Source organism: Staphylococcus condimenti (genome assembly GCF_001618885.1).
In the GTDB taxonomy this organism is placed as follows: Bacteria; Bacillota; Bacilli; order Staphylococcales; family Staphylococcaceae; genus Staphylococcus; species Staphylococcus condimenti.
Genome location: NZ_CP015114.1, coordinates 1,325,153 through 1,440,495, shown reverse-complemented (window position 1 = coordinate 1,440,495; position 115,343 = coordinate 1,325,153). Strand labels below are relative to the sequence as shown.

General features: G+C 38.0%; 98 protein-coding genes, 10 tRNA genes, 10 rRNA genes, 1 other RNA gene and 1 other annotated feature (1 of these 120 cut by a window edge). Of the genes, 101 read left to right on the top strand and 18 right to left on the bottom strand.

Features of this window, described 5'->3' with window-relative positions:
- Positions 1 to 535 carry the 5' portion of a 5'-nucleotidase C-terminal domain-containing protein gene (locus A4G25_RS07265; protein ID WP_047132947.1) on the bottom strand. 2,153 nt of this gene lie to the left of the window's left edge, so the window shows 535 of its 2,688 coding nt (coding positions 1-535); it begins with the start codon at positions 533 to 535; the stop codon falls past the left edge of the window.
- Between the two features lie 466 nt (positions 536 to 1,001).
- Between A4G25_RS07265 and A4G25_RS07260 the strand changes: the two genes are divergently transcribed.
- A complete protein-coding gene (locus A4G25_RS07260) occupies positions 1,002 to 2,018 on the top strand; it encodes a LysM peptidoglycan-binding domain-containing protein (RefSeq protein WP_047132948.1) in 1,017 nt (338 codons plus the stop codon).
- A gap of 104 nt (positions 2,019 to 2,122) precedes the next feature.
- On the opposite strand, the gene A4G25_RS07255 is transcribed toward A4G25_RS07260, so the two are convergent.
- Positions 2,123 to 2,419, bottom strand: a complete 297-nt coding sequence (locus A4G25_RS07255) for a HesB/YadR/YfhF family protein (RefSeq protein WP_047132949.1) — start codon at positions 2,417 to 2,419, stop codon at positions 2,123 to 2,125.
- Positions 2,420 to 2,585: 166 nt separating this feature from the next.
- Between A4G25_RS07255 and A4G25_RS07250 the strand changes: the two genes are divergently transcribed.
- Complete coding sequence (locus A4G25_RS07250) at positions 2,586 to 2,975, top strand: NUDIX hydrolase (protein ID WP_047132950.1); 390 nt, start codon at positions 2,586 to 2,588, stop codon at positions 2,973 to 2,975.
- Between the two features lie 27 nt (positions 2,976 to 3,002).
- Here the strand turns inward: A4G25_RS07250 and A4G25_RS07245 are convergent, their stop codons facing one another.
- From A4G25_RS07245 to gltC, 8 genes are all read right to left on the bottom strand, one after another.
- On the bottom strand, positions 3,003 to 3,293 hold the full coding sequence (locus A4G25_RS07245; RefSeq protein WP_047132951.1) for a HesB/YadR/YfhF family protein: 291 nt from the start codon (positions 3,291 to 3,293) through the stop codon (positions 3,003 to 3,005).
- A gap of 88 nt (positions 3,294 to 3,381) precedes the next feature.
- Positions 3,382 to 3,948 carry a patatin-like phospholipase family protein gene (locus A4G25_RS07240; RefSeq protein WP_232011934.1) on the bottom strand — a complete coding sequence of 189 codons (567 nt, stop codon included), beginning with the start codon at positions 3,946 to 3,948 and terminating at the stop codon, positions 3,382 to 3,384.
- Between the two features lies 1 nt (position 3,949).
- The gene (locus tag A4G25_RS13220; protein WP_232011933.1) at positions 3,950 to 4,228 is read right to left on the bottom strand and encodes a patatin-like phospholipase family protein; all 279 of its coding nucleotides are present in this window, start codon (positions 4,226 to 4,228) and stop codon (positions 3,950 to 3,952) included.
- 92 nt (positions 4,229 to 4,320) lie between these two features.
- A complete protein-coding gene (gene merB / locus A4G25_RS07235; RefSeq protein ID WP_075141043.1) occupies positions 4,321 to 4,911 on the bottom strand; it encodes an organomercurial lyase in 591 nt (196 codons plus the stop codon).
- Between the two features lie 128 nt (positions 4,912 to 5,039).
- Positions 5,040 to 5,309, bottom strand: coding sequence for a hypothetical protein (locus A4G25_RS07230; RefSeq protein WP_047132952.1), 270 nt, complete (start codon positions 5,307 to 5,309; stop codon positions 5,040 to 5,042).
- A gap of 115 nt (positions 5,310 to 5,424) precedes the next feature.
- On the bottom strand, positions 5,425 to 6,216 hold the full coding sequence (locus A4G25_RS07225) for a YibE/F family protein (RefSeq protein ID WP_047132953.1): 792 nt from the start codon (positions 6,214 to 6,216) through the stop codon (positions 5,425 to 5,427).
- The gene (locus A4G25_RS07220; protein WP_047132954.1) at positions 6,213 to 7,325 is read right to left on the bottom strand and encodes a YibE/F family protein; all 1,113 of its coding nucleotides are present in this window, start codon (positions 7,323 to 7,325) and stop codon (positions 6,213 to 6,215) included. Before A4G25_RS07220 ends, A4G25_RS07225 begins: the two co-directional genes overlap by 4 nt.
- Before the next feature lie 364 nt (positions 7,326 to 7,689).
- A complete protein-coding gene (gene gltC / locus A4G25_RS07215) occupies positions 7,690 to 8,574 on the bottom strand; it encodes a glutamate biosynthesis transcriptional regulator GltC (protein ID WP_047132955.1) in 885 nt (294 codons plus the stop codon).
- A 141-nt stretch (positions 8,575 to 8,715) separates the two neighbouring features.
- On the opposite strand from gltC, the gene gltB reads away from it, so the two are divergent.
- The 10 genes from gltB to ffs all read left to right on the top strand — a co-directional run bounded on the left by gltB (position 8,716) and on the right by ffs (position 21,101).
- Complete coding sequence (gene gltB / locus A4G25_RS07210) at positions 8,716 to 13,209, top strand: glutamate synthase large subunit (RefSeq protein ID WP_047132956.1); 4,494 nt, start codon at positions 8,716 to 8,718, stop codon at positions 13,207 to 13,209.
- Between the two features lie 22 nt (positions 13,210 to 13,231).
- Positions 13,232 to 14,704: a glutamate synthase subunit beta gene (locus A4G25_RS07205; RefSeq protein ID WP_047132957.1), complete on the top strand. Its 1,473-nt coding sequence runs from the start codon at positions 13,232 to 13,234 to the stop codon at positions 14,702 to 14,704.
- A gap of 128 nt (positions 14,705 to 14,832) precedes the next feature.
- Positions 14,833 to 14,925: transfer RNA gene (locus A4G25_RS07200), tRNA-Ser, on the top strand.
- Positions 14,926 to 15,120: 195 nt separating this feature from the next.
- Positions 15,121 to 15,522, top strand: coding sequence for a VOC family protein (locus A4G25_RS07195; RefSeq protein WP_047131449.1), 402 nt, complete (start codon positions 15,121 to 15,123; stop codon positions 15,520 to 15,522).
- Positions 15,523 to 15,678: 156 nt separating this feature from the next.
- Positions 15,679 to 17,106 (top strand): PTS system trehalose-specific EIIBC component, encoded by a 1,428-nt coding sequence (gene treP, locus A4G25_RS07190; RefSeq protein ID WP_047131448.1) that lies wholly within the window; start codon positions 15,679 to 15,681, stop codon positions 17,104 to 17,106.
- A gap of 137 nt (positions 17,107 to 17,243) precedes the next feature.
- Complete coding sequence (treC, locus tag A4G25_RS07185) at positions 17,244 to 18,881, top strand: alpha,alpha-phosphotrehalase (protein WP_047131447.1); 1,638 nt, start codon at positions 17,244 to 17,246, stop codon at positions 18,879 to 18,881.
- 26 nt (positions 18,882 to 18,907) lie between these two features.
- Entirely contained in the window at positions 18,908 to 19,630 is a 723-nt protein-coding gene (treR, locus tag A4G25_RS07180) for a trehalose operon repressor (protein WP_047131446.1), read from the top strand.
- Between the two features lie 147 nt (positions 19,631 to 19,777).
- Positions 19,778 to 20,035, top strand: a complete 258-nt coding sequence (locus A4G25_RS07175; protein WP_047131445.1) for an autorepressor SdpR family transcription factor — start codon at positions 19,778 to 19,780, stop codon at positions 20,033 to 20,035.
- A 13-nt stretch (positions 20,036 to 20,048) separates the two neighbouring features.
- The gene (locus A4G25_RS07170) at positions 20,049 to 20,720 is read left to right on the top strand and encodes an SdpI family protein (protein ID WP_047131444.1); all 672 of its coding nucleotides are present in this window, start codon (positions 20,049 to 20,051) and stop codon (positions 20,718 to 20,720) included.
- Between the two features lie 113 nt (positions 20,721 to 20,833).
- An RNA gene (ffs, locus tag A4G25_RS07165) (signal recognition particle sRNA large type) lies at positions 20,834 to 21,101 on the top strand.
- A 134-nt stretch (positions 21,102 to 21,235) separates the two neighbouring features.
- Here ffs and A4G25_RS07160 read toward each other — a convergent pair.
- Positions 21,236 to 22,144: a LysR family transcriptional regulator gene (locus A4G25_RS07160; protein WP_047131443.1), complete on the bottom strand. Its 909-nt coding sequence runs from the start codon at positions 22,142 to 22,144 to the stop codon at positions 21,236 to 21,238.
- A gap of 130 nt (positions 22,145 to 22,274) precedes the next feature.
- Between A4G25_RS07160 and A4G25_RS07155 the strand changes: the two genes are divergently transcribed.
- Positions 22,275 to 23,465, top strand: a complete 1,191-nt coding sequence (locus A4G25_RS07155; protein ID WP_047131442.1) for an MFS transporter — start codon at positions 22,275 to 22,277, stop codon at positions 23,463 to 23,465.
- 42 nt (positions 23,466 to 23,507) lie between these two features.
- Here A4G25_RS07155 and A4G25_RS07150 read toward each other — a convergent pair whose 3' ends face one another.
- Positions 23,508 to 23,714: a hypothetical protein gene (locus A4G25_RS07150; RefSeq protein WP_047131441.1), complete on the bottom strand. Its 207-nt coding sequence runs from the start codon at positions 23,712 to 23,714 to the stop codon at positions 23,508 to 23,510.
- Positions 23,715 to 23,950: 236 nt separating this feature from the next.
- Here A4G25_RS07150 and A4G25_RS07145 point away from each other — a divergent pair, with 236 nt between their 5' ends.
- The 66 genes from A4G25_RS07145 to rrf (A4G25_RS06820) all read left to right on the top strand — a co-directional run bounded on the left by A4G25_RS07145 (position 23,951) and on the right by rrf (A4G25_RS06820) (position 90,234).
- Entirely contained in the window at positions 23,951 to 24,475 is a 525-nt protein-coding gene (locus A4G25_RS07145; RefSeq protein ID WP_047131440.1) for a GNAT family N-acetyltransferase, read from the top strand.
- A gap of 80 nt (positions 24,476 to 24,555) precedes the next feature.
- The gene (dnaX, locus tag A4G25_RS07140) at positions 24,556 to 26,307 is read left to right on the top strand and encodes a DNA polymerase III subunit gamma/tau (RefSeq protein ID WP_047131439.1); all 1,752 of its coding nucleotides are present in this window, start codon (positions 24,556 to 24,558) and stop codon (positions 26,305 to 26,307) included.
- Between the two features lie 201 nt (positions 26,308 to 26,508).
- The gene (locus A4G25_RS07135; protein ID WP_012664148.1) at positions 26,509 to 26,826 is read left to right on the top strand and encodes a YbaB/EbfC family nucleoid-associated protein; all 318 of its coding nucleotides are present in this window, start codon (positions 26,509 to 26,511) and stop codon (positions 26,824 to 26,826) included.
- Positions 26,827 to 26,832: 6 nt separating this feature from the next.
- Complete coding sequence (recR, locus tag A4G25_RS07130; protein ID WP_012664149.1) at positions 26,833 to 27,429, top strand: recombination mediator RecR; 597 nt, start codon at positions 26,833 to 26,835, stop codon at positions 27,427 to 27,429.
- A gap of 509 nt (positions 27,430 to 27,938) precedes the next feature.
- Positions 27,939 to 29,490, top strand: a 16S ribosomal RNA gene (locus A4G25_RS07125).
- A 244-nt stretch (positions 29,491 to 29,734) separates the two neighbouring features.
- A 23S ribosomal RNA gene (locus tag A4G25_RS07120) occupies positions 29,735 to 32,659 on the top strand.
- A 70-nt stretch (positions 32,660 to 32,729) separates the two neighbouring features.
- Positions 32,730 to 32,844: ribosomal RNA gene (gene rrf / locus A4G25_RS07115) — 5S ribosomal RNA — on the top strand.
- Together the 16S, 23S and 5S rRNA genes form the textbook arrangement of a ribosomal RNA operon.
- 97 nt (positions 32,845 to 32,941) lie before the next feature.
- A complete protein-coding gene (locus tag A4G25_RS07110) occupies positions 32,942 to 34,291 on the top strand; it encodes an aminotransferase class V-fold PLP-dependent enzyme (protein WP_047132201.1) in 1,350 nt (449 codons plus the stop codon).
- A gap of 1 nt (position 34,292) precedes the next feature.
- Positions 34,293 to 34,907 carry a dTMP kinase gene (gene tmk / locus A4G25_RS07105; protein WP_047132200.1) on the top strand — a complete coding sequence of 205 codons (615 nt, stop codon included), beginning with the start codon at positions 34,293 to 34,295 and terminating at the stop codon, positions 34,905 to 34,907.
- 210 nt (positions 34,908 to 35,117) lie between these two features.
- On the top strand, positions 35,118 to 35,447 hold the full coding sequence (locus A4G25_RS07100) for a cyclic-di-AMP receptor (RefSeq protein ID WP_012664152.1): 330 nt from the start codon (positions 35,118 to 35,120) through the stop codon (positions 35,445 to 35,447).
- A 172-nt stretch (positions 35,448 to 35,619) separates the two neighbouring features.
- Complete coding sequence (locus A4G25_RS07095) at positions 35,620 to 36,546, top strand: DNA polymerase III subunit (RefSeq protein ID WP_047132199.1); 927 nt, start codon at positions 35,620 to 35,622, stop codon at positions 36,544 to 36,546.
- The gene (locus A4G25_RS07090) at positions 36,547 to 37,353 is read left to right on the top strand and encodes a PSP1 domain-containing protein (RefSeq protein ID WP_047132198.1); all 807 of its coding nucleotides are present in this window, start codon (positions 36,547 to 36,549) and stop codon (positions 37,351 to 37,353) included. It abuts the gene before it with no gap.
- A 14-nt stretch (positions 37,354 to 37,367) separates the two neighbouring features.
- Complete coding sequence (yabA, locus tag A4G25_RS07085; RefSeq protein WP_047132197.1) at positions 37,368 to 37,757, top strand: DNA replication initiation control protein YabA; 390 nt, start codon at positions 37,368 to 37,370, stop codon at positions 37,755 to 37,757.
- A gap of 150 nt (positions 37,758 to 37,907) precedes the next feature.
- Positions 37,908 to 38,636, top strand: a complete 729-nt coding sequence (locus A4G25_RS07080) for a tRNA1(Val) (adenine(37)-N6)-methyltransferase (RefSeq protein WP_047132196.1) — start codon at positions 37,908 to 37,910, stop codon at positions 38,634 to 38,636.
- Positions 38,626 to 38,886: a GIY-YIG nuclease family protein gene (locus A4G25_RS07075; protein WP_047132195.1), complete on the top strand. Its 261-nt coding sequence runs from the start codon at positions 38,626 to 38,628 to the stop codon at positions 38,884 to 38,886. Before A4G25_RS07080 ends, A4G25_RS07075 begins: the two co-directional genes overlap by 11 nt.
- The gene (gene rsmI, locus A4G25_RS07070) at positions 38,883 to 39,722 is read left to right on the top strand and encodes a 16S rRNA (cytidine(1402)-2'-O)-methyltransferase (RefSeq protein WP_047132194.1); all 840 of its coding nucleotides are present in this window, start codon (positions 38,883 to 38,885) and stop codon (positions 39,720 to 39,722) included. Before A4G25_RS07075 ends, rsmI begins: the two co-directional genes overlap by 4 nt.
- A gap of 178 nt (positions 39,723 to 39,900) precedes the next feature.
- Positions 39,901 to 42,276, top strand: a complete 2,376-nt coding sequence (gene lip / locus A4G25_RS13315; protein ID WP_047132193.1) for a YSIRK-targeted triacylglycerol lipase — start codon at positions 39,901 to 39,903, stop codon at positions 42,274 to 42,276.
- Positions 42,277 to 43,655: 1,379 nt separating this feature from the next.
- Positions 43,656 to 44,339, top strand: a complete 684-nt coding sequence (locus tag A4G25_RS07060; RefSeq protein ID WP_047132192.1) for a DUF5079 family protein — start codon at positions 43,656 to 43,658, stop codon at positions 44,337 to 44,339.
- Between the two features lie 268 nt (positions 44,340 to 44,607).
- Entirely contained in the window at positions 44,608 to 45,291 is a 684-nt protein-coding gene (locus A4G25_RS07055) for a DUF5079 family protein (protein ID WP_047132191.1), read from the top strand.
- A 693-nt stretch (positions 45,292 to 45,984) separates the two neighbouring features.
- The gene (locus A4G25_RS07050) at positions 45,985 to 46,584 is read left to right on the top strand and encodes a DUF5080 family protein (protein ID WP_047132190.1); all 600 of its coding nucleotides are present in this window, start codon (positions 45,985 to 45,987) and stop codon (positions 46,582 to 46,584) included.
- A gap of 25 nt (positions 46,585 to 46,609) precedes the next feature.
- The gene (locus A4G25_RS07045) at positions 46,610 to 46,981 is read left to right on the top strand and encodes a hypothetical protein (protein WP_047132189.1); all 372 of its coding nucleotides are present in this window, start codon (positions 46,610 to 46,612) and stop codon (positions 46,979 to 46,981) included.
- Between the two features lie 561 nt (positions 46,982 to 47,542).
- Positions 47,543 to 49,546: a methionine--tRNA ligase gene (gene metG / locus A4G25_RS07040; protein ID WP_047132188.1), complete on the top strand. Its 2,004-nt coding sequence runs from the start codon at positions 47,543 to 47,545 to the stop codon at positions 49,544 to 49,546.
- Positions 49,547 to 49,754: 208 nt separating this feature from the next.
- The gene (locus tag A4G25_RS07035) at positions 49,755 to 50,528 is read left to right on the top strand and encodes a TatD family hydrolase (RefSeq protein WP_047132187.1); all 774 of its coding nucleotides are present in this window, start codon (positions 49,755 to 49,757) and stop codon (positions 50,526 to 50,528) included.
- 560 nt (positions 50,529 to 51,088) lie between these two features.
- The gene (rnmV, locus tag A4G25_RS07030) at positions 51,089 to 51,640 is read left to right on the top strand and encodes a ribonuclease M5 (RefSeq protein WP_047132186.1); all 552 of its coding nucleotides are present in this window, start codon (positions 51,089 to 51,091) and stop codon (positions 51,638 to 51,640) included.
- Between the two features lies 1 nt (position 51,641).
- Positions 51,642 to 52,532, top strand: coding sequence for a 16S rRNA (adenine(1518)-N(6)/adenine(1519)-N(6))-dimethyltransferase RsmA (gene rsmA, locus A4G25_RS07025; RefSeq protein WP_047132185.1), 891 nt, complete (start codon positions 51,642 to 51,644; stop codon positions 52,530 to 52,532).
- Between the two features lie 99 nt (positions 52,533 to 52,631).
- A complete protein-coding gene (gene veg / locus A4G25_RS07020) occupies positions 52,632 to 52,895 on the top strand; it encodes a biofilm formation stimulator Veg (RefSeq protein ID WP_047132184.1) in 264 nt (87 codons plus the stop codon).
- A gap of 376 nt (positions 52,896 to 53,271) precedes the next feature.
- Complete coding sequence (ispE, locus tag A4G25_RS07015; protein ID WP_047132183.1) at positions 53,272 to 54,126, top strand: 4-(cytidine 5'-diphospho)-2-C-methyl-D-erythritol kinase; 855 nt, start codon at positions 53,272 to 53,274, stop codon at positions 54,124 to 54,126.
- A gap of 16 nt (positions 54,127 to 54,142) precedes the next feature.
- The gene (purR, locus tag A4G25_RS07010) at positions 54,143 to 54,967 is read left to right on the top strand and encodes a pur operon repressor (protein ID WP_047132182.1); all 825 of its coding nucleotides are present in this window, start codon (positions 54,143 to 54,145) and stop codon (positions 54,965 to 54,967) included.
- An 18-nt stretch (positions 54,968 to 54,985) separates the two neighbouring features.
- Positions 54,986 to 55,366, top strand: coding sequence for a RidA family protein (locus tag A4G25_RS07005; RefSeq protein WP_047132181.1), 381 nt, complete (start codon positions 54,986 to 54,988; stop codon positions 55,364 to 55,366).
- A 65-nt stretch (positions 55,367 to 55,431) separates the two neighbouring features.
- On the top strand, positions 55,432 to 55,755 hold the full coding sequence (spoVG, locus tag A4G25_RS07000; RefSeq protein WP_012664176.1) for a septation regulator SpoVG: 324 nt from the start codon (positions 55,432 to 55,434) through the stop codon (positions 55,753 to 55,755).
- A 247-nt stretch (positions 55,756 to 56,002) separates the two neighbouring features.
- On the top strand, positions 56,003 to 57,367 hold the full coding sequence (gene glmU / locus A4G25_RS06995) for a bifunctional UDP-N-acetylglucosamine diphosphorylase/glucosamine-1-phosphate N-acetyltransferase GlmU (RefSeq protein ID WP_047132180.1): 1,365 nt from the start codon (positions 56,003 to 56,005) through the stop codon (positions 57,365 to 57,367).
- Between the two features lie 102 nt (positions 57,368 to 57,469).
- The gene (locus tag A4G25_RS06990; protein ID WP_047132179.1) at positions 57,470 to 58,435 is read left to right on the top strand and encodes a ribose-phosphate diphosphokinase; all 966 of its coding nucleotides are present in this window, start codon (positions 57,470 to 57,472) and stop codon (positions 58,433 to 58,435) included.
- A 255-nt stretch (positions 58,436 to 58,690) separates the two neighbouring features.
- Entirely contained in the window at positions 58,691 to 59,332 is a 642-nt protein-coding gene (locus tag A4G25_RS06985) for a 50S ribosomal protein L25/general stress protein Ctc (RefSeq protein WP_047132178.1), read from the top strand.
- Positions 59,333 to 59,820: 488 nt separating this feature from the next.
- Positions 59,821 to 60,393: an aminoacyl-tRNA hydrolase gene (gene pth / locus A4G25_RS06980; protein WP_047132177.1), complete on the top strand. Its 573-nt coding sequence runs from the start codon at positions 59,821 to 59,823 to the stop codon at positions 60,391 to 60,393.
- Positions 60,394 to 60,398: 5 nt separating this feature from the next.
- Positions 60,399 to 63,908 carry a transcription-repair coupling factor gene (gene mfd, locus A4G25_RS06975; protein ID WP_371093557.1) on the top strand — a complete coding sequence of 1,170 codons (3,510 nt, stop codon included), beginning with the start codon at positions 60,399 to 60,401 and terminating at the stop codon, positions 63,906 to 63,908.
- A complete protein-coding gene (locus A4G25_RS06970) occupies positions 63,898 to 65,436 on the top strand; it encodes a polysaccharide biosynthesis protein (RefSeq protein ID WP_047132175.1) in 1,539 nt (512 codons plus the stop codon). The genes mfd and A4G25_RS06970 overlap by 11 nt, the downstream gene beginning before the upstream one ends.
- Positions 65,433 to 66,629 (top strand): MazG nucleotide pyrophosphohydrolase domain-containing protein, encoded by a 1,197-nt coding sequence (locus A4G25_RS06965; RefSeq protein ID WP_047132174.1) that lies wholly within the window; start codon positions 65,433 to 65,435, stop codon positions 66,627 to 66,629. Before A4G25_RS06970 ends, A4G25_RS06965 begins: the two co-directional genes overlap by 4 nt.
- A 1-nt stretch (position 66,630) precedes the next feature.
- The gene (locus tag A4G25_RS06960) at positions 66,631 to 66,897 is read left to right on the top strand and encodes an RNA-binding S4 domain-containing protein (RefSeq protein ID WP_012664185.1); all 267 of its coding nucleotides are present in this window, start codon (positions 66,631 to 66,633) and stop codon (positions 66,895 to 66,897) included.
- Positions 66,898 to 66,911: 14 nt separating this feature from the next.
- Complete coding sequence (gene divIC / locus A4G25_RS06955) at positions 66,912 to 67,283, top strand: cell division protein DivIC (RefSeq protein ID WP_047132173.1); 372 nt, start codon at positions 66,912 to 66,914, stop codon at positions 67,281 to 67,283.
- A gap of 134 nt (positions 67,284 to 67,417) precedes the next feature.
- Positions 67,418 to 67,828, top strand: coding sequence for a S1 domain-containing RNA-binding protein (locus tag A4G25_RS06950; protein WP_012664187.1), 411 nt, complete (start codon positions 67,418 to 67,420; stop codon positions 67,826 to 67,828).
- A gap of 252 nt (positions 67,829 to 68,080) precedes the next feature.
- Positions 68,081 to 69,361, top strand: coding sequence for a tRNA lysidine(34) synthetase TilS (tilS, locus tag A4G25_RS06945; protein WP_047132172.1), 1,281 nt, complete (start codon positions 68,081 to 68,083; stop codon positions 69,359 to 69,361).
- Between the two features lie 5 nt (positions 69,362 to 69,366).
- Positions 69,367 to 69,909, top strand: coding sequence for a hypoxanthine phosphoribosyltransferase (gene hpt / locus A4G25_RS06940; RefSeq protein ID WP_047132202.1), 543 nt, complete (start codon positions 69,367 to 69,369; stop codon positions 69,907 to 69,909).
- Between the two features lie 116 nt (positions 69,910 to 70,025).
- Entirely contained in the window at positions 70,026 to 72,128 is a 2,103-nt protein-coding gene (ftsH, locus tag A4G25_RS06935) for an ATP-dependent zinc metalloprotease FtsH (protein ID WP_047132171.1), read from the top strand.
- A 156-nt stretch (positions 72,129 to 72,284) separates the two neighbouring features.
- Positions 72,285 to 73,169 carry an Hsp33 family molecular chaperone HslO gene (gene hslO / locus A4G25_RS06930; RefSeq protein ID WP_047132170.1) on the top strand — a complete coding sequence of 295 codons (885 nt, stop codon included), beginning with the start codon at positions 72,285 to 72,287 and terminating at the stop codon, positions 73,167 to 73,169.
- A 284-nt stretch (positions 73,170 to 73,453) separates the two neighbouring features.
- Complete coding sequence (gene cysK, locus A4G25_RS06925; protein WP_047132169.1) at positions 73,454 to 74,389, top strand: cysteine synthase A; 936 nt, start codon at positions 73,454 to 73,456, stop codon at positions 74,387 to 74,389.
- Positions 74,390 to 74,530: 141 nt separating this feature from the next.
- On the top strand, positions 74,531 to 75,316 hold the full coding sequence (gene folP / locus A4G25_RS06920; protein ID WP_047132168.1) for a dihydropteroate synthase: 786 nt from the start codon (positions 74,531 to 74,533) through the stop codon (positions 75,314 to 75,316).
- A complete protein-coding gene (folB, locus tag A4G25_RS06915) occupies positions 75,313 to 75,687 on the top strand; it encodes a dihydroneopterin aldolase (RefSeq protein ID WP_047132167.1) in 375 nt (124 codons plus the stop codon). Before folP ends, folB begins: the two co-directional genes overlap by 4 nt.
- On the top strand, positions 75,680 to 76,162 hold the full coding sequence (gene folK / locus A4G25_RS06910; protein ID WP_047132166.1) for a 2-amino-4-hydroxy-6-hydroxymethyldihydropteridine diphosphokinase: 483 nt from the start codon (positions 75,680 to 75,682) through the stop codon (positions 76,160 to 76,162). Before folB ends, folK begins: the two co-directional genes overlap by 8 nt.
- 23 nt (positions 76,163 to 76,185) lie before the next feature.
- The gene (gene dusB, locus A4G25_RS06905) at positions 76,186 to 77,181 is read left to right on the top strand and encodes a tRNA dihydrouridine synthase DusB (RefSeq protein ID WP_047132165.1); all 996 of its coding nucleotides are present in this window, start codon (positions 76,186 to 76,188) and stop codon (positions 77,179 to 77,181) included.
- Between the two features lie 12 nt (positions 77,182 to 77,193).
- On the top strand, positions 77,194 to 78,687 hold the full coding sequence (gene lysS, locus A4G25_RS06900) for a lysine--tRNA ligase (protein WP_047132164.1): 1,494 nt from the start codon (positions 77,194 to 77,196) through the stop codon (positions 78,685 to 78,687).
- Between the two features lie 426 nt (positions 78,688 to 79,113).
- A 5S ribosomal RNA gene (rrf, locus tag A4G25_RS06895) occupies positions 79,114 to 79,228 on the top strand.
- Positions 79,229 to 79,238: 10 nt separating this feature from the next.
- Positions 79,239 to 79,314, top strand: a tRNA-Val gene (locus A4G25_RS06890).
- Positions 79,315 to 79,321: 7 nt separating this feature from the next.
- Positions 79,322 to 79,397 (top strand) — tRNA-Thr (locus A4G25_RS06885).
- Between the two features lie 14 nt (positions 79,398 to 79,411).
- Positions 79,412 to 79,484: transfer RNA gene (locus tag A4G25_RS06880), tRNA-Lys, on the top strand.
- Positions 79,485 to 79,506: 22 nt separating this feature from the next.
- A tRNA-Gly gene (locus A4G25_RS06875) sits at positions 79,507 to 79,581 on the top strand.
- Positions 79,582 to 79,589: 8 nt separating this feature from the next.
- Positions 79,590 to 79,678, top strand: a tRNA-Leu gene (locus A4G25_RS06870).
- An 11-nt stretch (positions 79,679 to 79,689) separates the two neighbouring features.
- Positions 79,690 to 79,766: transfer RNA gene (locus A4G25_RS06865), tRNA-Arg, on the top strand.
- A 32-nt stretch (positions 79,767 to 79,798) separates the two neighbouring features.
- Positions 79,799 to 79,872, top strand: a tRNA-Pro gene (locus A4G25_RS06860).
- Between the two features lie 22 nt (positions 79,873 to 79,894).
- Positions 79,895 to 79,970: transfer RNA gene (locus tag A4G25_RS06855), tRNA-Ala, on the top strand.
- Positions 79,971 to 80,093: 123 nt separating this feature from the next.
- Positions 80,094 to 81,645: ribosomal RNA gene (locus A4G25_RS06850) — 16S ribosomal RNA — on the top strand.
- Positions 81,646 to 81,889: 244 nt separating this feature from the next.
- A 23S ribosomal RNA gene (locus A4G25_RS06845) occupies positions 81,890 to 84,814 on the top strand.
- A 70-nt stretch (positions 84,815 to 84,884) separates the two neighbouring features.
- Positions 84,885 to 84,999: ribosomal RNA gene (rrf, locus tag A4G25_RS06840) — 5S ribosomal RNA — on the top strand.
- 238 nt (positions 85,000 to 85,237) lie between these two features.
- Positions 85,238 to 86,789 (top strand): 16S ribosomal RNA (locus A4G25_RS06835).
- 100 nt (positions 86,790 to 86,889) lie between these two features.
- Positions 86,890 to 86,966, top strand: a tRNA-Ile gene (locus tag A4G25_RS06830).
- A 158-nt stretch (positions 86,967 to 87,124) separates the two neighbouring features.
- A 23S ribosomal RNA gene (locus A4G25_RS06825) occupies positions 87,125 to 90,049 on the top strand.
- Between the two features lie 70 nt (positions 90,050 to 90,119).
- Positions 90,120 to 90,234 (top strand): 5S ribosomal RNA (gene rrf / locus A4G25_RS06820).
- A gap of 115 nt (positions 90,235 to 90,349) precedes the next feature.
- On the opposite strand, the gene A4G25_RS06815 is transcribed toward rrf (A4G25_RS06820), so the two are convergent.
- The 3 genes from A4G25_RS06815 to pdxR form a co-directional block, all read right to left on the bottom strand.
- The gene (locus A4G25_RS06815) at positions 90,350 to 91,516 is read right to left on the bottom strand and encodes an MFS transporter (RefSeq protein WP_047131433.1); all 1,167 of its coding nucleotides are present in this window, start codon (positions 91,514 to 91,516) and stop codon (positions 90,350 to 90,352) included.
- Between the two features lie 236 nt (positions 91,517 to 91,752).
- Complete coding sequence (locus A4G25_RS06810; protein WP_047131432.1) at positions 91,753 to 92,232, bottom strand: GNAT family N-acetyltransferase; 480 nt, start codon at positions 92,230 to 92,232, stop codon at positions 91,753 to 91,755.
- Positions 92,233 to 92,246: 14 nt separating this feature from the next.
- The gene (gene pdxR / locus A4G25_RS06805; RefSeq protein ID WP_047131431.1) at positions 92,247 to 93,617 is read right to left on the bottom strand and encodes a MocR-like pyridoxine biosynthesis transcription factor PdxR; all 1,371 of its coding nucleotides are present in this window, start codon (positions 93,615 to 93,617) and stop codon (positions 92,247 to 92,249) included.
- 97 nt (positions 93,618 to 93,714) lie between these two features.
- Here pdxR and pdxS point away from each other — a divergent pair, with 97 nt between their 5' ends.
- On the top strand, positions 93,715 to 94,602 hold the full coding sequence (gene pdxS / locus A4G25_RS06800; protein WP_063164629.1) for a pyridoxal 5'-phosphate synthase lyase subunit PdxS: 888 nt from the start codon (positions 93,715 to 93,717) through the stop codon (positions 94,600 to 94,602).
- A gap of 1 nt (position 94,603) precedes the next feature.
- Entirely contained in the window at positions 94,604 to 95,182 is a 579-nt protein-coding gene (gene pdxT / locus A4G25_RS06795; RefSeq protein ID WP_047131429.1) for a pyridoxal 5'-phosphate synthase glutaminase subunit PdxT, read from the top strand.
- A gap of 31 nt (positions 95,183 to 95,213) precedes the next feature.
- Here the strand turns inward: pdxT and A4G25_RS06790 are convergent, their stop codons facing one another.
- From A4G25_RS06790 to A4G25_RS06780, 3 genes are all read right to left on the bottom strand, one after another.
- Complete coding sequence (locus A4G25_RS06790) at positions 95,214 to 95,711, bottom strand: GNAT family N-acetyltransferase (protein ID WP_047131428.1); 498 nt, start codon at positions 95,709 to 95,711, stop codon at positions 95,214 to 95,216.
- A 15-nt stretch (positions 95,712 to 95,726) separates the two neighbouring features.
- Complete coding sequence (locus A4G25_RS06785) at positions 95,727 to 96,173, bottom strand: ASCH domain-containing protein (protein ID WP_047131427.1); 447 nt, start codon at positions 96,171 to 96,173, stop codon at positions 95,727 to 95,729.
- A 168-nt stretch (positions 96,174 to 96,341) separates the two neighbouring features.
- Positions 96,342 to 97,553, bottom strand: coding sequence for a NupC/NupG family nucleoside CNT transporter (locus A4G25_RS06780; protein ID WP_047131426.1), 1,212 nt, complete (start codon positions 97,551 to 97,553; stop codon positions 96,342 to 96,344).
- A gap of 172 nt (positions 97,554 to 97,725) precedes the next feature.
- Here A4G25_RS06780 and A4G25_RS06775 point away from each other — a divergent pair, with 172 nt between their 5' ends.
- From A4G25_RS06775 to rplL, 20 genes are all read left to right on the top strand, one after another.
- Positions 97,726 to 98,187 carry a CtsR family transcriptional regulator gene (locus tag A4G25_RS06775; protein ID WP_012664206.1) on the top strand — a complete coding sequence of 154 codons (462 nt, stop codon included), beginning with the start codon at positions 97,726 to 97,728 and terminating at the stop codon, positions 98,185 to 98,187.
- 66 nt (positions 98,188 to 98,253) lie between these two features.
- The gene (locus A4G25_RS06770) at positions 98,254 to 98,730 is read left to right on the top strand and encodes a UvrB/UvrC motif-containing protein (RefSeq protein WP_041613068.1); all 477 of its coding nucleotides are present in this window, start codon (positions 98,254 to 98,256) and stop codon (positions 98,728 to 98,730) included.
- A gap of 4 nt (positions 98,731 to 98,734) precedes the next feature.
- Positions 98,735 to 99,739, top strand: a complete 1,005-nt coding sequence (locus tag A4G25_RS06765) for a protein arginine kinase (RefSeq protein WP_047131424.1) — start codon at positions 98,735 to 98,737, stop codon at positions 99,737 to 99,739.
- Positions 99,740 to 99,750: 11 nt separating this feature from the next.
- Positions 99,751 to 102,216, top strand: coding sequence for an ATP-dependent Clp protease ATP-binding subunit (locus A4G25_RS06760; RefSeq protein WP_047131423.1), 2,466 nt, complete (start codon positions 99,751 to 99,753; stop codon positions 102,214 to 102,216).
- Between the two features lie 260 nt (positions 102,217 to 102,476).
- Entirely contained in the window at positions 102,477 to 103,847 is a 1,371-nt protein-coding gene (gene radA / locus A4G25_RS06755; RefSeq protein WP_047131422.1) for a DNA repair protein RadA, read from the top strand.
- Positions 103,848 to 103,877: 30 nt separating this feature from the next.
- A complete protein-coding gene (locus tag A4G25_RS06750; protein ID WP_047131421.1) occupies positions 103,878 to 104,936 on the top strand; it encodes a PIN/TRAM domain-containing protein in 1,059 nt (352 codons plus the stop codon).
- A gap of 290 nt (positions 104,937 to 105,226) precedes the next feature.
- Positions 105,227 to 106,681 (top strand): glutamate--tRNA ligase, encoded by a 1,455-nt coding sequence (gene gltX, locus A4G25_RS06745; RefSeq protein ID WP_047131420.1) that lies wholly within the window; start codon positions 105,227 to 105,229, stop codon positions 106,679 to 106,681.
- Between the two features lie 302 nt (positions 106,682 to 106,983).
- Positions 106,984 to 107,613 (top strand): serine O-acetyltransferase, encoded by a 630-nt coding sequence (gene cysE, locus A4G25_RS06740; protein WP_174221515.1) that lies wholly within the window; start codon positions 106,984 to 106,986, stop codon positions 107,611 to 107,613.
- The gene (gene cysS / locus A4G25_RS06735) at positions 107,597 to 108,997 is read left to right on the top strand and encodes a cysteine--tRNA ligase (RefSeq protein ID WP_047131419.1); all 1,401 of its coding nucleotides are present in this window, start codon (positions 107,597 to 107,599) and stop codon (positions 108,995 to 108,997) included. The genes cysE and cysS overlap by 17 nt, the downstream gene beginning before the upstream one ends.
- A complete protein-coding gene (locus tag A4G25_RS06730) occupies positions 108,990 to 109,391 on the top strand; it encodes a Mini-ribonuclease 3 (protein WP_047131418.1) in 402 nt (133 codons plus the stop codon). The genes cysS and A4G25_RS06730 overlap by 8 nt, the downstream gene beginning before the upstream one ends.
- Positions 109,392 to 109,396: 5 nt before the next feature.
- Positions 109,397 to 110,140, top strand: coding sequence for a 23S rRNA (guanosine(2251)-2'-O)-methyltransferase RlmB (gene rlmB, locus A4G25_RS06725; protein WP_047131438.1), 744 nt, complete (start codon positions 109,397 to 109,399; stop codon positions 110,138 to 110,140).
- A 3-nt stretch (positions 110,141 to 110,143) separates the two neighbouring features.
- Complete coding sequence (locus A4G25_RS06720) at positions 110,144 to 110,668, top strand: NYN domain-containing protein (RefSeq protein ID WP_047131417.1); 525 nt, start codon at positions 110,144 to 110,146, stop codon at positions 110,666 to 110,668.
- A gap of 72 nt (positions 110,669 to 110,740) precedes the next feature.
- On the top strand, positions 110,741 to 111,325 hold the full coding sequence (locus A4G25_RS06715; protein ID WP_047131416.1) for an RNA polymerase sigma factor: 585 nt from the start codon (positions 110,741 to 110,743) through the stop codon (positions 111,323 to 111,325).
- A gap of 114 nt (positions 111,326 to 111,439) precedes the next feature.
- Complete coding sequence (rpmG, locus tag A4G25_RS12840) at positions 111,440 to 111,583, top strand: 50S ribosomal protein L33 (RefSeq protein WP_075141022.1); 144 nt, start codon at positions 111,440 to 111,442, stop codon at positions 111,581 to 111,583.
- Positions 111,584 to 111,631: 48 nt separating this feature from the next.
- A complete protein-coding gene (gene secE / locus A4G25_RS06710) occupies positions 111,632 to 111,829 on the top strand; it encodes a preprotein translocase subunit SecE (protein WP_047131415.1) in 198 nt (65 codons plus the stop codon).
- A 20-nt stretch (positions 111,830 to 111,849) separates the two neighbouring features.
- Positions 111,850 to 112,398 (top strand): transcription termination/antitermination protein NusG, encoded by a 549-nt coding sequence (gene nusG / locus A4G25_RS06705; RefSeq protein WP_012664220.1) that lies wholly within the window; start codon positions 111,850 to 111,852, stop codon positions 112,396 to 112,398.
- A 182-nt stretch (positions 112,399 to 112,580) separates the two neighbouring features.
- A complete protein-coding gene (rplK, locus tag A4G25_RS06700; RefSeq protein ID WP_012664221.1) occupies positions 112,581 to 113,003 on the top strand; it encodes a 50S ribosomal protein L11 in 423 nt (140 codons plus the stop codon).
- A 205-nt stretch (positions 113,004 to 113,208) separates the two neighbouring features.
- Positions 113,209 to 113,904, top strand: a complete 696-nt coding sequence (gene rplA, locus A4G25_RS06695; protein ID WP_046100597.1) for a 50S ribosomal protein L1 — start codon at positions 113,209 to 113,211, stop codon at positions 113,902 to 113,904.
- A gap of 143 nt (positions 113,905 to 114,047) precedes the next feature.
- Positions 114,048 to 114,197: a sequence feature (ribosomal protein L10 leader region), on the top strand.
- A 46-nt stretch (positions 114,198 to 114,243) separates the two neighbouring features.
- Positions 114,244 to 114,747, top strand: coding sequence for a 50S ribosomal protein L10 (gene rplJ / locus A4G25_RS06690; RefSeq protein ID WP_047131414.1), 504 nt, complete (start codon positions 114,244 to 114,246; stop codon positions 114,745 to 114,747).
- A gap of 40 nt (positions 114,748 to 114,787) precedes the next feature.
- Positions 114,788 to 115,153: a 50S ribosomal protein L7/L12 gene (gene rplL, locus A4G25_RS06685; protein WP_012664224.1), complete on the top strand. Its 366-nt coding sequence runs from the start codon at positions 114,788 to 114,790 to the stop codon at positions 115,151 to 115,153.
- Positions 115,154 to 115,343 lie beyond the last annotated feature (190 nt).

Here is a 115,343-nt window from a genome sequence, read left to right as displayed (position 1 = left end):
GCTCAACAGCCTGAGTTTGAGGTGCTGCAGATTGTTGCGGAGCAGGCGCTGACAATTGTTGTACTTGAGGCTGCTCTGTAGCAGGAGCCGACTGTGTTTTTACTGTCTGTTGGCTTGGTTGTGGTACTGCTTTTGTTTGTGTCGCAACTGTGTTCTTCTTTTGAGATAAAGCATTATTATCTTCTGTTGGTACACCTTTATCAGCATTTGCTGGATTAGCCGTATCTGCTGTTGCGGTTTGAGTACCTTTATTGTCAGAAGCAGCAGGTAGTGCTTCTGATGAGGTTGTTGATGGAGCAGATGGTGTTACAACCGATTGACCATCTGATGTTCCTGTCTGTGCTGAATCGGTATTGCTTTTTGAATCCGCTGTTGCAGCTGTCTGAACTGTATTTTGCTGGGCTGGTTCAACAGTATTTTCGACCGTTGCTTGATTTGCAGGTTTGACAGGAGTTTCTGCTGCGAAAGCTGAGACATGAAACAGCACAAAGAAAGCTATAACAAAAAACAAAGTTTTAAGTAGTGCCTTATGCATGAGTGTCCTCCTAATATTTTATTGTTATACAACTTTTCTTTATGTAACTAATGTTGTTTTAGAGAAATTGTATAATTTTATTTTAACAATACTGTTGTTAATAAAAGGTATACTTTTTGTAAAATTTACAAAAAATATATGGAAAAGGGATTGTATTTAAAATAGTGATATAGAAAGTATGTATTTAGCCTGTAGGAAAAGTTTGAAATCCGTTCGATGGATATTATTCATCCCTTATGTACCAAAGAAGAAAACGCTTACTCTATTCGTTTTTTAAAAGAAAAAAATGAATTGTAATATACTTGTCATCTAATAAACATATTAAGTGTCCTAACAATGTGTATAATAATTAAGTGTATAGGTGGAAAAGAGAGATGATTATCAGTACGTTCATCATTCAAGGGCAAAGATATGAACGAACTTAATTACTGATAAATAGAATATAAAATTGTCAGGAGGCATTCCATTGCAAAAGAAAATTATAGCTGCTGTTATCGGAACAGGAGCGGTTTCTGCGATAGCCACTGCAGGAGCTGCTGATGCAGCAACATATAGAGTTCAAAGCGGAGACTCATTATGGTCTATCGCACAACGTCACAATACGTCTATCGCGAATTTAAAATCACTTAACAACTTAAACTCTAACTTGATTTTTCCGAATCAAATTCTTAAAGTTTCTGGTTCAAGCGCGTCAACGAGTCGTAACACATCAAACACTTCATCTGTTTCAGGCGGTTCGACGTATACTGTGAAAGCGGGTGATTCTTTATCACTTATTGCTTCTAAATATGGGACATCTTATCAAAATATTATGAAGTTGAATGGTTTGAATAGTTTCTTAATTCATCCAGGTCAAGTCTTGAAAGTTTCTGGAACAGCTCCAGCTTCTTCGAATACTTCAACAACTAGAACGCAAACAACTACAACAGCGACGGGTTCAACATACACTGTTCAACCGGGAGACTCACTGTCTTTGATTGCCTCTAAATATAATACAACATACCAAAATATCATGAACTTGAATGGTTTAAATAGTTTCTTGATTTTCCCTGGTCAAAAATTAAAAGTAACAGGATCTACTGCGACAGTGACAAATTCACCATCACCAGCAGCGTCTACAGGTACAGGCGGCTATTATACACCTGTGTTCAGTCACTCAAACTTGTATGATTGGGGACAATGTACATGGCATGCATTTAATCGTCGTGCACAAGTCGGTAAAGGTATCAGTACTTACTGGTGGAATGCGAATAACTGGGACAATGGTGCACGTGCTGACGGCTATACGGTCGATCATAATGCAACAGTAGGTTCGATTTTACAGTCAGATGCTGGTTACTATGGACATGTTGCATTTGTTGAGCGTGTAAATGGAGATGGAAGTATCTTAATTTCAGAAATGAATTACACAAGCAGCCCAGGAATATTAACATATCGTACAATTCCGGCAAGCCAAAAAGGTTACTTTAATTACATTCATTAATTCGTGCAAATTTAAAAATAAATCTTTCCAGCAAGCCAGAGGCAGTAAATCCTCTGGCTTTTTTGCGCAAAAAAGAATGCTGAGTGTTCAGCATTCTGATTAATTTATAATTGTGTATTTTTATATTCGATTTCGTCAGTTTCTGCATTATATTCAACCAATAAATCAAGACCTTTAAAGAACCATTCATCTGATTCGTTAATATAAAAAGTAATTCTATCAATAGTAACCGATGCTGATGCATTATTATCATGAGGTTCAATCTTGAAAGCAGTTGTGAAATGCTCATGTAATCCTGTGTGTACATATGTTTGTACATAGAAATTAATTTTATCTCCTGGTTCTAAGTCCAATTCATCTCTAAACCATTTTAAAGCTTGATCTGTTACTTCGATTTTCATATTATATTCCTCCTAGATGTTTTTCGTGATGTTATGTTAATAATATATCAGCTAGATTGTGAATTAAATCACTATCCAATTTGATTATAGCAGATTTACGTAAAAGCAGATATAAAATTTGATATACTATTTTAAAATAATCGTTAAGAAAAGGAGGTCTTATTTTATGATACGCTGTGTATGCTTGGTAGCAGAAAATGAGAAGCAAATACTTTTAGTTCAAGCGCATCACCGTGCAAAGTATTATTTTCCAGGAGGTAAAATTGATGCAGGAGAAACACAAATCGATGCACTCATTCGTGAAGTTTCAGAGGAGTTGAATCTTGACCTCATACCTTCAGATCTTGAATACATTGATACGGTAATTGGCCCAGCATATCCTCAAAAAAATGAAGAAACAGAGTTGAATTGTTACCGCGCACTTTGTGAAATTGATTGGAATACGCTTCGCCCGTCTTCTGAAATCACAGATTTGTGCTGGGTGGATAAGAAGGATACAGAAAAAATTGCACCAGCAGTTTTAAAATGGATTGAAAAAAATAAAAAGGATATGTGACGACATCGCGTCCATATCCTTGTGTTTTTATTTGAAGTCGTAATCGATTTCGTCTTTTTGTGCGTCATATTCGATATATAAGTCATATCCTTTGAAGAACCATTCATCTGATTCGTTGACATAAAAACTGATATCTTCAACTGTAGTTTCAGCGGATGCATTTTTGTCATTCGGATCGAATTTAAACCCTAATGTGAAGTTGTCATGCAACTTGCTGCTTCCATATGTTTGAACAAAGAAATTAATTTTGTCTCCTGGTTCTAAATCAACTTCTTCTTTAAACCATTTTAAAGCATCTTCTGTAATATGGATTTTCATATTCAGCCTCCTCGTTTTCTCTTTTGCCTATATCATTTTATTTTAATAGATTGAGACTATTTAAGATATAAGCATGATGATAATTCATTTAATTTTCTATGAAATGCTTTACTTTATCTTTAATAGCGATGCCTTGTTGTATGGCTGCTTCAGCAATTTCTCTTCTGATACTTGGGTCAACAGTATTGCCGCCGAGTGCTTTTAATTTTTGTAAGACTTCTGAACTTGGGGTAATTGCTAATACCTCTGTATTATGCTGTTTAAGTTTGTTGATCTGATCTTCGAGGCTTAGAGGAGTATCCACTGGCAAATGAGGTGAAAGGATAATGACCTTTTCAGCCTCAATAGCAAGATCTGCATTTTCCATAGAATATGATCCGCCATCAGAATAAAGTTTGTTATTAATAGTAGTAGGCGGCCACACACCAGGCAGAGAAGAACTTGCACTTAAGGCTTTATAAATATCAACGTTATCTTCTGCTTTCCAGACTTTTCGCGTATAAGTATCGATATTTGTGCCGGTGATATGGAGATTAGCACCCCAATCAATCTGTTGGAATCTGTTTTTGATTTGTTTAATATGGGCATTTTCATCTAAGCGAGTAATGTGGGTTTTTTGCATATTGGCATAACAATGCCACCCATTCATCTCCATCTTATGCTTGCTTTGAAATTTGGTTATATTTCTCAAAAACCTTATGCATATTGGGTTCAGGATTTTCTTCATTTATCGTCAATTCGATTTGATTTTGCCATATTTTATCCCAATTCCAATTAGAAGCAATTGCAGCGCCGACTTGTGAACCAGCAGATGTTCCTATAATCGCATCCATCTTTCTTAAATTAATATCTTTTGTATTTAAGCCATATAGTAATCCTAATTCCCAAGCAATTCCGAATTGGCCTCCGCCACCTAACACTAATGTGTTTTTCATTACTCTACTCCTTTAATGTACACAGATTATTATTTTTATTATAGCTTTTAAAAGGCTGATATCCATCGGCATTAAGCGTGATTTTAGCAGGATTAGGCAAATATTTCTTGAGCAACTTCTCGCGCTTGTTGAAGTGTCAATGAATGATATGAAGCATCTTGTGAGATTGTAGAAGCATTTCCAATGTGTTTTGCATAATAGGCTTCTAAAGCTTCTTCATCTTTAAAAAATTGAATATAAGGACAGCAATTAACAGAGCATTGACTATCTGGACATAAATCTTTGTAAAGCACACGAAGGTCAGGATAATCTGTCAGGTTCTGTATGTCATTATTTTCTACAGATAATTGGATAGGTGTGTTTGTTTCTGCGCATACTGCTTCAATTTTGATAGGGGTCTTAAGTGTATCACTTACTCCGATTGCATCAATTGCACACATAGTATAAACGGTTTGTTCAAACTCAGGTATTGTCACTTTGAAGCGAGTAGGCTTTAAGGAGAAAGGATAAAGACAAGTGATTTGATTACCTTCGACATTAAGTACGTTTTTTTCCAATAAAGGTTGGTATTTCTGCTCAAACGGAATTGCTTGCTTCGGATTTTTTAATATATGTTGAATGAGCTCGTTGCGAAGTTGTTGTTCTTCTGTATTAAGCTTAGCTTTAAAGTTAAATGTTTTCATTTTCAAACAGCCGCTCCTTCTTTTTGTTTTATTAAGCGTAATTATTTCGATTTAAGTTTAATGGCTAAACTGAAAAAGTGCAAAAAATAAAGCAGTTCGCTTTGTGGTGAACTGCTTGTTTGTATTTATTATTTAGTGCGCAATGCTTTGAAGCGGTTGTAAGATGTTGCGAATACCGCTATTAAGTTGCTGAATGAAAATACTTTAGTTAGGAAGCGGCCTGATTTTAATGCTGTGTAGAAATCAAGAATTCCACCGACTACATTAATTGCTAGGCCGACTTGTGATAATTTACGGCTTTTAGTATGGCTGACATTATTATAGATTTCAATACCGAACCCAACTACATTTAAAACGTTGGATAAACGACGTAAGTTTGATTTAGGTTGTTTTGCCATTATTTATGGCCTCCTTATTTCAATTTTTCAGTATCAATTATTATAACATTCCTTACCCATTCGGACGATGATTACACTCACACAAGTCTCTTATCATCGAAGGATAACTATAATTTTAAATTTGTTTATGCATTGTTGTACGTGCTTCTGTTTTATCAGGATGGCGATGAATGAGCCAAGCAGTAATCCAAGCGGTAATTGGAATACTTAGAGCTACTGCGATACCACCGAATAAAATAGATACAAATTCCTCCGTGAAGATTTTGGCATTGACGATATGTCCGAATGAGTAGTTGAGTTTAAAGAACCAGAAGAACAGTGTTAATTGACCTCCAAAATAGGCGAGGTAAATAGTATTGGCAGAAGTCGCTAAAATTTCTCGTCCGACACGCATTCCAGATTGGAAAAGTTCTGTACGGCTCAAATTCGGGTTAGTTTCGTGCAGTTCATACATTGGTGAACTGATGGTGATGGCCAAATCAACTACTGCAGCAATAACTGCGAGTACAGTAGTGAAAACCATGAATTGAATCATATTAATGCCGATATTCATAGAATAAACGTAAGTTTCATCTTGTTGTTCAGTCGCAAATCCTTGTAAGTGGCCGGTTGCTACAGCGAAGTAAATAACGCCTAATAGAATGGCTGTCGTAATACATGTGCCGATAAAAGCGGCTTGAGTTTTTACGTTATATCCATTCAGCCCGAATAAATTAAGACTGGCGACCGTAAGGCAAAAGAGAATTGCTATTACTGGAATCGGCAGTTTTAAAACGATTGCTACAAGTGCGATAAGTACTATTAGAAAGTTGAGGAAGAGCATGCCGTATGAAATAGCACCTTTCTTACCTCCGAAAATAACCATCAAAATTAAAAGGATCAAAGCCAGAATTAAAACTGCATTCATACTCGTTCACCTCGCAATTTTGCCCAAAGCTGCATCAGTATGATTGTAATTGGGATTGTTAACACAATGCCGATTCCACCGATTAATGCGCGCGCAATTTCTAAAGACCAGTTCATAGAAATGGTATAGGTAATCGTATTGGCGTTTCTTAGATAAATCAACATCATCGGCAGACTGCCTGCTAAGTATGAAAAAAGCAGGATATTAGTCATCGTTCCCATAATATCTTGGCCGATATTACGACCTGCTAACGCCCAACGTGTCATATCGATATGAGGTGTGCGTCTCCAAATCTCATACATGCCGCTGGCAATCGTAATGGCTACATCCATAACAGCACCGAGTGTGCCGACAATTACTGAAGCTAAGAAGACTTCCTTAGGTGGCAAGGTCAAGAAACTCATCGTTTCATACTTAATGCCAGATCCGCCAGTAGAGCGAATGACAATTTCTGCGATACCTACACATAAGAAAGTGCCGACAAGTGTACTTGCGATGGTGATAGCGGTTCGCCAATGCCATCCTGTTACTAACAGCAAGGTTACAGCTGTTGCTAGAATAACTGCAATACTCATAAGCAAGAACAAGCTCGTATTTGGGAATGTATTGTGTATGGCAATCGCCCCAATGACAGCTGCTGTATTGAAAACGAGTGACAATATGGACTGAATACCAACTTTACGTCCGACCCACAATACAATAAAGATAAAGAGGCCTGTCATCGCAACAACTAAAGTATCACGCTTTTTTTCAACAATATTCGCATCACTTGGATGTTTATTAATATGCAAAAGTACTTTGTCATTTGTATTGAATTTTTCTGAATCAGCTTGAGATGCATAATAGGTGTTATTGATATGTCCGGTTTGACCTTCGAATTTACCGTTCAGAACACGGATTGTCAGTTCATCAGAATGCTTTGTGTCTTTATTATGATGTTCATCGGTAACTTGCTCTGTTTTCAAGTGCTTAACCTGCGTAACTTCACCTATTGGCATGTGATAAAAACGTGCATTATTCAAGGTGAATAATAAACTTCCTATAAAAAGCACTATGAAGAGAATTAATACCCACGAAAAAGGCTGTTTCAATTTATTTTTATATGACATGATGTTAAAACACCTCATGAATTTGTATAGATTAAATAGACAACGCGATTATACGCTTAATAAATTGAGAATTCCAATGATTATATAGGAGAATAAATTTCCGTTAAAAGAAATTGAGTGAATAAATAACTTAATTGTCATTTATCAAAATAGAGTTGAGACTGCTGTAAATGTACATTAGACAGTTCATCTTCAACTCTACAAAAATATATTATAGCTGCGAATGCTCAATTAGATAAATTGATACTCTAAGGATAAAATTCGAAGACCCAATAAATTTTAAATCCTTTTTTGTATTTCGACACCATAGATTCACACATACCAAAAAAATTACAGTCTTGATAATGAGATTGTTTTGAACATGTTAATGATAAACAGATGTATGTGACAATAAAGCATTGATTTCATTTTGTAATGCTTTTAGTTCTGGTTTGTGATTATCTTTATGAATCACCGCACAAATTGTACGCTTTAATTCAGTATGATTTAAAGACAATCGTGCCCAAGCATCATTTTCTTTCAATAAAGCATACTGAGGAGCCAATACATAACCTCGATTTTTCTTTAAGAGATAACTGGCTAGACGAGAAGAAGAAATACGATATATATGGTTTCTCGTCGTATGTTCTATTTGCTGGATAAGCGCATCCGGCATTTCAGATAAAGAAAAAAGCGTGCTTTGATTTAATTGATTAAGCGGAGGGTGCGTTGCAGATGCTAATGGATCTTGCTTTGGAACATATAATACATAAGAATCTTCAAATAAAGGTGTAATGATTAAATCATTATGTCGTTTTAAATCTGAAGATAAATCCATAAATGCAACATCTATATCTCTTGTGAGCAGCATATGAAGGAGCGCTTCATTATCTTTCATTAAAGGCAAAAGCGTTGTTGTATACTCATTTTCAAATTTTTGAATCAGCAGTGTCAGTAATTCTGAGACATAACTTTCAACATAACCGATTTTAATGCGTTTTGACTCAATTTCTTGTTCTTTTTGAAACATTTTTAAAGTATGTTCACTTTCTTCAACGATTTTTGAAGCTTCTGCAAGAAAACGTTGTCCTGTTTCGGTTAAGTAAATATGTCTGCCTTCTCGTCTGAAAAGGGAGACATTCAGTTCGTCTTCTAATTGAGAAATTTGTCTGCTGATTGCGGATTGGGCGATGTTCAATTCTAAAGCTGCTTCTGATAAATGTTCGCGTTTTGCGACTTCTATAAAATATTTGAGTTGTTTAAATTCCATATTCTACACCCCGCTCATTGTTCTAATAATTAGAATAATATCATCTAATATTTATATTGAACAGAAGAATAGCCTTCTATATCATAATACTTATCAATAAAAATCTGAAAATTCATATAACATATAAAAGGAGGAGCAAGCATGAGCAGAGACACGCAGAATCAAGGTTTATATGATCCACGAAATGAGCATGATGCTTGCGGTATTGGTTTTTATGCCAATATGGATAATTTACGATCGCACGATATCGTGATTCAATCACTAGAAATGCTGCGTCGCTTAGACCACCGAGGGGGGATCGGTGCAGACGGCATGACAGGTGATGGTGCTGGGATAATGACGGAAATTCCATTTGACTATTTTGAAAAACATACTGAATTTGATCTTCCTGAAGAAGGAAATTATGCAGTAGGGCTATTTTTTACAAATTCACCAATAAAAGGTTCGAGGCATGAAACAGTGTTCAGAGCCTATTTTGAAAGCGAAGGCTTAAAGGTTATCGGATATCGGGACGTTCCTGTTGAAGTGTCGGCAGTTCCGCCTCACGTTGCAGAAACAATGCCTTATATTCAACAAATATTCATTGATTTGAAGCACAGTGCAGATGCAGAAAAACGTTTGTATCTTGCGCGTAAACAAATTGAATTTTATGGTGCTGAACAAGAACTGGAACTTTATTTTACGAGTTTGTCATCGAAAACAATCGTTTATAAAGGGTGGTTGCGTTCAGACCAAATTAAAAGCTTATTTATAGATTTAAACCACCCAGATTATGTTTCTAAACTTGGATTAGTCCATTCGCGTTTTAGTACGAATACGTTTCCAAGTTGGAAACGTGCACACCCTAACCGTTTGCTGATGCATAACGGAGAAATTAATACAATCCGCGGTAATATTAACTGGATGCGTGCACGTCAAAAACGTTTGATTCAAACACTATTTGATGAAAGTGATCAACAAAAAGTACATGAAATTTTAGATGTGGACGGCAGTGACTCTTCAATAGTAGATAATGCTTTAGAATTTTTATCACTTGCGATGGAACCAGAAAAAGCAGCAATGTTGCTAGTACCTGAACCTTGGCAATATAGCAAAGCGAATCAAAGCTCAGTGCGTGCATTTTATGAATACTATAGTTATTTAATGGAGCCATGGGATGGACCGACTATGATTGCTTTTTGTAATGGCGATAAAATCGGAGCATTGACTGACCGCAATGGTTTGAGACCGGGTCGTTATACTATCACAAATGATAATCATATTATCTTTTCATCTGAAGTGGGTGTGATAGACGTTGACGAAAAAGATGTTGCGTTTAAAGGTCGTTTAAATCCAGGACGATTATTGCTTGTGGATTTTGAAAAACATGAAGTGGTACATAACCATATTTTGAAAAAAGAAATTGCAGATGAATTACCTTACGAAGATTGGTTAGAAAAGCACAAAGTCCATTTGAACTTAGATGTACCTTTTGAATCTAAAAGATGGAAAGCTGAGAAACTGCAAAAATTGCAAAAACAATTCAGCTATACACGCGAAGAAATTCATAAGTACATGAAAGAATTAGTTGAAGGTAAGAAAGACCCGATTGGTGCAATGGGTTATGATGCACCGCTAGCTGTATTGAATGAACGTCCGGAATCTTTATTTAATTATTTCAAACAATTATTTGCGCAAGTTACGAATCCGCCAATTGATGCATACCGTGAAAAAATTGTAACGAGTGAGCTGTCATATTTAGGTAAAGAAGGAAACTTGTTGGTTCCAGGTACTGATGCTTTGAATCGTTTGCAATTGAAGCATCCTGTTTTAACAGAAGCACAACTAAAAGCAGCTGAATCAGGACCTTTTAATATCAAGTATTTATCAACTATCTATACTGGAGACTTAGAGGCAGCTTTGGAAAACTTAAGAGAAGAAGCGGTAAAAGCTGTTGGTCAAGGGCATGACATATTAGTGTTAGATGATAGCAAATTGCAGGATGAATCAGGATATGCGATTCCGATTTTATTAGCAATTAGTTATCTGCACCAAGCATTGATTATTGAAGATTTGCGTCAAGAGACAAGTCTTGTCGCAAAAGGCGGAGAAATCCGAGAAGTACACCATGTAGCATGTTTGTTAGGGTATGGTGCGAATGCTGTTGTACCTTATCTTGCGCAAGAAACAATTGCAGCATTAGTTGGACAAGGGGAATTATCTGGCGATGTTGCTGAGCAAGTAAAGGTTTATACAGATGTATTGGCTGAAGGTGTTATTAAAGTTATGGCTAAAATGGGAATTTCAACTGTGCAAAGTTATCAAGGGGCACAAATTTTTGAAGCAGTTGGACTCTCACAAGAAGTCATCGATAAATATTTCACAGGAACACAATCAAAACTTTCTGGTTTGACGATTGAGTTGATTGATCAGGAAAATAAAAAACGTCAAAGCCGAGAAATAACACATTTGGATTCAGGCAGTACATTCCAATGGCGTCAACAAGGTCAGCACCATGCTTTTAATCCTACGACTATCAGGTTACTGCAGCAAGCATGCCGTGAGAATGATTATGATCTTTTCAAAGAATATTCTCAGAGTGTAAATGAACATCGTACAGACCATATTCGACAGTTGATGAAATTCAAATCAAGAAGTGCAATCAGTATCGATGAAGTTGAACCTATTGAAGCAATTGTACATCGCTTCAACACAGGCGCAATGAGTTATGGTTCTATTTCTAGAGAAGCACATTCTACTTTGGCAGAAGCCATGAACCAAATTGGAGGCAAGAGCAACAGCGGTGAAGGCGGTGAGGAACCAGAACGTTATATTTCAGGGCCTCACGGAGAAAATTATTCAAGTTCTATTAAACAAGTGGCATCTGGACGCTTTGGAGTAACAAGTGATTATTTACAACATGCAACTGAAATTCAAATTAAAGTTGCACAAGGCGCTAAACCAGGGGAAGGCGGACAGTTGCCAGGTACTAAAGTTTATCCATGGATTGCTGAAGTTCGAGGATCTACACCAGGGATTGGATTAATTTCTCCACCACCGCATCATGATATTTATTCAATCGAAGATTTAGCACAATTGATTCATGATTTGAAAAATGCGAATCCAAAAGCAAATATTGCAGTAAAATTAGTATCTAAAAGCGGTGTCGGAACAATAGCAGCAGGTGTTGCAAAAGCTTTCGCAGATAAAATCGTGATCAGCGGTTATGATGGCGGTACTGGTGCTTCACCTAAAACGAGTATTCAACACGCTGGACTGCCTTGGGAAATCGGTCTAGCAGAAACGCATCAAACCCTTATGATGAACAATTTGCGTTCTCGTGTAAGGTTGGAAACAGACGGTAAACTTTTAACAGGACATGATGTTGCTTATGCATGTGCCTTAGGTGCTGAAGAATTTGGTTTTGCAACAGCACCGTTAATTGTACTTGGTTGTGTCATGATGCGTGTGTGCCATAAAGACACTTGTCCAGTCGGTGTGGCGACACAAAATGAAGATTTGCGTGCCCTATTTACAGGACGTGCGGATCACGTGGTGAATTTCATGCATTTCATTGCGCATGAATTACGTGAAATCTTAGCTGAGCTTGGTTTGCGTACAGTGGATGAATTGATTGGACGTTCAGATTTACTTGAACCTTCATCAGAAGTGCATAGTGAAAAGGCGCGTTCACTCGACGTAGCACCACTGTTGCATAAAGAACAAGGGCCACGATTTAAAGAAATTGAACAGTTGCATCATTTAGAAGAAGGATTTGATGCGGCAGAATTGATTCCAGATGCAGAGGCTTCTATTCTCTCTGGAACTAAATTCAGAGGACATTATAATTTGTGCAATGAGCAGCGTGATGTTGGTGTAACTGCCGGTAGTCTGATTACTCAAGCACATGGAGCGGAAGGTTTACCTGAAGATACGATTTATGTTGAAACGACTGGCCATGCTGGTCAAAGTATTGGTGCATTCACACCATCTGGATTAACTATTCATCATACAGGTGATGCTAATGACTATGTTGGTAAAGGTTTGTCCGGCGGTAAGATTATTATCAATGCACCGAATGAAGAACGAGAAGAAAATATTATTGCTGGAAATGTATGTTTCTATGGCGCATCAAGCGGTAAAGCCTTCATCAATGGTTATGCCGGCGAACGATTTTGTATCAGAAACAGTGGCGTTCATGCTGTTGTAGAAGGTATCGGAAATCATGGTTTGGAATACATGACAGGGGGACGTGTCGTTGTCTTAGGAAATGTCGGAGATAACTTCGGTCAAGGTATGAGCGGTGGTGTCGCATATATTTTCCCTGATGATGTCGAACAATTTAAAGCATACCATGCATTAGAAACATTGGATTTTGATGCGTTAGCGCATCCAGAAGAATTTGAAACATTAAAAAATATGTTAGAAGAACATGTGGCATATACAGGAAGTAAGAAAGCTTCAGCGATTTTAGCTGATTTTGATAATATTGTTGATTATGTAGTGAAAGTAACACCTAAAGATTATAAATTAATGATGCACAAGCTTGAATTGCATCATCGCCAAACTGAAAATAGCGAGCAAGCAGTTTTGAACGCTTTTTATGATTCAAGTACAGAAGTGACATCAGATGAACCATTTTCAGTTGTTTATTAACGGAAAGGAAGGAGTGTTTTAAATGGGAGAATTTAAAGGTTTTATGAAATATGACAGACAAGCACTGCCTGAGCTTTCGTTAGCAGAACGTTTAACGAGTCATGCAGCATTTCAACAATGTTTTTCTAAAGAAGATGCTGCGCTGCAAGGTGCGAGATGTATGGACTGTGGTACTCCGTTTTGCCAAACAGGACAACTAGTTGAACGTGATACAGTAGGATGTCCGATTGGAAATTATATACCAGAATGGAATGATCTTGTTTATCATCAAGATTATAAAGCGGCGTACGAACGGTTATCAGAAACGAATAATTTCCCTGATTTTACAGGGCGTGTCTGTCCAGCACCTTGTGAACAATCTTGTGTGATGAATATTAATCGAGACCCGGTGGCAATTAAAGGTATCGAGCGTACTATAATAGACGAAGCATTTGAAAATGGATGGGTAGAACCGCGTGTTCCTGCAAATCGCATAGAACAGCGTGTAGCGATTGTTGGTAGTGGGCCTGCAGGTTTAACGGCAGCTGATGAATTGAATGCGAAGGGGTATGAGGTGACCGTTTATGAACGGGCATGTGAAGCAGGTGGATTATTAATGTATGGCATCCCTAATATGAAATTGGATAAAGAAGTGGTCCGACGACGTATTCGATTGATGGAAGAAGCGGGTATCCGTTTTGTTACAAATACAGAGGTTGGAAATGATATCTCGAAAGAGACGCTTGAATCTGAATATGATGCCATCATCGTTTGTACTGGTTCACAGCAAGCAAGAGACCTTCCGTTAGAAGGACGTATGGGATATGGTATCCACTTTGCAATGGATTATTTAACAGAACAAACACAGATTGCGAATGGAGAATTGAAACCAGAAGATGCAGAGATTTGTGCCGAAGGTAAGAATGTCATCGTGATAGGTTCTGGTGATACAGGAGCTGATTGTGTAGCGACTGCATTGCGAGAAAATTGTAAAACCGTTGTACAATTCAATTATCGTACGAAGATGCCTGAACGTTATGAAATTGAAGGTAATCCTTATTGGCCATTGTCTATGCCTGTTTTTAAAATGGATTATGCACATAAAGAAGCAGAAGAACGTTTTGGTTTTGAACCACGTGCTTATGGTGCACAAACGATGCGTTATGATGTGGATCGCATTGGCAATGTTCGAGGTGTTTATACACAAACGTTGAGGAAAATGCCAGATGGCAGTACTAAAATTGATGATACCGAAAAACATTGGCCAGCTGATTTAATATTACTGGCAATTGGATTTGTAGGTACTGAAAATACTGTGCCGAATACTTTTGATTTGCGTACCGAACAAAACAAAATTGTAGCAAATGAAGTTGATTATACGACGAATCAACCTCACATTTTTACAGCAGGTGATGCACGTCGTGGACAAAGTTTAGTTGTGTGGGCGATTAAAGAAGGTCGAGGCGCAGCAAAATCTGTTCATAGATATTTACAAAAGCAGCTAGTTTTAAGTTAATAATAGAGGGGCAGCCGTCCCTCTATTTTGTTGCGATACGGAATTGTCAATATTGATTGTGTAAAATTTTCTTGTAAAATTTATTGACATTTATAAAGGGGTATAATATGATGTTTATTGTGCTTATTGGAGGAATACCCAAGTCCGGCTGAAGGGATCGGTCTTGAAAACCGACAGGGGCTTAACGGCTCGCGGGGGTTCGAATCCCTCTTCCTCCGCCATTATAAATGAAATCCAAGACTAATAGATATAAAAAGGCAATTATTCAATGTTCGTATTGAGTGATTGCCTTTTTAATTTGTATTTTAATAATTAAAAATGGGGAGTGCTCAATTTAATAGAGGTATTTTACAAGAAGGTTTACCATAGTTCGAAATAAGGAATTAAATAACTATTACATAATGGAGGGTATTCCCATGGAAATTAAAGTAGCAAGTATCTTTGTAGACAATCAAGATCAAGCATTAAAATTTTATACTGAAATACTAGGTTTTCAAAAGAAAGCAGATGAACCTGCAGGCGAATATAGATGGTTAACGGTTGTTTCCTCAGAAAATCCAGGTGGAGCTGAATTATTATTGGAACCCAATAATCACCCAGTAGCTAAAGCATATCAAGAAGGTTTAAAAGAAGAGGGTATTCCATGTACAATGTTTGATGTAGAAGACGTGCAATCTGAGTACCAAAAATTGAAAGAACAAGGTGTAGGTTTTACAATGGCGCCTATGGATTACGGAAGCGGTGTGAAATTCGCAATTTTTGATGATACTTGCGGCAACCTTGTCCAAATTATTGAACGAAAAAAATTAGAGAAATAATAAGATGTGAAGTGATGGAAAAGGTTAATTCCATCACTTTTTTAGGTTAAAGTAAATTTTTTTGAATGAGCAATTATTATTTTTAATGAAAGCCTTTACATAACTTGTCTAGACAAGTACAATAGATTCAAACATAAAACAAAGGGAGTGAGTCGGATGGCTGTTAAAGATAAAGACGTTAAACAGATTGTGGAGGCAATCGGTGGCGCGGAAAACGTAGAAACGGCAACGCACTGTGTGACGCGATTACGCTTAGTATTAAAAGATGACGATAAAGTAAATAAGGATAAATTAAATGATAACCCGCTTGTTAAAGGACAATTTAAAGCGGATAATCAATATCAAATTGTTATCGGCCCTGGGACAGTCGATGAAGTTTACAAAAAATTTATGGCTGATATTGGTAAAGAAGGCGCTTCAAAAGACGATGTAAAAGCAGCGGCAGCAAAGAAAGGCAATCCACTCCAACGTTTAGTTAAATTACTTGGAGACATATTCATTCCTATCTTGCCAGCCATCGTAACAGCCGGTCTGTTAATGGGGATATACAACTTATTAACTATGAAAGATTTATTCGGACCGAAACCCTTAACCGAACAATTTCCGCAGATACATGATTTTGCAGATATTGTGAATGTTATTGCGACAACGGCATTCATCTTCTTGCCAGCTTTGATTGGTTGGAGCAGTATGCGCGTATTCGGAGGGAACCCGGTACTTGGTTTAGTATTAGGGCTTGTATTGATGCATCCGCAACTTGTTTCGCAATATGATTTGAACCAAGGATCAAAAATTCCAGTTTGGCACATTTTCGGTTTAGACGTTAAACAATTGAACTATCAAGGACAAGTTTTACCTGTATTATTAGCATCATATGTACTTGCCCAGATTGAGAAGGGCCTAAATAAAGTAGTTCATGACTCAATCAAAATGCTGGTTGTAGGACCGATTGCTTTATTAGTAACAGGTTTCTTAGCGTTCTTAGTCATCGGACCGATTGCATTATGGATCGGAACAGGCATTACTGATGTTGTAACATTCTTATTCAACCGTGCAGGCTGGTTAGGCGGTGCTATTTATGGATTATTCTACGCACCACTTGTAATCACTGGTTTGCATCACATGTTCTTAGCAGTAGACTTCCAATTAATGGGAAGCAGCTTAAAAGGAACATACTTATGGCCAATCCTAGCAATTTCAAATATTTGCCAAGGTTCAGCAGCATTTGGTGCATGGTATGTATATAAACGTCGTAAAATGGCAAAAGAAGAAGGTTTAGCATTAACTTCAGGTATTTCAGGCTTACTTGGTGTAACTGAACCTGCTATGTTCGGGGTAAATATCCCATTGAAATATCCATTTGTTGCAGCGATTCTTACATCATGTGTTTTAGGAAGTGTAATCGGTGCAAGTAAAGTACTAGGAAATGTAGGCGTTGGTGGTGTGCCGGCCATCATTTCCATTCAGAAAGAATATTGGATTGTATATGGAATTTGTACAATCATTGCGATTATTGTACCGGCTGTCTTAACAGTTATCTTTTCTAACTTCGCAAAAAACAAAGCGAAAGAAATGGTTGATTAAGCAATAAAATTTGTTGAAATAGAGATAAATGAACATTTGAGCGTAGGCCAAATGATTTTGAAAAGATTCTAAAACAGAACATCATTTTCCAGATGTTCTGTTTTTTTATAAAGAGAGAGGAAAAGGTGGGTCATACTATGCAACAAAATGATTGGAGAAAATCAGTAGTTTATCAAATCTATCCGAAATCATTTAACGATACAACAGGTAACGGAACAGGGGATTTAAATGGAATTATTGAAAAAATGGATTACCTTGAATACTTAGGTGTAGACTATCTTTGGTTAACACCTGTATATCAATCTCCGATGAATGATAATGGATATGATATCAGTGATTATTTGAGTATTAATGAAGATTTCGGTACGAAAGAAGAATTGAAGCAACTTTTAGATGAAGCACACAAGCATAATTTGAAAGTAATGATGGATATTGTTATCAATCATACATCAACAGAACATGAGTGGTTTAGAGCAGCTATTTCTTCAAAAGATAACCCTTATCGTGATTATTACTTTTTCCGTAAATCTGCAAAAGAAGGTGCACCACCAACAAATTGGGAATCAAAATTCGGAGGTAATGCTTGGAAGTATGATGAAGAAAGCGATGAATACTATTTACATCTTTTTGATGTAACGCAAGCAGATTTAAATTGGGAAAACCCTAAAGTCAGAGAAGCGCTCTATGACATGATTAATTACTGGATTGATTTTGGTATTGATGGCTTTCGTTTTGATGTGATTAATCTTATTTCAAAAGGAGAATTCCGTGATTCTGATAAAATCGGCAAAGAATTTTACACAGACGGACCACGTGTCCATGAGTTTATTCATGAAATGAACCGCAATACTTTCGGCAATAAAAATTTAATGACTGTCGGTGAAATGTCTTCTACAACGATTGATAATTGTATCAAATATACAAATCCAGAACGTGAAGAATTGAGCAGTGTTTTCAATTTCCATCATTTAAAAGTTGATTATGCAGATGGTGAAAAATGGACATATGCAGATTTTGATTTTATTGAATTAAAACGTATATTGATGGAATGGCAGATTGGTATTCATGATGGTAATGGTTGGAATGCAATTTTCTGGTGTAATCATGATCAACCTCGCGTTGTTTCTCGTTTTGGAGATGATTCAACAGAAGAACTACGTCAAAAGAGTGCAAAAATGTTAGCAGTCGCTTTACACTTACTGCAAGGCACTCCTTATATTTATCAAGGTGAAGAAATCGGTATGACTAATCCGCATTTTACAAGCATCAATCAATATCGAGATGTAGAATCATTGAATGCTTATGATAATTTGAAAGCACAAGGTTATGCGGATAAAGAAATTATGCAGATTTTAGACCAGAAATCTCGTGATAACTCACGTACACCTATGCAGTGGACATCAGGTGAGAATGCTGGATTTACAAGCGGCACACCTTGGATTGATATCCCGAGTAATTATCAACATATCAATGTAGAAGATGAAGTTGAGAATGAACATTCAATTTTACAAACTTATCGTGAACTAATTCGATTGCGTCATGAACATGACATTGTTACGTACGGAGATATTTTGCCGCTATATATGGATAATCCTAATTTAATGATTTACCAACGCAGTTATGAAGATAAAAAATGGCTAATCATTGCTAACTTCAGTAAAGAAGCGGTAATGCTACCAGAGGATTTAGATACAGATGGCGAAGTCATTCTAGAACGTGGTACTATCAATAATGGAGAAATCGAGGGCTATGGTGCCATCGTCATCGAACAGTAATTTAAGTAAAGAATCGAGTGAATAACATGATAGTAAAACCTAAAAAGTTCACTAAAATATATGATGATTTAAAAGCGAGTATTTTAAATGAAGAAATTGTATATGGGGAGCAGCTGCCGTCTGAAAATGATCTGGTAGCGACTTATGAAGCTTCACGTGAAACAGTACGCCGTGCGCTCAATCTGCTTGTCAGCGAAGGTATGATACAGAAAATAAGAGGAAAAGGCTCTATTGTGATTTATCAAGGTGTAACAGAATTTCCATTTTCAAGATTGACAAGTTTTAAAGAAGTGCAAGAAAGATTAGGAGTTAAACTGGAAACAGAAGTGAAACTTTTAGAAAAAGAAAATGCTGGATCAGTTCCTAAAGTAAAAGAAGCATTAAATCTGAAGAAAGAAGATAAGTTATGGCATTTAATACGTTATCGTAAAGCGGATGGACGCGTAAAAATCATTGATGAAGATTATTTGGTAGAAGCCGTTGTTCCGAATTTAACCGAGGATATCGTGTCTGATTCTTTATATGATTATATTGAACAAGAATTAGGTTTAGATATCAGTTACTCGCGTAAAGCCATCACTTTTGAACCATTTACGGATCAAGAGTATGCAGCTTTCGGGACTATTAACCCACCTTATACCGCTACTGTTCGAGGTGTTGTACATTTAAGAGATATGACAAAGTTTCAATATAATGTCGCAAAGCATATTGCGACAGATTTCAGGTTTATAGATTTTTCAAGAAGATAAGGTGAAAGACCAACTCGTGTGGAAAGATTCATGAGTTGGTCTTTTTTTCTTTTGGAAATGTGATTGCTTATCAACTTTGACATCAGAATTTTTTACTGCTAACATTTAAGTATATTCTTAAATGATTAAATGAAGGCAGGAAATTTAATGAAAGATATCTTCAAAGCACTGTCAGATTCGACTAGGAGATCTATTTTAGAGATGTTGAAGGAACAGAAATTAACAGCTAGCGAAATTGCTGAACATTTCGATATGAGTCAAGCGAGTGTTTCTCAGCATCTTAAAATACTTAGATTGAATGATTTAATTTACTCGGAGCGAAAAGGAAAATATTTGTATTATCACTTGAATTTATCTGTTTTTGAAGAAGTGATTAAATGGGTTGTTCAGTTTAAACAAGATTAGGAAGGGGTTTGAAATGTCAAAAGTTGAAGTTGGAACAAAAAAGTTTGACCGTTTTAGTATAGTTGCCATAGTGTTAACAGCGATTACTTGGGTAGTTTTTATTCCATTTCTACCTTGGACACTACCGTTGCATTACGATAATCAGAATCAATTGGATTTATATCTGAATAAGGTTACTGCACCTATTGTAATAATGTTGGTTATGATAGTAAGTTATAGTGTAATCAAAAGAAAAGCCCAACGTGATAAGCAACATAAAAAGCTAGGAAATGTCAGTTTCAATACGGCTTTTTGGAATCCTATGGTACAAAGCTTTATATACCTTATAAGTTTATTAATGATCTTTCATGCGCTTGGATATAATATTATAAATAATTTTATTGGGATATTAATTCTTAGTTTTTTATTAATTTTGTGGGGGAATTACTTGCAAATTATTCCGGTAAATTCTAAGAATATTGGTATTCGTAATCAGTGGACAAGCGCAAATGAAGCGGTGTGGAAAAGAACACACCGGTTTGTTTCACGGTTATTTATTGCGACAGGCTTTGTCTTACTTGTTTTGGCGTTGTTGCAAGTAATTAATAGTGTAACAGCATTACTTGTATTTGCGTTAGTGGGTGGGGCAGCTCCGTTTATTTATTCTAAATATGCTTACCAAAAAATTGTCCATGGAAAATCTTAAATGTCGGTTGAATCTTCAAATTTTCTTTTTAATTGAAAGAACTTAAACTTCAAGAAATTTACAAATTGTTAAAGCTTGCATTACGACCTTTAAATATAGTATGATATATCTTGCCGTGCTAGGTGGGGAGGTAGCGGTTCCCTATTCTCGAAATCCGCTTATGCGAGACTGAATACTTTGCCTAGGGTGTGTACTTGTGAAGTCTGCCCAAAGCACGAGGTGTTTGAAGATTTCGGTCCTATGCAATATGAACCCATGAATCATGTCAGGTCCTGACGGAAGCAGCATTAAGTGGATTCTCATATGTGCCGTAGGGTAGCCGAGATTTAGCTGTCGACTTTGGTAACGTTCATGATACACATTCGAAGCAAAGTTGTGCGGTATTTTTATATTCATTTTAATACATAAAAGTTAACAGGAAATTGAAGGAGCGCAACCTTCAATTTCCTGTTTTTTCTATATAGTCTTAATAAAAATAATAAATGTTTTAAGAAACAAATGGAACATCATATTGCTTATGATATTTTTTCTGCAGCTTCTGCTAAATAGTTCTTAAATTCTCCAATCAATTTTTCTTTATCAGAGTGTTTCATGTGAAGCACGCCAAACTCAATCATTTGATTGAAAGGTGCCCCAATCGGCACAGTTTTTATCATATTACGTTGATAAAAAGGAGTATTTTGTACCATTAAATCAGATAGAATACTGATTCCAAGCCCTTCAGCAACAGAATTAAATAATACGCCTACATTATCTGTAGAAAATAATAGATTAATAGGGCCATTGGCAGCTTCGAACTTCTGAATATTCTTTTTGTAAAAATTACGATCATATAATATGAAGGGAAAAGCCTTTATATCTTCTAAAGATAAGTTCTTCAAATAAGCGAGTTTAGAATCTTTAGGTACAATCGCTGTAAATGCACTAGAAAATAATGGTGTATACTGTGCATCTGTTACATCTAAATCGTCTTCATTTAAGATAGTATATAATCCAATATCTACTTCGCCTCTTGAAACCAACTGTTTAATTTCATTATTTTCTGCTTCTATAATTTGAACATCAATATTCGGGTTATCTTTTTTAAAAGTTGATAACACCCCTGGAACAATCGTCATAAACAAAGTAGGGATGGTTGCAATGGAAAGAGAACCTTCCATTTCAGCATTTAATGATTGGATTTTGTCATATAGTAAGGCTTCTTGATCAATTAAATCCATGATTATCGGAAAAATTTGATGTCCTTGGTCTGTTAAAGTTGTTCCGCTTTTTTGGCGTTTGAACAATTGGATGTTTAACTCTGCTTCTAAGTTTGAAATCGATTGGCTGAGTGCAGATTGTGTAATATGCAATATTTGAGCTGCTTTAGTAATAGATCCAGTTTCATGGATGGTTTTCATATGGTGAAGTTGAATAAAGTTCAATAGATTTATCCTTTCGTTACATAAGTATAACTTATGTATTCATTAATAATATCCATTATACATTAGTATTATTTATCAATATACTAGATATATTGAAATTATAGAAATTATTAAGGGGAGTGCGAAATTTATGTATCGCAATTTATGGACGAAAGATTTTATTTTCATCACAGTAATCAACTTCCTTATGTATATCATTCATTACGCATTGATTGTAACAGTAACGACTTTTACAATAGATACTTTTCATGCGAATGAAGCAATGGGTGGTCTTGCAGCAGGGATTTTCATCATTGGTATGTTGTTCGGCCGTTTATTTACTGGGAAATATATTGATCAACTCAATCTGAAGAAAACACTATTTTTCGGTCTGGTCTTTTCATTTATAGCAATCGGTCTCTATTTCTTAATCCATAGCCTATTAGTACTCATGATAGTGCGATTAATTCACGGCTTGGCATTCGGTATGTCATCAACGACTACAGGCACGTATTCTTCTACCATTGTTCCTGAGGATCGTAAAGGTGAAGGTATAGGATATTACGCGCTTAGTACTACAGTTGCTTCAGCAATCGGTCCGTTCTTGGGCATTTTAATAAATCAGAAATTGAACTTCCAAAGCAACTTTGTAGTTTGTTTGATTTGTATCTTACTTTCAGCTGTTCTTGCGCTGTTCATTTCTAATATTAAGCAACCTTCATTGAACAAAGAAAGAGAAGAAAAAGTAGAAGCAACAAAACCTAAAGGATTGGCGCAATTTTTCCAAAAACAAGCAGTACCTATTTCTATAGTTATTGTTTTTGTAGGTATTGCATATTCTAGTGTGCTTGCATTCTTGGATTCTTATGCGGCGAACATCGGTCTTGCAAGTGCAGCAAGTTTCTTCTTTGTTGTTTATGCGGTCAGCACTTTTGTAGTGCGTCCAATCACAGGAAAAGTGTTTGATAATTATGGTGCCAATAAAGTAGTTTATCCAGTTTTAATCGCTTTTATACTTGGATTAGTATTACTTGCTGTAGCACATAGCAGTTGGGTATTGCTTATTTCAGCTATCTTTATCGGTATCGGTTATGGAACATTGATTCCATCATTCCAAACAATTGCTATTCAAGCTTCACCACCAGAAAAAATTGGCCTTGCAACTTCAACTTTCTATATTTTTGCAGATTTAGGCGCTGGCGCAGGACCGACCTTGCTTGGAATTGTAATCGGCAGTTTCGGTTATCGTAATCTTTATTTTGCAATGGCTGTGTTATTAGTACTTGTCATTGGTTTATACTATCTGTTGCATGGACGTAAACATAAGACAATGGAATATTAAACAAAAAATGCGGTGTGCCTCTATTAGACATACCGCATTTCCTTATTCACTCTGTAATTCTTTTTTGTGTAATCTATCTTTTTGTAATTCTGTTCTATCTTTGAAATGTATACCGAATGCTAAGAAAAATACACCGCATATAAATCCTGGAATAATCATCCAGATATTATGCATCGTGGCGAAACTAGCTAAACACAGTATCATAAATACTATCCCCAAAATAGTATATGCTTTGTTTTTGATAACCAATCACATCGCCTCCCTTAGCTGATTTGACATCTAATATAAGTACAAGTTCATAATATTGATTACTCAATATCTTACCACATTTTTAACAATATATTTACAAAATTTACATTTAGTAACTGCCCTAGCTTAATATTTTTTCTGATTATTTTCAAGGCGTTACCCTAATTGATAAGAGAACTATGGATTTTACGTTATAATGAATCTAATACTTTGCCCAATTCAATGGAGGGGATTTTATGCAAATCTTACTAGGAACTGTGACAGAGAACGACTATGCAATTATTGCGCATTTAAAAAATAAAAAAGATAGTGAAGGCTTATTTGAAGGGGAATATTATGAAGATAGCCTCCGTAGATTAAGACGTATTCCAAATTATAATCCTGATTTTGAAATAATCGCGCGTACAGATGAAGATGAGATTGTAGGTCATATTTTATTAATGGAAGAAATGATTATTAACGGAGAAGATTTACAATGTCCATTAATGATTAAATCACTTTCAGTAAAAGAAGATTATCGAGAATATGGTATCGGAAAAGCATTAGTTGAAGCTGCCAAAAGCAGAGCTAAAGATGAAGGTTATAATGAAATTATTGTTGAAGGGGAACCTGATTATTTTCGCTCATTAGGATTTGTGCCACTTTCAAATTACTCAATAGAGGTGCCGGATGATGAAGATATCAATCAGTTCAGTATTATTCTTTTGTGGGATAGCTTAGATACGTGTCCACAAGGCAAATTAGTCTTAGAAAATATATAATGATGCAAATTGTATCATCGCGTTGAGCTGGTTCTGCGTGCTATAATAATGATGATTTGTATTCGGAGGTGCGAAAGTAATTGAACTATCAAGCTTTATATAGAATGTATCGACCACAGAGTTTTGATGACGTGGTCGGTCAAGAGCATGTAACTAAGACGCTCCGAAATGCTATTGCAAAGGGCAAACAATCGCATGCATACATCTTCAGCGGTCCAAGAGGAACTGGGAAGACAAGTATTGCAAAGGTATTTGCGAAAGCCATTAATTGTCCAAATAGTGTAGACGGAGAACCCTGTAATGAATGTGATATTTGTAAAAGTATTACACAAGGATCTAATTCAGATGTAATTGAAATTGACGCCGCAAGTAATAATGGTGTTGATGAAATTCGTAATATACGTGATAAGGTAAAATACGCACCATCGCAATCAAAATATAAAGTCTATATTATAGATGAGGTTCATATGCTCACAACAGGTGCTTTCAATGCTTTGTTGAAAACATTAGAAGAACCACCAGCACATGCTATCTTTATTTTGGCAACTACAGAACCGCATAAGATTCCACCTACGATTATTTCTAGAGCGCAACGTTTTGATTTTAAAGCAATAGGTTTGGACCAAATTGTTGAACGTCTGCGTTATGTGGCAGAATCACAACATATTGAATACGATGATGAAGCGATTGCTTTTATAGCGAAAGCTTCTGAAGGCGGCATGCGTGATGCACTGAGTATTATGGACCAAGCTATTGCATTCGGGGATGAACATTTAACATTGCAGGATGCATTGAATGTAACAGGAAGTGTAGATGAAGCTTCCTTAAATGCGTTATTAAATGATGTAGCAAATGGACAAGTTAAAGATGCATTTGCGCGTTATCATCAATTTATCGCTGAAGGTAAAGAAGTAAATCGTTTAATTAATGATTTAATCTATTTTGTACGCGATACAATCATGAATAAAACAGCGCAACGAGAAACAGAATACGATGCATTGATGGGATTTGATTTAGATACTCTTTATAAAATGATTGATTTGATAAATGATACATTAGTGTCCGTTCGTTTCAGTGTGAATCAAAATGTTCATTTTGAAGTATTGCTTGTCAAAATGGCTGAGTTGATTAAAGAAGGAGATGCACCCGTTGCTAATCCTGATATGCATTCTGCAAATGCACATCAAGCACCTAGTGCACCACAACCTGCTCAGCAGAATAATGATGTAAGTAGTGCATTGCTTCAACGTTTAGAGCACTTGGAACAAGAATTAAATGCATTAAAACAACAAGGTGTAACGTCAACGAATACACCGCCTAAACAAAAAAGCAATTCGCGTGGACGTCGAAGAAGCAAAAATTCCTATTCGATGACGCAAATTGCTAAGGTGTTAGATAATGCGAATAAAGAAGATATTAAACTTTTGAAAGATTATTGGCAAGAAGTTATTGATCACGCTAAGAATCATAATCAAAAGGCTTTAGTAAGTTTATTGCAGAACTCTATACCTGTAGCTGCAAGTGAGAAAAGTGTATTGGTGCAATTTGAAGCGGAAATCCATTGTGAAATTGTCAATGATGATGATGAAAAGCGTGGTAATTTAGAAGAAGTTGTACGGAGTATTATTAATAAAGATGTATCAGTTGTCGGTGTGCCAGCAGATCAATGGCTACAAGTACGTTCTGAGTATATTCAGAACCGAAAAAAGGGTGGAGTGAATAATGCTTCACAAGAAGGTGCGAATGAACCAGAACAACAGGAAGTTGATATTGTACAAAAGGCAAAAGACATGTTTGGAGAAGATACGGTTCATATCACTGATGAAGATTAATATTGTCGAAAGACGGGACGTGGATATGTTATAATTCACTATATCAATACTGGTATAGAGAAAAGTGAAACGTGTTTCTTCTATATAATAGTAAGTAAACCTAATTATAGAAAAGCGTTTATTGAAATAATCAATATTCACTATGTCAGCAGACATTAACTCAAAACTAAACAAACTTAGAAAAATCAAGGAGGATATATTATGCGCGGTGGCGGAAATATGCAACAAATGATGAAACAAATGCAAAAAATGCAAAAGAAAATGGCTGAAGAGCAAGAAAAATTAAAAGATGAAAAAGTTGAAGGTTCAGCAGGCGGCGGCATGGTTAAAGTTGTCGTAACTGGCCATAAAGAAGTTGTAGATGTCGTGATTGATGAAGAAGCGGTCGACCCAGATGATGTTGAAATGCTTCAAGACTTAGTGTTAGCTGCAACAAACGAAGCAATGAATAAAGCAGATGAATTAACATCAGAACGTTTAGGCAAACACACTAAAGGCTTGAACATTCCTGGAATGTGATAATTGATGCATTATCCAGAACCGATTTCGAAACTAATTGATAGTTTCATGAAATTGCCAGGCATTGGGCCGAAAACGGCGCAACGTCTGGCTTTTCATGTATTAGATATGAAGGAAGACGACGTTGTCCAATTTGCAAAGGCATTAGTAGATGTAAAACGTGAACTGACATATTGCAGTGTCTGCGGACATATAACTGAAGAAGATCCATGTTATATCTGTAATGATAAACAACGTGATCGTTCAGTAATTTGTGTAGTAGAAGATGATAAAGATGTAATTGCTATGGAAAAAATGAGAGAATATAAAGGCTTATACCATGTATTACATGGTGCCATTTCTCCAATGGACGGTATCGGTCCAGAGGATATCAACATTCCTTCTTTAATCGAACGTTTGAAAGATGAAGAAGTTAAAGAGTTGATTCTAGCAATGAATCCTAACTTAGAAGGTGAGTCTACGGCGATGTATATTTCCAGATTGGTTAAACCTATAGGAATTAAAGTAACGCGTTTAGCCCAAGGTTTATCAGTCGGCGGAGATTTAGAATATGCGGACGAAGTAACGTTATCTCGTGCAATTGAAGGCAGAACAGAAATGTAAAAATCAGTAACAGCACCTTGTAAAGACTGTAAAATAAGCAGTTTTGCAAGTTGCTGTTATTTTTTTAACTTTTTTAGAAAAAAATTAAAGTTTGGTTTTTGATAGTATAAAAGAGGGTATCAAAAATGAATGCGCTCACATTAACGCATTAAAGCGAACTTTGATTGGATATGAAGTTTAAAAGTACGGGAATTCAAGTGTGCCAAGGGTTCAGAGCGCTGAAAGTGTAATTTTTATGGGTTGCAAAAAGATATAAAACCCTGTATAGTTAGTAACTGTTGAAAGAACAAAACAAATCTTTAACAAATCTTCACAAAATTAATTTTAAAAAACTTTTAAAAAAGTGTTGACTTCTTTTTCGAAAGAGAGTATAATTAATTCTTGTGAGTCAGAAAAAATGAACATTGAAAACTGAATGACAATATGTCAACGTTAATTCCAAATTAACAAACGTCTTAGACGTTTTGAAACAAATTAGTTTTTATGAGCTAGTCAAACAAATCATAACTTTTATGGAGAGTTTGATCCTGGCTCAGGATGAACGCTGGCGGCGTGCCTAATACATGCAAGTCGAGCGAACAGATGAGGAGCTTGCTCCTCTGACGTTAGCGGCGGACGGGTGAGTAACACGTGGGTAACCTACCTATAAGACTGGAATAACTCCGGGAAACCGGGGCTAATGCCGGATAATATGCGGAACCGCATGGTTCTGCAATGAAAGACGGTCTTGCTGTCACTTATAGATGGACCCGCGCCGTATTAGCTAGTTGGTAAGGTAACGGCTTACCAAGGCAACGATACGTAGCCGACCTGAGAGGGTGATCGGCCACACTGGAACTGAGACACGGTCCAGACTCCTACGGGAGGCAGCAGTAGGGAATCTTCCGCAATGGGCGAAAGCCTGACGGAGCAACGCCGCGTGAGTGATGAAGGTCTTCGGATCGTAAAACTCTGTTATTAGGGAAGAACAAGTGCGTAGGTAACTATGCGCACCTTGACGGTACCTAATCAGAAAGCCACGGCTAACTACGTGCCAGCAGCCGCGGTAATACGTAGGTGGCAAGCGTTATCCGGAATTATTGGGCGTAAAGCGCGCGTAGGCGGTTTTTTAAGTCTGATGTGAAAGCCCACGGCTCAACCGTGGAGGGTCATTGGAAACTGGAAAACTTGAGTGCAGAAGAGGAAAGTGGAATTCCATGTGTAGCGGTGAAATGCGCAGAGATATGGAGGAACACCAGTGGCGAAGGCGACTTTCTGGTCTGCAACTGACGCTGATGTGCGAAAGCGTGGGGATCAAACAGGATTAGATACCCTGGTAGTCCACGCCGTAAACGATGAGTGCTAAGTGTTAGGGGGTTTCCGCCCCTTAGTGCTGCAGCTAACGCATTAAGCACTCCGCCTGGGGAGTACGGCCGCAAGGCTGAAACTCAAAGGAATTGACGGGGACCCGCACAAGCGGTGGAGCATGTGGTTTAATTCGAAGCAACGCGAAGAACCTTACCAAATCTTGACATCCTTTGACCGCTCTAGAGATAGAGTCTTCCCCTTCGGGGGACAAAGTGACAGGTGGTGCATGGTTGTCGTCAGCTCGTGTCGTGAGATGTTGGGTTAAGTCCCGCAACGAGCGCAACCCTTAAGCTTAGTTGCCAGCATTAAGTTGGGCACTCTAAGTTGACTGCCGGTGACAAACCGGAGGAAGGTGGGGATGACGTCAAATCATCATGCCCCTTATGATTTGGGCTACACACGTGCTACAATGGACAGTACAAAGGGCAGCGAAACCGCGAGGTCAAGCAAATCCCATAAAGCTGTTCTCAGTTCGGATTGTAGTCTGCAACTCGACTACATGAAGCTGGAATCGCTAGTAATCGTAGATCAGCATGCTACGGTGAATACGTTCCCGGGTCTTGTACACACCGCCCGTCACACCACGAGAGTTCGTAACACCCGAAGCCGGTGGAGTAACCTTTTAGGAGCTAGCCGTCGAAGGTGGGACGAATGATTGGGGTGAAGTCGTAACAAGGTAGCCGTATCGGAAGGTGCGGCTGGATCACCTCCTTTCTAAGGATATTATACGGAACAGTTTCAACAGAAACTGACGGAATAACGTGACATATTGTATTCAGTTTTGAATGCTCATCCGAGTATTCATGATTGTACATTGAAAACTAGATAAGTAAGTAATAAATAGATTTTACCAAGCAAAACCGAGTGAATTAGAGTTTTAAAGCTTTATTCATTTAAATGAATCGCTAGTAATCAATTTGCCGACGGCAAAGAAGATTACTCACATAATTAATAACGTGATTAAGTTATTAAGGGCGCACGGTGGATGCCTTGGCACTAGAAGCTGATGAAGGACGTTACTAACGACGATATGCTTTGGGTAGCTGTAAGTAAGCGTTGATCCAGAGATTTCCGAATGGGGGAACCCAGCACAAGTTATGTTGTGTTATCGACATGTGAATACATAGCATGTCTGAAGGCAGACGCGGAGAACTGAAACATCTTAGTACCCGCAGGAAGAGAAAGAAAACTCGATTCCCTGAGTAGCGGCGAGCGAAACGGGAAGAGCCCAAACCAATGAGCTTGCTCATTGGGGTTGTAGGACACTCTGTATGGAGTTACAAAAGAATCGATTAGACGAACCGTACTGGAAAGTTGGACCAGAGAAGGTAAAAGTCCTGTAGTCGAAAGTCGATTCTCTCCTGAGTGGATCCTGAGTACGACGGAGCACGTGGAATTCCGTCGGAATCCGGGAGGACCATCTCCCAAGGCTAAATACTCTCTAGTGACCGATAGTGAACCAGTACCGTGAGGGAAAGGTGAAAAGTACCCCGGAAGGGGAGTGAAAGAGAACTTGAAACCGTGTGCTTACAAGTAGTCAGAGCCCGTTAATGGGTGATGGCGTGCCTTTTGTAGAATGAACCGGCGAGTTACGATCTGATGCAAGGTTAAGCAGCGAATGCGGAGCCGCAGCGAAAGCGAGTCTGAACAGGGCGTTGAGTATTTGGTCGTAGACCCGAAACCAGGTGATCTACCCTTGGTCAGGTTGAAGTTCAGGTAACACTGAATGGAGGACCGAACCGACTTACGTTGAAAAGTGAGCGGATGAACTGAGGGTAGCGGAGAAATTCCAATCGAACCTGGAGATAGCTGGTTCTCTCCGAAATAGCTTTAGGGCTAGCCTCAAGTGATGATTGTTGGAGGTAGAGCACTGTTTGGACGAGGGGCCCTTCTCGGGTTACCGAATTCAGACAAACTCCGAATGCCAATCAATTTAACTTGGGAGTCAGAACGTGGGTGATAAGGTCCATGTTCGAAAGGGAAACAGCCCAGACCACCAGCTAAGGTCCCAAAATATATGTTAAGTGGCAAAGGATGTGGTATTGCCCAGACAACTAGGATGTTGGCTTAGAAGCAGCCATCATTTAAAGAGTGCGTAATAGCTCACTAGTCGAGTGACACTGCGCCGAAAATGTACCGGGGCTAAACATATTACCGAAGCTGTGGACTGTCCTTCGGACAGTGGTAGGAGAGCGTTCTAAGGGCGTCGAAGCATGATCGCAAGGACATGTGGAGCGCTTAGAAGTGAGAATGCCGGTGTGAGTAGCGAAAGATGGGTGAGAATCCCATCCACCGATTGACTAAGGTTTCCAGAGGAAGGCTCGTCCGCTCTGGGTTAGTCGGGTCCTAAGCCGAGGCCGACAGGCGTAGGCGATGGATAACAGGTTGATATTCCTGTACCGCCAATGATCGTTTTAAGCGATGGGGGGACACAGTAGGATAGGCGAAGCGTGCTGTTGGAGTGCACGTCCAAGCAGTAAGACTGAATGGTAGGCAAATCCGCCATTCTCAAGGTCAAGCTGTGATGGGGAGAGGAAACATGTTTTCCTCGAGTCGTTGATTTCACACTGTCGAGAAAAGCCTCTAGCTAGAGATTTGGCGCCCGTACCGCAAACCGACACAGGTAGTCAAGATGAGAATTCTAAGGTGAGCGAGAGAACTCTCGTTAAGGAACTCGGCAAAATGACCCCGTAACTTCGGGAGAAGGGGTGCTCTTTAGGGTTCACGCTCTGAAGAGCCGCAGTGAATAGGCCCAAGCGACTGTTTATCAAAAACACAGGTCTCTGCTAAACCGTAAGGTGATGTATAGGGGCTGACGCCTGCCCGGTGCTGGAAGGTTAAGAGGAGTGGTTAGCTTCTGCGAAGCTACGAATCGAAGCCCCAGTAAACGGCGGCCGTAACTATAACGGTCCTAAGGTAGCGAAATTCCTTGTCGGGTAAGTTCCGACCCGCACGAAAGGCGTAACGATTTGGGCACTGTCTCAACGAGAGACTCGGTGAAATCATAGTACCTGTGAAGATGCAGGTTACCCGCGACAGGACGGAAAGACCCCGTGGAGCTTTACTGTAGCCTGATATTGAAATTCGGCACAGCTTGTACAGGATAGGTAGGAGCCTTAGAAACGTGAGCGCCAGCTTACGTGGAGGCGTTGGTGGGATACTACCCTAGCTGTGTTGGATTTCTAACCCGCGCCATTGATCATGGCGGGAGACAGTGTCAGGCGGGCAGTTTGACTGGGGCGGTCGCCTCCTAAAGTGTAACGGAGGCGCTCAAAGGTTCCCTCAGAATGGTTGGAAATCATTCATAGAGTGTAAAGGCATAAGGGAGCTTGACTGCGAGACCTACAAGTCGAGCAGGGTCGAAAGACGGACTTAGTGATCCGGTGGTTCCGCATGGAAGGGCCATCGCTCAACGGATAAAAGCTACCCCGGGGATAACAGGCTTATCTCCCCCAAGAGTTCACATCGACGGGGAGGTTTGGCACCTCGATGTCGGCTCATCGCATCCTGGGGCTGTAGTCGGTCCCAAGGGTTGGGCTGTTCGCCCATTAAAGCGGTACGCGAGCTGGGTTCAGAACGTCGTGAGACAGTTCGGTCCCTATCCGTCGTGGGCGCAGGAAGTTTGAGAGGAGCTGTCCTTAGTACGAGAGGACCGGGATGGACATACCTCTGGTGTACCAGTTGTCGTGCCAACGGCATAGCTGGGTAGCTATGTATGGACGGGATAAGTGCTGAAAGCATCTAAGCATGAAGCCCCCCTCAAGATGAGACTTCCCAACTTCGGTTATAAGATCCCTCAAAGATGATGAGGTTAATAGGTTCGGGGTGGAAGCATAGCGATATGTGGAGCTGACGAATACTAATCGATCGAAGACTTAATCCAATTTCAAGTTTTGATTGGTTGAATTGATAATTACTTACTATCTAGTTTTGAATGTATAATCATTCTATTGTCTGGTGACAATGGCAAAGAGGTCACACCTGTTCCCATGCCGAACACAGAAGTTAAGCTCTTTAGCGCCGATGGTAGTCGGACTTACGTTCCGCAAGAGTAGGACGTTGCCAGGCAAGCGCGAGACCCGTAAGGGTCTCTTTTTTTTGTCCTTTTTTAACTAAGCGTTTATGTTAAAATAGAAGTAATATTTTAGAAAAGGTTGCGAAACCAATGAATCTACCATTAAATGATAAATTAAAAACATTTCTAGATAAAACCCCTATTTCTTTTCACGTGCCTGGACATAAAAATATGACAATTGGAGACTTGAAAGAGATAGAGTTAGCGATGGATATTACGGAAATAACAGATTTTGATGATTTGCATCATCCAGAAGAAGTGTTAAAAGAAAGCATGAAACAATTAGCTAAACATCCAGATTATGAAGCTTTTTATTTAGTAAATGGGACGACTTCCGGTATTTTGTCGGTAATTCAAGCTGCAGCACAATCAACTCAGCCGATGCTGATCAGCCGTAATGTTCATAAATCCGTGTTTCATGGTTTAGATTTGGCTCAACAAAAAGCTCAAATCATGCCTATGAATTTAAGCAAACTAACAAATCAATACTTAGGTCCTGAAATATCAGAGACGAGTCAAATGATGAATCAACAACTGCTTTCTATCATTACATATCCTAACTATTATGGAGAAACTTTTGATATTCAGCGATTTATTCAAGAAAGTCACGCACATCAAATACCTGTTTTAGTAGATGAAGCACATGGCGCACATTTCGGGATAAAAGGGTTCCCGAAATCATCGTTAGAATATGGTGCCGATTATGTTGTACAGTCTTATCACAAAACATTGCCGGCATTTACGATGAGTTCGGTTATTTTTATACATAAAGATGCACCTTATTATAATCAAGTCAAACAATATCTGGCTTATTTCCAGTCCTCTAGTCCATCATACCTTTTGATGGCAGGTCTCGAAAGGGCGCAAGTTTTTTATCAAAATTATGAAGCAAGTACATTTTTTGAAAAACGTGACATCGTGATTAATGAATTAAGACAACAAGGTTTCGTGGTAAATGAGATGGATGATGCACTTAAAATCACAGTACGATATCCAGGTTATTCTGGTTATGATGTACAAGAATGGTTAGAAAAGCAAGAGATTTATGTAGAGCTTTCTGATAATGATCAAACACTATTAATATTACCATTGTGGCATGAACGTGATACTTTTCCTTTTGAATTATTAATAAAAAGAATTACGCAAATTGTATTGCCTGAACCACAGAAAACAGGGATAGAAAAGATTGAAAATGTATTACCGACTGAATCAACAGACTACCAACCAATACAATTGAAACACACTACTGAAATTCCTATACACCAAGCTGTCGGCAAACGACTAGCACAACATCTTGTTCCTTATCCACCTGGTATTCCAGCTTTTTTCAAAGGAGAAAATGTGACTTCATCAACAGTTGAAAAATTAGAAAGTTGGATTAAACAAGGAATAAGGGTAGAAGGTTTAAAAGATAACAAAATTAGAATTGAGGATAATTAAAATGTCAGTATTTATTACATTTGAAGGACCAGAAGGTTCTGGTAAAACTACAGTGTTACAACGCGTTGCAGAGCGTTTATCTCAAGATTACGATGTTTTGAAAACACGCGAACCCGGAGGTGTACCCGCAGCAGAACAAATTCGAGAAATTCTCTTAGAAGGAGAAGCAGTAGATGAGCGTACAGAAGCGTTGCTTTTTGCAGCGTCACGCCGTGAACATTTAGTGGAAAAAGTATTGCCTGCTTTAAAAGAAGATAAAGTCGTGCTATGCGACCGTTATATTGATAGTTCTTTAGCTTATCAAGGTTTTGCACGTGGTATTGGTGTTGAAGAAGTACGTGCTATTAATGAATTTGCTATCAATGGATTATATCCAGATTTGACTATTTATTTGGATATTACTGCCCAAACAGGTCGTGAGCGTATTGAAAGTAATGCTAGAAACATGAACCGTTTAGATCATGAGAGTATTGCTTTTCATCAACGGGTAATTAAAGGGTATCACGATTTAATAGATAGAGAGCCGAATCGATTTAAAGTTATTGATGCAAACCAACAATTAGATGCAGTAGTTGAAGATACATATACTGCGATTAAAGAATTTTTGGGTAAGTAATAAATATATTGAATATACTGATAAGTTGTTGCACGTCATTACGCTCGCGTAGTATAATTTGATAAATATTTGTTATATTCAACTTGGTTTTCACTTGAAAACGATAGAAAAAATGAACAGAAATTTCTATGTCATCTAGGCGATTTCTATTAAGATTTGAGACAAGCTGTACCATCAGATATGCTATAATATTACAAAGAGGTGTTAGTTATGAAAATGGTAATTGCAATTGTTCAAGACCAAGATAGTCAAGAATTATCTGATCAACTCGTTAAAAATAACTTCCGAGCGACTAAACTCGCTACAACAGGTGGATTTTTACGTGCCGGGAATACAACGTTCCTTTGCGGTGTAGATGATGATAAAGTTGATGATTTATTGAGTGTTATTAATAAAACATGCGGTAACAGAGAGCAACTTGTATCACCAATTACACCAATGGGCGGTAGCGCTGATTCATATATTCCATATCCAGTGGAAGTTGAAGTCGGCGGCGCAACAGTGTTTGTTATGCCTGTTGATGCGTTCCACCGATTTTAATAATTAAATAAGTTAAGCAAAAGAGCATAGATAAGGGGCGATTGCTCTATTATCTTATACTCTTTATGAATAGAGGGGGTCGGGACAAGCGTGAAAACGGGTTTTGTGAGATACAAACCCTGTATTTACTCAAGTTCTTGCCCCCTTTCATTACGTAAAAGGAGTTAACTGAATGGATGAATTATCAAGATTGACGAATGCTTATCAATCTGGCAAACTTTCGCATGCCTACTTATTTGAAGGCGATGATGGCCAAACGATGCAGCAGACTGCAATGGCATTTGCGAAATTAATTTTATGCAATGACAATGAAATATGCCAAGCGAAAGTTGATGAATTGAATCATCCAGACTTTAGATATGTTTCAACAGAAGAAACCAATATCAAAAAAGAGGAAATTGAAGCACTCGTACATGCTATGAATCAACTTCCAGTTGAAGGGACACATAAAGTATATATTATTGACGGTTTTGAAAAATTGACTGTACAAGGTGAGAATAGTATTTTAAAATTTTTAGAAGAACCGCCAGAAAATACGATTGCAATTTTACTTTCTACTAAGCCAGAACAAATTTTGAGTACGATTCATTCACGTTGCCAACATGTTTACTTCAGACCAATGTCGCAAGAAAAATTAATAGAGCGCCTCGAAGAACAAGACATTTCTAAACCTATTGCAGAAATGCTTAGTACATATACGACACAAATTGAAGAAGCACGTGCATTGAATGAAGAATATGATTTGGCAGCACTTAGAAAAAATATTGTGAACTGGTGTCAACTATTGCTTACGAATCGATCAATGGCATTAATTGCTTTAGTAGACCTCATGAAAACAGCAAAAAATAAAAAGTTGCAGCAACTGACATTATCTGTCGTGAATGCTTTTTTCCAAGATATTATGCATGAAAAAGCTGAAACTTCGGGACACTTAGTTTTTTCAGAACTTGAAACAGATATTAAACATTATGCGGAACACTTAAGTTATGCACAGTTAACGCATATGTATGACCATATAACGGAAGCACATAAGAAATTGACGCAAAATGTGAATCCGATGCTTGTATTCGAGCAAATTGTTATTAAGGGGGTGGGCTAAATGCCACAAGTTATAGGCGTACAATTTCAGAAAGCTGGTAAACTCGAATATTACGCCCCAATTCAAAATACTGCACTTTGTTGTGGTGACAGAGTGGTAGTAGAATCAAAACGCGGTGTGGAAATTGGTGCTGTTAAAGATGGTGCATTGGATGTGGAGGCAGAAGATGTTACTTTACCATTGAAACCGATTATCCGTGTAGCAACAGAACAAGACTTAGAAAAGCATGCTTGCAATGAAGAAGAAGCTGATGATGCCATGCAATTTTGTAAAGAAGCAATTGAGCAATTAGAACTTGAAATGCGTTTAGTCAATTGTGAATATACATTAGACCAATCTAAAGTGATTTTCAATTTCACAGCAGATGATCGTATTGATTTTAGAAAGCTCGTTAAAATTTTAGCATCACGTTTAAGAACACGTATTGAACTACGTCAAATCGGCGTACGTGATGAAGCAAAATTATTAGGCGGAATCGGACCATGCGGCCGTTCATTATGTTGTTCTACATTTTTAGGAGACTTTGAACCGGTATCTATTAAAATGGCCAAAGATCAAAATTTATCGTTAAATCCGACAAAAATTTCTGGCGCATGTGGCCGTTTAATGTGCTGCTTGAAATATGAAAATGATTATTATGAAGCTGCTCGTGAACAACTGCCGGATGTCGGTACTAAAATTGAAACACCAGATGGAAAAGGTACTGTAGTGGGTCTTAATATGTTGGACATTTCAATGCAAGTCAAAGTGGATGGTCTTGAACAACCTTTAGAATATTCAGTTGAAGATTTAGAAGAGATATATTAAGGAGGCCGCTTGCGTTGGATCGTAGAGATTTAATGGAACGACTCATGCGACTTGAAAGCAACGTTCAAAACTTGTATCAAGAAATGGCTGAGTTAAAAACAATTGCTATGGAACTCGTTGAAGAGAATGTAGCTTTGGAAGTAGAAAACAATCATCTGAAACGCTTAATCGGACGTTCTGAAGAAGGCGGACTGCATTCAGATGCACAAGATAATATAGAAACACATGAATCAAAAGAAGAACATGAGGAACACCGACATCGAAAACATCGTGTCAGCAGTAAAGAGAACTTAGCGATTTTATATCAGGAAGGTTTTCATATCTGCAAAGGTGATTTATTTGGAAAACATCGTCACGGTGAAGATTGCTTGTTTTGCTTGCAAACTTTAGAAGAACAATCTTAATTTATGGCGTGTTTTTTCTATCTATTATATAGGACTCAATTAGAATAATAAGATATAGCAGGATTATTCTTTTTAAGGGCGGGATTACGAAACATTCAAATAGGTTTCTGTCTCGCTCTTTATACATATTAATGAAAGTAGAGATGAATCATGTTAGAAGAAAATGAACGCTTGGATAGTCTGTTAAAAGAAAATTTAGAGATTATTCAAAACGATGAGGTATTTTCTTTTTCGACAGATGCTTTATTGTTAGGACACTTTACCCATTTGCGAAAAAACGATAAAGTGATGGACTTATGTTCAGGAAATGGTGTCATCCCATTATTATTATCACATAAAGGACAGCACCCTATTGATGCGATTGAAATTCAACCTCAACTTGTAAATATGGCTGAGCGCAGTATCCAACATAATCAATTATCAGATCGTATTCGAATGTATGAATTAGATTTGAAGAATGTACGGCAAACTTTTACCCCATCTCAATATACAGTAGTAACTTGTAATCCGCCTTACTTCAAAACAACGCAGATGCATCAACACCAAAAAGAAGCGCATAAAATTGCACGTCATGAAGTATTATGTACCTTAGAAGATTGTGTAGAAGCAGCACGCCATTTATTAAAACAAGGCGGGAGATTAATTATGGTTCATCGTGCTGAACGTTTGATGGATGTATTATCGACTTATCGTGCAGCGCGCATTGAACCGAAAAAGCTTACACTTATATACAGTAAGAAAAACAAAGATGCGCATGCGATTATCGTTGAAGGTCGCAAGGATGGTAAACCAGGTTTAGATATTCAACCGCCTTTTTATATGTATCAAGATGATGGTGAGTATACACCGGAAATGAGAGCGATATATTATGGAGAATAAATATTTTATATATATAGTAAGATGTCGTGACGGCAGCCTTTATACAGGGTATACCAATGATGTCACAGCACGAGTTGAAAAGCATAATGCTGGAAAAGGGGCGAAATATACAAAAACCCGCCGACCAGTTAAACTTGTTTATCAAGAAACTTTTGAAACGAAATCAGAAGCTATGAAACGTGAATATCAAATTAAAACATATACGAGAGTTCAAAAATTGCAGCTCATTGAAAGGGGCGTTATTTCATGACGGGAACACTTTATTTAGTTGGAACACCAATTGGAAATTTATCAGATATTACTTATCGTGCTGTCGATACTCTAAAGTATGTAGATTTAATTGCGTGTGAAGATACACGTGTGACAAAGAAATTATGTAATCATTATGAAATTCATGCACCGCTAAAATCTTATCATGAACATAATAAGGAACAACAGACTGAGCCGCTAGTGAATACCTTATTAGATGGGCAAAATGTTGCTTTAGTTTCAGATGCGGGTTTGCCTTTAATTAGTGACCCTGGATATGAATTAGTTGTAAGTGCACGTGCTGCAGATATTTCAGTGGTGCCTATACCAGGACCGAATGCTGGATTGACGGCTTTGATGGCGAGTGGCCTGCCTTCTTATATTTATACTTTTTTGGGCTTTCTTCCAAGAAAAAGCAAAGAAAAGATGGCAGTTCTGGAAAAGAGGATGTTTGAAGATTCTACATTAATCGTGTATGAATCACCTTATCGCATCGCAGACACATTAAAAGCGATTGAAACGGTAGATGTGACACGTTCTGTAACTTTAGGTCGTGAGTTAACGAAAAAATTTGAGCAGATTCAAACAGCTTCAGTTTCAGAATTAGCAGCAGCTGTAGAAAAAGGTGAGGTACCTTTGAAAGGTGAATTTGTGGTTTTAATTGAAGGTGCTGAAAGGGTTGCTAAAACAGAGTGGTTTGAGGAATTAGATATTCCCGAACATGTTGAGCATTATATACGCCAAGATATGAAACCGAAAAAAGCGATTAAGCAAGTAGCAGAAGATCGCAATATGAAAACTGGAGAAGTTTATGATATATACCATCAAATCAGATAGATTTAATATGGTTTTAGATAAAAAATATTTTTATTTTTTGTAAATTCTTATATAAAAGTAGATAAATGAAATTAAACTGTGCTATTTTATAGATACACAGTTTTTTTCTTGAAATAAATGGGATAGCGTTAATTATTTTTCTTTAGTGAGAGACACCGGAAGATAGGAGACATACAATATGAAGAGAAATAATTTATCAAGAAACAGGTATGCAATTCGTAAATACACAGTGGGTACTGCTTCAGCACTTGTAGCATCAGTGGCTTTCTTAACAGTGAGTCATAGCGCAGATGCTGCAGAACAAAATGGAGAAAACAATGTGGAAGCAACATCTAAAGCACAAGTACAAACAGCAAACAGCTTCCAACCTGCAACATCTTTACAAAATACTTCACAGACACCAGAAAGTGATAACCTAAATCAATCACCTTCGCAAAATGTATTACAATCTAATCATCAACCTTCAAAATCATTAACTTCTCAACAACCAACATCTTTAGAAATGCAAAATATAACAAAGGAAAGCACACAAAACGAAACATCTGTAAAAGCACCAAAATCAAATGCGGCATCAGAGGAACAAACACAAAACTCAGTTCCTGGGCCAAAAGCGCCGGAGAAAGATTCTATTTCACCTTCAGCAACTGAAAAAACGACAGAACAACAAACAGAACAACCAGCACCGGAAGTTCAAGTAGCTCCTGGCGTTTTGACACCAGCTCAAGGCCAAATTGCTGAAAAGGGAATAGAGATTGAAGATACAGCAACAAAAAAACCGCAACCGATAGAACCGGCACAAAATGATAAAAAGCGAGAAGAGCCAATAACTGAAAAAGCGACGAAACAACAAAAAGAACAGCCGGCACCAGAGGTTCAAGTAGCTCCTGAAGTTTTGACACCAGCTCAAGGCCAAATTGCTGAAAAAGGAACTGAGGTTGAAGATACAGCAACGAAAAAACCGCAACCGATAGAACCAAGTCATAAAACGGAAAGTATTGAACCCTCTATTATAGAGGAACCAGTTACAAAGCAAGCCGAAACTATTCAACCGGCAGAAAAAAATGCTGATGAATCATCACAATCGAAAGCAGCATCTGAAAGCACTTCATCTGAAAAAGCAATTCCAACAACGGATGCAGAGGTTTCAACTGACTCATCTAAGAACACTTCAACAGAATCCTCGACTGAAAATGAAGCTGTTGCTGGATCACAAAATGTGTCAAAAGATATTCCAGAAAAAAGCGCCCATGTAACTACAACTTCTGCACCGGGAAATCCTTTAGAAAAACCGCAACCACAAAAGAATCAACAACCTCAATCAGTTACACCAGCTAATACAACTTCATCACAGCGTATATCACCACAAACGGATGGCCAATCTACTACAAAAGAAGCGAAAGCAGCTCAAGAACAGGCGATTAATAAATATCCTGTGATTTTTGTACATGGTTTTATGGGATTTGTAGGTGATATCAAACCTGATTTATATCCTAATTATTGGGGTGGAGATAAATACCATGTTGTAGATGGATTAAGAGAGAAAGGTTATCAAGCATATGAAGCAAGTGTTGGTGCTTTTAGCAGTAACTATGATCGTGCGGTAGAGCTTTATTATTATATTAAAGGCGGTACGGTAGATTATGGTGCAGCACATGCAGCAAAATATGGGCATGCACGTTATGGACGGACTTATAAAGGTGTTTTTAAAGATTGGCAGCCTGGTCAAAAAGTACATTTAGTTGGACATAGTATGGGTGGTCAGACGATTCGCTTAATGGAACACTTTTTACGTTTTGGTAATCAAGAAGAAATTGATTATCAACGTACGCATGGTGGTACAATTTCACCTTTATTTGAAGGTGGACAAGATAATATGATTTCGTCTATTACAACATTAGGTACACCGCATAATGGTTCGGCAGCAGCTGATCGTGTGGGTAATCAACAAGCTTTCAAAGATATTGTATACGCTTTAGGTCGTATGGGTGGTGGTAAACTTGCAAATATCGACTTCGGTTTTGAAAAATGGGGATTTAAGCAAGGTGCGAATGAATCTTATATTGATTATATGAAACGTGTCGCAGAAAGCGCGTTATGGAAAGCAGATGATAATGCGATGTATGATTTGACTTCACAAGGTTCTGAAGCATTGAATAAAAATACTCCATTGAATCCTAATATCACTTATACTACTTATACTGGATTAGCGAGCCATGAAGGTGTTACAGGTAATTATGTACCTGATATCGGACAATTCTTCTTGTTTGATACAACGAGTCGTATTATTGGCAGTGAGCCGGATAAGACGTTGCGTCCAAATGATGGTATTGTCTCTGTTGTGTCTTCACTTTATCCGACAGGACAAGCGTTTACAGACTTTACTGATGGTTTGAAAAAAGGTATCTGGCAAGTGACGCCTGTTATGCAAGGTTGGGACCATTTGGATTTTGTAGGTTTAGACGCTTTAGATTTTAAACATACAGGTATTGAACTGCAGCAGTTTTATGCTGGGTTGATTAATAATATGATGAAAGTGGAAGAAGCGGAAGTTTAAAATAAAGCGCATCGTAATCTAAGTGATTGCGGTGCGTTATTGATGCTCATTAAATTCAGATAATGTGAGTTCATCATATAATAAATCGATATTAACAGAACTAATAAATCCTTTTCATCTCTAACACATGCCTTTTCAATTAAGTTTGAATGTTGTTCAATTACTTCTGGTTTAGAAGACCCATCCTGTGTTGGGTTAATTGTTGGTATTAAAGGTGGAATAAGTTGGTTTTTTTATTATGTTTTAGGTTGTAATTTCGATAAATTGTTTTGTCATAGCAACATGTATGAACTATCATTATTTTTTATTTTGAAGTCAATATTTGAATCTTCTTTTTCATCTTCTTCAAGTGATTTAGTGGTAATAATATTATTTGAAATAATGTAATTTAAATCATTGAAGATAGAAAAAATATTGTTAATTTTGCTTTTTAATTGTTTGGAGATTACTTTTTGAAGATTTTCAAATATAAGGGGGAGGTAAAAATTGAAATATAAAAAACTATATAAGGACTATACAAAATATGTAAAGTTTTATATGATGAGTTAGAAAATGCTTATTAACAAATAAAATTTAAATAGTGTTTTCTGAAATTTAAGATGCCAAAAAGTAGTGTGAAGTACAACGACTTTAACTAAAATGAGTTTTGAAGAAATAAATTGCAATTATATAGAGACAGATTTTATCAATCGACTAACTGAAAAAGTGTCCGAATATTAGAATAAATAAGATGATAATTAAATAGTACAGCCGATCCAATAGAAGAAAAATCAATGTCTATCTCAAAATTTTAGATTTAAACAGCCGATATTTAGTGGCTGAATAGTAGAATTTTTATTAATGGGCTTATACATATAAAATACGGAGAATTTATAACTTTATTTTTATATCTATAAATAAATGCGTGGATTTTGTATTGCGTGACTAGTTTTTTAAAAATTACACAAAATAAGAGGATATTACTTAAACAAAGAAAATAAGAAAAAATTAAGTAGATCATAGCACGAACACATCCTATGCTTTTCAGCGTGTATTTGAGCAAGTGAAACTAATTTCTTTAGATTAACTCAATATAAGTATTTTTGCGGCTTCATCATCCAAGATTCGGAGTTAGTAAACAATTATAATTTTAGTTGATGCAACTAAAGGATTTAAGATGTTTAGTAATAAATCATTGACTGATATTGCTAAAGATAGAGCTAATAAATATGTGAATAAATTCAGAAATTCTGATACAAGGAAACAAATTAAAAATGGTGATAGTTATACAGTGAATTCGGCTGTTGGAAATTCGTCGTCTGTGAAATTCAGCTAAAAGCTGAGCTCAGTGTTTTAAATATTAATATTAATTATTGAGAAATAGAAAGGGGGTTATTAAGTTGAATGACGCATATAAAAAATTAAGAAATCCACTACCGCAATTATTAGGAGCATTTTCTATTTTATTTAGTTCTCTAGGATTTGTTCAATATTTTTATAGTTTAACTATAGAAAGAACGCCCTTGTATTTATTAATAACAAGCATATTAATTATTATAATTTCTATAGCATGTTTCTTTGTATTATTCCTACCGCAACCTAAAAATCATGAAGATATGAAAAAAAGTGCCTTTAAATTGATGGTTTTAGATGTCTTAGCTTTATATTGTATAGTTATAGGATTGTACAATGTGTATTTCTTTTTGGCAGCTGAAAATGGTGTTGATCTCACTATCTTTTGGATAGTTGGAATAATTACAATGTTTGTGGGTCTGCTCTCTTTCATCTACGGAATTTATTTACTTATTAACACACCGTTTTGGCTTAAAGATAAGAAAAAAGATGAACAAATTTTTGGTAAAGCAATAACTATTATAATTTTATTTCTTTTTAGTTTAGTTGTTGTAATTCAAAAAATAATAGAATATTTTACAATTCCTAACATTAACGAATCGAAGTTCATGATCTTAGGAATAGGAGGAATGATGCCGTTCGTATATTTCGTTATCATGATGTTGTATATACATTATACACAGGTATTATTGAATTATGAGTTGAAAGATGCAGATGAATTGTTCGAATAATAAAATTCATTTGAATAGAAAAAACTAAAGTAATATGGAAAAGGATGTACTAATCATGTCAAACTTGGCAAAAGTAAAATTGCCTGCGAAATCTGAATAATAGTAAGTTGATAATTTGAGATGTAGAAAATAAGGTGGCTTTTTGTTGGTATAGATATTTATTTAATTGATTTAATTATTTTCACTAAAGAAAAGTCGAAATTATTAGATGAAGCCAGTAGTGGCAAAGTAAAAATTAAGCTGGATTTTTTAGAGGAGTGAATTAAAATTGAATGCTGCTTATGAAAAGTTAAGAAGTCCAATGCCACAAATATTAGGAAGTGGAACATTAATTCTATTAACAATGGCCTGTAGTCAATATTTTTATGGATTGACTATATCTGAGACACCCGAATATCTCGTAATAACATGGGTATTCATGTTTTTGGTTAGTATATCCACTTTTTTGATTTATATATTTAGAAGGCCAAAAAATCATGAAAGTATGAAAAGAAAAGCTTTGGTTTTATTTGTAATCAATATATTAGCTATGTATTCCTTTATTTATGCTTTGTATAATCTCTACTTTTTTTTGGCTATAAGAGTAGGAATAGATTTATTTAAAATTTGGTTTGTAGGAACTATAACAATGATTTTATGTATATTATCATTTATTTTTGGAGTAATACTTTTGCATAAGACACCGAGTTGGTTAAAAGGAAAAAATCATAAAGATAAAGTTGAAAGTAAGATACTAGTCATTACAATACTTTTTGGAATCAGTTTAATTGTAGTAGTAGAAAAGATTATTGAATATATAGTGGTGCCAAATATCAATGAATCGAAATACATTGTTCTAGTAATGATAGGCTTAATATTGATTAGCTATTATAACGTTTTTTTAATGTATATACATTATACGCAGGTATTATCAAATTATGAGTTGGAAGACGCAGATGATTTTTTGGAATAATAAATTTAGAATTATATTTTATTTTCAAAAAAGAGGTGAAACAGTGTGGAACTGGGCGTATTAATCATTCCTAACTTGGCAAAGATAAAATTTCTGTGGGGGCAGAGCAGTGGTCAGTTGGAATATTAAAAATAAATCATAGTTTTATTGATAAGGATATTTATACCACAGGACCTATTATTTTTACTAAAGAAATTACAGATTTAGGTGAAGTGATTTTACTACATATATTGCGTTAGATAATGAAATTGAATATATCTCTGGATTGAATATCAAATACGTACCCTCTTTAGAAGTTTTCCGACTATTTCGTATAAGTGTTTTGATGATGAAGATTTTGAACAAATTCATGAGGATATAAAAGCGTTTGCTTTAGAAAACGGTATTATTTTAAAGGATTTAAATTCCTTTTATGTGATGGTCGATTACCTTAATGGTGCTAGCTAACATACCGTTTGTTCCTTGTGAAGATTTAGGGTTCAGAACTAATCTCTATATTGATCGGATGCTAGAAGGCATGTTGAAGACAAATCAATATGAAACATAAGAAAAAGAAGTCTTAAATGAAATTGAAAATTTTACGAGGCAACATCAGCTTCATCGCATATCACCTTATTATCATATTATTCATGAAGTTGATGATATGAATTGGGTTGATATAAAGTTAAAGGTTAGAAATACAGGAGGGAGTATATGACATATTTATTATTATTTTTAGTGGCAGGTTTGTATTATGTTGTGTATATTACATCGGTAATGTATGCAGAAGGTATTAAATTATTGCCGTGGATTGCTTATGGTATATCTGCAGTAATCTTTTTGGTTACATTTCTCTTTGTGAATCCTAGCTTTAGTGCATTACAAAATTACATATTTGTGCTCACTCTAGGCTTTGTTGTATACGGTTGGTTGGCTATTAAGTCGTTTTGGACACGTCCGTATCAAGTAAAAATTGAAAGTATGGAATCTAATCCAAACTATTTTTTAACAAGAGAAAAATATGAAGAAGATGAAAGTGTGCAAATTAACTTAGCTTCTGCGAAATATAAAGGGATTATTTCAGGAATTATCTCGGTAATCTGTATGATTGCGATTAAATTAAAGTTAACGCCTATTTTAAAAGAAGATTTAGCAGGTGGTTTATTTACAATAGGCCTTATCCTTTTTTTAATGGTTATAATTTATTTCATTATAGATATTATATTAGTAATTAGAAGGCGGAGATTTTCATTTATCATCCTTAGACCTTTAGGAACGCTGGTTTTGTTAATCTTCTTTGCAATGATTATTTAACAATTAAAAAATGAAGGGGTAATCTATGAAAAAGATAGGTTTGATGAGTTTATGTTTGTTGATGATTATCGTAATGGGTTGTACTAAAGGAGATCGTCTTCCTAGTTCAGTGAAAAATGATTTGCATAAAGCTGATAGAAAAATAGAAGCTGTGAAAATATTTGAAATTGATCATAAACAGGTAGTTTATGAAAAGAAAGATAAAAAATTGACCGTGCCACTTCACTTCAAAGAAGACGTAGAACTGCCTCCTAAACTTGTCGGCAGCATGGCCACAACACCTTTCTCCGGAAATGAAGATGTCGATTATGTAGAAGTTAAGTATGAATTGAAAGGTCATAAACATGAACTTCATTATAAAAGAGATAAACACGGAATGCTTAGACGAGTAAATTAACTGCTGCATAGGAACGGACACACATGTTTATTCCATGAGTAGATATGTGTGTCCTGTTACTAAAAAATAATGTGAAATACAAATAATACCAACGAAACAAGGTGGTAAGCTATTAAATATCGTAATCATTGTTGCGATTATCAGTCTGATTTTTGTGATTATGCGATTACTTGGCTAAAACTTAAAGAAATAGAACTTATCATTGCATATATCGCTCATTTAAAATTAATAATAAAGAACCAACCTATATTGAACAGTTGTAACTCATAAACAAGAGTTTGTGAGTTTTTTAATTTTCATACCTATTTTCACTTTATCAACACCGTCTCTATATGCACCACACTCTAGAATTGTTACAATTAAACTGTATGACTTAATAATACAAGATACATTGCAGTAAAATGTATAGATGATTCTTTTTGAGCTGAAAAAAGCAGAGACCTAACAATACAAGAAGTGTCTAAATACTTAAAGTACGTATAGGTTCAAACGGTACTCTGCATTGAAATAAAGGCGAAATTTAGATATATTAAATAAGTAAGATACAAGGAGGAGCAAGGAATGGCGAAAGATACATTTTATATAACAACACCTATTTATTACCCGAGCGGTAAATTACACATTGGGCATGCATATTCAACCGTAGCAGGCGACGTAATTGCGCGCTACAAACGCATGCAAGGCTATGATGTGCGTTATTTGACAGGTACAGATGAACATGGTCAAAAAATTCAAGAAAAAGCGCATAAAGCAGGCGTAAGCGAATTAGAGTATCTGGACGAAATGATTTCAGGTATTAAATCATTATGGGAAAAACTAGAAATCTCAAATGATGATTTTATCAGAACAACTGAAAAACGCCATGAAGAAGTAGTGGCTAAAGTGTTCGAACGTTTGCTTGAACAAGGTGACATCTACCTTGGCGAATATGAAGGATGGTACTCAGTACCAGATGAAACTTACTATACAGAATCTCAATTAGAAGAACCGGTGTATGATGACAACGGTAAAATTATCGGTGGTAAAAGTCCGGATTCTGGACATGAAGTTGAACTTGTTAAAGAAGAAAGCTATTTCTTTAATATCTCTAAATATGCAGATCGTTTATTAGCATTCTATGATGAGCATCCTGAGTTCATTCAACCTCCTTCTCGAAAAAATGAAATGATTAATAACTTTATCAAACCAGGTTTAACTGACTTAGCAGTATCACGTACAACATTTGACTGGGGCGTACAAGTTCCATCAAATCCAAAACACGTCGTATATGTATGGATTGATGCTTTGGTAAACTATATTTCAGCATTAGGTTATTTATCAGAAGACGATAGTCTATTCAAAAAATATTGGCCAGCAGATTTACACTTAATGGCAAAAGAAATCGTACGTTTCCACTCTATCGTATGGCCGATTTTATTAATGGCATTAGACTTGCCGCTTCCAAAACGCGTCTTCGCACACGGCTGGATTTTAATGAAAGACGGCAAAATGAGTAAATCTAAAGGCAACGTTGTAGACCCTAATGTCTTAATCGATCGCTACGGTTTAGATGCAACACGTTACTACTTAATGCGTGAATTGCCATTCGGTTCAGACGGCGTCTTCACACCAGAAGCATTCGTCGATCGTACAAACTTTGACCTAGCTAATGATTTAGGCAACTTAGTGAACCGTACTATTGCGATGATTAATAAATACTTTGACGGTGAATTACCAGCATACGAAGGACCAAAACATGAGTTAGATGCTGAAATGGAACAATTCGCATTAGACACTGTCAAAGAATACCATGAAAACATGGAAGGCTTGCAGTTCTCAGTGGCACTTTCAACAGTGTGGAAATTCATCAGCCGTACGAACAAATATATTGATGAAACAACACCTTGGGTACTTGCTAAAGACGATAGTCAAAAAGAAATGCTTGGTAATGTGATGGCGCACTTAGTGGGAAATATCCGCTTCGCAACAGTATTGTTACGCCCATTCATCACACACGCACCACGCCAAATTTTCGAGCAATTGAATATCAACAGCCCAGAGCTCTTTGAATTCGACAGCTTGAACGAATACGGCGCATTAAAAGCACCAATTTCAGTGACTGAAAAGCCGCAACCGATTTTCCCACGTTTAGACACAGAAAAAGAAGTGGCATTCATTAAAGACTCAATGCAAGGCTCAGCACCAAAACCTGAAGCACAAGCAGAGTCAGCTGAAGAAGAAAAAGAAGAAGTGCCAGCTAAAGCACAAATCACAATTAAAGATTTCGATAAAGTAGAAATCAAAGCAGCAACAATTATTGATGCTGAAAACGTGAAAAAATCTGATAAACTGCTGAAAATTCAAGTAGATTTAGGCGAAGAACAACGTCAAATCGTTTCAGGTATCGCAAAATTCTATGAACCAGACGATATTATCGGCAAAAAAGTAGCAGTTGTAACGAACTTAAAACCAGCTAAACTTATGGGTCGTAAATCAGAAGGCATGATTTTATCTGCTGAAAAAGACGGCGTTTTAACATTAGTCAGCTTGCCGAACGCAATTCCGAACGGTGCAGTTATCAAATAAATGTTATAATTAAGCATGTAATAGAAATTCCCTATAAAATAGAAAAAGATTTTGGCGGCGCTGCAGGAACAACTGTATACGCCGCCGTCTTATTATGTCATCTAATCCTTTGAAAAAGGGTAGGAGAATACTATAAATGAGAAAGAAACAGATTATCTTTCACACAGCATTTTAAAATAGCGCAACAGAACTGAAAGGAGCCATTTCGATGTTAATAGATACACATGTACATTTAAACGATGAACAATATGATGAAGATTTAGAAGAGGTTATTGATCGTGCACGTGAAGCAGGAGTAGATCGCATGTTTGTTGTAGGGTTCGATACACCAACCATCGAACGTGCAATGAAATTAATTGATCAATATGATTTCTTATATGCCATTATCGGTTGGCATCCTGTTGATGCGATTGATTATACAGAAGAACGCGAGCAGTGGATTGAGGAATTATCCAAACATCCGAAAGTCATCGGTATTGGAGAAATGGGCTTAGATTATCATTGGGATAAATCACCTAAGGATGTTCAAAAAGAAGTTTTCCGTAAACAGATTGCTTTAGCTAAACGTGTCAACTTGCCGATTGTGATTCATAACCGTGAAGCGACACAAGATTGTATAGATATTTTAATGGAAGAACATGCAGAAGAAGTAGGCGGTATTATGCACAGTTTCAGCGGATCGCCTGAAATTGCAGATGTAGTCATTAATAAACTCGGTTTCTATATTTCATTAGGCGGACCTGTGACGTTTAAGAATGCGAAACAACCGAAAGAAGTTGCGAAACACGTACCATTAGACCGCTTGTTAGTAGAAACAGATGCGCCTTATTTATCACCGCATCCTTATCGCGGCAAACGTAATGAACCGATGCGTGTGACATTGGTTGCTGAACAAATCGCAGAATTACGTGGTATCAGTTATGAAGAAGTTGCTGAACAGACAACTGAAAACGCAGAACGTTTGTTTAATTTGGAGAAATAGACATTAAAAAGGAACCATTCTGAAAATGTACTGCACCCCTAAAGTTGAACCCGAAAAATTCAACTATAGGGGTGTTTATTTATAAGTATTGAAATTTTATTATCTAAAATAATATAGTTATAATGGAAAAATGTGAGTTCTATTTGAGAAATAACTATATTAAGCAAGTTGGACCTGTTTAAAGAGGTGACGCTTATGATGCGCAACTCCAGAGCGGACACATAATGAGTGATTATGAAATACTTATGATCGTACTAACGATAATAGGTTTAATCCTTATTAGCGAAAATCGTAAGAAATAAGCATCAAAAAAATAACCATCCAACTTTGGTTGAATGGTTATAAACAAAGAACCAAAAGCCACCGTCTTTTTAACGGGCCTAGAGGGATAACATGTTCACAGCATGTTATCCCTTGTTTAATTTAAATATAGCAAATCCAAAGCTAATAGTCTAACCATTCTGAAAAAATAATCAGAATCCAGCTTTTCAAGGTTTTATTTTTCAAGAAAGCAGATATGGTATAGTATTAAAGTTAACACTGTGAAAGGTGACGAGAATATGAAAATCAATGAATTTATCGTGGTTGAAGGCCGAGATGATACAGAACGTGTACAACGTGCGGTAGAATGCGATACGATTGAGACAAATGGCAGTGCGATCAACCAAGAAACATTAGAAGTCATTCGTAACGCACAAGCAACACGCGGCGTGATTGTATTGACAGATCCTGATTTCCCGGGTGATAAGATACGAAATACCATTCGTGAACATGTTTCAGGTGTAAAACATGCTTATATCGACCGTGAAAAAGCTAAAAATAAACGTGGCAAAATCGGAGTAGAACATGCGGCTTTAGAAGACATCCGTGATGCTTTACTGCATGTGTCTTCTCCATTTGAAGAAGGCATGGAATCAATCAGCAAAGATACATTAATCGATTTAGGTCTTATTGTAGGTCCTGGTGCGCGACAAAAACGTGAGGTATTAGGCCGAAAATTACATATCGGACATTCTAATGGCAAACAATTGCTGAAGAAGTTGAATGCTTTCGGTTATACAGAAGCAGATGTGCGTGATGCATTAAATGAAGATAAAGGAAGTGAAGGATAAAGTGAATAAGAAAGATATCGCTACACCTACGCGTACGAGAGCGTTATTAGACAAGTATCAATTTGATTTCAAAAAGAGTCTGGGACAGAATTTCTTAATTGATGTCAATATTATCCAAAAGATTATTGATGCGAGTAATATTGATGATCGTACGGGTGTGATTGAAGTAGGTCCTGGTATGGGCTCTTTGACAGAACAGTTAGCGAAACATGCGAAAAAAGTGGTTGCTTTTGAAATCGACCAACGTTTAATCCCCGTGTTAGAGGATACTTTATCAGATTATGATAATGTAACAGTGATTAATGAAGATATCTTGAAAGCAGATGTAGTTGAAGCTGTACAAACACATCTTTCAGATTGCGATAAAATTATGGTTGTTGCGAATCTTCCATATTACATTACAACACCAATTTTATTGAATCTGATGTCAAAATCATTGCCGATTGATGGTTACGTAGTCATGATGCAAAAAGAAGTCGGAGAAAGGTTAAATGCTGAAATCGGCACAAAAGCATATGGTTCCTTGTCGATTGTTGCACAATATTATACTGAGACATCCAAAGTGCTGACGGTGCCGAAGACGGTCTTTATGCCGCCTCCGAATGTAGATTCTATTGTAGTGAAATTGATGAAACGTCAAGCGCCGATTGTGGCTGTGGATGACGAAGATCGATTTTTCAAAATGACGAAAGCTGCTTTCAGTCAGCGTCGTAAGACAATCGCAAATAACTATCAAAGTCTCTTTTTTGATGGTAAACAAAAGAAAGATATCATCAAAACATGGTTAGAAGATGGCGGTATTGATCCGAGACGTCGCGGTGAGACGTTATCTATTAAAGAATTTGCGAATTTGTTCAATAACTTGAAAAAATTCCCGGAATTAGAATTTTAAAATATTGACATGGCGCACGCACATTGTTAAAATTTAAATTTTATTTGACTTAATCGCTAGAAATGTGTTATAATACAATTTGTAGCGAGGTGGAGCAATATGCCAAAATCAATTTGGGACATCAAAAATGCACTTGATGGTCATTTAGGAAACCGTATTGTACTTAAAGCAAATGGTGGTCGTAAAAAAACAATTGAACGTTGCGGAGTTTTAGCTGAAACATATCCAGCAGTTTTCATTGTTGAATTAGACCAAGATAAACACAACTTTGAACGTGTATCGTATACATACACAGATGTGTTAACTGAGAACGTACAAGTTTCTTTTGTAGACGATAATCACCATGAAGCAGTTGCACACTAGTCAGATGAGTAATAAATTGAATAATTGAAGCATTGAGTGCTTCGTCTAAAAAAGGAATCCTGTGGGCAGGATTCCTTTTTTAATGCCGAAAATCGCGGTTAAAGATAGAAAATCAGATGTTCATATTTTTAAGTATAATCTTTGATTTCGGAGTTATACCAACTAATTATATCTATACTTACAAATCATTCTAACTTTTTTTCAATATCACAACATTAACCATTATGAATACAGACAATGTTCGTGTTATAATGTCGATAATGCATATTTTGCACATCATTTTCTGTGCGAATGTTCTATAAGCAGGTAACAATACACTACTTCAGCACAGATATTCCAATCTCAAATGATTTTATATGTAAAGGAGGGCGGTAATATGATATACGAAAAGGCACCTGCTAAAATTAATCTCACCTTAGATGCACTATATAAACGAAATGACGGTTTTCATGAAGTCGAAATGGTCATGACGACGGTGGACTTAAATGATCGTGTTACCGTCGAAAAACGACATGATCAGCGTATTGTGGTTCAAGTCGATTATAACTTTGTACCTGAAAATGCTAAAAATTTAGCATCTCAAGCGGCATTATTAATGCAAAAAACTTATGATATCAAAGAAGGGGTCACGATTACACTGGAAAAAGAAATTCCAGTTTCTGCCGGTTTAGGCGGGGGCTCAGCGGATGCTGCAGCAACGATGCGTGCGATGAATAAGCTTTTTGATCTGCAACTCAGTTTGGATGAATTAAGTGCACTTGGTGCTGATGTGGGTTCAGATGTGCCGTTTTGTATTTACAGCAAAACAGCAATTTGTACAGGACATGGCGAAAAGGTGCATCTTTTAAACGAAATGCCGAAAGCTTGGGTAGTGATTGCCAAGCCGAATGTCGGTATTTCTACGGCTTGTGTTTTTCAAGAGTTGGAAATCGGAGAAGAATGTAATCAACAAGAAAATACGCAAAAGTGTCTTGAAGCGATTGAAAATGGGGACTATGAAACGATTTGTGCGACCCTTTCGAATTGTTTAGAATCCATTTCGATGGAGATGCACCCGAATATCCGCAAGTTAAAGCAGAATATGCTCAATAGTGGCGCAGATGCTGCATTGATGAGCGGCAGCGGTCCTACAGTTTACAGCTTAGCGAAACACTATAAACAAGCGCAAAATATTTATAATGCAGTACATGGGTGCTGCAATGAGGTTTATTTAGTCAGATTACTTGGATAAGAAAGGAAGGATTCTTGTGCGTTATAAACGAAGTGAGCGTATTGTGTACATGACTCATTATTTAATGAGTCATCCCAATAAGTTGATACCGCTTACGCATTTTGTAAAAAAATTTAAACAAGCGAAGTCTTCAATCAGTGAAGATATTCATATTGTGCGTGAAACCTTGCAAAAAGAAAAACTAGGAACAGTGGTTACAACAGCTGGGGCCAGCGGTGGTGTCACTTATCGTCCTACCATGAGTAAAGAGGAGGCAGAAGAAGTTATTGAAGAAGTCATCGGCCTCTTACAGGAAAAAGAACGCTTGCTGCCAGGAGGCTATCTCTTCTTATCCGATCTTATGGGAAATCCTGAGTTGTTGAACAAAGTCGGACGCTTGATTGCGACAATTTATATGGATGAGGATTTAGACGCAATCGTAACCATTGCGACTAAGGGTATATCTCTTGCTAATTCAGTAGCAAATATATTAAATTTACCTGTAGTTGTTATTCGTAAGGATAATAAAGTAACAGAAGGTTCTACAGTATCGATCAACTACGTTTCGGGATCATCTCGCAAGATTGAAACGATGGTGCTTTCAAAACGTACACTTCAGGAAAATTCGAATGTGCTTATCGTTGATGATTTCATGCGTGCAGGAGGCTCTATTAACGGCGTTATGAATTTGATGAATGAGTTTAAAGCGCATGTCAAAGGGGTATCAGTACTTGTAGAATCTAAAGAAGTTAAACAAAGATTGATTGAAGATTATACTTCCTTGGTCAGACTGTCTGATGTCGATGAGTACAATCAAGACTTTAAAGTTGAGCAAGGTAACGTGTTATCTAAATTCTCATAAAAGGAGCGAGTATACAACATGAAAACAATTCACACTAATAAAGCACCAGAAGCATTAGGACCATATTCTCAAGCAATTGTTATAAATGATATGGTTTATACTTCTGGCCAAATTCCATTAAATGAATTCGGCGAGTTAGTCAGCCAAGAAACCGCAGTTCAAACTAGACAAGTGCTTAATAATTTAAGTCATGTTTTAGAAGAAGCAGGTTCAGACTTAGACTCAGTAGTGAAAACAACAATTTTTATTGCGGATATGAATGATTTCCAATATATCAATGAAGTCTATGGCCAATTCTTCGATGCGCATAAACCAGCTAGAAGTTGTGTCGAAGTGGCACGCTTGCCGAAAGATGTTAAAATTGAAATAGAAGCAATCGCTCAAGTAAAAGAAAAATAATTTTTAATTAAATATTGTAAAGCTTCTAGAAGACAAAAGAGAGAGATACTAGGGGGGCTCACTACATGAAAGTGACAGATGTAAGACTTAGAAAAATACAAACTGATGGAAGAATGAAGGCGCTTGTGTCTATTACACTTGACGATGCATTCGTAGTCCATGATTTGCGCGTGATTGAAGGCAACTCAGGTCTATTCGTCGCAATGCCAAGTAAACGTACACCAGATGGTGAATTCCGCGACATCGCGCATCCGATCAACTCAGACATGAGACAAGAAATTCAAGATGCAGTGATGAAAGTATATGATGAAACTGATGAAGTCATTCCTGATAAGAATGCACAACCATCATCAGATTCAGAAGACAATGGTAGTGAAGAAGAAGCTTAATAATATTTGATAATCGAAATGAAGAGGCTCTCGGTCAAAAGATCGGGAGCCTTTTTCTCTAAGATAAAACTGAAAGACTGTTCGTTGTCGCAGCAGGATTAAGAAATAGTTTGCAAGATGAAATGATGATAAGAAGTCGGTGTTTGTACAAAGGAGCAAGACGACTTTCTAGGTTCAGTCTTGAAAGTACAAGCAGCGTTAAATTATAATAACATAGAAGTGTAAAATTATTGGAGGGTTGGCAGTCATGCAGAGATATGCGGTGGTATTAGCGGCTGGTAAAGGCACAAGAATGAAATCTAAACTTTACAAAGTGCTGCATAAAGTAGCAGATAAGACAATGATTGAACATGTGGTAAATAGTGTTCAGCAATCTGGTGTAAACCAAGTTGTGACGATTGTCGGTCATGGTGCAGAGCGTGTAAAAGACACACTTGGAGATCAATCTGCTTACGGTTTTCAAGAAGAGCAATTAGGAACAGCACATGCAGTCAAAATGGCAGCGGAGGAATTAAAGGATAGAGAAGGAACAACGTTAGTAGTATGTGGTGATACGCCGTTGATTACAGCGGATACATTGAATGCTTTGGTTAAACACCATGAAGACAATCAAGCAGATGCGACAGTATTATCAGCCACAGCGCCTAATCCGTTCGGATATGGAAGAATTGTTAGAGACGAAGAAGGACGTTTGTCTAAAATCGTTGAGCAAAAAGATGCTTCAGAAACAGAACAGCAGATTGATGAAATCAGTTCTGGTATTTTTGCGTTTGATAATCAAACATTGTTCCGTTTGTTGGATGAAGTGAAAAATGATAATGCTCAAGGTGAATATTATTTGCCTGATGTTTTATCTTTAATTTTAGAAGAAGGCGGAAAAGCTGAAGTTTATCGCACTGAAGATTTTGATGAAATTATGGGTGTGAATGACAGAGTTGCTTTAAGTAAAGCGGAACAAGCGATGCATCAACGTATTAATGAATATCATATGCGTAATGGTGTAACTTTAATTGATCCATCATCTACTTATATTGCATCAGATGTTATAATAGGTATGGATACTGTTATCGAACCGGGTGTACATATTGGAAGCGGTACGCAAATTGGAGAAGATACAGTCATTGGCCAATATTCAGATATCAATCACAGTACAATCGGCAACCGTACTACTGTAAAACAATCTGTTATTAATGACGCGACAGTCGGCGATGACACGACGGTTGGACCATTTGCACAACTAAGACCGAATGCACATTTAGGTAATGAAGTTAAAGTCGGCAACTTTGTTGAAGTGAAAAAAGCAGATATTAAAGATGGTGCAAAAGTTTCACATCTTAGTTATATCGGAGATGCAGAAATCGGTGAACGTACAAATATCGGCTGTGGTTCTATTACTGTTAATTATGACGGTAAAAATAAATTTAAAACAGTTATCGGAAAAGATTCATTTATCGGCTGTAATACCAACTTAGTTGCACCTGTTACATTGGGTGATGATGTTCTTATTGCTGCAGGATCAACGATTACAGACGATGTGCCAAATGACAGTTTAGCCTTAGCGCGTTCTAGACAAACAACGAAACCTGGTTATTTAAATAAAAATAAAGAATAGCAAGTATTGAAGTCAGAGAGCCAATTCAGTAAAATTAAATAGAATGTAATGTAACAGTTCGACTTGAACAACGCATGAATGCAAATAAATGGAGGACTATAAATGTTAGCTAATGAATATAAAAATTCATCTTTAAAGATTTTCTCGTTGAAAGGGAATGAGCCGCTTGCACGTGAGGTAGCCGATGATATCGGTATTGAATTAGGAAAATGTTCAGTAAAACGTTTCAGTGACGGCGAAATTCAAATCAATATTGAAGAAAGCATCCGAGGTTGCGACGTATTTATTATTCAACCGACATCTTACCCAGTTAACGTACATTTAATGGAATTACTCATCATGATTGACGCATGTAAACGTGCTTCTGCGGCTACAATTAACATTGTGGTTCCTTATTATGGTTATGCACGTCAAGATAGAAAAGCACGCAGTCGTGAACCAATTACTGCTAAACTTGTTGCTAACTTAATCCAAGTAGCAGGCGCAGACCGCATGATCGCTTTAGACTTGCATGCACCGCAAATCCAAGGTTTCTTTGATATTCCGATTGACCACTTAATGGGTGTACCGATTTTGGCACAATATTTCAAAGAAAATCCAGATATCGACCCTGAAGAAACAGTTGTTGTCTCACCTGACCACGGTGGTGTAACACGTGCACGTAAATTAGCAGACATTTTAAAAACACCGATTGCAATTATCGATAAACGACGTCCGAAACCAAATGTTGCTGAAGTTATGAACATTGTAGGTGATATCGATGGACGTACTGCCATTATTATTGATGACATTATCGATACTGCAGGTACAATTACTTTAGCTGCACAAGCATTGAAAGATAAAGGTGCCAAAGAAGTTTATGCTTGCTGTACGCACCCAGTACTTTCTGGTCCAGCTAAAGAACGTATTGAAAACTCCGCAATTAAAGAATTGATTGTAACAAATTCAATCCGCTTAGATGATGAACGTAAACCTGAAAATACAACTGAATTATCAGTTGCAGGACTTTTAGCGCAAGCAATTGTACGTGTTTACGAAAGAGAATCTGTCAGCGTATTATTCGACTAATATATTATAAGAACTGCCGTTCACTTGAATGGCAGTTTTTTATTGTTTTTTCAATTTTTGGTGCGTAATTTTTTTAGGAAGTTGACGTAATTCTGAAAAATGTGTATAATAACTCCGTTCGCGACTTTAATTGTTCGAACATATTAAACACTTGCAAGCGATGATATATCGATGGGCAAGTGCGGAGAGATTAATTATATTTTGCTTAAATAAAGCGCAGTATCTAATCTCAAATACGAAAGGTGGAAAAAGGAAATGGCTTCATTAAAGTCTATTATCCGTCAAGGTAAACAAAGACGTTCTGATTTAACAGCAATCAGAAACTCAGGTAAAGTACCAGCAGTTATGTATGGTTACGGTCAAAAAAACGTATCAGTTAAAGTTGATGAAGTAGAATTCATCAAAGTTATCCGTGAAGTTGGACGTAACGGTGTTATCGATTTAGGCGTAGGTTCTAAAACAATCAAAGTAATGGTTGCAGACTACCAATTCGATCCACTTAAAAACCAAATCACTCACATCGACTTCTTAGCAATCAACATGAGTGAAGAACGTACTGTTGAAGTACCTGTACACTTAGTTGGTGAAGCAGTAGGCGCTAAAGAAGGCGGCGTAGTTGACCAACCATTATTCAACCTTGAAGTAACAGCTACTCCAGAAAACATTCCTGAATATCTTGAAGTAGAAATTTCTGGATTAGAAATTGGCGACAGCTTATCAGTTGAAGATTTAAACACTACTGGTAACTTCACAATTGAAAACGAACCAGAAGCTACAGTTGTAACTGTAGTACCTCCAACTCAAGGACCAAGCGAAGCTGAAATTGAAGAAGTTGAAGCTGGCGATGCAGATACTCCTGAACCAGAAGTTGTTGGAGAAAAAGAAGAAGAAGAATAATCTTATTCTTACTTTATATGAAAATACCGTTTGTGCTGAATAGCGCAAATGGTATTTTTTTATTGAATAGAAAGTACAGTAATTTGGTGCGTTTTCTATAAAAATTATATTTGTAAGCGTTAACAACAACGTAATTTTGATTTTTAAAGCAAAGGCTTTTTTGTGCAATTAGGAATATAATATGAATAGTAAAGTGTTATTCATTATAAAAAACAACGCAGATATAATACAGTATAATAAAATTTCAGAATAACACTTTGCTTTTATCTTTAATTGTTGAGATATAAGATGACAGCGGTATTTTTCTTTCGTTACTTTTAATTTTCAAATTAACACAAAGACCTCTCATGCTTAACTCGTTAAGCTGAGAGGTTTTTGTGTTAAGATAGGGTGTGAAACCATAATACATAAACATTGAATCATCATCATTCATAATTGATATCAATGTTATTTTAACGATTGAATTTATAGAGATGGAGGAAACAGGAATGAAGTGTATTGTCGGATTAGGCAATATCGGTAAACGATTCGAACAAACAAAACATAACATTGGCTTCGAAGTGATAGATTATCTGCTTGAGTCCAATCAATTTAAATTAGATAAACAAAAATTCCGCGGTGCATATACAATTGAACGACTTGGCGGAGAGAAAGTATTATTCATTGAACCGATGACAATGATGAATCTATCAGGAGAAGCTGTAGGTCCGTTAATGGATTATTACAATGTGGATCCAGAAGATTTATTAGTACTGTACGATGATTTGGATTTACCGCAAGGGCAAGTGCGTTTGCGTCAAAAAGGAAGTGCCGGCGGTCATAACGGAATGAAATCGATTATTCAACACCTTGGCACTGATAACTTTAAACGTATTCGTATCGGAATCGGCAGACCGACGAACGGCATGTCAGTTCCTGATTATGTATTACAGAAATTTTCGAAACAAGAAATGGAAACAATGAATAAAGTAATAGAACATTCTGCACATGCTGTTGAAGATTATGTTTCTAATTCTCGATTTGATCATGTGATGAATGAATATAATGGTGAGGTCTCGTGAAATCAATAATTACAGATTATATAAATAAAGATAAAAGATATGAAGAGTTAAATGATGCATTCGGCCAAGAGAATGTTTTAGTAACCGGTCTTTCAGGCGCTGCCAAAGCAACAATGATGGCAGAGAAATATCTTTCTTCTGATCGTCCGCTTGTCGTAGTTACAAATAATCTCTATCAAGCAGATAAATTAGAGGCAGATATTCAACAATATATTAATGATGATGAGATTTATAAGTATCCGCTCCAAGACATTATGACTGAGGAGTTTTCTACACAAAGTCCTCAACTGATGAGTGAACGTGTACGTACCCTTACTGGCTTAGCCGAAGGACAGCGAGGGTTCTTTATCATACCTTTAAATGGTCTGAAAAAATTACAAACACCTGTCGATATTTGGAAATCACATCAAGTGAAGTTGTCAGTAGGTGATGATATTGACGTTGATGATTTTCTTAATAAATTAGTCGACATGGGTTATCGTCGAGAAACTGCTGTGTCTCATATCGGAGAATTCTCATTACGCGGAGGCATTATTGATATATATCCGCTTATTGGCGCGCCTGTACGTATTGAATTATTTGATACAGAAGTAGATTCAATCCGCCAATTCGATATAGAAACACAACGTTCTGAAGAAAACCAAGATACAGTAGAAATCACATCAGCCAGTGATTATATTATTACAGATGATGTGCTCAAGCGTATTAAAACACAATTAAAAGAAGCATATGAAAATACGCGCCCTAAAATAGAGAAATCTGTACGCAATGATGTTAAAGATACGTATGAAAGCTTTTTACAATTCGACAGCAACTTCGTTGATCACCAAGTTATCCGACGTTTAGTTGCTTTTATGTATGAACAGCCCGCAACACTAGTAGACTATATCAGCAACAATGCGATTATCGCTGTAGATGAATACAACAGAGTAAAAGATACAGAAGAAACTTTAACAACAGAAGTCAATGACTTTATGACGCAATTGATTGAAAGTGGAAAAGGTTTTATCGGCCAGCAATTTATGAATGATAAAGCTTTTGAAACGCTTATAAGTACAAGAAACATTACGTACTTTACACTTTTTACAGCCAGTATGCCTGTTAAGTTAAATAATATTATTAAATTCTCCAGTAAACCTGTGCAACAGTTTTATGGTCAATATGATATTATGCGTTCTGAATTCCAGCGTTATGTCAACAACGGCTATACAGTTGTCGTACTGGTTGAAACAGAAACAAAAAAAGAACGCGTCAAATCTATGATGAACGAAATGCATATTCCGGTTGTAGAAGGTGAAGCAGGAGAACATATGGAAGGCGGTCATGCGGTTATTGTCGAAGGCAGTCTTTCAGAAGGTTTTGAACTGCCTTATATGCAATTAGCTGTTGTGACAGAACGTGAATTATTCAAGTCTAAACAGAAAAAAGCTAAAAAACGCACACCGACAATGAGCAATGCTGAACGTATCAAATCTTATCAAGATTTAAAAATCGGGGATTATGTTGTTCATGTCCACCATGGTGTCGGTCGTTATTTAGGTGTTGAAACACTTGAAGTCGGCGATGTGCATCGCGACTATATTAAAATCCAATATAAAGGGACAGACCAGTTGTTTGTACCTGTGGATCAAATGGATCAAGTACAGAAGTATGTCGCTTCTGAAGATAAAACACCGCGACTTAATAAACTCGGCGGTACTGAATGGAAGAAAACGAAAGCGAAAGTTCAACAAAGCGTTGAAGATATCGCAGATGAATTGATTGAATTATATCGTGAACGTGAAATGGCGCAAGGTTATCAATATGGTGCAGATTCTGAACAGCAACATGAATTTGAAATGGACTTTCCATATGATTTAACAGCAGACCAAAGTAAATCTATTGTGGAAATCAAAGACGATATGGAAAAAGAACGTCCGATGGATCGTCTGCTTTGCGGTGATGTAGGTTACGGTAAAACGGAAGTTGCGCTTCGTGCTGCTTTTAAAGCTGTAATGGAAGGCAAACAAGTAGCTTTCTTAGTTCCGACAACTATCTTAGCGCAGCAGCACTATGAAACACTGATTGAACGTATGCAAGATTTCCCGGTAAATATTCAATTAATGAGCCGTTTCCGTACACCGAAAGAAGTCAAAGAGACTAAAAAAGGATTAGAAGACGGTACAGTCGATATTGTCGTAGGGACACACAAACTCTTAGCCAAAGATGTGAAGTATAAAGATTTAGGATTGCTTGTGGTCGATGAAGAACAACGTTTTGGTGTACGACACAAAGAACGTATTAAATCACTGAAAACGAATGTCGATGTATTAACATTAACAGCAACACCTATTCCGCGTACGTTGCATATGAGTATGCTTGGGGTACGTGACTTGTCTGTTATTGAAACACCGCCGGAAAATCGCTTCCCAGTCCAAACTTACGTCCTAGAACAAAATTCAAACTTCATCAAAGAAGCACTTGAACGCGAATTATCACGCGGCGGCCAAGCATTCTATTTATACAACAAAGTACAATCCATCTATGAGAAGAAAGAACAGCTGCAGATGCTGATGCCTGAAGCTAATATCGGCGTGGCGCATGGCCGTATGACAGAACGTGAACTGGAAGATACGATGATTGGGTTCGTCAACGGAGAATACGATATTTTAGTCACAACAACCATTATTGAAACTGGTGTGGATGTGCCGAATGCGAATACCTTGATTATCGAAGATGCAGACCGCTTCGGTTTGAGTCAATTGTATCAATTGCGCGGACGTGTCGGTCGATCATCTCGTGTCGGTTATGCTTACTTCTTGCACCCGACAAACAAAGTATTATCAGAAACAGCAGAAGAGCGTCTGCAAGCCATCAAAGAGTTTACAGAACTCGGCAGCGGCTTCAAAATTGCGATGCGTGATTTGAATATTCGCGGTGCCGGCAACTTGCTCGGCAAACAGCAGCATGGCTTTATCGATTCAGTCGGTTTCGACTTGTACTCACAAATGTTAGAAGAAGCGGTTAATGAAAAACGCGGCATCAAAGAAGAAACAACCACACCAGAAATCGAAATTGACTTGAACATGGATGCATATCTGCCGACAGAATATATCCCGAATGAACAATCTAAAATTGAAATCTATAAAAAACTCCGTCAAATTGAAAATGAAGAGCAGTTAATGGATATTAAAGATGAATTGATTGATCGTTTCAATGAATATCCAATTCAAGTTGAACGATTGTTAGATATTGTTGAAATGCGTATTCATGCATTGAATGTCGGTGTACTGTCTATTAAAGATACTGGTAAAGCAGTCGAAGTCCAACTGTCAGAAAAAGGGACAGAAGATATTAACGGTGAAGCATTATTTAAACAAACCTTGCCTTTAGGACGCGACATGAAAGTCGGCGTTGAAGATGGTGCGATGAAAGTTACATTGGCTAAAAATAAACGTGCAGGGGCATGGTTCGACCGTTTGAAATTCCTAATGAAATCATTGGAAGAAAGTATGGTTATACCGGATGAAGCGTAAATCAGCCTTTAATGGCGTGGTCATTCTAACGCTTGCTTTAATTGCGGTAAAAATACTCAGTGCAATTTATCGAGTACCTTATCAAAACGTATTAGGTGATGCGGGACTTTATGCGTACCAGCAAGTGTATCCATTTTTATCGCTGGCTACGATTTTATCTATGAATGCGATTCCGAGTGCAGTGACGCAAAACTTCGGAGCAAACTGGACAGATAAACGTATTAGCCAAGTTATGATGGGGGTACAGACGGCTTGCTTTGCGATATTTTTAGTTGTCTTTTTGGGTGCTTCTGTGATTGCACGGATTATGGGTGATATGCATTTAACACCGATGATACAAATGGCGAGCTGCAGTTTCTTAGTAGTCGGCATTCTTGGTGTGCTGCGGGGCAGCTATCAATCGCGGCAACAAATGGAATTGCCGGCTTATTCGCAAGTCATTGAACAGATTGTGCGTGTCGGTATCATTTTAGCGATGATTGTTGTTTTTGCGATCGGCCATAAAACGATTTATCAAATAGGAAAATGGTCGATTCTTGCTTCAGCGCTCGGTTTCTTAGCAGCATCGCTGTTCTTGATGTGGAAAAGACCATTTCGTTTTCAATGGCAATGGCGTGAAAATGATATAGAAAGCCAAGTTTGGAAACGTTTGACTGCAGCAATTATCATATTCTCAGCTTCTCATTTAATTGTGACGACATGGCAATTGATGGATAGTTTCAGTGTTATACGCGAATTGCAGCACTATGGGCTTTCTTTTAAAGCATCTATTGTACAAAAAGGAATTTATGACCGCGGAGCTTCTTTTATTCAAATCGGCCTGATTGTAACGACGACGTTTTGTTTTGTCTTAATTCCTTTATTGACAAATGCATTCAGAGAAGGCCGCTTTGAACGTATGAATCGTTATGCGAATGCTTCTTTGAAAATTACAGTAACCATCAGTGTGGCAGCGGGTGTCGGATTAATGAATTTATTGCCGTTGATGAATCGTGTGTTCTTTAAAAATGATGTGTTAACGGATACTTTAATTATTTATATGCTGACAGTCATATGTGTATCATTGATTATGGTTAATATCGCGCTACTTGAAGTGCGTCGCCAATCACGTTTGATTTTAATTACTTTTGCGGCAGGCGCATTATTGAAATTGTTGCTGAATCTCTTATTGATTCCGCGTGTCGGTATTATCGGGGCGAGTATCAGCACGGTATTGTCATTATGTTTATTTGCGGGCATTTTGCAATGGAGAGCATTCCGTTTCTACCGCTTCCGACATTTGCGCACGTTTGTTGTGAAATTAATCATTTCGATGATTGGCATGACACTTGCTGTACAACTGGTGATGTGGCTGCTTCCGACAACTGAACGCTTATCAGGTATGTTGGAACTGCTTGTTGCAGCTGTGGCTGGTGTAGCAGTAGTTATTGCTGCCATTGCAGGGTTGAACTTGCTGACTTATAAAGAACTGCAACATATGCCGTTCGGCGATAAATTGTATCACTTTAAGAAAGGACGAAAACGATGACACACACGATTACAATTGCAGGTTTAGGCAATTACGGACTTGATGAGCTGCCGTTAGGTGTATACCGTTATTTAATCAATACGGCTAAAATTTATGCACGTACACTGGATCACCCTGTGATTCAAGAATTACGTGATGCAGAAAAAGCTGAAATAGAATGGATAAGCTTTGATGATGTTTACGAATCACACGATGAATTTGCTGAAGTATACGAGAATATTGTTACGCAGTTAGTGGAAGCTGCACAATCAGAAGATATTGTTTATGCAGTACCCGGACATCCAAGAGTTGCTGAAACTACGACCGCACTCTTAACAGCATATGCAGGGAGTCATGATGATATAGAGCTGCAAGTATTAGGCGGCAAAAGTTTTATTGATGACGTGTTTGAAGCGGTACAAGTAGATCCGAATGATGGTTTTACATTGTTGGATGGTACAGCTTTAGAAGCAGCACAGTTGAATATTCGTACGCATACCTTGATTACACAAGTGTATAGTGCGATGACAGCGGGAGATTTAAAACTGACTTTAATGGAACGTTATCCTGATGACTATACTGTGCAGATTGTAGACGGTGCACGCAGTACAGGTGCAGCACTGATTGAAACACCATTATTTGAACTAGATCATCATGATATCTTCAGTAATTTGACCAGTGTGTTTGTGCCGCGTATTGAAGATGCAGATTTAATGCATCGTGATTTTGATTTTGCGGAAACTGTCATTGATACGTTAGTAGATGACGAAAAAGGATGCTCATGGGATAAGAAACAAACTCATGATTCATTGAAACGTTATTTACTGGAAGAAACTTTTGAATTATTTGAAGCAATTGATAATGAAGATGATTGGCATATGATTGAAGAACTCGGAGATATTCTGCTTCAAGTGATGCTGCATACAAGTATTGGTAAAAAAGAAGGTTACATGGATGTTCATGAAGTAATTGAAAGTATGAATGATAAAATGATTCGTCGTCACCCTCATGTTTTTGGAGAAGCGCATGCTGAAAATGTAGAGGATTTAAAAGCAATATGGTCAGATGCGAAATCTAAAGAAGGTAAACAAGAACGTGTAAAATTTGAGAAAGTATTTGCAGACCATTTTATGGCGTTGTATGATGATATCAAAAATAAAGACTATAATGAGGCAGAACTTAAAGCCTTTTTAGAAAAGAAAGAAGGAAAATAGAGTGAGATTAGACAAGTATTTAAAAGTTTCACGTTTAATCAAACGACGCACATTGGCTAAAGAAGTCAGCGACCAAGGCCGTGTACAAGTCAACGGCAATACAGCTAAAGCCGGCACGGATGTAAAAGTTGGAGATGAGATTGTCATCCGCTTCGGCCAACGTGTGGTTACGATTAAAGTAACAGGATTAAACGAACACGCTTCTAAAGAAAATGCTAAAGGCATGTATGAACTCGTCAAAGAAGAACGTATCAACGAAAATGATTAAGGAGGTGAATTGCCATGAATAGAAAAGTTGAACATATGGAGAATCGGTACATTGAAAATGAAAACCGCAAGAAAAAACGTCATGAGATGAAAAAACGCGTTGTGAAACGGCGTATCATGTTATTTGCGGGTATTTTACTAGCGATTATCTTAATTCTTTCTATTATGGTGTTCACCCAAATCAGAAGCAATGCCGATGATGCTAAAGAACGTAAAGCGAAAGAAGAAAAGTTTCAAAAGCAGCAAGATGAAGAAATTGCTTTAAAAGAACAACTGAACAATTTGAATAATAAAGACTATATCGAAAAAATTGCACGTGATGATTATTATTTAAGTAACGATGGTGAAGTGATTTTCAAATTGCCGAAAGACAAAGATAAAAAGTAGATGCAAAATCCCCTGTAATAGAGGGAAATGAAATATCTAATTGAATTAACGGATATAGCATTGTTAAATTGTGACAACAAGCATATAATAGAGTTAAATTAAAATTGAAAGAAATCGGAGGATTTATTTAGGATATGTCAATCGAAGTAGGAAGCAAGCTTAAAGGGAAAGTCACTGGTATCAAGAAATTTGGTGCGTTTGTAGAATTACCTGAAGGGAAAAGTGGCTTAGTTCACATCAGTGAAGTTGCAGACAAGTACGTTGAAAATGTTGAAGAACATTTGTCTGTGGGAGATGAAGTAGAAGTTAAGGTACTATCTATTGCTGACGACGGCAAAATTAGTCTTTCAATTAAAAAAGCAAAAGATCGTCCAAAAAGACAACACCATAGAGGTGGAAATAACCACCACGGTAAACCAGCACAAAGTAAACCAGAGGACTTTGAAAAGAAATTAAGCAACTTCTTAAAAGATAGCGAAGAAAAAATGACTTCTATCAAACGTCAAACTGAATCAAGAAGAGGCGGCAGAGGTTCAAGACGCTAATCTCATCTAATATAAAATCTAGACTGTTTCTTAGGGAACAGTCTATTTTATTTTGAAAAAATAACATACGTATCTCTTTGTATTGAAGTATGAAACAGGTATAATATAGGGGCTGATTAGAAACAACTACGATTATTGCCGCAATGATTGCAAGACACAGCTTCTTCATCCATAAGTCCTTTTTAAAACGAAAAATTTTAAACTTCAATTACTTTAATATTTAAAAGATACCATTTGAACGAGGTGAAACCATTGAATATTTATACACAAGGTTGGACTGAAAATGACCATCTCGCTATTGCTGTTTCAACTGGTGTAGATAGTATGGTACTTCTTGATGTATTAACAACAGAATTTGCACATACATATCAAAAATTGACCGTGCTGCATGTTAATCATGGTATTCGTGAAGCCTCAAAAGAAGAAGAACAGTTTATTCGCGACTATTGTAAGAAACATCAGCTTCCATTGGCGGTTCATCATTTGGATTTATCTGAACTGACAGCTCAAGGAAAAAGTATTCAGAACACAGCACGCGAACAACGTTATGATTGGTTCCAAACACACATGAAAGCAATCGATGCGAATGTATTGGTCACTGCGCATCACCAAGATGATCAATTAGAAACTATTTTTTATCGTATTATGACAGGTAGATCGACAAGAAGTCCGTTAGGGATGTCTGTACAAGAAGTCCGTGCCGGTTTTAAATTGGTTCGTCCATTGCTGAACGTCACTAAAAAAGATATCAAACACTATCAAGCAACAAAAGAAGTGCCTTATTATGAAGATGCATCGAATGCAGATAACCATTATGTCAGAAATGATATCCGTAATCGTATTTTGCCAGAGATTGATGAAAATCCACAGTTGGATGTTTCGCAATTATTGAAATTGAAACAATGGCATGATGCGCAGTTTCAGCAGCTGCAAGATGTTGCAGATCGATTTATTCAAGAAAAGACAAAAGGTGAACAAGAAAGTATCACTATAGACCGCAATGAATTTAATCAGCTGACGCATTCACAAAAAACTACAGTTATGGATAAATTGTTGAATAAATGGACAAGAAATCAACCTATTTCTGAACATGCTTATTATGAATGGTTTGCACAACTGGATAGTTCGGTCGCTCAAGCTGTAATTTATTCGACAGATAAATGGAATATTCAAATTGTGTATGATAAATTTATAATAATGGGTTATACAGATGCAGATTTAACACCGAAGCGGATTACGCAATCAGGACATTATCAGTTTGGTACATATCAAATTATAATCGATGAAACCATTGAGGATGCGGATTTACCGATAGTGGTACGTGTACGTCAATCAGGTGATCGTTTTGCTTTACCTCAAAACGGAGGCCATCAGAAAGTCAACCGCTTGATGATCAATCGCAAAGTTCCAGGCTATGAACGCGATCGATTGCCCATATTGCTGAATAAACAAGGGGAGATAGTCGCAGTCGGCACATTTTATACTGCGCCGAATTATGAAAAAAAATTAGAGATCACAAATTTAGGAGTGTAATCATGATGAAAGATGATTTAAAGGAAATATTACTGACTGAAGATGAAATTCAGCAGATTTGCCGCCAACTCGGCGCAGAAATCACAAAGGACTATAAAGGTAAAGACCTTGTTTGTATTGGTATTTTAAAAGGATCTGCTATGTTTATGTCAGATTTGATTAAACGTATCGATACACATCTATCTATCGATTTTATGGATGTTTCAAGCTATCATGGCGGAACTGAATCAACAGGTGAAGTTAAAATCCTGAAAGATTTAGGCAGCTCAATCGAAAATAAAGATGTTTTGATTATTGAAGATATTTTGGAAACAGGTACAACTTTAAAATCTATTACAGAGTTATTGAAATCACGTCGCGTGAATTCTTTAGAAATCGTGACACTATTGGATAAACCTAATCGTCGCAAAGCAGATATAGAAGCAAAATATGTAGGACGTAAAATTCCGGATGAATTTGTTGTAGGCTATGGTTTAGATTATGCAGAATTTTATCGCAACTTGCCGTATGTCGGTACATTAAAACCTGAAGTTTATCAAAATAAATAAACATTTTAATCATGTGTATGGTTAAGTTTTTCTTAAAGTTGAAATACTAGCCATAAAAAGTTATATTGTGTTACAATTTTTGTTAGTTTTATTATTGGAGTAGGAGGAAAAAACGCATGCAGAAAGCTTTTCGCAATGTGCTTGTAATCGCAATCATTGGCGTTTTTATATTCGGTTTATTTTCTTGGCTGAATGGTAATGGCAATATGCCAAAGCAACTTTCTTATACACAGTTCACGAATAAACTCGAAAAAGGCGATCTGAAAACTTTAGAGATCCAGCCTGAACAGAATGTATATTTAGTAAGCGGAAAAACCAAGAGCGGTGAAGATTATTCTTCAACGATGCTATATAATAACGAAAAAGACTTGCAGAAAGTCACAGATGAAGCACACAAACAAAAAGATTTGAAGTTTACAGTTAAAGAAGAAGAAAAACAAAGCGTATTTGTAAGTATTCTTTCAACATTGATTCCAGTATTGGTTATTGCTTTATTATTTATTTTCTTCCTTAGTCAAGCACAAGGCGGCGGTGGTGGCGGCCGTATGATGAACTTTGGTAAATCCAAAGCGAAAATGTACGATAACCAAAAACGCCGTGTACGTTTCTCTGACGTAGCGGGTGCAGATGAGGAAAAACAAGAATTAATCGAAATTGTAGATTTCTTGAAAGATAATAAGAAATTTAAAGAAATGGGCTCTAGAATTCCTAAAGGCGTACTTCTAGTAGGTCCTCCAGGTACAGGTAAAACATTGCTTGCACGTGCAGTTGCAGGTGAAGCGGGTGTACCATTCTTCTCAATCAGTGGTTCTGATTTCGTTGAAATGTTCGTCGGTGTCGGTGCAAGCCGTGTCCGCGACTTATTCGAAAATGCTAAAAAGAATGCACCTTGTATCATTTTCATCGATGAAATTGATGCTGTAGGACGCCAACGTGGTGCAGGTGTCGGCGGCGGTCACGATGAACGTGAACAAACGTTGAACCAATTATTAGTAGAAATGGATGGCTTCGGTGAAAATGAAGGTATTATCATGATTGCCGCTACAAACCGTCCAGATATCTTAGACCCAGCGTTATTACGTCCAGGTCGTTTTGACAGACAAATTCAAGTTGGCCGTCCAGATGTTAAAGGACGTGAAGCAATTCTATATGTACATGCTAGAAACAAACCTCTAGATGAAACAGTAGACTTGAAAGCAATTGCGCAAAGAACACCAGGTTTCTCTGGTGCCGATTTAGAAAACTTACTGAACGAAGCATCATTGATTGCGGTTCGTGACGGTAAGAAGAAAATCGATATGCGTGATATTGAAGAAGCAACAGACCGTGTTATTGCAGGTCCAGCTAAGAAATCACGTGTTATTTCTGAGAAAGAACGTAATATTGTGGCACACCATGAAGCGGGTCATACAATTATCGGTATGGTCTTGGATGAAGCAGAAGTGGTACATAAAGTTACCATCGTACCGCGTGGTCAAGCCGGCGGTTATGCAATGATGCTTCCTAAACAAGATCGCTTCTTAATGACAGAGCCTGAATTGCTTGATAAGATTTGCGGCTTGTTAGGTGGTCGTGTATCAGAAGATATCAACTTTAATGAAGTTTCTACGGGTGCTTCTAACGACTTTGAACGTGCAACACAAATTGCGCGCTCTATGGTAACTGAATATGGTATGAGTAAAAAACTTGGACCTATGCAGTTTACGAAAGGAAGCGGCCAAGTCTTCTTAGGTAAAGATATGCAAGGCGACCCAGAATACTCTGGACAAATTGCTTATGAAATTGACAAAGAAGTACAACGCATTATTAAAGAACAATATGAACGTTGTAAACAAATCTTGTTAGAACACCAAGAACAACTTAGATTGATTGCGAAAACATTGTTAACTGAAGAAACTTTAGTACGCGAACAAATCCATTCATTATTCTACGACGGCAAATTGCCTGAAGTGAATTATGATGATGCTAAAGTTGTAAATCATGGCGATGAAGACTTCGCAGAGGGTAAATTCGGTAAATCTTATGATGAAATTCTTGATGAAGTTCAAGATGAAGATAAAAAATATCAAGAAGAAGAAGCCGAAGTAGACAAAGAAGAAGAGAACCAAAAAGAATATGAAGCACGTAAACGTGAAGATGCACAACGTGATGAAGATTCTTCTTCAGATGATCATGATAACAATCAATCAGATCGTAACAATGACCGTCGCAATGATTAATAAAATAACATTATTGCTTGAAATCAAATAATGTAGATTAAAATCTCTTTCTGCTATCATGAGAATACGCAGGAAGAGATTTTTTAGACCGAAATAATTACAAAAAACGATTGAACGTATTAAATATAAAAAACTAAGTAAGAGGAGTAATTTAGAATGACACAAGATTATATCGTAAAAGCATTAGCATTTGACGGTGATATTCGTGCATATGCAGCTGTTACAACAAATGCAGTACAAGAAGCCCAAACAAGACATTACACTTGGCCAACAGCTTCAGCAGCATTAGGCAGAACAATGACAGCTACAGCAATGATGGGGGCTATGTTGAAAGGTGAACAAAAATTAACAGTAACGGTTGATGGTCATGGTCCTATCGGACGTATCGTAGCAGATGCAGACGCTAAAGGAGATATCCGCGGCTATGTTACAAATCCGCAAACGCATTTCCCATTAAACGAACAAGGTAAATTAGATGTACGTCGTGCAGTCGGTACAGATGGTACTTTGACTGTTGTTAAAGATGTCGGGTTAAAAGATTATTTTTCAGGTTCAAGTCCTATTGTTTCTGGCGAACTTGGAGACGACTTTACGTATTACTATGCGACAAGTGAACAAGTACCTTCTTCAGTCGGACTTGGCGTTTTAGTGAACCCAGATAACTCAATTAAAGCTGCAGGTGGTTTTATTATTCAAGTGATGCCGAATGCAAAAGAAGAAACGATTGATAAAGTCGAAAAAGCAATCGGTAATATGACACCTGTTTCAAAATTGATTGATCAAGGTTTATCTCCAGAAGAATTGTTGACAGAAATCCTTGGTAAAGAGAATGTGAAATTCTTAGAAACAGTACCTGTCAAATTTGAATGTAACTGCAGTCATGAAAAATTCTTGAATGCGATTAAAGGATTAGGTGAAGCTGAAATTCAAGCTATGATAGATGAAGATCATGGTGCAGAAGCAGAATGTCATTTCTGCCGTGCTAAATATCAGTATAGTGAAGCAGAACTTAAAGGCTTAATTGAAGAATTAAATGCATAATTACTAAATTCAGAGCGGATTCAATGCAGATTTTAAAGTATTGAATCCGCTTTTTTTCGGGTTTTCTTTTTGAAAATTAGGAAATATAAAATAATAGAGACAATCAGCTTGTGATTTGTCATACAAATCTGATAAAATAATGATATCCGATGAAATAGCTAAGATATATTTGAAATAGAATTAAATATGGATTGAGATGTAAAGATGGGGCGTTAAACATATTGGATACTGCATCTCGCTATCTTGTTTTCAATATCTTTTTAATAAAAAAGGAGTGTTTTTTTATGGCAAAGAAACCCGTAGATAATATTGTTCAAATTATTGGAGATACACCTGTAGTTAAACTACGCAACGTAGTACCTGAAGACGCAGCTGATGTTTATGTTAAATTAGAATATCAAAACCCAGGCGGCTCAGTTAAAGACCGTATCGCTTTAGCAATGATTGAAAAAGGTGAAAGAGACGGCAAAATCAAACCAGGCGATACAATTGTAGAACCGACAAGTGGTAACACAGGTATCGGTTTAGCATTTGTTGCTGCTGCTAAAGGCTATAAAGCAGTATTCACAATGCCTGAAACAATGAGTATTGAACGTCGTAATTTATTAAAAGCATACGGCGCAGAAGTGGTATTAACACCTGGATCTGAAGCGATGAAAGGTGCAATTAAAAAAGCAAAAGAATTAAAAGAAGAGTACGGTTATTATGAACCGCAACAATTCGAAAACCCAGCTAACCCGCTTGTTCACGAATTGACAACTGGTCCAGAATTAGTTGATCAGTTTGAGGATAAAACAATCGATGCATTCTTAGCTGGTGTTGGTACAGGCGGTACATTGACAGGTGTCGGCAAAGTCTTGAAAAAACAATATCCTGATATCGATATTGTAGCGATTGAACCAGAAGATTCTCCTGTATTAAGCGGTGGAGAACCAGGTCCTCATAAATTACAAGGTTTAGGTGCAGGCTTTGTTCCTGAAACTTTAGATACTCAAATTTACGATGAAGTGATTAAAGTCGGCAATGAAGTAGCGATGGAAACTGCACGCCGTGTAGCTAAAGAAGAAGGTATCTTAGCAGGTATTTCTTCAGGTGCTGCTATTCATGCTGCAATCCAAAAAGCAAAACAATTAGGAAAAGGTAAAACAGTTGTAACTGTATTGCCAAGTAACGGTGAACGTTACCTTTCAACTCCGCTTTATTCTTTCGAAGATAAATAAGAATGCGGTAATACAGCTGTCTGCAGAACGCTCTTATCAGAGTATTCTGCGGCAGCTTTTTTGTTTTTGAACACTTATACATTCGGTCATTTAATGAAGTTTGCTATAATAAGAAACAGTTATTTTGAAAGGAAGATCATCATGGCACATACAAAAATTATGGGTATATTGAATGTGACGCCTGATTCGTTTTCAGATGGCGGAAAATATAATTCAGTTGAAACAGCTGTGGCACGTGTGAAAGAAATGATGGATGAAGGTGTTGATATTGTAGATATCGGCGGCGTGTCTACACGTCCGGGACATCAAGAAGTTGCTTTAGAAGATGAGCTTGAGCGTGTGATTCCAGTAGTACGTGCACTGTCTGAATTTAATGTACAGCTTTCAATCGATACTTTTAGAAGTGAAGTTGCAGAACAAGCTTTAGAGGCGGGTGCAACAATGATTAATGATCAATGGGCAGGTTTATATGACCCTAAAATGTTTGAAACCGTAGCGCGCTATGATGCAGAAATTGTGTTGATGCATAATGGTGACGGCGAGCGTGATGAGCCGATTATGGATGAAATGCTGTTATATTTATTAAAACAAGCCAACCGTGCAGAAGAAGCAGGCATCAAACATGATAAGATTTGGATCGATCCGGGCATTGGTTTTGCTAAAAGCAGAGCGGAAGAACGCGTTGTTATGGATCGTTTAGATGAACTTGTAGCAACAGAGTATCCTGTTTTATTAGCGACAAGCCGCAAACGTTTTATCAAAGAAATGATTAAAACAGATTCTCGACCAGAAGAAAGAGATGAAGCGACAGCAGCTACGACAGCTTATGGCATTATGAAAGGTGTTAAAGCAGTCAGAGTACATAACGTTGAATTGAATGCACGTATTGCCCAAGGTATAGACTACTTGAAGGAGAATGAACAATGACAGATACAATTTTTCTCAATGGAATGCGCTTTTACGGTTATCATGGTGTGCTTGAAGCAGAAAATGACATTGGGCAGATATTTGTTGTGGATGTCGTTTTGAAAGTAGATTTATCTGCAGCAGGAAAATCAGATTTGGTAGAGGACACTGTAAACTATGCAGAAGTTTATGCAGATGTAAAAGAGATTATGGAAGGCGAACCTAAGAATTTACTTGAACATTTGGCTACGCTTATTGCAAAACGTATAAATTCACACTATAATCGGGTATTGGAAACTAAAGTGAGAATTACAAAAGAAACACCACCTATTCCAGGACATTATGACGGGGTAGGAATTGAGATATCGAGGGTGAATTCAGACCATGACTAAAGTTTATTTAGGCTTAGGCAGCAATGTTGGAGATAGAGAACATCAATTAAAAGAGGCGCTTCGTTTATTAGATGCGCAACAAGGTATAAAAGTAACCCAAGTATCTTCACTTTATGAAACAGCACCAGTTGGATATGTTGACCAACCTGATTTTTTGAATTTATGTGCAGAGATTGAGACAAATTTATCACCGCAAGCAGTATTGAAAAGCGGTTTGAATATAGAACAGCAATTGCATCGCGTTCGTAAAGAACGATGGGGTCCGCGCACATTAGATATAGATGTTTTACTTTATGGTAATGAAATCATTGAAGATCAGGATTTAAGCATTCCGCATCCGCGAATGGCAGAACGTGCTTTTGTATTGATTCCTTTACAAGAAATTGCACCTGAGGCAATCAATCCGCGCACTCAGACAAAGATTAAAGATATTGAAGTCCCTGATGAAACTGTGAATAAATATCATAAACGTTAGAGAAAGATTGAGAGGTAATTATTATGTGGAAGATTGGAGATGTAGAAATCGACAATAGAGTCGTACTTGCTCCGATGGCTGGAGTTTGCAACTCTGCCTTCAGATTAACAGTCAAAGAATTCGGTGCAGGGTTAGTATGTGCTGAAATGGTAAGTGATAAGGCGATTTTATTCAACAATCCTAAAACAATGAATATGTTGTATATTGATGAGAATGAACGTCCGCTTTCATTACAGATTTTCGGCGGGGAGAAAGAGAGTCTTGTAGAAGCAGCGGTTTATGTAGATCAAAATACGACTGCAGATATCATTGATATTAATATGGGATGCCCTGTAAATAAGATTATTCGTTGTGAAGCAGGCGCTCGTTGGTTATTAGACCCTAATAAAATATATGAAATGGTTTCAGCCGTAACTGAAAAAGTGAGCAAACCTGTGACATGCAAAATGCGTATCGGCTGGGATGATGATCATATTTATGCAGTAGAAAATGCTAAAGCAGCTGAACGTGCTGGTGCCGCAGCGATTTCATTGCATGGACGTACACGTGTTCAAATGTATGAAGGTCATGCAGATTGGGATATTATTAGACAAGTGAAGGAAGCGGTCAATATTCCTGTTATCGGCAATGGTGATGTAACGAGCCCTGAACTTGCACAAAAAATGTTAGATGAAACAGGTGTCGATGCAGTAATGATCGGTCGTGAAGCGTTAGGAAACCCATGGATGATTTATCGTACAGTACATTATTTAGAGACTGGCGAATTAATGGAGGAACCTACTGTAAAAGAAAAAGTAGAAATTGCTTTATTACATTTGCGTCGACTAGTAGAATTAAAAGGTGAGAAGATTGGTGTTATGGAAATGCGTAAGCACGCTTCTTGGTATTTAAAAGGCGTAAAAGGGAATGGAAAAGCCCGTAAAGCGTTGAACCAAGCAAACACTGAACAAGAAATGATTGATATACTGCAGAATTTCCAGGCAGAATCAACTGCAGCAACAGCAACCCAACAAGCTTAAAGGAGAGGTAACATGTCAGAAGAAATGAATGACCAAATGCAGGTCCGCCGTCAGAAATTACAAGAATTAATTGATTTAGGGATTGATCCTTTCGGTAAACGTTTTGATCGTACAGCAAGTGCTGAAGAATTGAAAGAAGCATGGGATCAATATTCTAAAGAAGAATTGCACGAAAAAGAAGATGAAGAAGCAGCACATGTAGCAATTGCTGGCCGCTTAATGACTAAACGCGGTAAAGGTAAAGCTGGATTTGCGCATATTCAAGATTTATCTGGACAAATTCAAATTTATGTACGTAAAGACCAAGTCGGCGAAGAACAATTTGCAATTTGGAAAATGGCTGACTTAGGAGATATTGTAGGTATTAAAGGTGTTATGTTTAAAACAAACACTGGTGAGTTGAGTGTTAAAGCTAAATCATTTACTTTATTATCAAAATCTTTACGCCCATTACCAGACAAATTCCATGGTTTGCAAGATGTTGAACAACGTTATCGTCAACGTTATTTAGATTTAATTACAAATCAAGAAAGTACACAAACATTCATTAACCGCAGTAAAATCATTCAAGAAATGCGTAACTATTTAAATAGCAAAGGTTTCTTAGAAGTTGAAACACCTATGATGCATCAAATCGCAGGTGGTGCTGCTGCTCGCCCATTCGTAACTCATCACAATGCTTTAGATGCAACGTTATATATGCGTATTGCGATTGAACTGCACTTAAAACGTTTAATCGTAGGTGGATTAGAAAAAGTATATGAAATTGGCCGTGTATTCCGTAACGAGGGTGTATCAACACGCCATAACCCTGAATTTACGATGATTGAATTGTATGAAGCTTATGCTGATTTCCACGATATTATGGATTTAACAGAAGGCACAATCCGTCATATTTCTAAAAAAGTATTAGGTACTGCAGTAGTTCCGTATGGTGAATACGAAGTAGATTTAGATTCACCATGGAAACGAGTTCATATTGTAGATGCTGTTAAAGAAGCAACTGGTGTAAACTTCTTTGATGTTAAATCTGATGAAGAAGCACGTGAACTTGCTAATGAGCATGGCATTGAAATTACAGATCATATGACATATGGTCATATTTTGAATGAGTTCTTTGAACAAAAAGTAGAAGAAACACTTATTCAACCAACATTTGTATATGGACACCCAATTGAGATTTCACCACTTGCTAAGAAAAATCCAGAAGATCCAAGATTTACAGATCGTTTCGAATTATTTATCGTAGGTCGTGAACATGCGAATGCATTTACAGAGTTGAATGATCCTATTGATCAACGCGAAAGATTTGAAGCGCAATTAAAAGAAAAAGAACAAGGTAACGATGAAGCGCATGAAATGGATGAAGATTACATTGAAGCATTAGAATACGGTTTGCCTCCAACAGGTGGTCTAGGAATTGGTATTGATAGACTTGTAATGTTATTAACTAATTCACCATCTATCAGAGATGTATTGTTATTCCCTTATATGCGTCAAAAATAATGTATCAGATCTGTGTAGCTTAGAAGAGTGCTGTTAAACAGCGCTCTTTTTTTGTTTTAAAATGCAAAGCTGTGGGTGTATCGAAGTTTGTTAATGCACTATATTACAAAACCTTTAAGAAAATCAAAAAACTTATGAAAAGCCCTTGCAATAATTTGTAATGCGTGTATAATAGTTAATTGTTCTGAAGAAATAAAACGACATTTTATGAGTGATTATGTATGAATATAAGTTATTCAAAAAAATGATTCAAAAGTGTTGACAAGACTTGAACGATGTAGTAAAATATAAGAGTCGTCAAAAAGAACGCGTCATACATTTGTAAAAAAGATTTTAACAGAGTGTAAAATTGACTATTGCAAATGTTAACAAAAACAGTTAATATAGTTTAAGTGGAAAACACGAAGCAACTTATTAATTACATTGTCTGGTGACAATGGCAAAGAGGTCACACCTGTTCCCATGCCGAACACAGAAGTTAAGCTCTTTAGCGCCGATGGTAGTCGGACTTACGTTCCGCAAGAGTAGGACGTTGCCAGGCAATATAATTCGGAGAATTAGCTCAGCTGGGAGAGCATCTGCCTTACAAGCAGAGGGTCGGCGGTTCGAACCCGTCATTCTCCACCATTTAATAGCCGGCCTAGCTCAACTGGTAGAGCAACTGACTTGTAATCAGTAGGTTGGGGGTTCAAGTCCTCTGGCCGGCACCATTTCAAATGCTTATGAGCCATTAGCTCAGTTGGTAGAGCATCTGACTTTTAATCAGAGGGTCAGAGGTTCGAATCCTCTATGGCTCATCAGTTTTCCATTATATCTAATGCAGAAGTAGTTCAGCGGTAGAATACAACCTTGCCAAGGTTGGGGTCGCGGGTTCGAATCCCGTCTTCTGCTCCATTATTTTTGCCGGGGTGGCGGAACTGGCAGACGCACAGGACTTAAAATCCTGCGGTAAGTGATTACCGTACCGGTTCGATTCCGGTCCTCGGCACCATATAAATATTAGCGCCCGTAGCTCAACTGGATAGAGCGTTTGACTACGGATCAAGAGGTTATGGGTTCGACTCCTATCGGGCGCGCCATTTATAATTTTCACTACATAATAATTGAATGACGGGAAGTAGCTCAGCTTGGTAGAGCACTTGGTTTGGGACCAAGGGGTCGCAGGTTCGAATCCTGTCTTCCCGACTCTTATTTAATTATTCATAATGGGGGCTTAGCTCAGATGGGAGAGCGCCTGCTTTGCACGCAGGAGGTCAGCGGTTCGATCCCGCTAGTCTCCACCATTATTATTAAAATGAACATTGAAAACTGAATGACAATATGTCAACGTTAATTCCAAATTAACAAACGTCTTAGACGTTTTAAAACAAATTAGTTTTTATGAGCTAGTCAAACAAATCATAACTTTTATGGAGAGTTTGATCCTGGCTCAGGATGAACGCTGGCGGCGTGCCTAATACATGCAAGTCGAGCGAACAGATGAGGAGCTTGCTCCTCTGACGTTAGCGGCGGACGGGTGAGTAACACGTGGGTAACCTACCTATAAGACTGGAATAACTCCGGGAAACCGGGGCTAATGCCGGATAATATGCGGAACCGCATGGTTCTGCAATGAAAGACGGTCTTGCTGTCACTTATAGATGGACCCGCGCCGTATTAGCTAGTTGGTAAGGTAACGGCTTACCAAGGCAACGATACGTAGCCGACCTGAGAGGGTGATCGGCCACACTGGAACTGAGACACGGTCCAGACTCCTACGGGAGGCAGCAGTAGGGAATCTTCCGCAATGGGCGAAAGCCTGACGGAGCAACGCCGCGTGAGTGATGAAGGTCTTCGGATCGTAAAACTCTGTTATTAGGGAAGAACAAGTGCGTAGGTAACTATGCGCACCTTGACGGTACCTAATCAGAAAGCCACGGCTAACTACGTGCCAGCAGCCGCGGTAATACGTAGGTGGCAAGCGTTATCCGGAATTATTGGGCGTAAAGCGCGCGTAGGCGGTTTTTTAAGTCTGATGTGAAAGCCCACGGCTCAACCGTGGAGGGTCATTGGAAACTGGAAAACTTGAGTGCAGAAGAGGAAAGTGGAATTCCATGTGTAGCGGTGAAATGCGCAGAGATATGGAGGAACACCAGTGGCGAAGGCGACTTTCTGGTCTGCAACTGACGCTGATGTGCGAAAGCGTGGGGATCAAACAGGATTAGATACCCTGGTAGTCCACGCCGTAAACGATGAGTGCTAAGTGTTAGGGGGTTTCCGCCCCTTAGTGCTGCAGCTAACGCATTAAGCACTCCGCCTGGGGAGTACGGCCGCAAGGCTGAAACTCAAAGGAATTGACGGGGACCCGCACAAGCGGTGGAGCATGTGGTTTAATTCGAAGCAACGCGAAGAACCTTACCAAATCTTGACATCCTTTGACCGCTCTAGAGATAGAGTCTTCCCCTTCGGGGGACAAAGTGACAGGTGGTGCATGGTTGTCGTCAGCTCGTGTCGTGAGATGTTGGGTTAAGTCCCGCAACGAGCGCAACCCTTAAGCTTAGTTGCCAGCATTAAGTTGGGCACTCTAAGTTGACTGCCGGTGACAAACCGGAGGAAGGTGGGGATGACGTCAAATCATCATGCCCCTTATGATTTGGGCTACACACGTGCTACAATGGACAGTACAAAGGGCAGCGAAACCGCGAGGTCAAGCAAATCCCATAAAGCTGTTCTCAGTTCGGATTGTAGTCTGCAACTCGACTACATGAAGCTGGAATCGCTAGTAATCGTAGATCAGCATGCTACGGTGAATACGTTCCCGGGTCTTGTACACACCGCCCGTCACACCACGAGAGTTCGTAACACCCGAAGCCGGTGGAGTAACCTTTTAGGAGCTAGCCGTCGAAGGTGGGACGAATGATTGGGGTGAAGTCGTAACAAGGTAGCCGTATCGGAAGGTGCGGCTGGATCACCTCCTTTCTAAGGATATATACGGAACAGTTTCAACAGAAACTGACGGAATAACGTGACATATTGTATTCAGTTTTGAATGCTCATTTGAGTATTCATGATTGTACATTGAAAACTAGATAAGTAAGTAATAAATAGATTTTACCAAGCAAAACCGAGTGAATTAGAGTTTTAAAAGCTTTATTCATTTAAATGAATCGCTAGTAATCAATTTGCCGACGGCAAAGAAGATTACTCACATAATTAATAACGTGATTAAGTTATTAAGGGCGCACGGTGGATGCCTTGGCACTAGAAGCTGATGAAGGACGTTACTAACGACGATATGCTTTGGGTAGCTGTAAGTAAGCGTTGATCCAGAGATTTCCGAATGGGGGAACCCAGCACAAGTTATGTTGTGTTATCGACATGTGAATACATAGCATGTCTGAAGGCAGACGCGGAGAACTGAAACATCTTAGTACCCGCAGGAAGAGAAAGAAAACTCGATTCCCTGAGTAGCGGCGAGCGAAACGGGAAGAGCCCAAACCAATGAGCTTGCTCATTGGGGTTGTAGGACACTCTGCATGGAGTTACAAAAGAATCGATTAGACGAACCGTACTGGAAAGTTGGACCAGAGAAGGTAAAAGTCCTGTAGTCGAAAGTCGATTCTCTCCTGAGTGGATCCTGAGTACGACGGAGCACGTGGAATTCCGTCGGAATCCGGGAGGACCATCTCCCAAGGCTAAATACTCTCTAGTGACCGATAGTGAACCAGTACCGTGAGGGAAAGGTGAAAAGTACCCCGGAAGGGGAGTGAAAGAGAACTTGAAACCGTGTGCTTACAAGTAGTCAGAGCCCGTTAATGGGTGATGGCGTGCCTTTTGTAGAATGAACCGGCGAGTTACGATCTGATGCAAGGTTAAGCAGCGAATGCGGAGCCGCAGCGAAAGCGAGTCTGAACAGGGCGTTGAGTATTTGGTCGTAGACCCGAAACCAGGTGATCTACCCTTGGTCAGGTTGAAGTTCAGGTAACACTGAATGGAGGACCGAACCGACTTACGTTGAAAAGTGAGCGGATGAACTGAGGGTAGCGGAGAAATTCCAATCGAACCTGGAGATAGCTGGTTCTCTCCGAAATAGCTTTAGGGCTAGCCTCAAGTGATGATTGTTGGAGGTAGAGCACTGTTTGGACGAGGGGCCTTTCTCGGGTTACCGAATTCAGACAAACTCCGAATGCCAATCAATTTAACTTGGGAGTCAGAACGTGGGTGATAAGGTCCATGTTCGAAAGGGAAACAGCCCAGACCACCAGCTAAGGTCCCAAAATATATGTTAAGTGGCAAAGGATGTGGTATTGCCCAGACAACTAGGATGTTGGCTTAGAAGCAGCCATCATTTAAAGAGTGCGTAATAGCTCACTAGTCGAGTGACACTGCGCCGAAAATGTACCGGGGCTAAACATATTACCGAAGCTGTGGACTGTCCTTCGGACAGTGGTAGGAGAGCGTTCTAAGGGCGTCGAAGCATGATCGCAAGGACATGTGGAGCGCTTAGAAGTGAGAATGCCGGTGTGAGTAGCGAAAGATGGGTGAGAATCCCATCCACCGATTGACTAAGGTTTCCAGAGGAAGGCTCGTCCGCTCTGGGTTAGTCGGGTCCTAAGCCGAGGCCGACAGGCGTAGGCGATGGATAACAGGTTGATATTCCTGTACCGCCAATGATCGTTTTAAGCGATGGGGGGACACAGTAGGATAGGCGAAGCGTGCTGTTGGAGTGCACGTCCAAGCAGTAAGACTGAATGGTAGGCAAATCCGCCATTCTCAAGGTCAAGCTGTGATGGGGAGAGGAAACATGTTTTCCTCGAGTCGTTGATTTCACACTGTCGAGAAAAGCCTCTAGCTAGAGATTTGGCGCCCGTACCGCAAACCGACACAGGTAGTCAAGATGAGAATTCTAAGGTGAGCGAGAGAACTCTCGTTAAGGAACTCGGCAAAATGACCCCGTAACTTCGGGAGAAGGGGTGCTCTTTAGGGTTCACGCTCTGAAGAGCCGCAGTGAATAGGCCCAAGCGACTGTTTATCAAAAACACAGGTCTCTGCTAAACCGTAAGGTGATGTATAGGGGCTGACGCCTGCCCGGTGCTGGAAGGTTAAGAGGAGTGGTTAGCTTCTGCGAAGCTACGAATCGAAGCCCCAGTAAACGGCGGCCGTAACTATAACGGTCCTAAGGTAGCGAAATTCCTTGTCGGGTAAGTTCCGACCCGCACGAAAGGCGTAACGATTTGGGCACTGTCTCAACGAGAGACTCGGTGAAATCATAGTACCTGTGAAGATGCAGGTTACCCGCGACAGGACGGAAAGACCCCGTGGAGCTTTACTGTAGCCTGATATTGAAATTCGGCACAGCTTGTACAGGATAGGTAGGAGCCTTAGAAACGTGAGCGCCAGCTTACGTGGAGGCGTTGGTGGGATACTACCCTAGCTGTGTTGGATTTCTAACCCGCGCCATTGATCATGGCGGGAGACAGTGTCAGGCGGGCAGTTTGACTGGGGCGGTCGCCTCCTAAAGTGTAACGGAGGCGCTCAAAGGTTCCCTCAGAATGGTTGGAAATCATTCATAGAGTGTAAAGGCATAAGGGAGCTTGACTGCGAGACCTACAAGTCGAGCAGGGTCGAAAGACGGACTTAGTGATCCGGTGGTTCCGCATGGAAGGGCCATCGCTCAACGGATAAAAGCTACCCCGGGGATAACAGGCTTATCTCCCCCAAGAGTTCACATCGACGGGGAGGTTTGGCACCTCGATGTCGGCTCATCGCATCCTGGGGCTGTAGTCGGTCCCAAGGGTTGGGCTGTTCGCCCATTAAAGCGGTACGCGAGCTGGGTTCAGAACGTCGTGAGACAGTTCGGTCCCTATCCGTCGTGGGCGCAGGAAGTTTGAGAGGAGCTGTCCTTAGTACGAGAGGACCGGGATGGACATACCTCTGGTGTACCAGTTGTCGTGCCAACGGCATAGCTGGGTAGCTATGTATGGACGGGATAAGTGCTGAAAGCATCTAAGCATGAAGCCCCCCTCAAGATGAGACTTCCCAACTTCGGTTATAAGATCCCTCAAAGATGATGAGGTTAATAGGTTCGGGGTGGAAGCATAGCGATATGTGGAGCTGACGAATACTAATCGATCGAAGACTTAATCCAATTTCAAGTTTTGATTGGTTGAATTGATAATTACTTACTATCTAGTTTTGAATGTATAATCATTCTATTGTCTGGTGACAATGGCAAAGAGGTCACACCTGTTCCCATGCCGAACACAGAAGTTAAGCTCTTTAGCGCCGATGGTAGTCGGACTTACGTTCCGCAAGAGTAGGACGTTGCCAGGCAATTTCACTTTTTGACCATTAGGTCATTTTTTTGTGAAAGAAATCTCACTGATTTAAAAAAACTTTTAAAAAAGTATTGACTTCTCTTTCAATAGAGAGTATAATTAATTCTTGTGAGTCAGAAAAATGAACATTGAAAACTGAATGACAATATGTCAACGTTAATTCCAAATTAACAAACGTCTTAGACGTTTTAAAACAAATTAGTTTTTATGAGCTAGTCAAACAAATCATAACTTTTATGGAGAGTTTGATCCTGGCTCAGGATGAACGCTGGCGGCGTGCCTAATACATGCAAGTCGAGCGAACAGATGAGGAGCTTGCTCCTCTGACGTTAGCGGCGGACGGGTGAGTAACACGTGGGTAACCTACCTATAAGACTGGAATAACTCCGGGAAACCGGGGCTAATGCCGGATAATATGCGGAACCGCATGGTTCTGCAATGAAAGACGGTCTTGCTGTCACTTATAGATGGACCCGCGCCGTATTAGCTAGTTGGTAAGGTAACGGCTTACCAAGGCAACGATACGTAGCCGACCTGAGAGGGTGATCGGCCACACTGGAACTGAGACACGGTCCAGACTCCTACGGGAGGCAGCAGTAGGGAATCTTCCGCAATGGGCGAAAGCCTGACGGAGCAACGCCGCGTGAGTGATGAAGGTCTTCGGATCGTAAAACTCTGTTATTAGGGAAGAACAAGTGCGTAGGTAACTATGCGCACCTTGACGGTACCTAATCAGAAAGCCACGGCTAACTACGTGCCAGCAGCCGCGGTAATACGTAGGTGGCAAGCGTTATCCGGAATTATTGGGCGTAAAGCGCGCGTAGGCGGTTTTTTAAGTCTGATGTGAAAGCCCACGGCTCAACCGTGGAGGGTCATTGGAAACTGGAAAACTTGAGTGCAGAAGAGGAAAGTGGAATTCCATGTGTAGCGGTGAAATGCGCAGAGATATGGAGGAACACCAGTGGCGAAGGCGACTTTCTGGTCTGCAACTGACGCTGATGTGCGAAAGCGTGGGGATCAAACAGGATTAGATACCCTGGTAGTCCACGCCGTAAACGATGAGTGCTAAGTGTTAGGGGGTTTCCGCCCCTTAGTGCTGCAGCTAACGCATTAAGCACTCCGCCTGGGGAGTACGGCCGCAAGGCTGAAACTCAAAGGAATTGACGGGGACCCGCACAAGCGGTGGAGCATGTGGTTTAATTCGAAGCAACGCGAAGAACCTTACCAAATCTTGACATCCTTTGACCGCTCTAGAGATAGAGTCTTCCCCTTCGGGGGACAAAGTGACAGGTGGTGCATGGTTGTCGTCAGCTCGTGTCGTGAGATGTTGGGTTAAGTCCCGCAACGAGCGCAACCCTTAAGCTTAGTTGCCAGCATTAAGTTGGGCACTCTAAGTTGACTGCCGGTGACAAACCGGAGGAAGGTGGGGATGACGTCAAATCATCATGCCCCTTATGATTTGGGCTACACACGTGCTACAATGGACAGTACAAAGGGCAGCGAAACCGCGAGGTCAAGCAAATCCCATAAAGCTGTTCTCAGTTCGGATTGTAGTCTGCAACTCGACTACATGAAGCTGGAATCGCTAGTAATCGTAGATCAGCATGCTACGGTGAATACGTTCCCGGGTCTTGTACACACCGCCCGTCACACCACGAGAGTTCGTAACACCCGAAGCCGGTGGAGTAACCTTTTAGGAGCTAGCCGTCGAAGGTGGGACGAATGATTGGGGTGAAGTCGTAACAAGGTAGCCGTATCGGAAGGTGCGGCTGGATCACCTCCTTTCTAAGGATATATACGGAACAGTTTCAACAGAAACTGACGGAATAACGTGACATATTGTATTCAGTTTTGAATGTTTATTTTAAAACATTCATCGTGGAATGGGCCTATAGCTCAGCTGGTTAGAGCGCACGCCTGATAAGCGTGAGGTCGGTGGTTCGAGTCCACTTAGGCCCACCATTAAATTTGTACATTGAAAACTAGATAAGTAAGTAATAAATAGATTTTACCAAGCAAAACCGAGTGAATTAGAGTTTTAAAAGCTTTATTCATTTAAATGAATCGCTAGTAATCAATTTGCCGACGGCAAAGAAGATTACTCACATAATTAATAACGTGATTAAGTTATTAAGGGCGCACGGTGGATGCCTTGGCACTAGAAGCTGATGAAGGACGTTACTAACGACGATATGCTTTGGGTAGCTGTAAGTAAGCGTTGATCCAGAGATTTCCGAATGGGGGAACCCAGCACAAGTTATGTTGTGTTATCGACATGTGAATACATAGCATGTCTGAAGGCAGACGCGGAGAACTGAAACATCTTAGTACCCGCAGGAAGAGAAAGAAAACTCGATTCCCTGAGTAGCGGCGAGCGAAACGGGAAGAGCCCAAACCAATGAGCTTGCTCATTGGGGTTGTAGGACACTCTGCATGGAGTTACAAAAGAATCGATTAGACGAACCGTACTGGAAAGTTGGACCAGAGAAGGTAAAAGTCCTGTAGTCGAAAGTCGATTCTCTCCTGAGTGGATCCTGAGTACGACGGAGCACGTGGAATTCCGTCGGAATCCGGGAGGACCATCTCCCAAGGCTAAATACTCTCTAGTGACCGATAGTGAACCAGTACCGTGAGGGAAAGGTGAAAAGTACCCCGGAAGGGGAGTGAAAGAGAACTTGAAACCGTGTGCTTACAAGTAGTCAGAGCCCGTTAATGGGTGATGGCGTGCCTTTTGTAGAATGAACCGGCGAGTTACGATCTGATGCAAGGTTAAGCAGCGAATGCGGAGCCGCAGCGAAAGCGAGTCTGAACAGGGCGTTGAGTATTTGGTCGTAGACCCGAAACCAGGTGATCTACCCTTGGTCAGGTTGAAGTTCAGGTAACACTGAATGGAGGACCGAACCGACTTACGTTGAAAAGTGAGCGGATGAACTGAGGGTAGCGGAGAAATTCCAATCGAACCTGGAGATAGCTGGTTCTCTCCGAAATAGCTTTAGGGCTAGCCTCAAGTGATGATTGTTGGAGGTAGAGCACTGTTTGGACGAGGGGCCTTTCTCGGGTTACCGAATTCAGACAAACTCCGAATGCCAATCAATTTAACTTGGGAGTCAGAACGTGGGTGATAAGGTCCATGTTCGAAAGGGAAACAGCCCAGACCACCAGCTAAGGTCCCAAAATATATGTTAAGTGGCAAAGGATGTGGTATTGCCCAGACAACTAGGATGTTGGCTTAGAAGCAGCCATCATTTAAAGAGTGCGTAATAGCTCACTAGTCGAGTGACACTGCGCCGAAAATGTACCGGGGCTAAACATATTACCGAAGCTGTGGACTGTCCTTCGGACAGTGGTAGGAGAGCGTTCTAAGGGCGTCGAAGCATGATCGCAAGGACATGTGGAGCGCTTAGAAGTGAGAATGCCGGTGTGAGTAGCGAAAGATGGGTGAGAATCCCATCCACCGATTGACTAAGGTTTCCAGAGGAAGGCTCGTCCGCTCTGGGTTAGTCGGGTCCTAAGCCGAGGCCGACAGGCGTAGGCGATGGATAACAGGTTGATATTCCTGTACCGCCAATGATCGTTTTAAGCGATGGGGGGACACAGTAGGATAGGCGAAGCGTGCTGTTGGAGTGCACGTCCAAGCAGTAAGACTGAATGGTAGGCAAATCCGCCATTCTCAAGGTCAAGCTGTGATGGGGAGAGGAAACATGTTTTCCTCGAGTCGTTGATTTCACACTGTCGAGAAAAGCCTCTAGCTAGAGATTTGGCGCCCGTACCGCAAACCGACACAGGTAGTCAAGATGAGAATTCTAAGGTGAGCGAGAGAACTCTCGTTAAGGAACTCGGCAAAATGACCCCGTAACTTCGGGAGAAGGGGTGCTCTTTAGGGTTCACGCTCTGAAGAGCCGCAGTGAATAGGCCCAAGCGACTGTTTATCAAAAACACAGGTCTCTGCTAAACCGTAAGGTGATGTATAGGGGCTGACGCCTGCCCGGTGCTGGAAGGTTAAGAGGAGTGGTTAGCTTCTGCGAAGCTACGAATCGAAGCCCCAGTAAACGGCGGCCGTAACTATAACGGTCCTAAGGTAGCGAAATTCCTTGTCGGGTAAGTTCCGACCCGCACGAAAGGCGTAACGATTTGGGCACTGTCTCAACGAGAGACTCGGTGAAATCATAGTACCTGTGAAGATGCAGGTTACCCGCGACAGGACGGAAAGACCCCGTGGAGCTTTACTGTAGCCTGATATTGAAATTCGGCACAGCTTGTACAGGATAGGTAGGAGCCTTAGAAACGTGAGCGCCAGCTTACGTGGAGGCGTTGGTGGGATACTACCCTAGCTGTGTTGGATTTCTAACCCGCGCCATTGATCATGGCGGGAGACAGTGTCAGGCGGGCAGTTTGACTGGGGCGGTCGCCTCCTAAAGTGTAACGGAGGCGCTCAAAGGTTCCCTCAGAATGGTTGGAAATCATTCATAGAGTGTAAAGGCATAAGGGAGCTTGACTGCGAGACCTACAAGTCGAGCAGGGTCGAAAGACGGACTTAGTGATCCGGTGGTTCCGCATGGAAGGGCCATCGCTCAACGGATAAAAGCTACCCCGGGGATAACAGGCTTATCTCCCCCAAGAGTTCACATCGACGGGGAGGTTTGGCACCTCGATGTCGGCTCATCGCATCCTGGGGCTGTAGTCGGTCCCAAGGGTTGGGCTGTTCGCCCATTAAAGCGGTACGCGAGCTGGGTTCAGAACGTCGTGAGACAGTTCGGTCCCTATCCGTCGTGGGCGCAGGAAGTTTGAGAGGAGCTGTCCTTAGTACGAGAGGACCGGGATGGACATACCTCTGGTGTACCAGTTGTCGTGCCAACGGCATAGCTGGGTAGCTATGTATGGACGGGATAAGTGCTGAAAGCATCTAAGCATGAAGCCCCCCTCAAGATGAGACTTCCCAACTTCGGTTATAAGATCCCTCAAAGATGATGAGGTTAATAGGTTCGGGGTGGAAGCATAGCGATATGTGGAGCTGACGAATACTAATCGATCGAAGACTTAATCCAATTTCAAGTTTTGATTGGTTGAATTGATAATTACTTACTATCTAGTTTTGAATGTATAATCATTCTATTGTCTGGTGACAATGGCAAAGAGGTCACACCTGTTCCCATGCCGAACACAGAAGTTAAGCTCTTTAGCGCCGATGGTAGTCGGACTTACGTTCCGCAAGAGTAGGACGTTGCCAGGCAAGCGCGAGACCCGTAAGGGTCTCTTTTTTTTGTCCTTTTTACTATATGAAGTTAAGAATAAAAAATAAGCATCAGAACCATTTCATTTAGTTATGATAGTTCTGATGCTTATTTTTAGTTATATACTGTTTTATTTCTTTTATCTACATAGATTGAAATCAGTAAAAAGATAAGACCGATGAGTGTGAGTAATGGCGCCACTAAACTTAAAGAGGCTAATGGTAAATTTGTTACGACTATTCCGCCTACGAATGCACCTAAGGCATTTCCAAGGTTAAATGCTGATTGATTTAAAGTACTAGCTAATGTAGGTGCATCTTGTGAAATAAGTGTACTTTTGAATTGCAGTGATGGACTCATACTGAACCCAATTACGCCGAATAAAAAGATACCGCCTACCATTAGTATGCCGTTCATTTGTATGAAATAAAGCAATACAAAATAAATAATAAATGTTGTAAAGATTATTTTAAGTGCTTTATTTAAATTCCAGTCAGCTAATTTACCACCGATTACATTACCTAATGTTACGCCGATTCCAAAGATAATCAACATATAAGAAATCAAATTTTCTTTGATATGCGAAACATCTACTAATATAGAAGAAATATAAGTGAAATAAGCGAACACACTGCTGAAGCCAAATAGTGTTATAGCTAAAGTAAGCCATAATTGCTTTTCTTTTAAAATCTTTAATTCATTCATTACTGAAGATTTATTTGTTTCTTTTTTATTAGGAACAAAAATAATGATACCGATTAAAGCAAGACCGCCGATAATTGCGATAATAACAAATGTCATAGACCATCCAAAGTTTTGACCAACTAATGTACCGAATGGAACACCTAGGATATTACTTAAAGATAGTCCTAAGAACATCAATGCCATAGCGCTAGCTCTATAAGCTGGTTGAACCATGCTAGCAGCCAATATTGATCCGATTCCAAAGAAAGAACCATGTGCGAGTGAGGTGATGATTCTGCTTGTCATCATAAAACCATAAGTTGGACTTAATGATGCAGCAATGTTGCCTATCATAAAAATAATCATTAAGAGTATTAATAGATATTTTCTGTTTAACTTGATTGTAAGCATAACAAGAATAGGACCGCCAATTGCAACACCTAATGCATAACCCGTGATTAACTGTCCTGCTTGACTCACAGAAACATGAAAATCTCGTGCAATATTAGGAAGCAAGCCCATGATTACAAATTCTGTCATGCCTATTGCGAATGCCCCGATTGCCAGCATCCATATAGCGATAGGGTACTTCTTCATAAAAACACCTCCAAATTTTGCAAACATGAGGAAAAGTATATTAAATATTAAATCTAGAGTCAATGCTTTCACTGCATTTAATTTAATTACAAGTATAATCAATTAATCCAAATAATTACTTAAAATACTTTTAAAAAATTCAATTCAAAGGCGTGACAGTAGTCCTCTGAATTGAATCATTTATTGTATATACCTCTTGAAATTAGAAAATTAATTAATTTAGTTTTAATTTCGAATTAAGTTGGTTGGATTTTGAGCGACATTACATGTTGATCACCTGAGGGACCTCCAATTACACGTTTCGTGTCCTTAAATCCGCATTTTTCATAAACATAAATTGCTTTTGAGTTTTTGAAATTAACTGAAAGCATGATTTCATTGATACTAGAATAGTGACAACGAATGTAATTTGGAAGTTGAAGCAACGCTTTTTGTGCAATCTTATTACCTTGCATTTGTTCAGTAACTGAAAAAGATTTTACTAACACTGAGTGTTCGTTATCAGTAAGACCAAAACGTTCATTATTAAAATTCAAACGAAGAAACCCTGCTACTTTGTCATTTGAGAAAATGAGGACAGGATCTTCTGTGTCTGCTAAATCTTTCACTGCGTTTAAAGGTGTCAATGCATAGTCGCTGTCTTTATCTGCAATGGTTAAATTTTTGATTTCAGTGTCATATTTAGAATGATAAGGTTCAAGTGTAATTGTAGACATTAATTATTTCACCTCTAAATTATAAGTGTTTTGATTAAAGCCTCAGTGTGCGATTTCAGTGCTTCATCTTTAATACCGCCAAAACCAATAATAAATTTAGGAATATCTTTATTTTGGCTATTTTTCTTCATATATTTATTTAAGGGCGTCAATTTTACATGATTAGACTTAGCCCGATCTAATACTTCATTTAAAGTTAAGCCGTTTTGCATTGTAATCGTAAAATGCATGCCTGTCGTTGCGCCTTCAATTAGAATCTGGTCTTTATAAGGTGTTAATGCATCTATAATATACGTCAGTTTATACCGGTAGACTTTACGCATTTTATTCAGATGTCTTTCAAAAGAACCATTTTCCATAAATTCAGCAACCATATACTGCATTGGTGCTGGGACAGTGGTGCCTTCTTTATCTGGTAAGTCGTGATAACGCTGCATTAGATTTTGAGGTAAAACCATAAAAGCAATACGGCAACTTGGGAAAAGTGATTTTGAAAATGTACTTATATAAATAACCTTTCCAGTCGTATCCAAACTTTGCAGAGCTGGAATAGGTTTACTGAAATAACGGAATTCTGAATCGTAATCATCTTCGATAATATAACGTTCTGAGTGTTGCTGCGCCCAGTTGATAAGTTGAGTTCTGGTTTTTAAATTCATGATGTAACCAGTAGGAAACTGATGCGAGGGCGTTACATAAACCACTTGATGATTAGATTTTTGAACTTTTTGCATATCGATACCATTTTTCTTAACAGGAACTCTTTTATAATTCAATCCTTTTTTATCTAATACTTGCTTAATTGGAGGATAACTTGGATATTCGATGATATAAGAACGCTCTGTCAATATATCAGTCACTTGGTTAATCAATTGTTCTGTAGAAGAACCAATAATAATTTGATCTGGGTGGCAATTAACACCTCTGCTATTAAATAAGTAATGCGCTATAGCTTGGCGTAATTTATATTCACCTTGTTGTGCACCAGGTTGCAGTATATCTGGTAATGATTTATCAAATACATCTCTAGAATATTTACGAAATTGCTGCCAAGGGAAGTGTTCTGTATCAATACGGGCCAGATCAAATTGATAACGTGCTTGATGGTCTCTATTTTTTTTATTTTCTGGAAATGAAGAAGAAGTCTCTTTTGTTACGATAGGGAGCGATTCGATATCTGACACATAATAACCTGAACGCGGTTTAGAATATATATAACCTTCGTCAAGTAAATACTGATAAGCATGTTCAATGGTTGTGTTGCTGAGTGAATGGTGTTCAGCGAGACGGCGTTTAGAAGGAAAGCGGTCCCCAGATTTATATTGACCTTCGATAATTTGTTCCTTTAATGTTTGGTAAAGCTGCATATATAAAGGTTGCGGCATTTAAACTGACCTCCTATTTTTTATTGAAATTGACTCTTTAACACTATCAGTTTATCCTTTAAACTGAATTTAATCAATTAGAAAAGGGGTATTTAGTATGTCTAAACAAGTAGGTTCAGATCGAGTAAAACGTAGAATGGCTGAAATGCAAAAAGGCGGCGTTATCATGGACGTTGTTAATGCAGAACAAGCTAAAATTGCAGAAGAAGCAGGAGCAGTAGCTGTTATGGCTTTAGAACGCGTGCCTTCTGATATCAGAGCAGCTGGTGGCGTGGCACGTGCTTGTAATCCTAAAATCGTTCAAGAAGTAATGGATGCTGTTTCAATTCCAGTTATGGCAAAATGCCGTATCGGTCATATTACTGAAGCACGAGTACTTGAAGCGATGGGTGTTGACTATATCGATGAGTCTGAAGTATTAACTCCAGCAGATGAAGAATATCATTTATTAAAAAGCGATTATACTGTACCATTCGTATGCGGATGCCGCAATTTAGGCGAAGCTGCACGTCGTATTGGCGAAGGTGCTGCGATGTTGCGTACAAAAGGGGAACCTGGAACAGGTAATATCGTAGAAGCAGTTCGTCATATGCGTCAAGTTAACTCAGAAGTTGCGAAATTAACTGTAATGCCAGACGATGAAATTATGACATTTGCTAAAGAAATCGGTGCACCATACGAAGTATTGAAATCAATTAAAGATAACGGACGTTTACCTGTTGTTAACTTTGCAGCTGGCGGTGTTGCAACACCTCAAGATGCTGCATTAATGATGCAATTAGGTGCAGACGGAGTATTCGTAGGTTCAGGTATCTTTAAATCTGATGACCCAGAAAAATTTGCGAAAGCAATTGTTCAAGCACCAACACACTACACAGATTATGAATTAATCGGTAAACTTGCTCAAGAATTAGGCGAAGCGATGAGAGGATTAGATGTTAACCAATTATCTCTAGAAGAACGTATGCAAGAGCGTGGCTGGTAAGATGAAAATCGGCGTACTCGCTTTGCAAGGCGCAGTGAGAGAACACTTGCGCCATATTGAATTGAGCGGACATGAAGGTGTCAGTGTAAAACGTGTTGAACAATTAGAAGAAATTGACGGTCTAATTTTGCCTGGGGGCGAATCAACGACATTACGTCGTTTGATGAACTTATATGGCTTTAAAGAAGCATTGGTTAATTCTGATTTGCCAATGTTCGGGACTTGTGCAGGTTTGATTGTATTAGCCCAAGATATCGTAGGCGAAGAGGGTTATTTACAAAAATTAGACATTACAGTTGAACGTAATTCATTCGGCCGCCAAGTTGACAGCTTTGAAGCAGAATTAGATATTAAAGGTATTGCAGATGATATTGAAGCAGTCTTTATCAGAGCACCGCATATCGAAAAAGTAAATAGTGATAATGTGGAAATCTTAAGTACTGTAGATGATAAAATTGTAGCGGTGAGAGAAGGCAACTATTTAGGTGTTTCTTTCCATCCTGAATTAACAGACGACTACCGAGTGACACAATATTTCATTAATCATATTGTCGCAGAACATAAACATGCTGCAGTTTAATCTGCAGATAATAAAAAGCGAGGACTCTTTTTTATAGAGTGCTCGCTTTTTTAAACTTTTCTAGAAAAATCAAACCTTCATTGTCAGGCTCTTTAATACCATTCTTATAGTCATAGCCGCGTTTACGATAGAAATTAACACCAGTGATAGAAGCGGGGATTTCTAAACGCTCAGCACGATGATAATAGTAATCATCTTCTAATGTATCCATAATTAATGTACCGACACCATGTTTTTGATAATCTGGTGAGACGAAGATGGAGAAAAAACAAGATTCAGTTTTGCTTCCATAATAAGGACCGATTGCACCTGTCGCAATCAGTTCATTATTGAATTTGAAAACATAGAAATTGAAGTTTTCAGCTTTGTATTGGATGCTCTCTGGTGTAATATCTTTAACGTAACTCTCAATGTCTTCTGCAGGTTCATCTTTGATGTTGGTCGTTCTAAGTGTATGAATAATAAGATCCACGACGGTTTGTGTATCTGATTCTTGAAACTTATTGATTTGAATCTGATTTAAGTCCATTAAATCACCTCGATTTTAATTTAAAACGTATATACATTCGAATTCTTCACAGACCATTGTTTCTTCTTCAGAAAAAGATTGGTTGATTGAGTTGAATTCTTTCTCGAAAAAGTCCGTATGAACTGTTCTCCAGTAGCTTAATGTACGATCTCCTTCACCTTCCTTATAAGCATGCATTTCTGATACTTCAGAGAAGGGTACTTGATATACATTGGTATTTTTAATAATACAGATAGGATTGTCTTGTGCATCTAGAACGATGCTCAAATCGCCAACTTTTGGTAAGTGTTCTTGCTCTGCTGTGTAAAAAGCTAAACCGCTTGTTGTCGCAGTTTTAATACCACGTTTTACTAAATCTGCAAGATGACTTGGATCTACTCCAAATTGCCATGCTGTATAAGGTTTATTTTGATACTCAGGGTAGTGTGATACAAATGCTTTCCAGTATTCTTCAATAGCCATTTGGTTGTTCCTTTCTCTACTATGTTAGTGAGATTTTACATTATATAATGATGGAAAGCAATTCAATATGGGATATGTCTTTATGCAGGTACTGTTTAATTATTTGCAATGGATAATAAAAAAGATGACTCCCTTAAATGAGGAAGCCATCTTATAAGCTGCTTGTACTTACATGAAGAAACCTGCAATAGCAGCAGAAATGAATGATACTAATGTTGCACCGAATAATAATTTAAGTCCGAAACGTGCAACAACGTCACCTTTTTCATTATTTAATGATTTGATTGCACCTGAAATAATACCGATTGAACTGAAGTTCGCAAATGATACTAAGAATACTGAAGTAATACCAACAGCACGTTCTGATAATCCGTGCATTTTTCCTAGACCTTGCATAGCTACGAATTCATTTGATAATAATTTAGTTGCCATTAATGAACCAGATCTTACTGCATCATCCCAAGGTACACCTGTTAAGAATGCAAATGGTGCGAATACGAAGCCGATTAATGTTTGGAAGTCCCATTTAATGTGTCCGCCAGAAACCATCGTGAAGATTCCGCTGACAATACCGTTTAATAAGGCGATGATTGCGATATAACCAATCAACATCGCGCCTACAATAACTGCAACTTTAAATCCATCTAAGATATATTCTCCCAACATTTCAAAGAAGGATTGTTTGTTTTCAGTTTCTTCCACTAATAATTTGTCGTCTTTTTCATCCACAGTATATGGATTGATAATCGAAGCGATAATAAAACCGCCAAATAAGTTTAATACGATAGCTGTTACGACATACTTAGGTTCAAGCAATGTGAAGTAAGCACCGACAATAGAAGCGGATACTGTAGACATTGCTGAAGCTGTAAGTGTATATAAACGTTGCTTAGGTATGTAAGGAAGTTGTTTTTTTAATGAGATAAACACTTCAGATTGTCCTAAAATAGCCGCAGCAACTGCGTTATATGATTCTAATCGTCCCATGCCGTTGATTTTTGAAATTAAAAATCCTAAAACATTAATAATCCACGGTAAGATTTTTGTATATTGTAAAATCCCGATAATTGCTGAGATAAATACAATCGGTAATAATACACTGAAGAAGAACGGCGGATTCTTAGGATCAACATATTTAAATCCTCCGAATACGAAATTCACTCCATCAGCTGCTTTAGCTAACAGATAAGAGAATCCATTTGCAATTCCGCCAATAACTGTAATTCCCACATTTGTTTTTAAAAGCAGGAATGCGAAGATGAACTGGATTACAAGTAAAATGCCGACATATTTCCATTTGACATTTTTCTTATCTGAGCTAAAAACAAATGCAAGTGCTAAAAAGAAGATAATGCCTATTAAAGCAATAATGATATGCATGTTTTTTCTTCACCCTTTATTTTTATTTTCATACCATATCATACATTAAAATGGTAGTAAGTAACATCCTAATTTTTCAAGAAAATCAAATTTTTTATAAACATATTGGTTGAAAAAGGTCAAAGTTGGTCATATAATATAGTCAAAGAAGGTCAAAAAAGGGGTGATATCCATGCATAATATGTCCGACATCATAGAACAATACATTAAACATTTATTTGAGGAATCAAATAAAGATGTTGTTGAGATTCAAAGAGCAAATATTGCTCAACGCTTTGACTGTGTACCTTCTCAGCTTAATTATGTGATTAAGACAAGATTCACCAATGAACACGGTTATGAAATAGAAAGTAAACGTGGCGGCGGTGGTTATATACGAATCACCAAAGTTGAAACAAAAGATACAAAAGGTTATATTGACCATCTCTTGCAAATTATTGGAGATTCTATTTCTCAACAACAAGCACATTATGTGATTGAAGGCTTGCTTGATAATCAATATATTACAATTCGTGAAGCTAAGATGATACTAGCCGTAGTTGATAGAGACACACTTAGAATGGATGTTGCGGCAAGAGACATTGTCCGCGCTAATATATTGAAACAGCTATTGCCGGTCATTAATTACTATTAATAGACAAGGAGGCTGCACATGCCTGACGATAAATTAGATGCACAAACGTCCGAAAAGTATGATGGGATGTTAAAGGAAGCACATCCCGAACGTGTTGAACCTATAAAAGCAGAACACCAAGAAGAACCTTCTTGGGAAAACAATCAAGAAGACATGGAAGGTTCATTTGTAATTAAACAAATATTACAGCACTTAGCGTCTAAACACGGTATCCATTTAGAAGAGCTGAATGTAAGAGAAGAAAAGCGCTGTCCGAATTGTCATATGACAATTAAAGATATTGCTTATAAAGGAAAGTTCGGATGTGCGCAATGTTACACTACTTTTAAAGAGGATATTGTGGATATTGTGAGACGTGTGCAGGGCGGACAGTTTGAACATGTCGGTAAAACGCCTGCTTCCTCTACACACAAAATTGCACTAAAGAAATTGATTGAATCTAAAAATAAATATTTGCAACAATTAGTAGATAAACAATTGTTTGAAGAAGCTGCTGTGGTTCGTGATGAAATTAAAGCACTTCAAGAAGAAAGTGAGGGATAGCATCATGAATGAACATTCAATGTATATGAGTGAAGGGATGGAACATGGCGAAGAAACACCAGTAGTCATGTCTTCACGTATTCGGCTCGCAAGAAACTTGGATAATCATGTGCACCCCTTAATGTTTACTTCTGATATTGAAGGACAAAAAGTTATTAATGAAGTACAAGATGCTTTGCCTGATATGCAGACATTGCAACTGAGCGATATGGAACAAACAGATAAGCTCAAATTGGTGGCTAAACATTTAATCAGCTCTGAGTTGATTAAGCAACCTGCTTCAGCAGTATTGTTGAATGAAGATGAATCATTAAGCATAATGGTAAATGAAGAAGATCATATTAGAATTCAAGCAATGAGTACAGATATGAATCTTGCATCTTTATTTGAAAAAGCTTCAGAAGTAGATGATGAACTAGATCGGAAACTCAGTATCAGCTTTGATGAAACACTCGGTTATCTTACAACGTGTCCAACGAATATTGGTACAGGAATGCGTGCTAGTGTGATGTTGCATTTGCCAGGGCTTTCAATTACTAAACGTATGAATCGAATCGCACAGACTATTAATCGATTCGGATTTACAATTAGAGGTATATATGGTGAAGGATCACAAGTCTATGGTCATGTATTCCAAGTTTCGAACCAATTGACGTTGGGAAGAACAGAAGAACAAATTATAGAAACATTGATAGAGATTGTACAACAAATTATTACCGAAGAGCTGAACGTCAGAAAACAATTGCATCAACACAGCTCGGTTGAAATGGAAGACCGTATCTACCGTTCTTTAGGGTTATTGCGCTATGGTCGCTTAATGTCACTTGAAGAAGCGGCAATGCGGTTAAGTGAAGTGAAATTAGGAATAGATTTAGGGTATATTGAACTATCAGATTTCAATTTTAATGAAATGATGGTGGCGATACAATCTCCATTTTTAATAAATGAAACAGATGAAATATCGATAAATGAACAAAGAGCGAATGTAATTAGAGAACATATAAATTAGGAGGTTTTGCTATGTTATTCGGCAGACTTACAGAACGTGCACAACGTGTATTAGCACATGCACAAGAAGAAGCGATTCGTTTGAATCATTCAAATATCGGAACTGAACACTTACTTCTTGGTTTAATGAAAGAACCAGAAGGAATTGCTGCAAAAGTATTAGAAAGTTTCGGTATTACAGAAGATCTTGTAGTAGCAGAAGTAGAAAAATTAATTGGACAAGGTCAAGAACAAGTCGGCACATTGCACTATACGCCAAGAGCTAAGAAAGTTATCGAACTTTCAATGGATGAAGCACGTAAACTTCATCATAATTTCGTCGGAACAGAGCATATCTTGCTTGGTTTAATCCGCGAAAATGAAGGCGTAGCAGCACGCGTGTTTGCAAACTTGGATTTAAATATTACAAAAGCACGCGCACAAGTAGTGAAAGCACTTGGCAGCCCTGAAATGAGCAACAAAAATGCGCAAGCAACAAAATCAAATAATACACCGACATTAGACGGTTTAGCACGCGACTTAACAGCTATCGCAAAAGACGGCACATTAGACCCAGTTGTCGGCCGTGATGCAGAAATTACACGCGTCATTGAAGTTTTAAGTCGTCGTACAAAAAATAACCCAGTGTTAATTGGTGAACCTGGTGTTGGTAAAACAGCAATTGCAGAAGGCTTAGCACAAGCAATTGTAAATAACGAAGTACCTGAAACATTGAAAAATAAACGTGTAATGTCATTAGACATGGGTACAGTCGTTGCTGGTACAAAATACCGCGGTGAATTTGAAGAAAGACTTAAAAAAGTAATGGAAGAAATTCATCAAGCAGGCGACGTTATCTTATTCATCGATGAATTGCACACATTAATTGGTGCAGGTGGCGCAGAAGGTGCAATTGATGCATCTAATATCTTGAAACCAGCACTTGCACGTGGTGAATTGCAAGCAATCGGTGCAACAACATTAAATGAATATCGTAAACACATTGAAAAAGATGCAGCGTTAGAACGTCGTTTCCAACCTGTTCAAGTAGATGAACCAACTGTTGAAGATACAGTTGCTATCTTAAAAGGTTTACGTGATCGTTATGAAGCACATCACCGCATCAACATCTCTGATGAAGCAGTCGAAGCAGCAGCACGTTTAAGTGACCGCTATGTTTCAGATCGTTTCTTACCAGACAAAGCTATCGACTTAATCGATGAAGCAAGTTCAAAAGTAAGACTAAAAAGTCATACAACACCAACAAACTTGAAAGAAATCGAACAAGAAATTGAAAAAGTTAAAAACGAAAAAGATGCAGCTGTACATTCTCAAGAATTCGAAAATGCTGCCAACCTTCGTGATAAACAAACTAAATTAGAAAAACAATATGAAGACGCTAAAAACGAATGGAAAAATGCACAGGGCGGTTCTAACACAACACTAAGTGAAAATGATATCGCTGAAGTGATTGCTGGATGGACTGGTATTCCATTAACTCGTCTAAATGAAACTGAATCTGAACGTCTATTGAACTTAGAAGACACATTGCATGAACGTGTTATCGGCCAAAAAGATGCAGTTACTTCAATCAGTAAAGCTGTAAGACGTGCACGTGCTGGATTGAAAGACCCTAAACGTCCAATCGGAAGCTTTATCTTCTTAGGACCAACTGGTGTAGGTAAAACTGAATTAGCACGTGCTTTAGCAGAATCAATGTTCGGAGACGAAGATGCGATGATTCGTGTTGATATGAGTGAGTTCATGGAAAAACACGCAGTCAGTCGTTTAGTAGGTGCCCCTCCAGGCTACGTAGGTCATGACGATGGCGGTCAATTAACTGAAAAAGTAAGACGTAAACCTTATTCAGTTATTCTTTTCGATGAAATCGAAAAAGCACATCCAGATGTATTCAACATCTTGCTACAAGTGCTCGATGATGGTTTCTTAACTGATACTAAAGGCCGCAGAGTAGATTTCCGTAACACAGTAATTGTTATGACTTCTAACGTCGGTGCACAAGAATTACAAGATCAACGCTTTACTGGTTTTGGCGGCGGTTCTTCAGAAGGACAAGACTACGAAACAATTCGCAGTACAATGTTGAAAGAATTGAAAAACTCTTTCCGTCCTGAATTCTTAAACCGTGTAGATGACATTATTGTATTCCACAAACTTAATAAAGATGAATTGAAAGAAATTGTAACTAAAATGGTTAATAAACTTACAGAACGCTTATCTGAACAAGATATTAATATCAGCGTTACTGAAAAAGTGAAAGAAAAAATCGCTGAAGAAGGCTATGACCCTCAATATGGTGCACGTCCTCTTATCAGAGCAATTCAAAAAACAGTTGAAGATAACTTGAGTGAATTGATTTTAGACGGTAACCAATTAGAAGGTAAAGATGTAGTCGTTGACCATAATGGTGAAAAATTTGAATATAACATCAATGATCGCGAAACAAATGAAACAGTTGAAACTGCTACAAAAGCATAAGAGTTGTCATTCGTTGAATGAATAAGAGAAGAGCATGCGCTGCTTTGAAAAAAGCAGCGTGTGCTCTTTTTATATGCTTTTAAGACACTGTAAAAATTCAAAATTTGATATGATGTAATATAGCACTGAAATAATAGACTGTAATCAGAAAGCAGCACTTGAAAACTAAATTATATTTTAGCCAATAAATATAGATGGAATTTAGTGTAGTTAAGGTGTAAAATAATTATGCTTTTCACATAAAAACAGGAGGTGTAAAATTGGCGAAGAAAAAAGTCATTTTTGAATGTATGGCATGTGGCTATCAGTCACCTAAATGGATGGGTAAATGTCCTAATTGTGGTGCTTGGAACCAAATGGAGGAGATTATTGAGAAAAAAGAAGCTTCAAGTGGAAGAGGCATGCGTACACGTGAACAAACGGCAAAAGTTACTAAGCTTAACCAAGTACAAAACGAAACTACGCCTCGTATTAAAACGAGTTCTCCTGAATTCGATAGAGTATTAGGCGGCGGTATCGTACAAGGCTCGCTTGTCTTAATTGGCGGTGACCCTGGTATTGGTAAATCAACATTGCTGCTGCAAATTTGTTCTGCATTATCACAAAATAAAAAAGTTTTATATATAACTGGTGAAGAATCATTAAATCAAACTAAATTGCGCGCAGACCGCTTGGATGAAGATTCAAGCAATTTGAATGTGTTTGCAGAAACTGATTTAGAAGTGATTAAGGAAGCGGTCAAACAGACTGAACCTGATTTAGTCGTGGTGGATTCTATCCAAACAATTTATCACCCAGATATCAATTCTGCACCAGGTTCTGTATCGCAAGTACGAGAAAGTACGCAAATTTTGATGGGGATTGCTAAACAAATGAATATTGCAACTTTCATTGTGGGTCACGTGACTAAAGAAGGTCAGATAGCAGGCCCAAGATTGCTTGAGCATATGGTGGATACTGTACTGTATTTCGAAGGTGACGAACATCATGCGTATCGTATTTTGCGAGCAGTTAAAAACCGTTTTGGTTCTACAAATGAAATGGGTATTTTCGAAATGAAACATAGTGGATTAAAAGGTGTAAAAAATCCATCGGAAATGTTTTTAGAAGAACGTTCAACTAATGTTGCAGGTTCTACTATTGTTCCGACTATGGAAGGAACACGACCGCTGTTGATCGAAGTACAAGCTTTAGTAACTCCTACAACCTTCAATAACCCGAGACGTATGGCAACAGGTATTGACCATAATCGTTTGAATTTATTGATGGCTGTACTGGAGAAAAAAGAAAGTTATTTATTGCAGCAGCAAGATGCATATATCAAAGTAGCAGGAGGGGTCAGATTGACTGAACCAGCTGTTGACTTAGCTCTGATTGCTGCAATTGCTTCTAGTTTTAAAGATCAACCTGTAAATGGCATGGATTGTTATGTGGGTGAGGTTGGTTTAACAGGTGAAGTTCGCCGTGTTTCACGTATTGAACAGCGAGTACAAGAAGCAGCAAAACTTGGATTCAAACGTGTAATCATCCCTAAAACAAATATCGGCGGTTGGGATTTTCCTGAAGGTATTCAAGTGATCGGCGTGACAAGTGTGCATGAAGCGCTGGATTTCGCATTAATGAAACGCTGAAACAAGTAAGGAAAGAGAGGGGGCATCAGCGTGAATATTATTAAAATGATTGTGGTGGCGAGCTATGCTATTTTAGGTGCAGCACTAGGCGTAGTCATCCTCCCGTCGATAGCACAAGATACAGGAATATTAGATTCATATCCATGGTTGGCAAATAAATATATTATCAGTGTCATCGGCATTTTATTATTCTTTATTATATTCGGTATATTTATTCCACGCATTATCAAAAATTTGCGGAAACTTGAAATTTTTATTATGCGCCATAGTGCAATTGAGATTTTATTTGCTGCAATTGGATTGATTATGGGCTTATTAATCTCTGTGATGATTTCTTTTATTTTAAATTTAATCGGTTCTTCATTATTTCTTCATGTTTTACCTATTATTATTACAGTCTTTTTAAGTTATTTAGGATTCCAGTTCGGTTTGAAAAAAAGAGACGAAATGTTAATGTTTTTGCCTGAAAAAATGGCACGTTCTGCACACTTGAACACTTATAGCGCAGCACCTAAAATTATTGATACGAGTGCAGTCATTGATGGCAGAATTTTAGATATAATCAAATGCGGATTTTTAGATGGAGAAATATTAATTCCGCAAGGTGTGATTAATGAACTTCAGATTGTTGCAGATTCTACAGATAGTGTTAAGAGAGATAAAGGACAACGTGGTTTAGATATATTAAATCAGTTGCACGATGCTTCTTATCCTACACGAATTATACATCCGCAAAAATCTTACAATGATATTGATGCTTTATTAATCAAGCTTGCACATAAATATAAAGCAGATGTGATTACGACAGATTTTAATTTGAATAAAATTTGTCATGTCCAAGGTGTGAAAGTATTGAATGTTAATGATTTGTCAGAGGCTGTAAAACCGACTGTCCGTCAAGGAGATCAGTTGAACCTGCTGCTTACAAAAATGGGGAAAGAGCCTGGTCAAGGTGTGGGTTATCTAGAAGATGGAACAATGGTGGTTATTGATGATGCAAAAGCGTATGTCGGCCAACATGTTGATATTGAAATCACAAGTATTTTACAGACTTCTTCTGGACGTATTATATTCGCGAAATTAATTTAAGCAAGCCACATTTTGACACATTGCTTTTTAGTCATATCAACTATATTTTTGCAAGCATTAGGCTTACCAAATACTGTTTGTAATGCTACAATAAGTAAGAATGGGTACAGAATTGCCTGATGATTTTTGTGCACCGAGTAGATTATAGCCATAATAAAGTGATGTAATGATACGGCACTGAATACACAAGCATTCTATATGAATATGGATTAAATGAAAAACGTAGGGAGGCAGATTGCTTTCCCAGTTTTCTTTTCCGAAAAACAATAAAAACAGGAGTGAACTATATAATGAGTGAACGCGTAAGAGTAAGATATGCACCAAGTCCAACTGGTTACTTGCATATCGGAAACGCCAGAACAGCACTATTCAACTACTTATATGCTAAACATTATGATGGAGATTTTATCGTACGTATTGAAGATACTGATAAAAAACGTAATCTAGATGATGGTGAATCTTCTCAATTCAGCAATTTGGAATGGTTAGGTCTTGAGTGGGATGAATCTGTAGATAAAGATAAAGGCTATGGTCCTTACCGCCAATCAGAACGTGCGAAATTCTATGATCCTTTAGTTGAACAATTATTAGCAGAAGACAAAGCTTATAAATGTTATATGACAGAAGAAGAATTAGAACAAGAACGCGAAGAACAAATTGCACGTGGTGAAACACCGCGTTACGCTGGAAAACACGCTCATTTAACAGCAGAAGAACAAGCAGCATTTGAAGCAGAAGGACGCCAACCTTCAATTCGTTTCCGTGTGCCTAAAGGCAAAGTCTACAAATTCGATGATATGGTTAAAGGTGAAGTATCATTTGAATCAGATAATATCGGTGACTGGGTTATTGTGAAAAAAGACGGCGTGCCGACTTATAACTTTGCAGTAGCAGCAGATGACCACTACATGGAAATTTCAGATGTTATTCGTGGTGATGACCATGTATCAAATACACCTAAACAATTAATGATTTATGAAGCATTCGGTTGGGAACCGCCGCGTTTCGGTCACATTTCACTTATTGTAAATGAACAACGTAAAAAATTAAGTAAACGTGACGGACAAATCTTGCAATTCATCGAACAATATCGCGACTTAGGTTACTTGCCTGAAGCATTGTTCAACTTTATTACATTGCTTGGCTGGTCTCCAGAAGGCGAAGAAGAAATCTTCTCTAAAGAGGAATTCATTAAAATCTTCGATGAAAATCGTTTGCAAAAATCACCAGCTTTCTTCGATAAGAAAAAATTAGCTTGGGTTAACAACCAATATATGAAACAAAAAGACTCTGAAAAAGTATTTGAATTAGCATTGCCTCACTTGATTAATGCTGGTTTACTCCCTGAATCTCCTTCTGAGGCAGATTTAGAATGGGGTCGTAAATTGATTGGTTTATACCAAAAAGAAATGAGTTATGCAGGTGAAATTGTACCATTATCTGAAATGTTCTTCCGTGATGAAATTGAATTAGACGAGGAAGAAAAAGAAGTTATCAATGGTGAGCAAGTACCAGAATTGATGAATCATTTATATGGTAAATTAGAAGCATTAGAACCGTTTGAAGCGGCTGAAATTAAAAAAACAATTAAAGAAGTTCAAAAAGAAACTGGTATTAAAGGTAAACAATTATTTATGCCGATTCGTGTGGCAGTTACTGGTGAAATGCATGGACCAGAATTACCGAATACGATTGAAGTTTTAGGTAAAGAAAAAGTGTTGACACGCTTGAAAAAATATCTTTAATTACCACAAAGTTGCTTGAATTTTTGAAGTAAACCACCTATTATTAAAGGTGATTACTAAGGATTAGTAGATGATATTTTATGTTCAGAGAGTGTGCGGCAGCTGTGAGCACATCATAAATATGATTGAATGCACCTTGGTGTACTTAAATAGTAAATACGGGATTATTGAGAGTATGGGCAAGACGTTTAAATGTCATTTGAACATGCTGAAGAAGAGTGGAACCGTGCGATGGCACCTCTGACATTAAGTTGTTAGAGGTGCTTTTTTTATAACTAGGAGGGAACAAAGTGTTTAAAAGAATGAGAGACGATATAAAAATGGTATTTGAACAAGACCCTGCTGCGAGAACGTCATTTGAAGTTGCAACAACATATGCAGGTCTGCATGCAGTTTGGAGTCACTTGGTGGCACATAAATTATATAATAAGCAACACTACGTTGCTGCACGAATCATTTCACAAGTATCACGTTTTTTCACAGGCATTGAAATTCACCCAGGGGCTAAAATTGGAAAGCGTTTGTTTATTGACCATGGTATGGGCGTGGTTATCGGGGAGACTTGTACAATAGGCGATAACGTTACAATCTATCAAGGTGTAACACTTGGCGGTACTGGTAAAGAAAAAGGCAAACGTCACCCTGATATCGGAGATAACGTACTCATTGCGGCGGGTTCTAAAATTTTGGGTAATATCAAAGTAGATTCTAATGTGAATATCGGTGCGAACTCTGTTGTATTGCAAAATGTACCAAGTTATACAACGGTTGTGGGTATTCCAGGTCATATTGTAAAACAACATGGTAAACGTATCGGTAAAAACTTTGACCATCTCAACCTGCCAGATCCAATTTACGAACAAATGAAACAGTTAGAAAAACAACTAGAGCAAGTTAAGAATGGAGAGATTCAAGATGATTACATTATATAATACACTGACACGACAAAAAGAACCTTTCAAACCATTAGAACCAGGCAAGGTCAAAATGTATGTTTGCGGACCAACTGTCTATAACTATATTCATATCGGCAACGCACGTCCTGCTATTAATTACGATGTAGTGCGCCGTTATTTTGAATATAAAGGTTATGATGTTAACTATGTTTCTAACTTTACAGATGTAGATGATAAATTAATCAAACGTTCAAAAGAATTAAATGAGAGTGTACCTGAAATTGCAGATCGTTATATACAAGCTTTCTATGAAGATACAGGCGCTTTAAATGTTAAAAAAGCAACTTCAAATCCGCGTGTTATGAATCATATGGATGACATTATCGACTTCATTAAAGAGTTAGTGGATAAAGGATATGCTTATGAAAGCGGCGGTGATGTTTATTTCCGCACTCGTAAATTTGAAGGTTACGGCAAATTGAGTCATCAATCTATTGACGATTTAAAAGTAGGAGCGCGTATTGAATCAGGCGAACAAAAAGAAGATGCACTTGATTTCACATTATGGAAACAAGCAAAACCAGGTGAAATCAGTTGGGATAGTCCATTCGGCAAAGGACGTCCAGGTTGGCATATCGAATGCTCTGTAATGGCTTATAATGAACTGGGTGAAACAATTGATATTCATGCAGGCGGCAGTGATTTACAATTCCCGCATCATGAAAATGAAATTGCACAATCAGAAGCTCATAACCATGCACCGTTCGCAAACTATTGGATGCATAATGGATTTATTAACATCGATAATGAAAAAATGAGTAAGTCATTAGGTAATTTTGTGTTAGTATATGACATTATTAAAGAAGTAGACCCAGATGTATTACGTTTCTTTATGATCAGCGTCCATTATCGCAGCCCGATCAACTACAATATGGAACTCGTAGAATCTGCTAAAAGCGGATTAGAACGAATCCGTAATAGCTATCAAGCAATTGAAGAACGTGAAGCGATTGCCACTGACATTGAAGATCAATCTGAATATATTGATCAAATCGATCAATTACTTGAACAATTTGAGAAAGTAATGGACGACGATTTCAATACAGCTAATGCAATTACAACATGGTACGATTTGGCTAAATTGGCGAATAAATATGTGCTTGAAAATACAACTTCTAAAAAAGTGATTGAACGCTTTAAAGAGGTCTTCCAGATTTTCAGTGATGTTTTAGGTGTTCCATTGAAAGGCAAACAGCAAGATGAATTATTGGATGAAGATATTGAAGCGTTGATTGAAGAACGTAATGAAGCTAGAAAAAATAAAGATTTCGCACGTGCCGATGAAATTCGCGATCAATTAAAAGCACAAAATATTATTCTTGAAGACACAGCACAAGGCGTGAGATTCAAACGTGGATAATACTAATCAAGTGAAGCTGCTGAACCCATTATCATTGGCATATATGGGTGACGCAGTTTTAGATCAATTTGTCCGAAAACATATTATTTTAAAATTACGTGCTAAACCAAATCGCTTGCACCAACAAGCAAAAAGGTATGTTTCAGCTAAAAGCCAAGCAGCTACTTTAGACCGATTGAACGATGAAGACTGGTTTACAGAAGAAGAACAAGAAATTGTAAGACGCGGGCGTAACGCTAAAAGTCATACTAAAGCTAAAAATACAGATGTACAGACTTATCGTAAAAGTTCTGGGTTAGAAGCGCTTTTAGGTTTTTTATATTTAGAAAATAGAGAAGACAGACTGCAAGCTTTATTAGAAACAATTGTTGCTGCAGTTGAAGAAAGGAAGTGATGGATGTGGAAGATTCAGTAATTGTTGGACGTCATGCTGTTAAAGAAGCAATCACAACAGGACATCCTATTAATAAAATTTTGATTCAAGACGGCGTAAAAAAACAACAACTTGAAGAAATTTTAAAACATGCAAAAAATCAAAAAATTGTTGTACAAACTGTTCCAAAATCAAAATTAGACCACATAGCTGAAGCGCCTCATCAAGGTGTAGCAGCATTAGTGGCACCTTATGAATATGCGGATTTAGATAAACTTCTTGCTCAATTGAAAGATAAAGAAGGATTGCCGACTTTAGTAATATTAGACGGATTAGAAGACCCTCATAACTTGGGGTCTATCTTACGTACTGCAGATGCTGCAGGTGTAGATGGAGTGATTATCCCCAAAAGACGCTCAGTTGCTTTGACACAAACGGTTGCTAAAGCTTCTGCTGGTGCCATCCAGCACGTGCCGGTTGTTCGTGTTACAAACTTATCGCAGACGATGGATCAATTAAAAGATGAAGGTTACTGGATAGCTGGAACGGCTGCAGATAATGCAACGGACTACAGACAAATGGCAGCAGACATGCCACTTGCTATTGTAATTGGCAATGAAGGTCATGGTATGAGTCGACTTGTCAAAGAAAAATGTGATTTTTATATTAAAATTCCAATGGCGGGACATATTAACAGCTTAAACGCATCAGTAGCTGCCAGCTTGATGATGTATGAGATTTACCGCAAACGCCATCCGGCAGGTGAATAAATCATGAAAGACCGATATCTGATTATTGATGGTTATAATATGATAGGACAAAGCGATTATCTTACAGGATTGGCTAAAGACAGCTTAGAAGAAGCTAGAGAAAAATTATTACTGTCAATCGGAAATTATAATGCTGCAGTAGCTGATGAAATTATTTGTGTGTTTGATGCTTATGAGCAAGAAGGTAATGAAAGCGTAAGTTATTATCATGGCATCAAAACTGTTTTTACTAAAGAAAATGAAACGGCTGACAGTTATATAGAAAGACTTGTCTATGACTTATATGATAAGCACACAACGCATATTGCTGTTGTAACAAGTGATTTAAGCGAACAACATGCAATTTTCGGAACAGGTGCTTATCGTATTCCATCTAGAGAGATGTGGCAAAATATAAAGTTGAATGAAGCTCATGTGAGTACATCTATGAAAACCTTCGACAATAACAAGCCGCGAACACGTATTCAACTTTCAGATGATGTTTTGACGGAATTTGAAAAAATACGTCGCGGAGACCATGAAAAATAAAATTATACAGTTTGATTAACGAAGTAAATGTCAGGTATGATGATTTCACTTTTTTATGAAGGGAGCGACCTCATGCCTCAGCAACAGAATGACATTTCTTCAAAAATCACTCTGTTAATTTCACGTGCACAAGCAGATGATACAGAAGCTATTAATCAACTGCTCATCTTATTACAACCATTGATCCGCCAGCGTATACAAAATCGCAGTATTGCAGTTTCGGATTGCGATGACTTACTTCAAGATATCTCCCTAAGGATCTGCAGAAGTATAGATAAATATAAACTTTCAACTAGAACACCCTTTGATCATTTTTTAAACCGTTTAATTAAAACCTCAAAGTATGACTATTATCGAAAACAAACAAGATTAGATAAACAACGTCAATGCCTGATTGCAGAAGCTGAAACTCAATACCGTATTTCTGTTTCAGAGCTTAGTATTGAGGAAAAATTGATAATGGATGAAGAATGTAAGGATTTAATTGCTTACTGTAAGAAATTAAGCAAATTAGAGCAAGAAGTAGTACAATATACATTGGATGACTATTCCCCAAAGGAAATAGCAGAAAAGATGGGTATCAATGAGAAAGTAGTATATAACGCACTGCATCGTTGCAAGAAAAAATTGCTTAGACAATTTGAACACTATAAATGAAAATGCGACTTATTCTACATTTAGGAACAACTTACAATTGACTAGTCGTTTGACATGATGAGGGGTTCTTATGTATAGTAAGTGAGTATTTAATATAGGTAAGGTGAAGGTATTATGAAAAAAGTCCCGCTTAATTGCGAAGAATGCGGAAATAGAAATTATACCGTACCAAAGAATAGCAACCTTGCAGAAAGATTAGTATTGAAGAAGTATTGCAAAACATGCAATGCACATACGATACACAAGGAATCGAAGTAACTACCTTGCGCCCACGGATGAATTTAATGACTAATTGGAGGTACGACAATGGCTGAAGATAAGAAAAAAGCACCTAAAGATAGTTTCTTTAAAGGCGTTATTTCTGAGATGGAGAAGACAAGTTGGCCGACTAAAGAAGAATTATTCAAATATACTACTATTGTAATTGTGACAGTAGTATTCTTCTTAATCTTCTTCTATGCCTTGGATTTGGGAATCGGTAAATTGATAGAATTAATTAGTTAATATGAGGAGTGACAACATACATGTCTGAGGAAGTTGGAGCAAAGCGTTGGTATGCCGTGCATACTTACTCTGGCTATGAAAATAAAGTTAAAAAGAATTTAGAAAAACGTGTTGAATCTATGAATATGACAGAACAAATTTTTAGAGTTGTCATACCAGAAGAAGAAGAAACACAAGTTAAAGATGGTAAAGCGAAAAAATTAACGAAAAAAACATTCCCTGGATACGTTTTAGTTGAGTTAGTTATGACGGATGAATCTTGGTATGTCGTTAGAAACACACCTGGTGTAACTGGATTTGTAGGTTCAGCTGGTGCTGGTTCAAAACCTAATCCACTGCTTCCTGATGAAGTTCGCTTTATTTTGAAACAAATGGGAATGAAAGAAAAAACAATCGACGTAGAAGTTGAAGTCGGTGAACAAGTGCGTATTAAATCAGGACCATTTGCCAACCAAGTCGGCGAAGTACAAGAAATTGAAGCAGACAAATTCAAGTTGACTGTACTAGTAGATATGTTCGGAAGAGAAACTCCAGTTGAAGTGGAATTTGATCAAATCGAAAAACTGTAACAGTTTGCATTTAGACAACACATACTAAAAAAGCAAAATAGTGTTGATTTTACAATTTTTAAATGATATAATACTGTGGTCGTGCTCGTAAAGGGCAGGCCATTTCGTCACGAAATGTTTTATGAGTGGGAGGGCAAAAATGAGCCCTGTGACCACATCACGATATCAAGGAGGTGCACATCGTGGCTAAAAAAGTAGAAAAAGTAGTTAAATTACAAATTCCTGCAGGTAAAGCGAACCCAGCACCACCAGTTGGTCCAGCATTAGGTCAAGCAGGTGTGAATATCATGGGATTCTGTAAAGAGTTCAATGCAAGAACACAAGAACAAGCAGGTTTAATTATTCCGGTAGAAATCAGTGTATATGAAGACCGTTCATTTACATTCATTACTAAAACTCCACCGGCTCCAGTACTACTTAAAAAAGCAGCTGGCGTTGAAAAAGGTTCTGGTGAACCTAATAAAAACAAAGTTGCTACAGTAACTAAAGATCAAGTACGTGAAATCGCTCAAACAAAAATGCCTGACTTAAATGCGGCTGATGAAGAAGCGGCTATGCGTATTATCGAAGGTACTGCTCGTAGTATGGGTATCACTGTAGAATAATAACGTAGCAAAGAGAGCTTTTCAAAATTGCATCTCTTAAACGAACACAAATAACAATTTGAAACTTGAAACAAAATGGCAGATGACTCAAAGTTAATCCAATATTTATATTGCGAACAGCTGCAAGCGTCATCTGCTCTTAACTTGCAATAGCAAGTAATGTGGGAGGACATTCCGCTAAAACCACTAAAGGAGGAAATAATAAATGGCTAAAAAAGGTAAAAAGTATCTAGATGCTGCTAGCAAAGTTGACCGTAATGAACACTATAGTGTTGAAGACGCAATCAGCTTAGCTAAAGAAACAAGTGTTGCAAACTTTGATGCAACTGTTGAAGTAGCATTCCGTTTAGGTATCGATACTCGTAAAAACGACCAGCAAATCCGTGGTGCAGTAGTATTACCGCACGGAACTGGTAAAACTCAACGTGTATTAGTATTCGCAAAAGGTGATAAAGCTTCTGAAGCAGAAGCTGCAGGCGCTGATTACGTAGGTGAATCAGAATACGCAACTAAAATCCAACAAGGCTGGTTCGACTTTGATGTAGTTGTTGCTACACCAGATATGATGGGCGAAGTTGGTAAATTAGGTCGTGTATTAGGACCTAAAGGTTTAATGCCTAACCCTAAAACAGGTACAGTAACTATGGATGTTAAAAAAGCAGTTGAAGAAATCAAAGCAGGTAAAGTTGAATACCGTGCTGAAAAAGCTGGTATCATCCACGCTTCAATTGGTAAAGTATCATTCAGTACTGAAGATTTAGTTGAAAACTTCAACACTCTTCAAGATGTTATTGCTAAAGCTAAACCAGCTTCTGCAAAAGGTACTTACTTTAAATCTGTTGCAGTTACAACTACAATGGGTCCTGGTGTTAAAGTAGATACTTCTAACTTCAAACTATAATAAATAACTGAAATTAATGAACTAGAGAAAATGACAAGTAATAATGTGCCAAACGAATTGATTTGAATCTGAACTTACTTGAAAAATATTTTCTCTAGTTTTTTTAAAACATATTGACATATCACATCCAAACCGTTATATTGGTTAATGTGATTATTTTACCTAAGACAGTAGGAGTTAAGAAATAACTTAAAAATTATATCCTACCGAGGCTAAAATTGACTTGAACGTGGTTTGTAAAAAACTTTCAAGCACTTTTTGCCGTGGGGTGAAAGTGCTTTTTTTATTGGATTCAACCAAATGAAAAGCACCGAACAAAACTAATATGGAGGTGTCTAAATGTCTGGAATTATTGAAGCAAAAAAACAATTAGTTGAACAAATTGCTGATCAACTTAAAAATTCTGTTTCAACAGTAATCGTGAATTACCGTGGTTTAACAGTAGCCGAAGTAACTGAATTACGTAAAAAATTACGTGAAGCTGGTGTTGAGTATAAAGTATACAAAAACACGATGATGCGTCGTGCTGCAGAACAAGCAGGACTTGAAGGTCTTGACGAATTCTTAACAGGTCCAACAGCTGTTGCAACATCTACTGAAGATGTAGTTGCTCCTGCAAAAGTTATTGCTGGATTTGCTAAAGAACACGAAGCATTAGAAATTAAAACAGGCGTAATGGACGGTAGCATTATCTCAGCAGAAGAAGTTAAAACTGTTGGTTCTTTACCATCACACGACGGTCTTGTATCTATGTTACTTTCTGTATTACAAGCTCCTGTACGCAACTTCGCTTATGCAGTTAAAGCAGTCGGAGAATCTAAAGAAGAAGAAAGTGCTGAATAATCAGCATCGTAAATATTTATAAAACGGAGGAATATTAAAAATGGCTAATCAAGAACAAATCATTGAAGCAATTAAAGAAATGTCAGTATTAGAATTAAATGACTTAGTAAAAGCAATTGAAGAAGAATTTGGTGTAACTGCAGCAGCTCCAGTAGCAGCAGCAGGTGCAGCAGGTGGCGGCGAAGCTGCTGAAAAAACTGAATTTGATGTTGAATTAACTTCAGCTGGATCTTCTAAAATCAAAGTTGTTAAAGCTGTTAAAGATGCAACTGGTTTAGGATTGAAAGATGCTAAAGAATTAGTAGATAACGCTCCTAAAGTAATCAAAGAAGCTTTACCTAAAGAAGAAGCTGAAAAACTTAAAGAACAATTAGAAGAAGTTGGCGCTTCAGTAGAATTGAAATAATTCTAAGTTCTAGTTGAATTGAATGAAAAGAGAACGAGGCTAATAACCATTGTTAATATCGTGAAAATTAAGGTTTTCACAGCCTGAATTCTTTGAGAAATGAAAACCCCGTTATTGAGTTAACGGGGTTTTTCTAATGTGAGAGAGTTGAGGCGACACTTCACCTTATTGCCTTTTCATAGATTTATGA

What these genes read in the sequence shown, in the direction of transcription:
- A4G25_RS07255 (WP_047132949.1), bottom strand. Translation starts at nt 2,419, where the DNA reads ATGAAAATCGAAGTAACAGATCAAGCTTTAAAATGGTTTAGAGATGAA.
- A4G25_RS07250 (WP_047132950.1), top strand. Translation starts at nt 2,586, where the DNA reads ATGATACGCTGTGTATGCTTGGTAGCAGAAAATGAGAAGCAAATACTT.
- A4G25_RS07245 (WP_047132951.1), bottom strand. Translation starts at nt 3,293, where the DNA reads ATGAAAATCCATATTACAGAAGATGCTTTAAAATGGTTTAAAGAAGAA.
- A4G25_RS07240 (WP_232011934.1), bottom strand. Translation starts at nt 3,948, where the DNA reads ATGGAGATGAATGGGTGGCATTGTTATGCCAATATGCAAAAAACCCAC.
- A4G25_RS13220 (WP_232011933.1), bottom strand. Translation starts at nt 4,228, where the DNA reads ATGAAAAACACATTAGTGTTAGGTGGCGGAGGCCAATTCGGAATTGCT.
- merB (WP_075141043.1), bottom strand. Translation starts at nt 4,911, where the DNA reads ATGAAAACATTTAACTTTAAAGCTAAGCTTAATACAGAAGAACAACAA.
- A4G25_RS07230 (WP_047132952.1), bottom strand. Translation starts at nt 5,309, where the DNA reads ATGGCAAAACAACCTAAATCAAACTTACGTCGTTTATCCAACGTTTTA.
- A4G25_RS07225 (WP_047132953.1), bottom strand. Translation starts at nt 6,216, where the DNA reads ATGAATGCAGTTTTAATTCTGGCTTTGATCCTTTTAATTTTGATGGTT.
- A4G25_RS07220 (WP_047132954.1), bottom strand. Translation starts at nt 7,325, where the DNA reads ATGTCATATAAAAATAAATTGAAACAGCCTTTTTCGTGGGTATTAATT.
- gltC (WP_047132955.1), bottom strand. Translation starts at nt 8,574, where the DNA reads ATGGAATTTAAACAACTCAAATATTTTATAGAAGTCGCAAAACGCGAA.
- gltB (WP_047132956.1), top strand. Translation starts at nt 8,716, where the DNA reads ATGAGCAGAGACACGCAGAATCAAGGTTTATATGATCCACGAAATGAG.
- A4G25_RS07205 (WP_047132957.1), top strand. Translation starts at nt 13,232, where the DNA reads ATGGGAGAATTTAAAGGTTTTATGAAATATGACAGACAAGCACTGCCT.
- A4G25_RS07195 (WP_047131449.1), top strand. Translation starts at nt 15,121, where the DNA reads ATGGAAATTAAAGTAGCAAGTATCTTTGTAGACAATCAAGATCAAGCA.
- treP (WP_047131448.1), top strand. Translation starts at nt 15,679, where the DNA reads ATGGCTGTTAAAGATAAAGACGTTAAACAGATTGTGGAGGCAATCGGT.
- treC (WP_047131447.1), top strand. Translation starts at nt 17,244, where the DNA reads ATGCAACAAAATGATTGGAGAAAATCAGTAGTTTATCAAATCTATCCG.
- treR (WP_047131446.1), top strand. Translation starts at nt 18,908, where the DNA reads ATGATAGTAAAACCTAAAAAGTTCACTAAAATATATGATGATTTAAAA.
- A4G25_RS07175 (WP_047131445.1), top strand. Translation starts at nt 19,778, where the DNA reads ATGAAAGATATCTTCAAAGCACTGTCAGATTCGACTAGGAGATCTATT.
- A4G25_RS07170 (WP_047131444.1), top strand. Translation starts at nt 20,049, where the DNA reads ATGTCAAAAGTTGAAGTTGGAACAAAAAAGTTTGACCGTTTTAGTATA.
- A4G25_RS07155 (WP_047131442.1), top strand. Translation starts at nt 22,275, where the DNA reads ATGTATCGCAATTTATGGACGAAAGATTTTATTTTCATCACAGTAATC.
- A4G25_RS07145 (WP_047131440.1), top strand. Translation starts at nt 23,951, where the DNA reads ATGCAAATCTTACTAGGAACTGTGACAGAGAACGACTATGCAATTATT.
- A4G25_RS07135 (WP_012664148.1), top strand. Translation starts at nt 26,509, where the DNA reads ATGCGCGGTGGCGGAAATATGCAACAAATGATGAAACAAATGCAAAAA.
- recR (WP_012664149.1), top strand. Translation starts at nt 26,833, where the DNA reads ATGCATTATCCAGAACCGATTTCGAAACTAATTGATAGTTTCATGAAA.
- A4G25_RS07110 (WP_047132201.1), top strand. Translation starts at nt 32,942, where the DNA reads ATGAATCTACCATTAAATGATAAATTAAAAACATTTCTAGATAAAACC.
- tmk (WP_047132200.1), top strand. Translation starts at nt 34,293, where the DNA reads ATGTCAGTATTTATTACATTTGAAGGACCAGAAGGTTCTGGTAAAACT.
- A4G25_RS07100 (WP_012664152.1), top strand. Translation starts at nt 35,118, where the DNA reads ATGAAAATGGTAATTGCAATTGTTCAAGACCAAGATAGTCAAGAATTA.
- A4G25_RS07095 (WP_047132199.1), top strand. Translation starts at nt 35,620, where the DNA reads ATGGATGAATTATCAAGATTGACGAATGCTTATCAATCTGGCAAACTT.
- A4G25_RS07090 (WP_047132198.1), top strand. Translation starts at nt 36,547, where the DNA reads ATGCCACAAGTTATAGGCGTACAATTTCAGAAAGCTGGTAAACTCGAA.
- A4G25_RS07080 (WP_047132196.1), top strand. Translation starts at nt 37,908, where the DNA reads ATGTTAGAAGAAAATGAACGCTTGGATAGTCTGTTAAAAGAAAATTTA.
- A4G25_RS07075 (WP_047132195.1), top strand. Translation starts at nt 38,626, where the DNA reads ATGGAGAATAAATATTTTATATATATAGTAAGATGTCGTGACGGCAGC.
- rsmI (WP_047132194.1), top strand. Translation starts at nt 38,883, where the DNA reads ATGACGGGAACACTTTATTTAGTTGGAACACCAATTGGAAATTTATCA.
- lip (WP_047132193.1), top strand. Translation starts at nt 39,901, where the DNA reads ATGAAGAGAAATAATTTATCAAGAAACAGGTATGCAATTCGTAAATAC.
- A4G25_RS07050 (WP_047132190.1), top strand. Translation starts at nt 45,985, where the DNA reads ATGACATATTTATTATTATTTTTAGTGGCAGGTTTGTATTATGTTGTG.
- A4G25_RS07045 (WP_047132189.1), top strand. Translation starts at nt 46,610, where the DNA reads ATGAAAAAGATAGGTTTGATGAGTTTATGTTTGTTGATGATTATCGTA.
- metG (WP_047132188.1), top strand. Translation starts at nt 47,543, where the DNA reads ATGGCGAAAGATACATTTTATATAACAACACCTATTTATTACCCGAGC.
- A4G25_RS07035 (WP_047132187.1), top strand. Translation starts at nt 49,755, where the DNA reads ATGTTAATAGATACACATGTACATTTAAACGATGAACAATATGATGAA.
- rnmV (WP_047132186.1), top strand. Translation starts at nt 51,089, where the DNA reads ATGAAAATCAATGAATTTATCGTGGTTGAAGGCCGAGATGATACAGAA.
- veg (WP_047132184.1), top strand. Translation starts at nt 52,632, where the DNA reads ATGCCAAAATCAATTTGGGACATCAAAAATGCACTTGATGGTCATTTA.
- ispE (WP_047132183.1), top strand. Translation starts at nt 53,272, where the DNA reads ATGATATACGAAAAGGCACCTGCTAAAATTAATCTCACCTTAGATGCA.
- A4G25_RS07005 (WP_047132181.1), top strand. Translation starts at nt 54,986, where the DNA reads ATGAAAACAATTCACACTAATAAAGCACCAGAAGCATTAGGACCATAT.
- spoVG (WP_012664176.1), top strand. Translation starts at nt 55,432, where the DNA reads ATGAAAGTGACAGATGTAAGACTTAGAAAAATACAAACTGATGGAAGA.
- glmU (WP_047132180.1), top strand. Translation starts at nt 56,003, where the DNA reads ATGCAGAGATATGCGGTGGTATTAGCGGCTGGTAAAGGCACAAGAATG.
- A4G25_RS06990 (WP_047132179.1), top strand. Translation starts at nt 57,470, where the DNA reads ATGTTAGCTAATGAATATAAAAATTCATCTTTAAAGATTTTCTCGTTG.
- A4G25_RS06985 (WP_047132178.1), top strand. Translation starts at nt 58,691, where the DNA reads ATGGCTTCATTAAAGTCTATTATCCGTCAAGGTAAACAAAGACGTTCT.
- pth (WP_047132177.1), top strand. Translation starts at nt 59,821, where the DNA reads ATGAAGTGTATTGTCGGATTAGGCAATATCGGTAAACGATTCGAACAA.
- A4G25_RS06970 (WP_047132175.1), top strand. Translation starts at nt 63,898, where the DNA reads ATGAAGCGTAAATCAGCCTTTAATGGCGTGGTCATTCTAACGCTTGCT.
- A4G25_RS06965 (WP_047132174.1), top strand. Translation starts at nt 65,433, where the DNA reads ATGACACACACGATTACAATTGCAGGTTTAGGCAATTACGGACTTGAT.
- divIC (WP_047132173.1), top strand. Translation starts at nt 66,912, where the DNA reads ATGAATAGAAAAGTTGAACATATGGAGAATCGGTACATTGAAAATGAA.
- A4G25_RS06950 (WP_012664187.1), top strand. Translation starts at nt 67,418, where the DNA reads ATGTCAATCGAAGTAGGAAGCAAGCTTAAAGGGAAAGTCACTGGTATC.
- hpt (WP_047132202.1), top strand. Translation starts at nt 69,367, where the DNA reads ATGAAAGATGATTTAAAGGAAATATTACTGACTGAAGATGAAATTCAG.
- ftsH (WP_047132171.1), top strand. Translation starts at nt 70,026, where the DNA reads ATGCAGAAAGCTTTTCGCAATGTGCTTGTAATCGCAATCATTGGCGTT.
- hslO (WP_047132170.1), top strand. Translation starts at nt 72,285, where the DNA reads ATGACACAAGATTATATCGTAAAAGCATTAGCATTTGACGGTGATATT.
- cysK (WP_047132169.1), top strand. Translation starts at nt 73,454, where the DNA reads ATGGCAAAGAAACCCGTAGATAATATTGTTCAAATTATTGGAGATACA.
- folP (WP_047132168.1), top strand. Translation starts at nt 74,531, where the DNA reads ATGGCACATACAAAAATTATGGGTATATTGAATGTGACGCCTGATTCG.
- folB (WP_047132167.1), top strand. Translation starts at nt 75,313, where the DNA reads ATGACAGATACAATTTTTCTCAATGGAATGCGCTTTTACGGTTATCAT.
- folK (WP_047132166.1), top strand. Translation starts at nt 75,680, where the DNA reads ATGACTAAAGTTTATTTAGGCTTAGGCAGCAATGTTGGAGATAGAGAA.
- dusB (WP_047132165.1), top strand. Translation starts at nt 76,186, where the DNA reads ATGTGGAAGATTGGAGATGTAGAAATCGACAATAGAGTCGTACTTGCT.
- lysS (WP_047132164.1), top strand. Translation starts at nt 77,194, where the DNA reads ATGTCAGAAGAAATGAATGACCAAATGCAGGTCCGCCGTCAGAAATTA.
- A4G25_RS06815 (WP_047131433.1), bottom strand. Translation starts at nt 91,516, where the DNA reads ATGAAGAAGTACCCTATCGCTATATGGATGCTGGCAATCGGGGCATTC.
- A4G25_RS06810 (WP_047131432.1), bottom strand. Translation starts at nt 92,232, where the DNA reads ATGTCTACAATTACACTTGAACCTTATCATTCTAAATATGACACTGAA.
- pdxR (WP_047131431.1), bottom strand. Translation starts at nt 93,617, where the DNA reads ATGCCGCAACCTTTATATATGCAGCTTTACCAAACATTAAAGGAACAA.
- pdxS (WP_063164629.1), top strand. Translation starts at nt 93,715, where the DNA reads ATGTCTAAACAAGTAGGTTCAGATCGAGTAAAACGTAGAATGGCTGAA.
- pdxT (WP_047131429.1), top strand. Translation starts at nt 94,604, where the DNA reads ATGAAAATCGGCGTACTCGCTTTGCAAGGCGCAGTGAGAGAACACTTG.
- A4G25_RS06790 (WP_047131428.1), bottom strand. Translation starts at nt 95,711, where the DNA reads ATGGACTTAAATCAGATTCAAATCAATAAGTTTCAAGAATCAGATACA.
- A4G25_RS06785 (WP_047131427.1), bottom strand. Translation starts at nt 96,173, where the DNA reads ATGGCTATTGAAGAATACTGGAAAGCATTTGTATCACACTACCCTGAG.
- A4G25_RS06780 (WP_047131426.1), bottom strand. Translation starts at nt 97,553, where the DNA reads ATGCATATCATTATTGCTTTAATAGGCATTATCTTCTTTTTAGCACTT.
- A4G25_RS06775 (WP_012664206.1), top strand. Translation starts at nt 97,726, where the DNA reads ATGCATAATATGTCCGACATCATAGAACAATACATTAAACATTTATTT.
- A4G25_RS06770 (WP_041613068.1), top strand. Translation starts at nt 98,254, where the DNA reads ATGTTAAAGGAAGCACATCCCGAACGTGTTGAACCTATAAAAGCAGAA.
- A4G25_RS06765 (WP_047131424.1), top strand. Translation starts at nt 98,735, where the DNA reads ATGAATGAACATTCAATGTATATGAGTGAAGGGATGGAACATGGCGAA.
- A4G25_RS06760 (WP_047131423.1), top strand. Translation starts at nt 99,751, where the DNA reads ATGTTATTCGGCAGACTTACAGAACGTGCACAACGTGTATTAGCACAT.
- gltX (WP_047131420.1), top strand. Translation starts at nt 105,227, where the DNA reads ATGAGTGAACGCGTAAGAGTAAGATATGCACCAAGTCCAACTGGTTAC.
- cysE (WP_174221515.1), top strand. Translation starts at nt 106,984, where the DNA reads ATGAGAGACGATATAAAAATGGTATTTGAACAAGACCCTGCTGCGAGA.
- cysS (WP_047131419.1), top strand. Translation starts at nt 107,597, where the DNA reads ATGATTACATTATATAATACACTGACACGACAAAAAGAACCTTTCAAA.
- A4G25_RS06720 (WP_047131417.1), top strand. Translation starts at nt 110,144, where the DNA reads ATGAAAGACCGATATCTGATTATTGATGGTTATAATATGATAGGACAA.
- A4G25_RS06715 (WP_047131416.1), top strand. Translation starts at nt 110,741, where the DNA reads ATGCCTCAGCAACAGAATGACATTTCTTCAAAAATCACTCTGTTAATT.
- rpmG (WP_075141022.1), top strand. Translation starts at nt 111,440, where the DNA reads ATGAAAAAAGTCCCGCTTAATTGCGAAGAATGCGGAAATAGAAATTAT.
- secE (WP_047131415.1), top strand. Translation starts at nt 111,632, where the DNA reads ATGGCTGAAGATAAGAAAAAAGCACCTAAAGATAGTTTCTTTAAAGGC.
- nusG (WP_012664220.1), top strand. Translation starts at nt 111,850, where the DNA reads ATGTCTGAGGAAGTTGGAGCAAAGCGTTGGTATGCCGTGCATACTTAC.
- rplA (WP_046100597.1), top strand. Translation starts at nt 113,209, where the DNA reads ATGGCTAAAAAAGGTAAAAAGTATCTAGATGCTGCTAGCAAAGTTGAC.
- rplJ (WP_047131414.1), top strand. Translation starts at nt 114,244, where the DNA reads ATGTCTGGAATTATTGAAGCAAAAAAACAATTAGTTGAACAAATTGCT.
- rplL (WP_012664224.1), top strand. Translation starts at nt 114,788, where the DNA reads ATGGCTAATCAAGAACAAATCATTGAAGCAATTAAAGAAATGTCAGTA.